This is a genomic window from Arthrobacter humicola (genome assembly GCF_039531445.1).
Taxonomy (GTDB): Bacteria; Actinomycetota; Actinomycetes; order Actinomycetales; family Micrococcaceae; genus Arthrobacter; species Arthrobacter humicola.
This window is the reverse complement of the sequence record NZ_BAAAQB010000025.1, coordinates 93,177-208,417: the sequence shown is the minus strand read 5'-3', so window position 1 is coordinate 208,417 and position 115,241 is coordinate 93,177. Positions and strand designations below refer to the sequence as shown.

Sequence of the window (115,241 nt, the reverse complement as noted above, 5' to 3'; positions counted from 1 at the left end):
GGCTGCTGGTGACCAAGAAGCCGGTGGGCCCGTGCCTGCTGATCACGCCGTGGAACTTCCCGCTGGCCATGGCCACCCGCAAGATCGCCCCGGCCGTCGCCGCCGGCTGCACGATGGTGCTCAAGTCCGCGAATCTGACCCCGCTGACTTCCCAGCTGTTCGCTGCCGTGATGCAGGAGGCCGGCCTGCCCGCCGGTGTCCTGAACGTCATCCCGACCTCCACTGCCGGCGCCACCACGGGTCCGCTGATCAAGGATTCCCGGCTCCGGAAGCTGTCCTTCACCGGCTCCACGGAGGTCGGCCGCCGGCTGCTCGCGGACGCCTCCGAGACGGTCCTGCGGACCTCGATGGAGCTGGGCGGGAACGCCCCGTTCGTTGTGTTCGAGGACGCCGACATCGATGCCGCCGTCGCCGGTGCCATGCTGGCGAAGCTGCGGAACATGGGCGAGGCCTGCACCGCGGCCAACCGGTTCATCGTGCATGAGTCCGTCGCGGACGAGTTCGCGGAGAAGTTCGCCGCGAAGATGGCGGACATGACCACGGCCCGCGGCACCGAGGCCGAGTCCAAGGTCGGCCCGCTCATCGATGCCAAGAGCCGGGACAAGGTCCACGAACTCGTGACCGACGCCGTGAACTCCGGTGCGGTCGCGGTGACCGGCGGCTCCGCCGTCGAGGGCCCGGGCTACTTCTACCAGCCAACCATCCTCAAGGGCGTCACCGAGGGCACCCGGATCCTGTCCGAGGAAATCTTCGGCCCCGTCGCCCCGATCATCACCTTCGACACCGAGGACGAGGCCGTCCGGCTCGCGAACAACACCGAATACGGCCTCGTGGCCTACGTTTTCACCCGGGACCTGAACCGGGGCATTCGGATGGGCGAACGCCTCGAAACCGGCATGCTCGGCCTGAACGCCGGCGTCGTCTCCAACGCCGCAGCCCCGTTCGGCGGCGTCAAGCAGTCCGGCCTGGGCCGCGAAGGCGGCCTCGAGGGCATCGAGGAATACCTCTACACCCAGTACATCGGCATCGCCGACCCCTACGCCGGCTAGGCACAGGGAACAGCCGGGCCGGATCCGCTGACGCGGGACGGCGACGCGGGCCCGATGACGGCGGCAGGCTAGCCGCGACGCACCCGGCGGACGGTATTGCGGATCCTCCCCCAGGATCCCGCGATGCCCCGCCGGGTGCTTTCTGCTGTCCGGGACAGGACCCGGCGGGGCAGCGGGAGGGCCCGCCGCCACCCGGACAGGACTGACGGCGGCAGCCAGTCCGCACGCAGCCGCACCAGGAGCTTCGCGTTGGCCCGCAGCGCGGCCTGCACCAGTGCAATCCTGGCCGCGGCGCCCGCGGGTCCGGCGTTGCCCGCGGATGCGGCGGCGTCCGCAGGTCCGGCGGCTCCGGCCGGGCGGCCGTACCGCTCCCGTTCAAAGTCCTCCGTCAGGGCGGCCGCTGCCCGCTGGCCGGGCGTCTCCGCTCCGCCGGGCTGTCCCAATGCCGCCGAGGCGCGCAGCCGCTCGGAGAAATGCCGCGGCGTCTCGCTGGCTCCCGGCGCCACGCCGTAGTCCGTGGCCAGGTCCCTCAGTTCGGCCCAGGCCGGAACGGCCGTTCCTGCCGGCGCGCCGCCCCTGCCGCGGGCCGCCGTCGTCAGCCTGCGGCGCCGCACCCCGCTGCGCACCAGCCGCGGGGAGGCCGCCAGCAGTGCGAGCAGCAGCAGCGCTCCCAGACCGTAGAGCGCCTGTGCCGGGTGGGCGTCCGCAGGGGTCCGCGCCCCGGCCGCCGGAAGGGGAACAGGGGCCAGGGTGGGGAGCGGCGCCGGCGTGGAACGGTCCCCGGGGGTCAGGGCATCGTTGCGTTCATTGGTGCTGGCGCCGCTGGGCGTGGCGGCCGCCGTGGCGTACGCCGGAACCACGCCGCGGGAGGGCGTCGGCTCAAACGGGACCCAGCCGATGCCCTGGAAGAAGAGCTCCGGCCACGCATGGGCGTCCCGGGAATCGACCTCGTACTCGGGCAGCGGGCCCTGGCCCGCGACGGACACGGAGGCGCCGGTGGAGCGGCCCGGGGCGTAGCCCACGGCGATTCTGCTGGGAATGCCCTCCAGCCTGGCCATCACGGCCATGGCCGAGGCGAAATGAATGCAGTAGCCGCTCTTCTGGGTCAGGAAGTCCGCCAGTACGGACAGGCCGTTGCCGTCGTAGCCGCCCTGCACGGGGGACTGCAGGGAATACGTGAACTGGAGTGAACGCAGGTACGTCTGGATGGCCATGGCGCGCGCATACGGCGTGGCGGCTCCGGCAGTCACGGTATCGGCCGTGGTGCGGACGATTTCCGGAACGTTCGAGGGCTGGCGGAGGAACAGCTCGGGGATCCCGCCGGCCGGCTGTGAGGCCTCTGCCAGTACCCCGGCGGTGAGCTGCGGGCTGACGGAGGTGACCACGTACTGCTGGTCGCGGGAGTTTGTGTCGACCCCCTTGATGCTGAGCGTGGCCGGATCCCAGCTCCAGCGCCCTGTGAGCCCGCTGACCGACTCCGGCGCGTAGGGTGCGGGGAGGTAGGGACTAGTGAACTGGCCGGTGTTGACGGCGGTGACTACGCGAAGCTCCGTTGCGGCGCTCTCAAGCCCGGAGTCAAGCCTGCCGGTACCCAGCTGGCGGGTGGACTCCCGGTCATCCGGTGCCCAGGTGTCGCCGTCGAAGTTATCCACTGTGACCGAGCGCAGGTACGGCGTCGTCGGCGCGTTCGTGGCAAAGGTGATCCGGCCCTCGCCCGAGGGGCTGCGCAGGCTGCTGCCGAGGCTGATCATCGGATTCAGGCCGGTTGCGCTGCCGAACGGGTTCAGCCGCGAGCCCTGCGGAAACGTGCCCTGGTCGAAACCCGGGATGACCGGCTGCAGCAGCAACGTCAGGGTCAGCGCCATGCCGGCCGTGACCGCGCCGCGCCGGATTTGTCCGGGGTCCCGGGCAGTATCGGCGCCGGTGCGGGCATCCGGTGTGAACCAGTGACTGCAACCCAAGATCAGCAGATAGCCGACGGCGGCCCCGAGGAACCCGAGCACGCCCACGCTCTGCGGCTTGACCATGGCCGGCACCACGAGGATGGCCAGGATCCCGAGCCCGCTCGTGGCCGGGAGCGCCAGCGGGAACGCGAGGGCATCCACGAGGATCACCAGCAGCCCGAGCACGGCGCAGATCAGCATGACGATTCCGGCGTTGGGAGCCACCGGCGTGCTCTCGGCGAGCACGGTTTCGCCGGCCCGGCGGAGGAACCTTCCCAGGTAGTCCATGGTCTGGGCGGACGGGATGAACCCGGCAATGCTGTGCTGCCTGAAGAAGGTGAAGGTCAGCACCAGGATGAGCGCCGCCAGGCCGCCGGCAGCCACGAACCACGTCCGCGCGCGCAGTGACCGCAGCGTCGCCATGCTGAAGGCGACGGCAAGGACGGTGGTGAACACCGGGGAGTACCAGGCCCACCCGCGCAGGACGCCGTTGAAGCCGAGGGCGGCACCCGCGACGGCCACCGCGACGGCGGTCCCCATCACCCAGGGTTGGGCGCCGGGTCCGGCCCTGCGGGATGCGCTGCCGGGGGACAGGACCGTCGGTTCTTCTGTGCCGGAGGGGCCGGCGTCGGATCCGCTGCGGCGCTGCGGTGTGAGGGTCATGGCCTGCCCCCCGCGCCGCGGCGGACGTCGGCGGCACCGGCCATGGCCGGGTCCGTCTGGTCGAAGGCCGCCCATGCGTCAGGCAACGATGTCCGGGCCGATACCGCGACGGCCCGCCATCCGCCCAGCCGCAGTGCCTCCAGTGCCCCGGACACTTCGCCGGAGTCGTCTGACTGGTCCGTGACCAGCAGCGCGAAGGCGTTCGCGCCGAACGCTGCCGCCGGGGACAGCGCCCGGGCCTCGGCAGGCGTCAGGCTGCCCAGAACGGCCAGGATCGGACCCCGTAGCCGGTGGGCGGAGAGCTTGTCCAACAGGGCGTCACCGAAGGCCTGTGGCACGGACCCTGAGGGTTCCCCGGTGCGGGCTGCCTCCTGCCCGGGGATGTCGCTGGGCTGCGGGCGGGGGCCGTGGGCGCGGTTGCGGTGCAGGTGGGTGTGGTGCGGGCCGGAGAGTTGGATGGCGGCCAGGCTTTCCGCGATGGACTGCAGTCCGGATGCTCCCGTGTACTCTTCGGCCTCGGGATCGGGAGCGGACGGCGACTGCCGGAAGGCGGGAGCGCCCGCGCTGTCCAGGAACCGCAGGGAGTAGTTGCGGTCGGCGAGGTGCGCGCCGATCGACATTGCCGCTGTGACGGCCCATTCGAAGGCGTCGCAGGTCAGCAGCTCATGGCTGGACCCGTCCCCGCCTCCGGGGTGCCCGGAGTGGGAGCGGCCGGCCGCAGAAAAGCCGCCGTGACCCAATACTCCGTGCGGGTAGGCCGAGAGGCGCTGGTCCAGGATGATGGTCGCCTCGGGGGTCGTGACGGATTCCTCCTGCCGCACCATGAGGGCCCCGTGGCGGGCGGTCGCGGCCCAGTGCACCCGGCGCATCGGATCCCCGTGACGGTATTCGCGGGTCATGACGTCGTCATCGCTCGGATTGGCCCGGACCCGGGTGGCCGTAACGCCGTCGTGTCCGCGGGCACCGGCGAGCCCCGTCGCGGGAAGCTCGACCGCGGCGGGCGTCACGGTGAGGAGGTCGCCGTCGTCGATTGCGTGGCGGTGGACGGACAGGCCGAAGGGGTCGCTGAACTCTGCCGTGACGGGCCCGATCCGGAACTGGCCCCGCTTGGTCGAGCGAAGGTGGTATTCATAGCGGCTGGTGCCCCCGGCCGCCGTGCGGGCGGGGAAGTGGAAGACGGGGGACTCGCCGAACCGGGCCGGCAGGTGTTCCTCCATGATCGCGTGGCCCGCTCCCGGCCCGCTCCGTGCCACGGCCAGACGCACCGTGGCGCGCGCGGACGTCTCGACCGGCGACGGACTGAACTCGCGGTAGACGCGAAACCTCGGCTTCAACACTCGGGTTCCGGCCAGCGACAGGAGCGGCAGGATCAGCAGCAGCACGGCCAGGGCCAGCAAATCCCGGCGCCCCATGATCTGCGCGGCCAGCAGGAAGATCGCACCCGCGCCGAGCAGGCCCCAGCCGCGGGTGCTGAAGATATGTCCCGGGAACCGATCCCTCCACGCCACGGCGGAACCGTTGCCTAGCGCGGATTCGGCTGTTGGGGCGGCGGCGCGGCTGCCATGGCCGAGGCCGTGTTCCGGCCGGGGCGTCCGGTGCCGGTGGCTGCGGCCGTCACCTCCGGGGTGACGGGGATTTTGCCGATGATGGCACGGATGACGCTTTGCGGCGTCTCGCCCGTGCTGGCGGCCTTGCGGTCGAGGATGATCCGGTGGGCGAGCACGGCCTCGGCGACGCTGATGATGTCGTCCGGCAGGACGAAGTCCCGGCCATCGAGTGCGGCCGTGGCCTTTGCCGCGCGCAGGAGCTGCAGCATGGAGCGGGGGCTGGCGCCGAGCCGGAGCAGACCGCTTTCACGCGTGGCCCGTCCCAGGGCCACCGTGTACTCCTTGATGGGCCGGGACACGTAGACCTGCTGCACGGTGGCAATCATGGCGGCCACTTCCGCGGCGGTGACCACCGCCGTCACGCGGGCCAGCGGGGAGGACGCCTGGTGGGTTTCCAGCATCTCCATCTCGGACTCCCGGTCCGGGTAGCCCATCGAGATCCGGGCCATGAATCGATCCCGCTGCGCTTCGGGAAGCGGGTAGGTGCCCTCCATCTCGATGGGGTTCTGCGTCGCCACCACCATGAATGGCTCATCCAGCCGGTAGGACGTGCCGTCCACCGTGACCTGGTGCTCCTCCATGCACTCCAGCAGGGCGGACTGGGTTTTGGCGGAGGCGCGGTTGATTTCGTCCCCGATCACGATGTTCGCGAACACGGCGCCGTGCCGGAATTCGAAGGACCGGGTCGCCTGGTTGTAGATGGATACGCCCGTGACGTCGGACGGAAGCAGGTCCGGAGTGAACTGGATACGGCTGACGGAACAGTCGATGCTGCGGGCCAGGGTCTTGGCCAGCAGGGTCTTGCCGACCCCCGGGACGTCTTCCAGGAGCAGGTGGCCCTGGGCCAGGAGCACCGTGAGCGCCAGCTTTGCCGCTTCGGCCTTGCCGTCGATCACCGTATTGATGGCAGAGAGGATCCGGGTGCTGGCGGAGTGGAAGTCGCCGGCATCCATGGCTGCCTGCACCTGCGGGGAGGAGCGGTGTCCGGCCGGCGCTGCGTCAACGGCGTCGGCATCCACGGCGGGGCGGCCCGGGAAGCTCCGTCCTTCGGGGAGAGCGTCGTCTAGGGAAGTGCGGTGGTAATCCATCGGCAGCCTTTCAGCCCTGGTGGGTCCCGGAACGGACCGGCAACGGCCGCCGGGCCCCGCATTGGGGTTCGCCTGTTTCCTTACGGTGAAATAACAGAGTACTTACAGACTACTAACACAACTGCCGGGCCTGACAGAGAGTTCCGGGTAATTCCGGGCGCCCGTTAGGGTGGAAGAATGCTCAATCCCCTCACCCCCGTCCCGTTCCGGTCGCCCGGAAATGACGGCACCGGACGCAGCGGCTATCCGCCGGCACCGGAACCGCTGCCCGTCCCGGTCATGGACAACCACACCCATCTGGACTTTCCCGACGCGGAGCTGTCCGTGAGCATCACGGACGCCCTCGACGCCGCGGCTGCCGTGGGCGTCCAGGGGGCGGTGCAGGTGGGGTGCGACCTCGAATCGTCACGGTTCACAGTCAAAGCCGTCGAACTCGATGCGCGGCTCCTGGGCGCAGTCGCGCTCCACCCCAACGATGCCCCCGACTACGCCCGCCGCGGCGAACTGGACAGCGCACTGGCCGAAATCGAGGCCCTGGCCGCCCACCCGCGGGTCCGGGCGATTGGTGAGACAGGGCTGGACTTCTTCCGGACCGAGGGGGAGGGCCTGGCCCACCAGCGCTATTCGTTCCGCCGCCACATCGACATCGCCAAACGGCTCGGACTGACGCTGCAGATCCACGACCGCGACGCCCACGACGACGTCGTCCAGGTGCTGCGCGAAGAAGGAGCGCCGGAGCGTGTGGTGTTCCATTGTTTCTCCGGCGACGAGGAGCTCGCCAGGACGTGCAACGCGGAGGGCTGGTACATGTCCTTTGCCGGGACCGTGACCTTCAAAAACGCGTCCAACCTGCGGGCCGCCCTGGCCATCGCGGAGCCGACCCGGATCCTGGTCGAGACGGACGCGCCGTTCCTCACGCCGCACCCGCACCGCGGGCGCCCGAATGCGAGTTACATGGTTCCGTACACGGTTCGGGCGATGGCCGATGTGACTGGATCGGAGCTTTCCGGACTGTGCGCGCAGATCGCCGAAAATTCCCTGCGGGCATACGGATCCTGGGCCTAAAACGGTCACTTTCGGCCTCCGCCGAAGCATACCCGGTATGCACAAATTCTTGGCTGCTTTATAACGCTACGGTTACAGTGGTCAACTATTAGCCGGGGTCGGGGAAGGCCTACGGATAATTTCACTGAAGCAGGGCGTGCATCGTGGCAAACAAACCACATGTGCGCTCTCGTTTTGGGTGAGGCAGTGCACGCATCTTCCGTGACGCTCCGGACCCTGTCCGGAGCCGCCCCTGGCGCGCTCACGGCGGGTGGTCGCGTGCATTTATCCCCGTGCCCGGAAGGTCCAAGAGATTCGGGCAATCGTGGTCAAGTTCTTCACATCGGACGGCAAGATCAGCTTCGTCAAAGTTGGCTCACAGCTCGTAGTGCTGGTGGCACTGGTGCTGGGCCTCGTGGCCTTCGTCGGCAACAACAAGACGATCACACTCAACGTGGACGGCAAGGTTAGCTCCGTCCAGACCTTCGGCGGAACCGTCGCAGAGGTCGTCAAGGGTGCCAAGGTTGAACTGCAGCCAGCCGACCGGGTGTCGCCTTCGGCGGACTCCCACGTGCAGGACGGATCAGTCATCAACGTCAACCTCGCCAAGGCCGTTAAGGTCAGCCTCGACGGCGCCGAACGGACCATCAACACCACATCGCCCACCGTCGAGGGGCTCGTGACCGAACTCGGCGTGGCCAGCGCCTCTCAGGTGTCTGTGCCCAAGGACGCCCAGCTGGCCGTCTCCGGTTCCTTCGTTTCCATCTCGACGCCGAAGACCGTGAGCATCGTCGCGGACGGCAAGGCGGCCAAGACCACCACGACGGAGGCCACCGTGGCCAAGGTGCTCGAGGACGCCGGGCTGTCGCTCGGAGCCAGCGACCGCGTCTCCCAGCCCGGGAACGCGCCGGTGGTCAACGACATGGTCATCAAGGTCTCCCGCGTCGATGTCAGCAAGACGGCCAACACCACCGAGCCTGTCGCATTCGAAACGCTCACCACCGAAAGCGCCGACATGTTCAAGGGTGAGAAGACCGTCACCCAGGCCGGCGTCGCCGGTACCACCACCAAGAGCTTCAAGCTGGTCCTCGTAGACGGCCGCGAAGCCGCCCGGACCCTGGTCTCCGAGACCGTGAGTGCTCAGCCGGTCACCGAGAAGGTCACTGTGGGCACCAAGGAAAAGCCCCAGCCCGCAGCCAACACCGGTGCCGGCGCGCCCGCGATGATGAACCAGGGCATGTGGGACAAGATCGCGCAGTGCGAGTCCGGCGGCAACTGGTCCATCAACACCGGCAACGGCTACTACGGCGGCCTGCAGTTCGACGTCCGGACCTGGCTCGGCGCCGGCGGCGGCGCCTACGCCCCCAACGCCGCTGCGGCCACCAAGGCCCAGCAGATCGACATTGCCAACCGCGTCTACGCGCAGCGCGGCCTTGGCCCCTGGGGCTGCGGCTGGGCCGCCTCCAGCTAAGACGCCAAGCTGGCCGTCCCTGCCAGCACGCCCAGCTGGCTCGTGACTGCCGGCTGATGACCGCCCGCTCCCGCGGCGGCTGACCACGGCCGCGGTGAGACGCACAGGCCGGGTCCGGATCCCTCCGGGCCCGGCCTGTGGCGTGCCGGCGCCGGGATAGGATACCTAGGTGACTGAACCGAGCCCCTCCGCCCCCGAAAGCCTGCCGTCAGCGGCGCCCGCACCGCTGATGGGCGCCTCCGATATCCGCCGGCTGGCTGAGGAAATCGGCGTGCGGCCCACGAAGACCCTGGGCCAGAACTTCGTCATCGACGGCAACACCATCCGGCGCATCGTGGCCGCCGCGGACATCCGGGCCGATGAGACGGTCCTCGAAGTGGGGCCCGGTCTCGGGTCGCTGACCCTGGGCCTGCTGGACGCCGCCCGGACCGTGGTCGCCGTCGAAATCGATCCGGTCCTGGCCGGGCGGCTGCCGGCCACGGTGAACGAGTGGCGGCCGAACGCCGTCGGAAATTTCCACCTGGTCCTGGCTGATGCCATGAGGGTCACGGAACTGCCCGCGGAGCCGACCGCGCTCGTGGCGAATCTTCCCTACAACGTCGCCGTTCCCGTGGTCCTGCACCTCCTGCAGCACTTCCCGAGCCTGCAGCACGGCCTCGTCATGGTCCAGGACGAGGTCGCCGACCGCCTTGCGGCGGGGCCCGGTTCCAAGACTTACGGCGTACCCTCGGTCAAGGCCGCCTGGTACAGCAGCATGCGCAAGGCCGGCGTGATCGGCATGAACGTCTTCTGGCCCGCCCCCAAGATCCATTCCGGGCTGGTTGCTTTCACGCGCCGCGAACCCCCTGTCACGACTGCCACGAGGGAACAGGTCTTCGCCGTGATCGACGCCGCCTTCGCGCAGCGGCGCAAGACGCTGCGGGCGGCACTGGCCGGCTGGGCCGGCAGCGCCGCCGAGGCCGAACGCTGCCTGCGGGCCGCCGGCGTCGACCCCTCCGCCCGCGGTGAAGTGATCGATATTGCGGCGTTCGCGAGGATCGCCGAAGCCCACGCGCAGCCGGAGTCCTGAGTTCCCGCTGAGTTCCTTTGGAGTCCTTTGTGAATCCTTTGTGAGTCGTTTGTGAGTCTCAGGGGAGCCGTCCCGTGCTTGGAGCCGGGGCCGGGATGCCATAGCGTGGAGCCATGAACGCAGTGAGAGGGCGCTTTGCCGCGAGGACTGTCCGGGTCAAGGCTCCAGGCAAGGTCAATGTCTCACTGGACGTCGGACCCCTGCGGCCGGACGGCTACCACTCGGTGGCCAGCGTCTACCTGGCCGTTTCGCTCTACGAGGAAGTGGCCGCCACCAGCACCGATACCGGCGGGATCACCGTCAGCATAAGCGACGCCAGCACCCTGGACCTGGATGGCGTGGACATCCCGCTGGATCACCGCAACCTGGCTTACAAGGCGGCAGCGATCATGGCCGATGTCTCCGAGCACGCCACCGGGGTCCACCTGGAGATCACCAAACGCGTGCCCGTGGCCGGCGGCATGGGCGGCGGGTCCGCCGACGCCGCGGCCACGCTGCTGGCCTGCGACGCGTTGTGGAACAGCGGGCTGTCCCGCGATGAGCTGGCCCACCTGGCCGCCGAACTCGGCGCCGACGTCCCGTTCTCGCTCCTGGGCGGCACCGCCGTCGGGTTGGGACTGGGCGACGACCTCTCACCGGCCCTCGTCAAGGCCCAGACCGACTGGGTCCTGGTCGCGGCCGACTTCGGCCTGTCCACCCCGGAGGTCTACCGGACCCTGGACCGGCTGCGCTCGGCGGAGGGCGTCACGGTGGAGGAGCCGGTCGCCGTCGACCCCGGCGTCCTCACAGCCCTGCGCAGCGGCGACGCCGACGCCCTGAGCCGCGTCCTGGTCAACGATCTCCAGCGCGCCTCGATCGAACTGGCTCCGGGCCTGCGCGACACATTGGGGCGGGGCGAGGCATGCGGCGCGATCGCGGGAATCGTCTCGGGCTCCGGACCCACCGTCGCCTTTCTCGCGCACAGCCCCGCCGCCGCGGCCGGGCTCGCCGAGGACCTGCGCCACCATGGCCTGGATGCGATGGCGGTCCACGGCCCGGTGCACGGCGCCCGCATCATCTCCGATACGCTCCTTTAGGAGCTTTTGACGCACGGCATCTCTTGACTTCACCGCAACACTTCACCGATTCACCTAAGAAAGCAGTTCCCAGTGGCACACCTGCTCGGCGGCGAGAACCTCACGGTCTCGTATGCAACCCGCACCGTCCTCGACGGCGTAACCCTAGGCCTGGAAGAGGGCGACCGGATCGGCATGGTGGGCCGCAACGGCGACGGCAAGTCGACGCTCATGCGCCTGCTGGCCATGCGCGCCACCCCGGATTCGGGCCGGGTGACCAAGCGCAGTGAAGTCAATATCGGCTACCTGGACCAGAGTGACGTCCTCGACGGCGACCTCACCGTCGGTGCGGCAATTGTCGGCGACAAGGCCGACTACGAATGGGCCCGCAATCCGCAGATCCGCGAGGTGATGGGCGGACTCGTGTCCGACGTCGACTGGCACGCCAACGTGCATGCTCTCTCCGGCGGGCAGAAGCGGCGGGTGGCCCTGGCCAAGCTGCTGATCGAGGACCACGACGTCATCATGCTCGACGAGCCCACCAACCATCTCGACGTCGAAGGGGTCGCCTGGTTGTCCCGGCACCTGAAGACCCGCTGGCGGCCCAACCAGGGCGCCTTCCTCGTGGTCACCCACGACCGCTGGTTCCTCGACGAAGTGTGCAACAAGACCTGGGAAATCCACGACGGCATCATGGATCCGTTCGAGGGCGGCTACGCCGCGTACGTCCTGGCCCGGGCCGAACGCGACCGCTCCGCCTCCGTGATGGAAGGCAAACGCCAGCAGCTGGTCAAGAAGGAACTCGCCTGGCTGCGCCGCGGCGCCCCGGCCCGCACCGCCAAGCCCAAGTTCCGGATCGAGGCCGCCAACGCCCTGATCGCCGACGTCCCCGAACCGCGCGACTCGATGGCGCTGAGCAAGATGGCCACCGCCCGGCTCGGCAAGGACGTCCTGGACCTGGAAAACGTGTCTCTCGACTTCCTCGGCGGCGAACCCGGGCAGAAGCTCTTCGACAACATCACCCTGCGCCTCGCTCCCGGCGAGCGGCTGGGCCTGGTGGGCGTCAACGGCGCCGGCAAAACCACACTGCTTAAACTGCTCAATGGCGAAATTCAGCCCACCTCGGGCAAGGTCAAGCGCGGCAAGACCGTGGTCACCGCCGTCCTGACCCAGGAGGTCAAGGAGCTCGACGACGTCGCCGACCTGCGCGTCATCGAAGTGATCGAGCGGGAGAAGCGCTCCTTCAACGTCGGCGGCAAGGAGTTCACCGCCGGCCAGCTCGTCGAGCAGCTCGGTTTCACGAACCAGAAGCAGTGGACCCCGGTCAAGGACCTCTCCGGTGGCGAACGCCGGCGTCTGCAGCTCCTCCGGCTCCTCGTGGGCGAACCCAATGTGCTCATGCTTGACGAACCCACCAACGACCTCGACACCGACACCCTGGCCGCCGTCGAAGACGTCCTGGACGGCTGGCCCGGCACCCTTGTGGTGGTCAGCCACGACCGCTACCTGCTCGAACGCGTCACGGACCACCAGATGGCGCTCCTGGGCGACGGCAAGATCCGCGCCCTGCCGCGCGGCGTGGACCAGTACCTCGAGCTGCGCGAGTCGGCGCTGGCCGGCTCCACCATCACCGGCGGCGGGAACCCCGTCACGGCCGCCGGCGGGGGCTCCGGTGCGGGCTCCGCGCCGGCTGCCGGTGGCGCCTCCGAAGCGGAGAAGCGCGATGCCCGCAAGGCCAAGAACCGGATCGACCGGCAGCTGGGCAAGCTCAAGCAGCAGGAAGACAAGATCCACGCCCAGATGACGGCCGGGGCCGGGGACGCCAGCAAGTTCGATGAGCTTGCCGAGCTCAACAAGAAACTCCAGGAGCTGGCCGGCGAACGCGAAGCCCTCGAACACGAATGGCTCGAAGCCCTCGAGGTGCTGGGGGAGTAGTCTCGGACGGCCCGGGGGGACATGCCCAGTGTGTTGGTGCTCAGCGGGTTCCGGCACGGCTGGACATGTCCCTCGGGTCACGACAAACCCTGAGGACATGCCCCGTGGCGCAGGCCAGGGATGAACATGCTCTCCGGTGCGCTCAGAGCCCTCGGGACATGCCCCGTGGTCCAGGCCAAGGCTGGGCATGTTCTCTCGTGTGCTCGGAACCCTCGGGACATGCCCCGTGGTCCAGGCCAAGGCTGGGCATGTTCTCTCGTGTGCTCGGAACCCTCAGGACATGCCCGTTGCTGTCGGCCAGGACTGGACATGTTCCCCGGTGTGCTCGGAACCCTCAGGACATGCCCCTTGGTGTCAGTCAGGGATGGACATGTTCCCCGGTGTGCTCCGAACTCTCAGGAGATGCCCCTTGGGGTAAGCAAGGAATGGACATATTGGCCTCATGTCCACTCCTCGGGGCCGGCGGAGGGCATGTCCCAAGGAGCATTCGAGGGCATCGGCGCATTTCCCGTGAAATGCTCAGTTGTTTCGCAGCCAGCTTGAATTGGCCATATCGCTACATCCTGGGCACGCGGCTGGATAGGTCCCTTGTGACGGCCCGGTGTGAAGGCCACGGCCGGATGTGTTCCCCGGTGCGCTCATGACAGTCACGACATGTCCCGCGGTGCAGGCCAAGGCTGGACATGTTCCCCGGTGCGCGTTCAACCGTCAGGACATGCCCCTTGCTGCAGGCCAGAAATGGATATATTGACCTCATGTCCACTCCTCGGGGCCGAGGGAGGGCATGTCCAGTGGAGTGGTCGATGGCCTGCTGCCAGCCGGGTGGGCAAGACCTTGGGTCCTGCCCGGACTGAACATGTCCCGCGGAGCGCTGAGAACCCGCAGGGAAATGCTCCGTGGTGTAGGCCAAGGATGGACATGCTGGTGTTATGTCCATCTCTCCGGGCCGGGACTGGACATGTCCCGTGGGGCGCTGAGAACCCGCAGGACATGCTCCGTGGTGTAGGCCAAGGATGGACATGCTGGTGTTATGTCCATTTCTCCGGGCCGGGACTGGACATGTCCCGTGGGGCGCTGAGAATCCGCAGGATATGCTCCGTGGTGTAGGCCAAGGATGGGCATGCTGGTGTTATGTCCATTTCTCCGGGCCGGGACTGGACATGTCCCGTGGGGCGCTGAGAACCCGCAGGACATGCTCCTTGGTGCGGGCCAAGGATGGACATGCTGGTGTTATGTCCATTTCTCGGGGCCAGGGCTGGGCATGTCCCGTGGCGGCCAGCGAGCAGGGGGCGATCCCGGACCTCAATCCAGCGCCGGACCTCACTCCACCCCGAGCCCTCACTCCTGGCTTCGGAGCTCAGGGTCCTTCTGCAGCCCGGTGAGCCCGTTCCAGGCCAGGTTTACCAGGTGCGCGGCGACTTCGCGTTTGTCCGGCGTGCGGCTGTCCTGCCACCACTGTCCGGTCATCGCGACCATTCCCACGAGCATCTGCGCATACATGGCCCCGTCCGCCGGGCTGAAACCGCGGCGGGCGAGTTCGTCCTCGAGGATGTGCTCCACGCGGGCCGTCACATGCGATAGCAGCGTGAAGAAGGCACCCTCCGGCTGGGACGGCGGGGCGTCGCGCATGAGGATCCGGAAGCCGTCCGTCCGGTCCTCGATGTAGGTCAGCAGGGCCAGGGCCGCCCGCTCCACGAGGACGCGCGGCTTGGCGTCCTCGGACAGGGCATCGTTGACCGAGGTCAGCAGGATGTGGAACTCGCAGTCCACCACCTGTGTGTAGAGGCCTTCCTTGGAGCCGAAGTGCTCGTAGATCACCGGCTTGGAGACGCCCGCGGTGGCTGCGATTTCCTCGATGGTGGTGCCGTCCAGGCCGCGGAGTGCGAAAAGGCCCCGGCCGATGCCGATCAGCTGCGTGCGGCGCTGCGGGCCCGTCATACGGGGGCGGGGAACGTAGCCGGGGGCGCGGACAGGCCTGCCGCTGCCGCCGTCCGCCCCGCCGGCTGGGCCTGCACTCTTGCTCACAGCACCATCATGCCCTACCGCGAGCCCGTACCAGCCCGCAGGACCGCCCGTGCTTCGGACCCTGAGTCGCACGAGCATCAACCTTCGTGGCAGAATTGGTTCTCGTGCCACAGGTCAAGCCCGGGCACGGTCCGCTCTGGTGTAATGGCAGCACCCCGGCCTTTGGAGCCGTGGAGTATAGGTTCGAGTCCTATGGGCGGAACTGGCGAGACACACTGCGCAACCAAGCAAGGAGAGCCAACACGTGAGCCCCGAGAACACTGGCCCAGCCGCCGTGATCGTCCTAGCTGCAGGGGCCGGTACCCGGATGAAGTCCCGTACGCCGAAGATTCTCCATGAGATCGGCGGCCGCTCGCTGGTGGGCCACGCCCTCAACGCCGCCCGCAGTGTCCACCCGCGCGACTTGGCCCTCGTGGTCCGTCATGAACGCGACCTCGTGGCCGCCCACGTCGCAGCCCTCGACCCGGACGCCCTGATCGTGGACCAGGACGACGTCCCCGGCACAGGCCGTGCGGTCGAAGCCGCGCTGGAAGCCCTCGATGCCCTTCACCCCCAGGGACCGCTCAGCGGAACCGTGGTTGTGACCTACGGCGATGTCCCGTTGCTCACCGGCGGCTTGCTCGCCGAACTCGTCGCCACCCACGAATCCGAGGGCAATGCCGTCACGGTCCTCACGGCCGTCCTCGATGACGCCACCGGCTACGGACGGATCCTCCGGGCAGCGGACGGAACCGTCACTGGCATCCGCGAGCACAAGGACGCCACCGAGGCCGAACGCGGAATCCGCGAAATCAACTCCGGCATCTACGCCTTTGACGCCGCCGTGCTGCGCGACGCGCTGGTCCACGTCACCACCGACAACGCCCAGGGCGAGAAGTACCTCACCGACGTCCTGGCCCTGGCCCGCGCCGCAGGCGGCCGCGTCGCCGCCGTCGTCACCGAAGACCGCTGGCAGGTCGAAGGCGCCAACGACCGCGTCCAGCTCTCCGCCCTCGGCGCCGAACACAACCGCCGCACCGTCGAGGCCTGGATGCGAGCCGGCGTGACGGTCGTCGATCCCGCCACCACCTGGATCGACTCCACCGTGACGCTCGACGAGGACGTCCGCCTCCTGCCCAACACCCAGCTGCACGGTGCCACCACGGTGGCGCGCGACGCCGTCGTCGGCCCCGACACGACCCTCACCGATGTCTTGGTGGGGGAGGGCGCCACGGTGATCCGCACCCACGGCTCCGGCTCCACGATCGGTGCACGCGCCAGCGTCGGCCCCTTCACCTACCTGCGCCCCGGCACCGTCCTGGGCGAAACCGGCAAGATCGGCGCGTTCTATGAGACCAAGAACGTCACGATCGGCCGCGGCTCGAAGCTGTCGCACCTCGGCTACGCCGGAGACGCGGAAATCGGCGAGGACACCAACATCGGCTGCGGCAACATCACCGCCAACTACGACGGCGAGAAGAAGCACCGTACGGTGATCGGCTCCGGCGTCCGGACCGGCTCCAACACGGTCTTCGTCGCTCCGGTCCGGGTGGGCGACGGCGCCTACAGCGGCGCTGGCGCGATCATCCGCCAGGACGTCCCGGCCGGGGCCCTTGCCCTCTCCATCGCCAGGCAGCGGAATTCGGAAGGCTGGGTTGCGGCCAACCGCCCCGGGTCCGTTTCCGCCGCCCTGGCCAAGTCCGCCGCCGCGGTCGAAACAGCCGCCGCGGGCGCCGCCCCAACTTCCTCCACTACTCCGGCACCGACAGAAGAGGGCTAGCAATCATGAGCGAAATTACGGCACACGGCGAAAAGAAGCTGGTGCTGGCCGCGGGGCGCGCGCACCCTGAGCTGGCGAAAGAGATCGCCAAGGAGCTGGGCACCGAGCTGCTGCCGCTGGACGCCTACGACTTCGCCAACGGCGAGATCTATGTGCGCGCCGGCGAAAGTGTCCGCGGCACCGACGCCTTCGTGATCCAGGCCCACCCCGCCCCGCTGAACAACTGGCTCATGGAACAGCTGATCATGATCGATTCGCTCAAGCGGGCCTCCGCCAAGCGCATCACGGTCGTGTCCCCGTTCTACCCCTACGCCCGGCAGGACAAGAAGGGCCGCGGCCGCGAGCCCATCTCGGCACGCCTCGTTGCCGATCTGTACAAGACCGCCGGCGCCGACCGCATCATGAGCGTGGACCTGCACACCTCGCAGATCCAGGGCTTCTTCGACGGCCCCGTGGACCACCTCATGGCCATTCCTCTCCTGGCCGACTACATCCGCACCCGCGTCGGCTCGGACAAGGTTACGGTCGTCTCCCCGGACACCGGCCGCGTCCGCGTTGCCGAGCAGTGGGCCGAGCGCCTCGGCGGCGCGCCGCTGGCCTTCGTGCACAAGAGCCGTGACCTCACCGTGCCCAACCAGGCAGTCTCCAAGACTGTCGTGGGCCAGATCGAAGGCCGCACCTGCGTCCTGATCGATGACATGATCGATACCGGCGGAACCATCTCCGGCGCCGTCCAGGTGCTCAAGAACGCCGGCGCCAAGGATGTCATCATCGCCGCGACCCACGCCGTGTTCTCCGACCCGGCAGCCCGCCGGCTGTCCGAGTCCGGCGCCCGCGAGGTGGTGGTCACCAACACGCTGCCGATCACCGCGGACAAGCGCTTCCCGCAGTTGACAGTGCTGTCGATCGCGCCGCTGATCGCGCGCGCCATCCGCGAAGTGTTCGACGACGGCTCCGTCACCAGCCTGTTCGACGGACAGGCCTAAGCCGGCCGGCGGCGGGCCCGGTTTCTGAAACCGGGCCAGCCGCTGGTAGCCTTGTACCGAAACCTTGGCGAGGGAGAGCGCCGGTCAACCGTATACACGGAGAGCCGGAGTGCTGGTCTCCGTTATCGACTGGGTCTGAATCTCCTTCTGAAGGTCAGCTGCACGGCAGCCCGGCGTTGAAGGTCGCAAACAGACCTCCGCCCTTGCTGAACACCGTTTAGTCCCACAGCTTGAAATCCCACGAGGAGATATCCATGTCTGAGCAGAAGCTCGCAGCAGAAGTACGCACCGAATTCGGCAAGGGCTTCGCCCGCCGCGCCCGCATGGCCAACCTGATCCCGGCCGTCATCTACGGCCACGGCGCCGAGCCGATCCACATCACCCTGCCGGCGAAGGCCACCACCCTGGCCGTCCGCAAGGCTAACGCCCTGCTGACCCTGGACATCGACGGCGAGCAGCACCTGGCCCTGGTCAAGGACATCCAGCGCAACCCGATCAAGCAGATCATCGAGCACCTCGACCTGCTGACCGTCCGCACCGGCGAGAAGGTCACCGTCGACGTCCCCGTCCACCTGACCGGCGAACTGGCTCCGGGCAACGTGTACAACCAGGAAATGACCACCGTCTCCCTCGAGGCCGAGGCAACCCACCTGCCGACCGCCATCGAGGTCAGCATTGAGGGCCGCAGCGCCGGCGAGCACATCCACGCTTCCGACCTCGTTCTGCCGAAGGGCTCCGTCCTGCTGGCCGACGTCGAGGCTCTCGTCGTTCACATCTCCGAGGCCACCGAGGTCTCCGAGGAAGAGGCTTCGGCCGACACCACCGAAGGATCCTCGGTCGCCGCCGAGTAATTCCGGCGATTTCACCGGCGGCCGGGTCCCTCAGGGGCCCGGCCGCCGTCGTCTCTGAACCCGTCGTATTCCGCGCCGGAGCCGGCACTCCCGCCTGACCTGGCCCACCGAAGGACTGATCCATGACCGACACCTGGCTGATTGTAGGCCTTGGCAACCCCGGACCCGAGTACAGCCACAACCGCCACAACGTCGGCCAGATGGTCCTGGACGAACTCGCCTCGCGCGCCGGCGGCGGCTTCAAGTCCCACAAGGCCCGTGCCCAGGTCCTCGAAGGGCGCCTTGGCATTGGCGGCCCCCGGATCGTGCTGGCCAAGCCGCTGTCATATATGAACGTCTCCGGCGGGCCGGTCTCGGCCTTGGCACAGTTCTACGGGATCGACCCCGCCCACGTCATTGCCGTCCACGACGAGATCGATATTCCCTTCGATACCGTGAAGCTGAAGCTCGGCGGCGGCGAAGGCGGCCACAACGGACTGCGGGACATCTCGAAGGCCCTGGCCACCAAGGACTACCTGCGCGTGCGGGTGGGCGTCGGGCGTCCGCCGGGCCGGATGGACACCGCGGACTTCGTTCTGCGTGACTTTTCCGCCCCGGAGAAGAAGGACCTGCCCTTCCTCATCGATACCGCGGCCGACGCCGTCGAAGTCCTGGTCAAGGACGGCCTGGCCGCCGCCCAGCAAAAATTCCACCCGGCCAAGGCCCCATAAATCAGGCTTAAACACGCACCAGCCCGGCCCCGTATCAGGGGCAGGCGGGACGCGAGTATCCGAATAGTGGGTTTTCTTCCCAAGCTTTCGGCATTCCAGCTATGATCTGTCTACTCTCATGTCGGGGGATAGGGATACGCTACTTCTAAGTGGGCAGTCTGGGGTTGCTGTCTACAAAGCGGTACGAAGGAAACTACATGTCGAGGGATTCGCTGGGCTGGGGGAATGTTTCCACTACATTGGCACCCGCCGAAGAAGAACATGCCGCCGGTCCGTTCGCGAGGCACGGATGGTCCGGTTTGGCGCGGAACGCCGATGCCGAGCGCGTCCGGACGGAACTGCTTGCGCAGGACCGGATGGGCGTTGTTATCACCGGCGACCGCGGCGTAGGCAAGACCCTCGTCGGCAGGACTGCCCTCGCGGGGTTCGGCCCCGAGGTGTACACCATCCAGCTCCGCAGCTCAGGACCGGGGTCGGCAACGCCGTACGGCTGCCTCGCCTTCACCCTGGCTCGGCTCCCGCAGAGCTCCCTTGGCTCGCCGACCGCCATTCTGCACGGAATTACGTCCCTGATCCGCGACGACGCCGCCGGCCGCCAGTGCGTGATCCTGCTGGACAACGCCGGCGCCCTCGATGAACTCAGTACCGGGGTCCTGCTGAACCTGCTGCAGACCCGCACCGCCCGGCTGATCGCCACGGCCCAGCGCACCACGGACCTTCCGCCTGACTTCTACTGGCTCATCACCTCGGGCCAGCTTGCCGAGGTCCGGCTCGCCAACCTGACCGAGCTCGAAACGCTGGAGGTCCTGCAGTCAGCCCTGGGCCACCGGGTCTCGACGGCCCTGGCAAGCCAGCTGCACCAACTGGTCGGCGGCAGCCCCACGCTCCTGCAGGCCGTCGTATCAGAACAGATCGAACGCGGAAACCTTGTCCTGTCCGGATCCGTCTGGACCCTGGTCGATGAGGTCGTGCTCGACGGCCGGACGGCGCTGGAGGACATTGTCCGGGCCAGATACGCCAGGGAAACACCCGAAGCGCGGGAGGTCATCGACGTCCTCTCCTGCGCCCGGACGCTGCCCCTGTCACGGCTCGCCCGGATGTACAGCCCCGGTATCATCGCCGACATGGAAGAGGCCGGCCAGATCGTCGTGGACCGCACGGACCGGCACCTCGTCACCCTGGGCGACCGCTACCTCGGCGACATCGTCCGGAACTGGCTCAGTGTGGAGCGCCGGCTGGAGCTGCGGGACAAGGTCCCCGGACACCAGGAACAGGAACTCGACGAACTCACCGTCGAGGACCTGCTCGCCTATGCGGCCTGGACCCACGACTGCCACGCCCAGCTGGCACCCGCGCACGCGCTGGCGGCCGCCAGCGCAGCCGTCAAGCTCTTTGACCCGAAGTTTGCCCTCAAATGCGCCGGGAGCCTCTCTCCCTCGGACCCTGAATGGGCCGAGGGACAGCTCCAGAAATCGGCGGCCTACCTCCAGCTCGGCCTGCCCCTTCAGGCCATGTCGGCGCTGGACGATGTCTCGGAGCGGCAGGTCAACGACCTCGAGGCCGAGACCTTCGCCGAATTCATTGCGGCGAAAGCCGACTGCATGGCCTGGCTGGAAGACCGCTCCGGCAAGGTCCCCGAACTCCTCCGGCAGGCCCGGGTCCGGCTACAGGACTTGAGCCTGGACGAGTCAGCCGCCAGCCCCGCCGCACTCTCGCGGGCCGCGCTGCGCCTGGATCTGTGCGAGTTCAACTACTTCTCTTTCATCGGGGATTTCGAGCCCATGATGGCCCGCCTCACCGCCGCGGCCACCACCGACGTCCCGGGCGCGGACCCCGTGCACCGGCTCCGCTCGGCCATCATCCTGATGGAAGCCTTGTCCATGACGGGCCGGGAACTCGACGCCAAAAAACTCATGCGGGAACTCGGCGGGCAGCTGGGCGAGTGGTCCAACGTGCCGCGCATCCGCGAAAACTTCGCCTGGCGCTCCTACAACGTCCTGCTCCTGTCCGGCCTGTGGCGCCAGGCCATCGACATGCTCAAGGACGCGAGCGGCCGGGCCGGGCACGGACTCCATTCCGGCAGCGCCGCCACCGACCTCGCCGTCGGTCTCGCGTACGTCTATGCCGGCCGCGGCTACATGGCGCTGGACCCGCTGCTGGCCGCAATCGCCCAGCTTGAGGTCCGGGCGAGCCTGCAGTCCCTGCGCCAGGCCTACGCCGCAACCGCCTTTGCCTACGCCCAGACCGGCAACTCGGTCCAGGCAACCATCTACCTGGACCGCGCCCGCTCGGCTGACGGGCCGGCCCGCTTCGCCGTCAGCAGCTCCACGGAGTTTTGCATGGACATGGCCTCACGGTGGCTCGGCGACCCGGAGGCCAAGGACCGGCTGGTCCGGTCCGCAGAGGCACATTTCCGGAAAGGCCGCTACACCCTCGCCGGCATCTGCATGCTCGGGGCCACCGTCAACGGAACCGTTAAGGATTATCTCTACATGGAGGAAATCGCCGGGCTGAGGCAGGGGCCGCTGGCCGAACTGTCCCGCACGGTCGCCGTCGGCAGCCGGAAGAAGGATGCCGCGATCATGCTCCAAGCCGCCGAGCAGGCCGCGGCCCTGGAGCTGGACGCCGTCCAGGCCAGGTGCGCGGCGCTCGCGTTCGATTTCGCCAAGGGCGCCGGACTGACCGCCAGCGCCAACACCGCCTACAGCATGCTCGAGAGCCTCTCGGAGTCGGTACCGGCGCTGCCGATCATGCCCCGCAACAAAGGCCCTCTGCTCACGGAACGGGAGCGGCAGATCGCCACCCTTGCCGGGAACGGGGTTTCGAACAAGGACATCGCCCTTGAAGTGGGCATTTCCGTCAGAACAGTGGAGGGCCACCTGTATCAGGTGTTCACGAAGCTCGGCGTTTCTTCGCGAAGTGATCTGCTTGGACTCATCTAGGGGGACGGCGGGAGCCCCCGGCACCGAGGCGTCCCGCGCCTTGACCGGGAGGTCGGAAGATTTGATGTCGGCCGTGGAGTCCCTTCAGGGCGGCAGCCATGTGGCGGTATTCGTCCTCGGCGAAAGCGGGATGGGCAAGTCCAGGCTCATCGAAGCCGTGGTCGCGGAGCTGGGCGCGGACGTGACGCCGGTGCGGATTCACGGCAGTGCGTCGCTGACGAAGGTTCCCTACGGTGTCCTTGGCCCCTTCATCGTCGAACTCCCGGTCCAGGAGGCGACATCGCAGCTGGCCGTGCTGAGGACGCTGTGGTCGCACCTGGAAGAAGAGAAGCGCGCCACCCAGAAGCCCCTGCTGCTCATCGTCGACGACGCCCACGACCTCGATGAGGCGACGGCGGGAATCCTGGCCGAGCTGGCCGCGGCAGGCTGGGCGAAACTGCTGGTGGGCGCCGCCGCCCGGCCCGGACTGCCGGAGCCGCTCCTGCAGCTGTGGTTTGAAGGCATCGCCGAGCGGCATGACCTGCGGCCCCTCACCCTGGCTCAGACCACAGAAATGCTGGAGGGCGAGCTCGGCTCGCAGGTGCTGCCCAACGTCGCGGAGATCCTCTGGGAGGCCTCCGGCGGCAACCCGATGCTCCTCAACGGGCTCCTCGACGACGCCAAAAAGGACGGGACGCTGCTGCGCCGCAACGGTGTCTGGTTGTTCACCCGGCATCTGAACAGCCACGGGGACCGGCTGACCGACGTCGTGCGCCGCCAGCTGCTGCTGCGCTCGCCGGAAGAGCGGCAGGCACTGAACCTGGTGGCCCTGGCCGAACCCGTGTCCCGTGAACTGATCGAGTCCGTGGCCGGGGAAGAGGCCGTGGGGTCGCTGATCGACAGCGAACTGATTCGTGTCACGGGCTCCGCCGGCGGTGAGCTGCGGCTGTGGCACACCGTGTACGGGGACACCCTGCGAAACCTGATCTCGCCGGCCAGGAGCCTCCAGCTGCGCCAGAGCCTGCTGCGCCGCATGGACAGCGAGCCGACGTCGGCCGAAGGACTGTTGCGCCACGTGAGCTGGTCGATCGAATGCGGCGCGGAGGTCGAGGACCGCCAGCTCCTGAGGGCCGCCGTCCTGGCCAGCCGGCTCTACGAGGACGATCTCGCCCGCAAGGCGGCCGCTCTCGTCAAGGACCCGGACCTGCAGATGGCGGCCCGCGCCGTGATAGCTCGGACCCGCTACAACGCCTCCGACTACGTTGCTGCCTGGGAAATCCTCGACGCCGATTTCGGCCAGGGCGGCAACCTCACCAGCCTGCTGACCGGATCCCTCCTGTGGGCCGCGGTGATGTGCGCACTGGGGTACACGCCTGCCGAGATCATGCAACGGGCACAGGCGCTGCAGCCTGCCGGTGAACACCTGGCCGAGGCCCAGCCGGAGAACGCCGAAGCCATTCGCGCCGCCATAACGGAGCGCCTGAACACCATGGAAGCCATGGTCCTGGCACTGGCAGGCGAGTACCCGCAGACCTCTGCCACGGCGGACGCGGCCGCTACCCGGCCGGCGGCCAACAACCTCGAGGCGGCGTTCCGGTTCTCCCTCGACGCGGAGCGGCTCCTGGCCACCGGCAAAGGACTGAGCGCCTTTGCCGTGATGTCGCAGGCAGTCGAGGCCGCCGGAGCCGACCACGATGAGCTGTACTTCCTCACGGATTTCCTCGTGGTCCGGTCGGCCGCCGCCGCGATCCAGGCCGGTGACTGGCAGGGCGCGGAAAACCTCCTGGCCGCCTTTGTCGCCGGGTCCGGGCCAAGCTTGATTTCCTTCGGCGGGGGAGTCCACGCGGCCCACGGCATCATCCTCCTGTACCAGGGCAAGGCCGCGCAGGCGCTGAACACCCTCAGCGCCGCGCTCGAAGCGCTGCGGCTCACCGATCCCCAGCAGCTGTTCGCCCTCACGGCGGCCATGGCTTTCGCGGCGGCCGCCGAAGTCGGTGCCCAGACGAAAGCGGAGCTCTTCCTCGCCGACTTCGAGGCCGCCCCGGCGGCTTTGCCGCGGTACATGCACTCCCTGGCCATGATGGCCGTGGTCTACGGAAAAGCCCGGCTCGGGAACTACCCCGGCGCCATCGCCGAACTGAAGCGCCTCGGACGCCCGCACCCGGAGATGAACACAGCCGGCCTCGAACTCGAGGCTCTGGCCCTTTGTCTGGCCTTAGGGGACACCGACTCGGCGCCCCGGCTGCTGGAACTGCAGGCCGGGCTCGAGGGCCCCCGGCCGGCCGCGATCTGCGCCTATGCCGCAGCCATCAGCACGGACAACGCCGCGGACCACCTGGAGGCCGCGAAAACCTGTGAGGCTGCGGAACTGTGGACCTTCGCCGCCCTTGCCTACGACGCGGCGGCGCACGCCTACCGGGCCGCGGGCGATACCCTCAGGGAGCGCATGGCGAACTCGCAGCGGAAGCGGTGCCTGGACCGGGCCGATGACCTTCCCGGTGAGGAAACGGCCAAGAACGACGACTCGCTGGGCATCCTGACCCGCCGGGAACGCGACATTGTGGCGCTCGCAGTGCGCGGCCTGACCGACCGCCAGATCGCCGCCGAACTCCAGGTTTCCGTCCGGACGGTTGAGGGCCACCTCTACCGCAGCTACGCCAAGCTCAACGTCAAGGGCCGTGAACAGCTCCCCGGAATTGGCGGTCGCTAAGCCCGGAGGCACCCACTGGTCCGGGGCTCCGGGAGACTACGCTCAGGGACACGTGAGGCGGGGTTCCGACTACTTGGTTTGGACCCGGCAGCCGTGCGGCCGCAACTGAGTACAGCTACGTAGAGCCGGCCGAATACTCGCTGCGTAATCGAGTACTACTTACGCATACCGAAAATACGCGTAGTCAATACGGTGGAGGTATCACCGCTCAAAACTTTGATTGCGAAGGTCTCTCATATGTTCCAGCAAGACGCCGGCTTGCCAGCGGGCAGCGGCCAGACAGAAGCAATGTTTCCGGCGCAACGAAACGGCCACGGCCGGAACAAAGACAGACCCTTCACCCGCCAACAGCTCGTTGCCGACGTCGTGCAAACCCTGACGTCGGGTTCCGGGTGCGGCATAGTCCTCGTGGGCGACCACGGGGCCGGCAAATCCTTTATCGCCCAGCGCGCCATTGAGCAGCTCGGCGACGAGTACCTGGTGGTTCAGGTCAGGGGCAGCTCGATCTCCTCCAAACTTCCCTACGGTGCCCTGAGCGTCCTCCTGAACGACCTCGACGCCTCCCACCTCGAGCACCCCCTGATGGTGCTGCGCGGGCTGACCCAGCTGCTGCACAAAAAGTCCGAGGGGCGGCAGATCGTCCTTTTCGTGGACAACGCCCATGACCTCGACGAGCTCTCGAGCATGATGGTGGCCCAGCTGAGCGCAGGTGCCCATGTCACGCTGCTGGCGGCGTGCGTGGACATGCCTCACGTCGGCGGCGACATCATGGGCCTGTGGAAGGATGACCTGCTCCGGCGGGTGGACCTTGGCCCGTTTGACTTCGCCGAGACGGCCGCAACACTGCACCACGAATACGGCGGCAGGTTCTCCTTGACGGCCGCCCGGGCGCTCTGGAGCGCGAGCGGGGGCAACGCCCTGTTCCTCCACTCCCTGGCCCGCGAACAGATCAAGCTGGGCACAGTGGTCCGCCAGGACGGCGTATGGTTCCTGGGCAACGGCCCGATCGCCTTGACGGGCGAGATCCGGGACGTCGTGAAGGCCCGCCTGAACCGGCTCGGCACCGGCCAGCGCGACGTCTTTGAACTGCTGGCCCTTGCCGGGGCGGTCCCGCTGCAGACCCTCATGCTCATCGCCAACCCCCAGGATATGGACGCGCTCCAGGAGCGGACCCTGATCAGGGTGACGCATGACCATCCGCCGATGGTCAGCGTCGCCAACCCGGTGACGGCCGGAATCGTCGCGAGCGTTGTCCCGCCCGGACGCAGCGCCGAACTCCGCCGCCGGCTCACCGCCGTGCTCCAGGAGTCCGACGCCCTGGACGCCGGTGGCTCCACCGGCGTCGCCTGGGCGCTGGACTGCGGGGAGCAGGTGAGCCCGGAGGTCGCCCTGGCGGCGGCCCGCGCAGCCAACAGCGCGTCCGACCCCGCAGCCGCCCTGCGGTTCGTCCAGGAGATCGACGGCGGCGAGCCCGCCGTCCCCCTGGCCATCGAATCGGTGACCGCCCACATCTCCGTAAACAACGATGAGTCCGCACACCGGGTCCTGGAGTCGCTGGACAAAGAAGCCCGCGGGGCGCTTCCGCTGGCCGAATGGACGGCCCTGCAGCTGCTGCGCGCAGAGCTGGAAAAGCGCAGCACTGCCCCGGGAACCGATCCCCGGGCACGGCTGCGGGAACTCGCGGAGCGGCTCGCTGCCGAGCCTGCGGAGCGCGGCTCCGCCGTCAGCGCGGCGCGGGAGCAGCTGCGCCTGGCCGAGGCCGAGCTCGCCGCGTTCCAGGGACGCTACGCCGATGTCCTTGCCGCGACCGACAGCATGGACACGGCGGACCTGGGCAGCGAACCGCGGCTTGTGACCGCCAGCGTGCGCTGCGAGGCCCTGGCTGTCAGCGGCAACGTCGTGCAGGCGATGGTCCTGGGCAAGCAGATCCTGGCGGCCACCGCGAACGTGCGGCTCACGGACCGCGCGGTCCGCGAGATCCGCGGCAGGTTCCTGTTGCTGCTGCTGCTCTCGGCCAAGTTCAGGGAGGCATCGGTCTACCTCGAAGAGACGTATGGCGGCGGAGAGCCCCAGACCCGGCTCGGGGGGATGTTCGAGATCGGGCAGGGCGTCATTGACCTGCACTCCGGACATCTCGACGATGCCCTGTCCAGGCTTCAGGCGGGCAGGTGGCAGCTCCTGGCCCAGGACCCCGAGGCTTTGGCGGGCCTGGCTACCGCGGTCTGTGCCTATGCCGCCGCCCTGCAGGGCGAGGAGGAAACGGCTGCCGTCCTGCTGGGCGACCTTGCCCAGCCCGGGACACCGGCGGCGTGGCTGGTTGGACGGCTCACCCGTTACTTCGAACTCTCGGCCCAAGCCGAGCTCGGGCAGAGGGCCATTTCCATCCGCGCCCTCACGGCCGAGGCAGACAGCGACACGGAATCCTCGGCCCTGGCCCCGGCGCTCCTGTTCCTGTCCGCGGCCGCCCGGCTGGGAGACCGCCAGATGGGCCAGAAGCTGGACAGCCTGAGCAGCCGGGTGACCGGACAATTCGCGGCCCTGTGCTCGCGGCTCGCCGAGGGCATGAGGGAGGCCGACAGCGAACAGTTGCTAGGGGCGTCCAAGGACGCTGACGCATCCGGCAACGCGGTCTTCGCCAGGGATGCGGCCCGGAAAGCCGTCAGCTGCGCCAACGATGCCGGCAACCGGATCGCGCTGCGGATCGCCCAGCGGGCGCAGCAGTCACTCGATGACAAGTTCGGCAGTCCCAAAAACGGTCTGCATTCGCTCACCACCTCGACCCTGACGGCGAGGGAATGCGAAGTCGCGGTCCGCGCCGCTGCCGGCACGTCCAACCGCAAGATCGCGGAACAGATGCACGTATCGGTCCGCACGGTCGAGGGACACCTTTACCAGGTGTATTCGAAGCTGCATGTCGCCAGCCGATCGGAACTCAAAGATGTCATCTCAACTCCGGCAGACAGCTCCCGGCTCGGCTGACGCCAGCACGGTCCGGGCAACTGCCCGGACGGCTGACGCCGGCACGCTCCGGGCAGCTGTCCCGGGCAAGCAGAGGACGGCAGGAAGAACCGGCAATGGAAAGCCTGACTGAGACCGCCCCGCTGATCGAGCGATCGGCGCTGGTCAAGGACCTGGTGCGTTGCCTGCGCGACGACACCAGGTCAGGTGCACTCGTGGTCGGCGGGGCCGGGACGGGCAAGACCGCCATCGTAAAGGCCGTCATCCGCGAACTCGGTCCCCGCAGTCACATCATCCGGCTAACGGCCACCCCGGCTCTGGCCGCCGTTCCCTTTGGCGCCCTGGCGCCGTACCTGTCCCGGCTTCCCGACCGTGAACTCGACTCCTATGCCGCCGTCGTGGAGGCGATGGCGGGCAGCCTGAAGTCGGAAGCGGAACGCCCTCTGTTCGTCGTCGACGACGCGCATTGCCTCGACCACGGGACTGTCCGGCAGCTGGCGCAGGCCGCTGCCACCTGCGCCGCAGGTATCCTGGTGGCATGCCGGCCCGGGCCGATGATCCCGGAAGAATTCCTGTCCTTGTGGGACGACGGAATCATTGCCAAATTCGATCTTTCCCCGCTCAGCCGGACCGGAACACACCAGCTGTGCGAACAGGTCCTGCGGGCCGACGTCTCCCCGTGGGTCAGCGCGCTGTTTCATGATGCGGCAGGCGGGAACCCCCTCATGCTGATGTCCCTGATTCAGCATGCCCGTAGCAGCGGCGCACTGGGTTTCCGCCACGGCGTATGGTTCCTCCTGGCCAACCCGGACATGGCCCAGGTGCCCGCCGCCGATGTCGTTGACCGGCAGCTGCGCTCCATGACGCCGGAGGAGAAGACCGCAGCCACGATCGTTGCCCTGGCCGGACCGCTCTCCCTGGCCCAGATCCTGCGGATCAGCGGTCCGAAAGCCGTCGATGCGCTGGACACGGCAGGAATCATCGCTGTCTCCGCCGGGCACGACCGGCTGGTACGGCCCGCGAGTCCGATTGTCGGCGAGATCATCCGGCACCGGGTCCCGGCCGGCCGCAGTTCGGCCCTGCGCTCAAGCGTGCTGTCGTTTCCCTCGGCGCGGGCCGCCGTGCCGGGAGCGGCCCTGAACCGGTTGCGGTGGTCCCTGGACTGCGGCGTGGAGATCCCTCCGGTCCAGCTGCTGCACGCCGCTGTCGCCGCGAACACGGCCCTGGATCCTGTGACTGCCGCCCGGGCGGCCGGGGCCATCCGGGACGTCCGGTTCCTCTCCGAAGCACGCATCCAGCTGGCGTATTCGAACTACATCCTCGGGCACCCGGAGGCCGCCGTTGCATCCCTGGAGTCCGCGCAGCCGCTACGCGCCGGACGGTCGTCCTATCTGGCCGCCCTGCTCGCGGCCCGGATCGGGTCCGCGACGCCGGCCCGGAGGCTGCCCGCCGACGCGGGGAACCCGCCCCCGGGCTCTGTTCTGGCCCTTGAACCGCTGTCCGCTGGGGAACCGCCGTCCGCTGTGGATTCGTCGGCCGTGGATTCGCTGGCGCTGCCAGCCGTGCCGTCGACGCAGCCTTCGACACTCGATCCGGAGGAACAGCTCCGGGACGGGGCCGCCGCCGCCGGACTGGCCGCAGAACTGATGAGCCGCACGTGGGACAGCCGCTTCCTGGGAGCCGGAACCGGGTTGCGCGAACTCATTGAATCGGCCGGCACCAACCCCGAAATCCGTGTCCCGGCAGTTTCCCGCCTCGCCGAACTCCTAACGGCTCAGGGCCGCCTGCGGACAGGGCTTCGGCTGGACGGCGAGGCATGGAACGGCGCCCGCAGCGCGAGCGTGGCGCTGCCCCTGGTGTATGAGGACCTTGTAGTACGCCACTGCCTCAACCTGATCCGGGCAGGGGACTGGGACGGACTGGGACAGGTCCTGGACGATTACGCGGCCCGCGAGCCCGGACGGCTGCTCTACAGCGGCGGCATGCTCCACCTCATGCGGGGGTATTCGAGGCTTCGCCAGGGCAGGATGCGCGAAAGCCTCGCCGAGGTGCGGCTCGGCGTGGAAGAACTCACCATAGCCGACCCCCTCAACCTCCTGCCCTTTGCCCATGCCGTCGCAGCCTACGCGGCTGCAGCCGTCGGACGCCACCGTGAGGCCGGCCAGCATTCGCTGGCCTACCGGCTTTCGGATTACCGGGAACCGACAACCCTTCGCCTAACGGCGGAAGCGTACTGCCTGGCGGCGGACCCCGGAGACGGGCCGGACGGGAACAGTGCCCGGGCCCTGGCCCGGCTGGCGGATGAGGCGCTGCGCGAGGGTCTGCGGGGCGTTGAAACCGATATCAGGCGGCTCGCGTTCCGCAGCGGCGACACCTCGGGAGCCGAAGCCCTCGCGCTCAGCAGCAGCGCAGTCGAAGGCCCGGAGGCGCGCCTGCTGGAGTCCTATGCGCGAGCAGTTTCGGCCTGCGACGCTGCCGACCTCATTGGCATCAGCGACGACGCGCTCAACGGCGGCCACGGGCTCCTGGCCCTTGAAGCCGCCCAGCAGGCGGAGCGGATCCTGGCCGACGATCCGGACCGGTGGAGGCTTACCGCAGTCCAGCGCAGGGTCCATCACCGCCTCGTCGAGGCCGGGATGTCGGCGCAGCTGGAGCTTGTCCATAACGATCATGGCGCCGCGCTGACCCCCCGGGAGGCCGAAGTCCTGGAACTGGTGTCCGGCGGTGCCACGAACGGCGAGATCGCCACCGCCCTGTGTGTGTCGCAGCGGACCGTGGAGGGTCACCTGTCCCGGATCTTCGCCAAGCTCGGCGTCGGCCGGCGCGCGGACCTCCTGGACCTCGGCACGCCTCACCCCTGACACTGCACTCCCTGGCTCCCGTCACCTGTGACCGGTCCGCTGATGCCTCTGACCGGCCCTCGTGAGGCCATGACGGTCTGCCGCGCCCTCGGGCACACCCCTCCGGCACTTGCGCCCACACCTGGGCCCCCGGCTGCGCGGGCGGCCGCGTACAGCACGGGTGGCCCGGAGTGCCGGCGGGAGTATCCCCAAGTAGTGCGGCCGCAAACTGGCCGACAGAAGTCGGGTAAACGCTACTCGTGTGTAGATCCGGTCCTGGCGATTGACTTAAGTCAGTCCCACGAACAACTCACAAAGGTCTCAAAATGAGGAACTTCAGGGCGGTAATCGACCGCGGGTATGACCTGCAGGAAAGTGTGGCCTCAAAATCCATCTTGCTTGCTGGAGCAGCCACTGCCACCATTAGAGGTGGTCGTGCCATTACCTCCCTACACCGAACTCCTTCATTGGAATCGTACGGTGCCTTCACCGGCAGCCGTGCGCCAAGGTCGGAGCCGGCGGCGTCAGAGCCTTCTGAGACCGAGGCTCTCCCCCCAGCCGCCGCCGGCTCCCTTAACCGGTCTGCACCCGGGTCCCCACCGCTGAGAAACGCGGACCCGGCATGAGCGCCGTCGATGAGCGCCGCCGGGGATACCGGTCACGGGGGAGCCGCCTGACGCGCCGGACCCAGCCGGTCCTGGCCTCGAGCGCCGGACCGCTCGGCCAGCCCTGGGCCGCCGCCGACGCAGGCCGCAGCCAGAACGCTCCGGCCGCGCTGGCGGACGCGGAGCTGGTGGACTCGGGCAAGTCCTGGGCCAAATGCTACCGCCGCTGGCTCCGCATCACGGACGCCGCCATCGTCGCGATCGCCGTCGCCGCCGCCTACGCCTTCCACTTCGAGGAAGGCGGACCTGTTTTGTCACGCGGCGGAGCGGGAGGGTCGTACCTCGCCGTCAGCATTGCCTTCGTCGTGGCCTGGGTCCTGGCGCTCGAAGTGCACCGCACCCGTGAGGAGACCGTCCTCGGCATCGGCTCCGAGGAATACAAGCGGGTCCTCGACGCCACCCTGGGCGTCTTCGGCGGGATCGCCATCATCGTGATCGTCGCGGGCATCGATGTGGTCCGCAGCCACTTTGCCCTCGCGCTTCCGGCCGGTGCCCTGCTGCTGCTGATCAACCGGTGGCAGTGGCGCGGCTGGCTGAACCGCCAGAGACTCTTCGGCCACTACCTGTCGAAGGTGATCGTCGTCGGGGAACCGTCGGACGTCGAGTACGTGATCCGGCAGTTCGGCAAGGTCTCCGGTGCCGCCTACGAGGTCGTGGGGGCAGCCCTGCCCGCCGGCTACACCGAAAGCCACGTGCAAATTTCCGCCCAGAGGGTTCCTGTCCTGTGCGACGTCGACTCGGTCGCGGAGAAGGTCGCCGAAACAGGCGCGAACGCCGTGGTGGTGGCGGGACGGCTCCAGGGCGGTACCCGGTCCATCCGGCAGCTGGGGTGGGCCCTGGAAGGCACCCGCGCCGGCCTCGTGCTGGCCTCGAGCCTGACCGACGTCGCCGGTCCCCGGATTCATTGGCGTCCCGTTGAGGGACTGCCCCTCATGCACGTGGAACTGCCCCGGTTCACCGGCGGCAAGCACACGCTCAAACGGCTCGTGGACATCGTGGCATCCGCCGCGGCCCTCCTGATCCTCTCACCCCTGCTCGGCGCCCTGGCCTGGATCATCGTCCGCGACAGCCAAGGACCGGTGTTCTTCCGCCAGGAGCGGGTCGGCCGCAACGGCAAGCGGTTCAAGATGGTCAAGTTCCGTTCCATGGTCACTACCGCCGAACAGGACCTGGCGGCACTGCGGGACCTCAACGAGGGAGCGGGGCTGCTGTTCAAGCTCAAGAACGATCCCCGGATCACCACCTGCGGCCGCTGGCTCCGGAAGTACTCGCTGGACGAGCTGCCGCAGTTCTGGAACGTCCTGAGGGGGGACATGAGCCTGGTCGGGCCGCGGCCTCAGCTTCCGTGTGAAGTCGAGGGGTATGAGGGGGACGTGAGCCGGCGGCTGCTGATCAAACCGGGCATCACGGGTCTGTGGCAAATCAACGGCCGGTCCAATCTGGGCTGGGACGAGAGCGTCCGATGGGACCTCTACTACGTGGAGAACTGGTCTTTGACCGGCGACATCATGATCCTGTGGCGAACGTTCAGGGTCATTCTTCATCCGGTGGGGGCCTATTAGACGAACTAAACGCCGGTACTGGGCCGTGAACCGGCGCCGACAACATACTGATCGAACGGCCGGGCTCCGTAGGTCCGGGATCATGCGCTGTGAAATCATTCTTCAGATTCGAGCGAGCATGATCTCGCCGCAGCCATGTCGTACACCAGCTTTGGCTGCCAGACATCGTACACCCGTGCGCATCTCTGTGCTGAAGAATTACGACGCCGGACCTCCCGTTGAGTTCCGCGGCGTGCGGCTCCGCGCGGTGACCGCGCAGGAGGGCTGCGGGAACGTGGGATAATTAGGTTTAATCTGTGTGACGTATTTCCTGCGGCCGGCTGCCCGGCCGGCCGGGGTGCGCCGCAGCGAACGCCGATTCAGGAGTCCCCGCCATGGTTGCCACCCCAGCCCACCTCCGCCGCTCTGCCGCCGCGCTCGGAAACGACGAGGTCCTGAGGATCCGCAACGACTTCCCGATCCTGCAGCAGCACGTCAACGGCAAACCGCTCGTCTACCTGGACTCCGGGGCCACCTCGCAGAACCCGCTCAGCGTGCTCGAGGCCGAGCAGGAGTTCTATGAGCAGCGGAACTCTGCGGTGCACCGCGGGGCACACCATCTTGCCGTCGAGGCCACCGAGGTGTTCGAAAACGCCCGGGAGACCGTGGCCGACTTCATCGGAGCGGAGTGGGACGAACTCATCTGGACCTCCAACGCCACGGAGGGCCTGAATCTGCTCACCTACTCGTTCCTGAACGCCTCCCTGCCCGGCGCGACTCCCGACGCCGCCCGGTTCGCGCTGGCCCCGGGCGACGAACTCGTCGTCACGGAGATGGAACACCACGCCAACCTGATTCCGTGGCAGGAGCTGGCGGCCCGGACCGGCGCCATCCTGAAGTTCATTCCCATCGACGACGCCGGAGCCCTGGACCTGGAGGCCGCCGCCGGCATCATCGGCCCCCGCACCCGGATTCTGGCGTTCACCCACGCCTCCAACGTCCTGGGCACCATCAACCCGGTGGCCGCACTGGTCGGCCTGGCCCGGTCCGCGGGGGCGCTCGTGGTGCTCGACGCCTGCCAGTCCGTGCCGCACCTGCCCCTGGATGTCAAGGCGCTCGACGTCGACTTCGCGGTGTTCTCCGGCCACAAGATGCTCGCCCCCACCGGAATCGGTGCCCTCTACGGCCGTTCGGAGCTGCTCAACGCGATGCCGCCGTTCCTGACCGGCGGCTCCATGATCACCACCGTTACGATGGAACGTGCCGGGTTCCTGCCGAGCCCGCAGCGCTTCGAGGCCGGCACCCAGCGCATCTCGCAGGCCGTGGCGCTCGCCGCGGCGGTGAACTATCTCACTGAAACCGGGATCGACCGCATCCATGCCTGGGAGGTAGAACTCGGGCAGCGGCTGGTGCAAGGCCTGGGCTCCATCCCCGGAATCCGGGTCCTGGGCCCCGCGGCGGGGGAGGAACGGATTGGCCTTGCCGCGTTCGACGTCGCGGGCGTCCACGCGCACGACGTCGGCCAGTTCCTGGACAGCCGGGGCATTGCCGTGCGAGTGGGACACCACTGCGCCCAGCCGCTGCACCGCCGGCTCGGACTGACGGCCACGACCCGGGCCAGCACCTACCTGTACAACACCACGGACGATGTGGACGCGTTCCTTAACGCGGTCTCCGATGTCCGTGCCTACTTCCAAGCCTAGGACGGACATCCATGAGTCTTGACCAGCTCTACCAGCAGATCATCCTGGAACACTCCAAGGCCCGTCACGGCAGCGGCCTGGCCGCGGCGGAGGCACCTGCGGGGGCCAGCAGCGGGCAGTCCCACCAGCTGAATCCGACCTGCGGCGACGAGATCACGGTCCGGGTGTCCGTGGCCGGCGGGAAAGTCAGTGAGCTGCGCTGGGACGGCGATGGCTGCTCGATCTCGATGGCCTCGGCCTCCGTGCTGACGGACCTTGCCGAGGGCATGACCGTCGAGGAGCTGCGCGCCGTGATTGACAGCTTCCGCGAAGTGCTGCGCTCGCGCGGCAAGGTGGCGGCCGACCCGGAGCTGCTGGGCGACGCCGCCGCATTCGAGGGCGTATCCCGCTACGCCGCCCGGGTCAAGTGCGCCATGCTCTCGTGGGTGGCCGCGGAAGACGCCCTCGGCCAGGCGCTGGCGGCCTGAGCTCAGGGCGATCGGACAACGCGTCCGGCTAGGGTCGGCCAAGCCCCTTGTAGACCCACCCGGCGGCGCGCCACTTGGCCGGGTCCAGGACGTTACGCCCGTCCAGGATGCGTGGCGATGTCACCAGCGCCTTGGTCAGGTGGGGATCCAGCTCCCGATACTCCTGCCACTCGGTCAGCAGCAACACCGCGTCGGCCCGCTGCAGTGTCGTCTCAAGGTCCTGCTCCATCGGGAGTTCGGGGAAGCGCCGGGCCGCATTGGCCAGTGCCTGAGGGTCCGTGACAGTCACCACGGCGCCCTGCAGCTGTAGTTGCGCGGCTGCGCTCAAGGCCGGTGAGTCGCGGACGTCGTCGCTTTCGGGTTTGAAGGCCGCCCCCAGCACGGCGATCCGCTGTCCCAGCAAAGTGCCGCCGCAGAGCTCCCGGGTGAGTTCCACGACGCGGGTCCGGCGCCGCATATTGATGGCGTCCACTTCCCTCAGGAACGTCAGCGCCTGGTCGGCGCCCAACTCGCCGGCCCGGGCCATGAACGCCCGGATGTCCTTGGGCAGGCAGCCGCCGCCGAATCCGATGCCCGCGTTCAGGAACTTCCTGCCGATCCGGTCATCAAGTCCGATCGCATCGGCCAGCCGGGTGACGTCGGCCCCCGTGGCTTCACAGACCTCGGCCATGGCATTGATGAAGGAGATCTTGGTGGCGAGGAACGAGTTGGCGGCCGTCTTCACGAGCTCTGCGGTGGCGTAGTCCGTCACCAGCCGGGGCGTCCCGCCCGCGAGGGGAGCCTCGTAGACCCGGTCCAGGACGGCCACGGCGGGATGGTCCTCGCTGCCGTCCGGTATCCCGTAAACGAACCGGTCCGGGTTCAGGGTGTCCGTCACGGCGTGACCTTCGCGCAGGAACTCCGGATTCCAGACCAGGGTGGCACCCGGCTCGGTATCGGCCAGGACCTCGGCCAGCCGTGCGGCGGTTCCCACCGGGACCGTGGACTTCCCGGCGACGACGTCGCCCGCTGAGAGATGGGCGGCAAGGGCCGCGACGGCGGCATCCACGTAGCGCAGGTCGGCGCCGTTCTCGCCGCGCTTCTGCGGCGTTCCGACGCAGATGAAGTGGACCTCCGCGCCCCGGGCGGCCGACATGTCGGTGGTGAACCGCAACAGCCCCGACTCTTCAAGCTCGGAGAGGAGATCATCCAGCACAGGTTCGTAAAACGGGGCGTGCCCCGCTGACAGCTGCGCCACCTTGTGTTCGTCGACATCGATGCCGACAACCTCATGCCCCAACTTTGCCATGCACGCGGCATGGACCGCGCCCAGATAGCCGCAACCGATAACCGAGATCCGCATACGCTCGCTGTCCTCCCGTCGTGGCCTGTTCACAGAGTACGCGGTGGCGCGGGGATCATACAGTCTCGTGGAGTGCTACTGCCGGCATCCCAACGGGGCATGAATTCCGGCTAAATTCCGGCACGCCGGCGGAGGCAACCGCCGGCGTGCCGAATGCTAGCTGACCAGCCCGGCGATGCCGATTGCCGCCGTCGCGGCCCCCAGCACCATGGAGATGCTGACGAGGACCACATGGACGGTCAGGAAGCGCGTGGCCTTGCCGTTGGCGTCGCGGGCCCGCGGGTCCTTCATGACGCGCCGCAGGAACTGCGGCCAGACGACCAGGGACCAGATGCCGGAGACAATCAGGACGAAGGCGAGGAACGCGGGCAGCTGCATGGTGCTAGTGGCTCTCGAGCCAGGCCTGGGCCTGCTGGGACTGAAGGTTCAGGGCCTTGCCGACCATCGGTTCTGCGGCATCGGCGATCTTGCCGCCAAGGAACGGCACCGAGGAGGTCACGTTGCCCTCGAGCTCGATCCGGGTGCTGCCGCCGTCGGACACGAGACGCTGGACAGCGTTCACATCCAGCGGTGCGCCGGCGACCTTCAGCGAGATCTTGCTCTGCCGGGAACCGTCGGCGGCGGGCGCCTCCCAGGCTTCCAGCTGCGTCACCTTCAGGCTCTCGCCGACAAATTTCCGGGCGATGTCCGGCATCCGGGTGGTGGGGATGGTCCGTACGGTGGTCGTGCTGAACGCGCCGGCGGGATCTCCGTCGAGGGCGAAGGATTCCAGCGTGCCGCCAACGAGCTCGCTCGTGTGGCGCAGGAAGTCTTCATCGACGAAAACCGCGGTAACGCGGTCGACGCTGTGCGGAACGGTAGTGGATGCACTCAGGGCCATTGGGGGGTCCTCCGTGGTGTGGAAGTGGACGTTTCGGGCTCCAACATCCTACGTGGTGTGGCTGGCAGGCTCCGATTCGAGGTTTTCCAGATCACGGGCAGCGGCGGTGATGTTCCGCGACATCGCGGGAAAAATGACGCTGTGGAACGGCAGCACGGCGAGCCAGTAGAGGCGGCCGCTCAGGCCCTTGGGGAAGAAGATGGCGCGCTGGCGGTAACGGCTGCCGGTGCCCTCCGGCTCCACGGAGAGCTCAAGCCACGCCCGGCCCGGGGCCCGCATTTCGGCCCGGAGCCGCAGGAGCCGGCCGCGGTCGATCCGCTCGACCCGCCACCAGTCCACCACTTCGCCCTCCGCCAGCAGGTGCGGGTGCCGGCGGCCGCGCAGCAGCCCCGCCCCGCCGGTGAGCTTGTCCAGCCAGCCGCGCACCTGCCAGGCCAGCGGCAGCGAATACCAGCCGTTCCGGCCGCCGATGCCCTCAATGACAGTCCACACGTGCCTGGGGTCGACCTCGCTGTGGAAGCTGCGCTCGTCCAGGTACACCGTGTGGCCGGACCATTCCGGGTCGCTCGGCAGGGGATCGGCGTCGACGCCGGCGCTGGCCCACGTGGTTTCCACCTGGCCGTCGCGTTCCTTGCCCAGGGCGAGGGCGACGGCCTTGCGGTAGGGCGTCAGGCCGCCCTCCGGCACCGGGATGTAGCCATCGATGTCGTGCTCCCGGGCGACGGCGTCGTGCTGGAGCGATTCGACGAGCGGCAGGGACATGGCGAGCGGGATCGGGGTGGTCAGGGCCACCCACATGCCGGCCAGCTTGGGCGCGGGCACCGGCAGCGCCAGGACCACCCGGTGCGGCAGGCCGGCCTCGGCGGCGTACTCCTTCATCATGCCCGCGTAGCTGAGCACCTGGCGGCAGCCGATATCGAACGTCCGGTTGATGGGTCCTTCCAGCGACGCCGCGGCCACGAGGTAGTACAGCACGTCCCGGACGGCGATCGCCTCGATCTTGTTGCGCACCCAGCTCGGGGCGGGCATCAGCGGGAGCGTCTCGGACAGGTGCCGGATCATTTCGAACGACGCCGATCCGGACCCGATGACGACGCCGGCCTGGAAGACCACCGCGTCCACCGGGCTGTCCAGGAAGACTTTCCCCACCGCCTCACGGGAACGCATGTGGGTGGACAGCTCGGCGCCGGCCGGATGCAGCCCGCCAAGGTACACAATCCGGTCCACCCCGGCCGTGGCCGCCGCCCGGGCCGCCGTCGCGGCCATCGACTGTTCCTTGGCCTCAAAGCCGGCGCCGGCCGCCATGGAATGGACCAGATAGTACAAGACGTCGACGCCGTCGAGCGCCGCCCGCAGTGCCTTGCCGTCGTCGAGGCTGCTTTGGACCACTTCGACGTCGTCCAGCCACGGCACGCCGGCGATTTTGGCCGGTGTCCGGACCAGGACTTTGACCCGGTGTCCCGCTTCGAGCAGCCGGGGGACCAGGCGCCCGCCGATGTAGCCGGTGGCCCCGGTGACGAGCACGGACTTGTTCATGGTGACTCCTTCTCATCCGGCAGGTTGGCGGGTGGCCTACCAAGCCATTCGGAGCGGGGGCCGCGGCGGATGGCCGCCGCCCGTCCCTTTCGCCAGCCTAGCCCCATGTGACCTTCCGATGGGGCCTTCCGGGGACCGGGGAGCGTCCGGGGACGGGCACAGCCCGCGGAGCCCGGGTGCGGCCGCCCCCGGGCTCCGCGGTAGGCTTGGAAGACCCGGGATTCTTGCGAATTTCGGCTATTCGTGTTGCCTGCATTTCCGTGATCACCTCAGGAGCAACAGCTATGAGCCTCAACGGCCCGTCTCTCACCGGCCTGCGCCGCGTCCTCGCCGAGGACCGCACCTACGCCCGCGTCCGGGCCGAGGCCTCCCGCGGATTCGCCGGCCGCAGCGAGGACTACCAGATCAGCGCCCCGGCCGGCCTCCGGGCGACGCTGCTCGCGGAAGTGGCCGACGGCATCTCGGCGGGTCCTGACGCAGGTGCCGGCCCGGCCCCGGTCGTCCTGGCCGTCACGGCCACCGGCCGGGAGGCCGAGGACCTGACGGAGGCACTGCGTGCCTACCTGCCGGCCGACGCCGTCGCCGAGTTCCCCAGCTGGGAAACCCTCCCGCACGAACGGCTCTCGCCGCGCTCGGACACAGTAGGCCGCCGGCTGTCCGTGCTCCGCCGCCTGGCCCACCCCGAAGCGGCCGGCGCCGGCGCGCTGCGCGTCGTCGTCGCCCCGGTCCGGGCCGTGGTCCAGCCGATCGTGGCAGGCCTGGGCGAACTGGTCCCCGTCACCTTGACCACCGGCCAGGAGGCCCCGTTCGGCGACGTCGTGAAGAGCCTTGCGGCGGCCGCCTACGCCCGGGTGGACATGGTCACGCGCCGCGGCGAATTCGCGGTGCGCGGCGGCATGCTGGACGTCTTCCCGCCCACCGAAGACCACCCGATCCGGGTCGAGTTCTTCGGCGACGAAGTCGAACAGATGCGGTGGTTCGCCGTCGCCGACCAGCGCTCCCTCTCCGCGCCGGGCGTCCACCATCCCACCGAGCTCCACGCCCCGCCCTGCCGCGAAATCCTCATCACGCCCTCGGTCATGTCCCGCGCGGCGACGCTGAAGTCCCAGCTGCCGGCCGCGGCGGACATGCTGGAAAAGATCGCCGGCGGCATCGCGATCGAGGGCATGGAGTCCCTGGCGCCGGTGCTGGTGGACGCCATGGTCCCGTTCCTGGACCAGCTCCCGTCCGGCTCCGTTGCCGTCGTGATCGAACCGGAAAAGGTCCGCACCCGGGCCCACGACCTCGCCGCCACGAACGAGGAATTCCTCGAGGCGGCCTGGTCCACGGCCTCCGACGGCGGGACCGCACCCCTGGACCTGAGCTCCGCGGCGTCCGAGGCCCTGCATTCGGCCAGCTTCCGGTCGCTGACAGACACCCGCACCACGGCCCTGGCCCACGGTGTCTCGTGGTGGTCCATCACTTCCCTGGCCACGGACGAGGACCTGCTGCCCGACGTCGATGTCCTGAACCTGCATGCCCGCGAACCCCGCGGCTACCAGGGTGACGTGGCCGAAATGATGGACTTCATCGGCTCCCGAGTGCGGGACCAGTGGCGGATCGTGGTGGTCACCGAGGGCCCGGGCCCGGCCCAGCGGCTCGCCGAACTCTTCCATGACAACAACATCCCGTGTGCCCGGGTGGACAGGCTCGACGACGAGCCGCAGGCCGGCCTGATCGAGGTGACCACCGCCGCCGTCGGACGCGGCTTTGTCCTGGACCCGCTGAAGGTGGCGCTGCTGACGGAGGCGGACCTGCTGGGCCGGACGTCCGCCGGGTCCACGAAGGACATGCGGCGGATGCCCTCCAAGCGGCGGAACGCCGTGGACCCGCTGCAGCTCGTGGCCGGCGACTCGGTGGTGCACGAACAGCACGGCATCGGCCGGTTCGTGGAACTGATCCAGCGCAAGGTGGCCGGGGGAGGGGACGGGGTGCGCGAATACCTCGTGCTGGAATACGCCCCGTCCAAGCGCGGCGCCCCCGGCGACCGGCTCTTCGTGCCCACCGACCAGCTGGACCAGGTCACCCGCTACGTCGGCGGGGACACCCCCGCGCTGAGCAAGATGGGCGGGGCGGACTGGGCGAGCACCAAGTCCAAGGCCCGCAAGGCCGTCAAGGAAATCGCCGGCGAGCTCATCCGGCTGTACTCGGCCCGGATGGCCTCGCGCGGACACGCGTTCGCCCCGGACACCCCGTGGCAGCGCGAACTGGAGGAAGCCTTCCCGTACGTGGAAACCCCGGACCAGCTGACCACCATCAACGAGGTCAAGGCCGACATGGAACGCGAGATCCCCATGGACCGGCTGATCTCCGGCGACGTCGGCTACGGCAAGACCGAAATCGCCGTGCGGGCCGCGTTCAAGGCGGTCCAGGACGGCAAGCAGGTGGCGGTGCTGGTGCCCACCACGCTGCTGGCCCAGCAGCACTACGAGACCTTCACCGAGCGGTTCTCCGGGTTCCCGCTTCGGGTCAAGCCGCTCTCCCGCTTCCAGGGCTCGAAAGAAGCCAAGGAGACCGCCGAAGGGGTCAAATCCGGCGCGGTGGATGTCGTCATCGGCACGCACCGGCTGCTGTCCAAGGACTTCGCGTTCAAGGACCTGGGCCTCGTGATCGTGGACGAGGAGCAGCGCTTCGGCGTCGAACACAAAGAGGCGCTGAAGAAGATGCGCACCAACGTGGACGTCCTGGCCATGAGTGCCACCCCGATTCCGCGGACCCTGGAGATGTCCCTGACCGGCATCCGCGAAACGTCCACCCTCGCCACGCCGCCGGAAGAACGCCACCCCGTGCTGACCTACGTGGGGCCCTACACGGACAAGCAGACCTCCGCTGCTATCCGCCGGGAACTCATGCGCGAAGGGCAGGTGTTCTTCGTCCACAACCGGGTCTCAACGATCGACAGCACCGCAGCCAAGATCCGCGAGCTGGTCCCGGAAGCCCGGGTGGAGGTCGCACACGGCAAGATGTCCGAGAGCAGGCTTGAGCAGATCATCGTGGACTTCTGGGAGAAGCGCTTCGATGTCCTGGTCTGCACCACCATCATCGAAACCGGACTGGACATCTCCAACGCGAACACGCTGATTGTCGACGGCGCGGACAAGTACGGGCTCTCGCAACTGCACCAGCTGCGCGGGCGCGTGGGCCGCGGCCGCGAACGGGCGTACGCCTACTTCCTGTACCCCTCGGAGAAACCCCTGGGCGAGGTGGCGCTGGAGCGGCTCAAGGCCGTCGCAACCCACAACGAGCTCGGCGCCGGCATGCAGCTGGCCATGAAGGACCTCGAAATCCGCGGCGCCGGCAACCTGCTGGGCGGAGAACAGTCCGGCCACATCCAGGGCGTCGGATTCGATTTGTACATCCGGCTCGTGGGCGAGGCCGTGGCAGAATACCGCGGCGAGGCCGAAGAGAAGGCCGCCGAGATGAAGATCGAACTGCCCGTCAACGCGCACCTGCCGCACGATTACGTGCCCGGCGAACGGCTGCGCCTGGAGGCGTACCGCAAACTCGCCGGCGCCATCACGTACGAGGCGATCGACGAGGTCCTCGCCGAGCTCGTGGACCGCTACGGCGAACTGCCGCTGCCGGCGAAGAACCTGATCGACGTCGCCCGCTTCCGGGTGGGCGCCCGCGAGGCCGGACTGTCCGACGTCGCGCTGCAGGGCAACTTCATCAAGTTCTCCCCGGCCCAGCTCCCGGAGTCCAAGCTCATGCGGCTCACCCGGATGTACCCGGGCGCGCAGGCGAAGCCTGCCCTGGACGCCGTGCTCATCCCCAAGCCCAAGACCGCGAGGATCGGCGGCCGGGACCTGCAGGACGCCGAAATCCTCGAATGGGCCAACGGTGTCATCCGCAACATCTTCACCGACGTCCCGCTGGCGGTGAAGTAAAGAGTGATGGGAGGACACCATGCCGCGTCGGGAGCCGCGGCGTGGGTAGCTATTGCCTCGACCGGCCCCTACGCCCTGGGCTGGTACCCGCTGGACCCCACGGGGATCGTGATCGGCGCCATGGCGACGGCGGGGACCGCGCTGGTCTGCGACTGGGACCACCGTGCCAGCACCGTGGCGCACGCCCTGCCGCCGCTGTCCAACATGGTGGCGCGCGGCATCGAGAACGTCAGCGGCGGCCACCGGCAGGGCACGCATTCGGTGCTGGGCGCGGCGTTCTTCGTGCTGCTGGCCACGATCGCCGGGCAGTTGCAGGTGCAGACCCGGTGGGGGCTGCTGTCCGTCGGGGCGGGCCTGCTGTGCATGTTCATGATCAACATCGCCGCGAAGGCACTGAAGCTCTTTCCCAAGTACGGCTGGATCAGCAACTGGGTCTTCGCGCTGGTCATGGCGGGCCTGGTGACGTGGTTCGCGCCGCACCAGTGGACCTGGCTGCCGATCTCGATGCTCACCGGCGTGCTGGTGCACATTGTGGGTGACATGATCACCACCGGGGGAGTGCCGTTGCTCTGGCCGCTGGTGATCAAGCCGCCGAAGGTGCTGCGGAAACTGCCGCTGCTCAAGAACGTCTGGAAGGCCAACGGGGCGTTCTCCATCCCGCTGCTGGGCCGGGCGGGCTCGCGAAGGGAATGGCTGGTCCTGATCCCGGTGAGCGGCTACGCGATGGTGGGCATGTTCGGTGCGGGACTGGCCGTGGCGAAGGCGCACTTCCCCGCGGCCCTGGCGCTGGGCACCGGACTGGTCAAAGGCCTGTTCACGCTAGTGCAGGCAGCTTAAATGACTGAAGCTCCGGACATCCGGAGCTTCAGTCATTTAAGGATCGGGAAAGCCTAGTTTTCGCCGGCCGAATCCGAGCGGCCCAGCAGCGTCTGCGGGATCCAGAAGGCGAGGGCGAAGAGGACCAGGCAGACGGCCATTGGCCAGGGGTTGTCCAGAGTGAGGAAGGTCAGCGAGTAAATCGCTCCCAAGAACAGGACCATCATCGGCACGAACAAGGCGATGCTGGATCCGAGGCTGTTCTCGACCCGCCGGGACTCGGTGTTGTTGCTGGACATTCGTTCCTCCTCGGCCCCTGGGGGCTCAAAACTGTGGGCACTGCCGGCGCGGATCAGTACGCGGACGAACCCTGTTCACCCGTGACGATCGCGATGCCGGAGCTGGCGCCAATACGTGTTGCACCTGCAGCAATCATAGCCTGTGCATCAGCCAGGGATCGCACGCCGCCGGAGGCCTTGACGCCAAGGTCCGGGCCGACGGTGCGGCGCATCAGGGCGACGTCCGCGGCCGTGGCACCGCCGCCGTTGAAACCGGTGGAGGTCTTCACGAAGTCCGCCCCGGCCGCAACCGCAGCCTCGCAGGCGAGCACCTTCTGCTCATCGCTCAGCATCGCCGTTTCGATGATGACCTTCAGGATGGCGCCGCCCTCGTGGACGGCCTCCGCGACGGCGGCGATGTCATCCACCAGCGAGCCCTTGTCATTGGCGCGGGCCGCGGCGATGTTGATGACCATGTCCACTTCTTCGGCACCGTCCAGGACGGCGCCGCGGGCCTCGAACGCCTTGACGTCGCTCGGGGTGGCGCCCAGCGGGAAACCGACCACGGAGCAGGTCAGCACGCCGGAACCCTTGAGCGCGGTCTTGACTGTCTTGACCCACACCGGGTTCACGCAGACCGACTTGAAATGGTACTCGGCCGCCTCGGCGCAGACCTTGAGGATCTCGGCCTCGCTGGCCTCCGGCTTGAGCAGGGTGTGGTCGATGTAGGAGGCAATGCCGGGCGTGCCCTCGGCGGCGGCTTCGTGGCTCATGGTGGTCCCTTTCCTGGCGGGCCTGGGACGCTGCGGTCCTTTACCCGGGCCTTGTGGGCCTGCGGGCCCTGTCGGCGCCGCATGGTTCGCGGCTTATCAGGTGACCATCTTGCCATAGGACCGGCCCGGCGGATGTGCCCGCCGGGCCGGCCCCTTACGATCAGGCAGCCTCCGCGAGCGGGCTTCCCATGGTGGCCTGCAGCAGCTGGGAGGCGCACACCGACGCGGCGGAGCCGGACGCCACGAGCAGTCCCAGCCGGACGCCGTCGTAAGCCGCGGCGTCCCCGATTGCCCAGATACCGGGCACGGAGGTGCGGAAGTCCTGGCCGATGACAATTCCGCCGCCGGGTGCGGTGGTGAGTCCTGCCGTGGCGGCCAGTTCGTCCCGGGCGATGCGCTCCTCGGCGAGGATCACGAGGTCGCCGTTCATGCTGGAGCCGTCCTCGAACACGATGCCGGATGCCGGCAGGACCGACCCGGCGAGGGTGGGAACGACGGCGGCGGGCCGGACAGTGGTGCGGACGGGACGGACGCCGCGGGACCGGAGCACGGCCTCGGCCTGGCCGGCGGCGGAGCCGGTGCCGACCAGGATGCCCAGGGGGCGCCGGCCCAGGACCCGGGTGACGTCCTTGACGGCGTCGCCCAGCCGGGCGGCGTCGTCGATCGTGGAGTAGCTCAGGCACCGGGCGGCGCCCTCCACCGGGGCCTCGGCGGGGGCGGACCCGGTGGCGATGACGAGTTCGTCGTAGCTGAATTCCATGCCGTCGGCGGTGGTCACGAGGCGGTTCCCGGCATCGATGTAGCTGGCCGGCTGGCCGAAGCGGACGGACACCTGCGGCAGGACGGCGAGCTCCAGCAGTTCCTCGGGCGCGTCATCGCGGTTGCTGAGCACCGTGATGGCACCGGCAAACGGGGTCCGGGTGAGCTGGCGGACCAGGGCCAGGGCGGCCGGGCCGGCGCCGGCGATGACGATCCTGGGCCGGGCGGCCGTGGTGGCTGTCGTCGGAGAATCGGCGGTGGATGCAGCGGCTGCCTTCGAGGAAGACGTGCCGGAGGTGGGAGACAATGCCGGAGCGGACATGTGCTGGCCCTTTCGCTGGGGTGGCCATCGTGTGGCCGGTGTGCTTGATGAACCCCAGCCTAGGCGCCCGATTTTTCCGGGGTGTTTCCCGGGTGTTGCCTCTTCGGCCCTGTCCGTTCGCCAGTATTTACCGGCCGGTAATGCCGTGCGTCACATCCCGGCGGCGAGCCCTCCGCAGAGACCCCTCCGCCGCCGGCATTAGACCCGGATCCGGTAGCCGCGCTTCACCACGGTTTCGACCAGACGGGTGTCCGGCAGCGCCGACCGCAGCCTGCTGACGGTCATGTCCAGGGCGTGCACGGAGCCGCGCAGTTCCAACAGGTCCGAGAGCGCTTCGCGGGACAGCACGGCCCCGCCGGCGCCGATCAGCGCGCGCAGCAGCAGCAGGGGCGCGGGCGCCATGTCGACGGGTTCGCCGTTGATCCGCAGCGAGCGGCCGCGCAGCTCCACGCTGCCGGAGACGGTGTCCAGCCGGCGGACGTGGTTGAGGGCGAGGTGCTCGCACACCAGCCGGATCAGGGCGCCCATCCGGAACCGTTCCGGGATCAGCGGTTGCAGGCCGGCGTCGATCAGCGGCTGCGCGGTGATGGGACCGACGACGGCGGTTGCCACAGTGGTCTTCAGGCTCTCCACGAGCTGCTTGTAGACCCCCATCTCGTGCGCCGTGCTCCACATCGCATCCACGGCGGGGGCGCTCGTGAAGGTCAGGACATCCAGGTTGCCGCTGCACGCGGCCTCGATGAGCTTGGGCAGCCGGTCGGCGCCGTCGGGTTTGACCCAGCGGTACGGGGTGACCGTCAGGACGGTAGCGCCGGACATGCGCAGGCGCTCGAGCTGGCGGACGTCGGTGTAGCCGTGCAGCTGTACCGCGACAGTCTTGCCCCGCACGCCCTCGGCAAGGAGCATGTCCACCAGTGTGGAGGTGGTTTCGTCGCTGCTGATCCCGACGTCGGCGAGCCCGGCCGCACGGACGGCGCCGCGCGCCTTGGGCCCGCGGACGAACATGCGGGTGGAGGACAGGGTCTCGAGCAGCTGTTCGCCAATGCCGAAGGTGTCCGCCGCCTCGCACCAGCGGCGCATGCCGTAGGCGGTGGTGGCGATGCAGAGGTCGGGCCGGGCGGCGATGATCGCCCGGGTGTCCTCGACCAGGCTCTGGTCCTCCCGGACCGGGGCGATCTTCAGCGCCGGGGCGTGGAGCACCTCGGCACCGCGGCGCTCCAGGGCCTCGATGAGGTCCTGGGAGCGGCGGTGCGAGGTGACGCCAATCCGGAAGCCGTCCAGCGGAAGGTCCTTCTCGGACCCGTCCTCGGCGATGGCGTTCAGTGCGGTCATGAAAATCCCTACGCTTCCATCAGTGATGCGGCCAGGCGGTCGAGCTCTGCCGCGGCCTCGGCGCAGCCCCGGTTGGCCTCGGCCACCCGGACGACCTCACCGATCACCAGGACGGCCGGGTTGCTGCAGCCGGCGGCCGCGGAGGTGATGGTGCCCAGCTCGGCGATCGTCGTGCGCTGGCCGGGGCGGTAGCCGCGCTCGACGACGGCCATCGGCATGTCGGACCGCATTCCGGCCCGGCGGAGCCCGGCGGCGAGGTGGTGCAGGGTGCCGATGCCCATCAGGACCACAATGGTGCCGCCGAGCCCGGCGAGGTGCTTGAGCTCGTTCTCGGTCAGCGGGGCGTGGCCCGACACCACGGTGAACATGTGGCTGACTTCGCGGTGGGTGACGGGGATGCCGGCGGCGGCCGGCACCGAGATGGCGCTCGTGACCCCGGAGACCACGCGGACCGGAACACCGGCAGCGACGCAGGACGCGACTTCCTCGCCGCCGCGGCCGAAGACATAGGGATCCCCGCCCTTGAGGCGGACCACATTGTTGCCGGCCAGCGCGCTTTCCACCATGAGCTTTTCGATGTCGGCCTGGCTGACCTTGTGGTGGCCGGGTTTCTTGCCCACGTCCACGAGGTCTGCGGACGTCAGGGACGGCAGTTCCTGGTAGGGGGCGAGCCGGTCGTAGAACACGACGTCGGCATCGCGCAGCGCCGCCACGGCGGCGACGGTCAGCAGTTCGGGGGTCCCGGGGCCGCCGCCCACCAGCGTGACGTGTCCCGCCGGGCCGGCAGCCGGCTCGGCCGCGACCGGAATGCCCGCGGCACGGCAGCGGTTCAGGAGCGTCTCCCAGCCGGGCTGGCCGTCGTCGACCGCTGCCACCAGGAACGGGCGCTCGGGCAGCGGACCGTCGTTGCCGGCACCCTGCGGGGTGCTGAGGCGGTACACGACGGCGCCGGCGGCTTCATAGCGCCGCACGGCCTGGCGCGCGGCGTGCTCGGAGCCGGTGACGAGGACTTCGCGTCCGGTGAGATCAATGCTGAGCTGCATGGCTATACCTCGTTCTCATCAAGCTGTCCCGGGGTGGTGGCACGGACCGGAATGGACGCGCCGATCAGCACTTTCCCCTTTTCCTCTGCCGTGGCGGGGCGCATCTGGCCGCGCTCGTCGGGGACGAAGGTGATGGAATCGTCCTTCTGGTCGGGGGCATTGACGAAGGAGCGGAAGCGGCGCAGGCGCTCGGGGTCCTTCAGGGTGTCGGCCCATTCGTCGACGTAGGTGTCAACGTGCTTGGCCATGGCGGCCTCGAGGTCTTCAGCGATGCCCAGGGTGTCGTGCACCACCACGTCCTCCACGTGCTTGATGCCGCCGTCGAGCTCTTCCTGCCAGCGCGCGGTGCGCTGCAGGCGGTCGGCGGTGCGGATGTAGTACATGAAGTAGCGGTCGATGTACTTGATCAGGGTTTCGTCGTCGAGGTCCTTGGCGAGCAGCTGGGCGTGCGCCGGGGTGGCGCCGCCGTTGCCGCCGACATACAGGTTCCAGCCGTCCGCGGTGGCGATGACGCCCACATCCTTGCCCCGGGCCTCGGCACATTCGCGGGCGCAGCCGGAGACACCCATCTTCAGCTTGTGCGGGCTGCGGAGGCCCCGGTAGCGCAGTTCAAGCTGGATGGCCATAGCCACCGAGTCCTGGACCCCGAAGCGGCACCAGGTGGAGCCGACGCAGGACTTCACGGTGCGCAGGCTCTTGCCGTAGGCCTGGCCGGATTCGAAGCCGGCATCCACGAGTTCCTTCCAGATTTCCGGGAGCTGCTCCAGCCGGGCGCCGAACATGTCGATCCGCTGGCCGCCGGTGATCTTGGTGTAAAGGCCGTATTTGGCGGCGACGGCGGCGATCACGCCGAGCTTCTTCGGGGTGATCTCGCCGCCGGCGATGCGGGGGACCACCGAGTAGGTGCCATCCTTCTGCATGTTGGCCAGGGCGCGGTCGTTGGTGTCCTGCAGGGTTCCGCGGCCCGCGTCCAGGACGTAGGCGCTGTTCTGGCTGGCCAGGATGTTGGCGATGGTCGGCTTGCAGATGTCGCAGCCCGCGCCGGTGCCGTACTTGGCCATGATCTCCTCGAAAGAGGTCAGCTCCAGGACGCGGATGGCATCGAACAGTTCCTGGCGGGACAGCTCGATGTGCTCGCACAGTGCCTTCGAGACTTCGACGCCGGACTTCGTGAGTTCGCTTTCCAGCAGCTTCTTGAGCATCGGCACGCAGGAACCGCAGCTGGTGCCGGCGCGGGTGCAGCCCTTCAGCTCGCCCAGTTCCTGGACGGGCGCGTTGCCGTCGCAGGCACCGCAGCCGTTGACGGTGTCACGGATGGTTCCGGCCGTCACGTTGTTGCAGGAACAGAGAATGGCATCGTCCGGCAGCTCGGTCTCCGGGGCCTCGCCTCCGCCGGCCGCGGTGAGGTAGGCGCCGGGCTCGGCGGACAGCTCGCGTCCCAGCATGGGGCGCAGGGACGTATAAGGGGCGGCGTCGCCGACGAAGATGCCGCCGAGGAGGGTCTTGGCGTCGTCCGTCGTGACGATCTTCTGGTAGACGCCGCGGGCGGGGTCGGCATAGACGATTTCGAGGGAGTGTTCCGTGCGGGCGAAGGCGTCGCCGAAGCTCGCCACGTCGACGCCGGAGAGCTTGAGTTTGGTGGCCGTGTCGAAGCCGGGGAAGGTTGCGTCGCCGCCGTGCAGCCGGTCCGCGACGATTTCGGCCATCGTGTTGGCCGGGGCCACGAGGCCCAGGCACATGCCGCCGAAGTTGGCGACCTCGCCGATCGCCCAGATGCCGGGAACTTCCGTGGAGCAGTCGTCGGAGATGACGACGCCGCCGCGCTGGCCGAGCTGGAACTGCTGCGCTTCGCCCTCAGCGGCGCGGAACAGCTCGTCGCGGGGCCGCACGCCGATCGCGACGATCACGATGTCGGCGTCGATGATCCGGCCGTCGGCCATGAGGACCCCGGTGACCTGGCCGTCGTCGTCGGAGAGGACCTCGGAGGGGAACACGCCGCCGTGGACGGTGAAGCCCTTGGCCTCGATGAGCCGGCCGAGCGCTTGTCCGGCGCCCTCGTCCAGCTGGGTGTTCATGAGCCATGGGGAGCCGTTGATGACGATCGGGGTGGCGCCGAGCTGTTCGGTGCCGGCCGCTGATTCGAGGCCCAGAAGACCGCCGCCGATGGTGACCGCGTTGACCTTGCGGCCGAGCTTCTCGGTGAGGTCCGCGATCGCCGTGTTGATGGACCAGACGTCCTCGAGGGTGCGGTAGACGTGGGTGAGTTCGGCGCCCGGGATGGGAAGACGGGCCGCGTCCGAGCCCGTCGCGACGACGAGCTCGTCATAGGGGTAGACCGTTCCGGCCGCGGTCCTGACCGTCTTGCCGGCGGCGTCGATGCTGGTGACGCGCTCGCCGGTCTTGAGGTTGAGGGCCGCGTGGTCCCACATGGAGGCGCTGCCCAGGGTGAGGTCGACGTCGCTGTCCGTGAGTGCCTTGCTCAGTGCGACGCGGTCGTAGGGGAGGTGCGCTTCCTCGGTGAGGACTGTTACGTGCCAGCCATCGAGTCCGCGGGCGTGCATGGCGTCGGCGAAACGGTGCGCCGCGGGGCCGCCGCCGGCCACCACAATACGGCGCGGGGCGGCGCTGGCAGCGCCCTGGTTCGGGTGGCTTGAGGGGTGTCCGGTCACGGTGGGCCTTTCGCATGGGCCGCAGACGGTGCTCTGCAGCTTGTCGTTCCAGACTAGGCAACGGGAATTTCGCTTCAGTTTCCCTTATGTTTCGTGGTCTTAACTTCTGCATCACGAATGGATTTCCGGCCGGGTGAGCTCTCTTTTACGCGTTGGACACATCGGGCGCGCCCGGATGAAACACCGCGGGCCTAGCTTGAATATGTGGCCGCAGCAGCGGTTGAGCCCGTAAGGGATGTATCAGAGAGGGGCCGGGATGACCGCCGTACTTGAAACCGCAGTACACGACCTTGAGGGTCAGACCGCAGAGCAGGATGTTGTGTCCGTAGCCGGCTGGCACCGGGTATGCGCCGTGGCGGACCTGGAACCCGCGTGGGGCGAGGCCGCATTGATTTCCGGGCGCCAGGTCGCAATGTTCCGGACCGTGTCCGGTGAGGTTTTTGCCGTCGCCAACGAGGATCCGGCCACCGGGGCGAATGTCATGGCCCGCGGCATCACGGGCTCACGCGGGGACCGCCCGACGGTGGCTTCGCCGTTGCACAAAGAGGTCTACGACCTCGTTACGGGCGAGTGCCTCGGCAGCCCGGAACTGCGCATCGCAACCTTCGGTACCCGGATTGTGGGCGGGTACATTGAGGTTGAGCTCTAGACGCCCAGAGCTCTAGAGGCCCAGGGCCTCGCGGACGTCCGCGAGGACGCTGTCCAGCGCGGCGCGGGCCTCGTTCCGTGCCGCCGGCAGTTCGGCGGCCGAGCCGACGCTGCGGATGACTTCGAGGTAGCACTTGAGCTTCGGTTCGGTGCCGCTGGGCCGGATGATGACGCGGCTGAGGTCCTTTGTCAGGTACAGCAGGCCCTCGGTTGGCGGCAGTTGCTCGCTGCCCGCGGCCAGGTCCGTGACGGACTCGACGCCTGAGCCGCCGAACGATTCCGGCGGGCTGACGCGCAGCCGGTTCATCATGGCGTCCAGCAGGCCAAGGTCCGCCACCCTGATGCTCAGCTGGTCGCTCGCGTGGAGCCCGTGCACCAGATAGAGCTCGTCCAGGGTGTCGAAGATGGTCTTGCCCCCGGCCTTTGCCGCCGCCGCGAGTTCGGCGATCAGCACCGCGGCCGAAATTCCGTCCTTGTCGCGCACCAGCGACGGGGCAACGCAATAGCCCAGGGCTTCCTCGTAGCCGTAGACCAGGCCGGGGACGCGCGCAATCCACTTGAAGCCGGTCAGGGTTTCCTCATGGGCGTAGCCTGCCGCGGCCGCGATCCGCGCCAGCAGCCGGGAGGACACGATCGAGTTGGCGAATACGCCGGCCGGTGCCTTGCCGGCGGCGGCCTGCCGCGCCACGATGTGGGCCCCCAGCAGGGCGCCGACCTCATCGCCGCGCAGCATGCGCCACGCGCCGGTGGCCGGGTCCTTCGCCGCCACAGCCGCCCGGTCGGCGTCGGGGTCGTTGGCGATCACGATATCCGCGTCCACGCGCGCCGCCGTCTCCAGGGCCAGGTCAAGGGCTCCGGGCTCTTCCGGGTTGGGGAAGTTCACCGTGGGGAAGTCCGGGTCCGGCTGCGCCTGTTCCGTGACGAGCGTGACGTCGGTGAAGCCGGCGGTGTTCAGCACGGCCACCGCCGTTTCCCCGCCCACGCCATGCATGGGGGTCAGGACGATCTTCAGCCCGCGGGCCGGGAAATGCTCCGGGGCCGCAAGGGCCGCGACGGCGGCCTCGTAGTCGGCGGCTATGGAGGACTCCAGCACGGTCCAGCCGTCCGCGGCCAGGGCGATGGTATCCAGGGCGCCCACGGCGTCGATCTTCGCCGCAATCAGGGCATCGTAGGGCGCCACAATCTGAGCGCCGCGGCCGCTGTCCTCGACCGCGTGACGGCCCAGATACACCTTGTACCCGTTGTCTTGCGGCGGGTTGTGGCTGGCGGTGACCATGACGCCGCCGTCGCAGTCCAGCGCCCGCACCGCGTAGGCGAGCAGCGGGGTGGGCAGGGCGGCCGGCATGAGGAAGGTTTCGACTCCGGCAGCGGTGAGGATCGCGGCGGTTTCTTCGGCGAAAACATCGGAGTTGTAGCGGGCGTCGAAGCCGACGACGGCGCGCGGCCGGGTGCCGGGGGAGGCCTGCCCGACGGCGCTGGTGAGGAAAGCGGTGAAGCCCGCCGCGGCGCGGCGCACCACCACCCGGTTCATCCGGTTCGGGCCGGGGCCGAGGGCCGCCCGGAGTCCGGCGGTGCCAAACTGCAGAGTGCCGCTGAAGCTGTCGGCCAGTTCCTGGCCGGCCACCGCGACGCCCTCGTCGGCGAGGCGGACCAGCTCGGTCAGGGCTGCGGCAGTGGCGGGGTCCGGGTCCTGGTCGGCCCAGTCGCGGGCGTCGCTCAGGAGTCGGGCGAGTTCGGCATCAGAAGACGTCATAGGAACCAAACTATCGCCAATCGTGTGCGTTTCCTCCCCTGACAATCGGGAGTTGGGGTTTCAGTTGCATCACGCCCGGCGCGGAGAGCAGGCAGGACGGCCGGGTCCGGCCAGCCCGGGCGCGCTGGCAACGGCCCTTGACACCCAAATTTCCGGACACGTAGCGTCTGGAATATGAAGATGGGCCGTGGAGTGGAGTGGGCGGTGCACAGTTGCGTCAACATGGCATGGACACCGCCGGGCGAGCCCGTGAACAGTGCACGCCTCGCCGAGTTCTATAAGCTCCCCGCCGCCTACCTGAACAAACAGTTCCAGTCGCTGGTCCGGGCCGGGGTGCTGGACTCGGTCTCGGGACCCCGCGGCGGATTCCTTTTGGCGCGCCGGCCGGAAAACATCACTGTGCTGGACATCGTCCTGGCCCTGGAAGGCGCGGATCCAGCCTTCCGGTGTGAAGCGATCCTGGGGAACGTCCCGGAGCCGGCCCTGCAGGAGAACTTCGCGCGGACGTGCCTCATTTCCCAGACCATGCGCCAGGCCGAGCTCGCCTGGCGGCAGGCGCTGGCGCGCCAGAGTATCGCCGGGATAGCGGACTCGATGGAGCGCCGGTTCCCGGCGGACAAGGTGAAGGTCCTGGACTACCTGGCGGCGGAGTAGCCTCGGCTGACAGTCCAGGACAGTGGAGAGGCACGGTCCGTGACCGGAACCGTGCCGCGAACACACTGATCAGAGTTTGGCGATGATCTCCGCGAGGAGCTTGGAAATGCGCGGTCCGGCGGCCTGGCCGGCCTCGAGGACTTCCTCGTGGCTCAGGGGCACGGGGCTGATCCCGGCGGCGAGGTTGGTCACGAGCGAGATCCCGAAGACCTCCATGCCCGCGTGACGGCCGGCAATGGCCTCGAGCGCGGTGGACATGCCGACCAGGGACGCGCCGATCCGCTTGGCGTACTGCACCTCGGCAGGGGTTTCGTAGTGCGGTCCCGTGAACTGCGCGTACACGCCCTCGTCCAGCGAGGGGTCAACCTCGCGTGCCAGGCCGCGGATCCGGGACGAGTACAGGTCCGTCAGGTCCACGAACGTGGCGCCTTCCAGCGGTGAGGTGGCCGTGAGGTTGATGTGGTCGCTGATCAGCACGGGCGTGCCGGGAGCCCAGCCCTCGTTCAGGCCGCCGCAGCCGTTGGTGAGCACCAGGGTCTTGCAGCCGGTGGCCGCGGCGGTGCGCACGCCGTGAACCACGGAGCGGACGCCCTTGCCCTCGTAGTAGTGTGTGCGCGCGCCCAGGACGAGGGCCCGCTTGCCCTCCTTGGTCAGCACCGAGCGGATGGTGCCCACGTGCCCCTCCACCGACGGTGCGGTGAAACCGGGGATTTCGCTGGCGGACAGGGTGGCGGTGGTCTCGCCGATCAGTTCGGCGGCGTCGGCCCAGCCCGATCCGAGGACCAGCGCGACGTCGTGGGAATCGACACCCGTCTCTTCGGCGATGTAGGCGGCGGCGTCTCGCGCGGCGTCGAAGGGGTCCGCGTTCAGGAATTCTGTATAGCTCACTGGTACAAGCTATCGCGTGCCGGGCCCGCTGCCCAGCACCCGCGCCGCCCGGGCGCCATAGCGGGCGGCCGCACCCGCGGCGCCCCGGATTCTTGGTGGCTCCGGTTCGGATGGTGGACAATGGTTGATTGTGACTACGCATCCTGACTTCAGCTCACCCCGTATTGCAATTCTCGGCGGAGGGCCTGGCGGCTACGAAGCCGCCATGGTCGCCGCCTCGCTGGGGGCGCAGGTCACCATCATCGAGCGTGCGGGACTCGGCGGATCCGCGGTGCTGACCGACGTCGTTCCTTCCAAGACCCTCATTGCGACGGCGGACCTGATGACCCGCGTCGGCGAGGCCGGCGAGCTCGGCGTTAAATTCGACCTCGACGGCGGCGACTGCAGCCCGACGATGCGCGCTGACCTCAAGCACATCAACGACCGGCTGCTGCGGCTGGCCCGGAAGCAGTCGGAGGACATCCAGTCCGGGCTGGAACACCAGAACGTCCGCATCCTGATCGGTTCCGGCCGCCTGCTGGACAACCACACCATCGAGGTCCTGACCGCCGACGGCACCGAAACGGTGGAAGCCGACACCATCCTGCTCGCTGTCGGAGCCCACCCCCGCGAGCTGCCCACCGCCCGTCCGGACGGTGAGCGCATCCTGAACTGGGCCCAGATCTACAACATGGACGAACTCCCCGAAGAACTCATCGTGGTCGGTTCAGGCGTGACGGGGGCGGAGTTTGCCTCGGCCTACAACGGGCTGGGCTCCAAGGTCACCCTGATTTCCAGCCGCGACCGGGTGCTGCCGGGCTCGGACACCGACGCCGCCGAGGTGCTTGAGGGCGTCTTCGAACGCCGCGGCCTCAAGGTGCTCTCCCGCGCCCGCGCCGAGACCGTCGAACGCACGGACGACGGCGTCGTGGTCACCCTCGGCGACGGTTCGAAGGTGACCGGCAGCCATTGCCTCGTCTGCGTCGGCTCCATCCCGAACACGGCCGGCATCGGCCTGGAGGAAGCCGGCGTCGCGCTCACCGAGAGCGGCCACATCAAGGTCGACGGCGTCTCGCGCACCACGGCGCCGAACATCTACGCCGCCGGTGACTGCACCGGCGTCCTCGCACTGGCGTCCGTGGCCGCCATGCAGGGACGCATCGCGATCGCGCACTTCCTGGGCGACAGCGTCATGCCGCTCAAGCTGCACCAGGTGGCGTCCAACATTTTCACCTCGCCCGAGATCGCGAACGTGGGCGTCTCCGAGGCTGAGATCGACTCCGGCAAGTACCAGGCCGACGTCATCAAGCTGTCCCTGCGCAGCAACGCCCGCGCCAAGATGCGCAACCACCGCGACGGCTTCGTCAAGATCTTCGCCCGCAAGGGCTCCGGCACAGTGATCGGTGGGGTCGTCGTAGGCCCGAACGCCTCGGAGCTCATCTTCGCGATCTCCCTTGCGGTCACCCAAAAACTGCACGTCGACGACGTCGCCAGCACCTTCACCGTGTACCCGTCGCTGAGCGGCTCCATCTCCGAAGCGGCGCGCCGGCTCCACGTTCACATGTAGCAAAACGGAGGCCGTAGCCATGCAAAGTCCTCGCACCGCTGTTGAGTCCGCGGAACAGAACCCCGGGCTGCCGTCCGGCCCTCAAGAACGGTTTGCCGGCTACGGCGTGATGGGCGTTCCTTTCAGCTCCGGCTACATCCTGGCCCTGCGGCATTTTCCTGCCTCCTCCGTCGGCCCGGGCTACAACTCGGTCTGGATCCGCGATCCTGTCGGCGTCTGGACGATGCACAGCACCACCAATCCCGGGTCCTCATGCCCCCGCTACTTCGGCAGCGCCCTCGGATCGGCGTCGACGGGCGGGATCTCCATCCAGTGGCGTGACGACTACTCTTTCCGCGTGGAAGTCGGAGACGAGGTGGACCTGGGCTGGGACGTGACGCTGGCTGCAACGCCCATCACCCGGCTCATGTCAGCGGTGGCCGGGTCGGTCCCGGAGCAACTGTGGCGCAACCGGACGTTCCTGCGCGCCATGGGGGCTGTCGCCGGCCCGGTGCTCGGGGCCGGGCACATCGGGCTGACCGGCAAGGTGCCCAACGGCCAGACCTATGGGGCGCGCCCGCGGCAGATGTGGTTTGTCCGCGAGAACGAAGCGCACCTGCAGGGGCATAATCTGGGGCAGGCTTCAGCACTGCCCGTCCAGGACAGGCTCGGGGACTTCTGGATCCCGCAGCGAGGCATCTTCATGATCGGCTCGTCAGTGTTCGAGCCCTTCGACCCCGCCACGCACCTCGCCGCGGGGCACTGAACCTTTCTCCTCTAGAACGGGTACGGTGCGATATCCGGCCGAACGGTCAGCCACTGGATTTCCGTGAAGGATTCCATGTTGGCGTGATGCCCGCCGATCCGCGAGCCGTTGCCCGAGTTCTTGACCCCGCCGAAGGGCGAGTTCGCCTCGTCCGAGACCGTCTGTTCGTTGATGTGGACCTTGCCGGAGTCCAGCCGGTCCGCGATCGTCATGGCCATGCCGACGTCGCCGAGAATCCCGATGGAGAGCCCGTACTCGTTGTCGTTGGCCAGGGCGACGGCCTCGTCCACGGTGGAGAACTTCATCACCGGCGCCACGGGGCCGAAGATTTCGTCCTTCCACGCCGGACTGGCGAGATCGAGGTCCGCGAGCACAGTGGGCCGGTAGAAGCGGCCGTCGTGGCTGCCGCCGGCGGCCAGCCGCGCGCCGCCCTGCACCGCATCCTGGACGATCGTGTCCACGCGGTGCAGCTGCTTCTCATCGATCACCGGGCCCAGCGCCACCGTTCCGCTCTTGGGATCGCCCACCGGCAAATGACTGGCCTTCTCGGCAAGGGCGCTGACGTAGTCCTCGTAGATGTCCTCGTGCACAATGTGCCGGCCGGACGCCATGCAGATCTGTCCTTGGTGCATGAAGGAGCCAAACGCGGCGGCCGAGACCGCCTTGGGAAGGTCGACGCCGGGCAGCACGATCATCGCGTTGTTCCCGCCGAGTTCCAGATGGGCGCGCTTGAGCAGCCGGCCGGCGGCTTCGCCCACCTTGCGGCCTGCCGCCGTCGACCCCGTGAAGGCGATGACGCGGACCTCGGGCGCCTCGACGACGGCCGCGCCGATCTCGGCACCGCCCGGCAGCAGCGACAGCAGGCCCGGCGGAAGGCCGGCTTCCTCGAACACCCGGACCAGGGTGACGCCGCCGCAGACCGCCGTGCGCGGGTCAGGCTTGAGCAGCACGGCGTTGCCGAGGGCCAGGGCCGGGGCGACGGCGCGGATCGAGAGGATGAGCGGGAAGTTGAACGGCGCGATCACCGAGACGACACCGACGGGGCGTCGTCGGGCGAAGGACCAGCGGTTCTCGTTCGAGGTCAGCACGTCGCCGGCCGGGAGCGAGGGCAGCGCCGAGGCGTCGTAGCATTCGTTGGCCGCGATGTGGGTTTCCAGCCCGGCCTTGGGCGGGATGCCGCCCGATTCGCGGACGATCCAGTCCCCGATTTCCGCGGCGTGTTCCTCCCAGAGCTGTCCCGCGCGGCGCAGCACCGCGGCGCGGTCCTCCGGGTTGCGGGCGGCCCAGTCCTTCTGCGCTGTCGCGGCGACGGCAGCGGCTTCGCGGACATCCTCCACTGAGGCCACGCCATAGTGGCCCAGCGTCTCGCCGGTTGCGGGTTCGACGGCGTCGCCGATCCCGCCCCGTCCGGGCCGCCAGCCGTTGAGGTGGATCTTGCCCTCCCAGAGGGCGGAGTCGAGCAGGGACATGTCCTGTCCTTTCGTCGTGAGGTCATGCTTCTGGACCGGCCGGTCGAATCCGAACCGGACCGTGCCTTCGTCCATCTCATGTCGGCGGACCGCTGCCGTCAAGGGTTCGGGCGTCAAGAGTGCTGGAGTTGGGAGTCCCGTCGCCAAGAGTGCGTGTGCGCCCGGCCCCGGGGGGACCTTCGGCCGTATCGCGACGCGGCCCGGCGCGGACACCATGGAACATGGCCAAGATCTATATCCCGTACGGGACCGTTGAAGGACAGACAGCACAGATCGCCGACTACATGGCCGAACTGATCCGGGCGCACGGGCACCAGGCAGAGACGGCGGACCTCAAACATTCCGGCGACACCCTTCCGGGCGGCTACGACGGCGTGATCGTGGCGGCCTCGGTTCACATGGGCAAGCACGAGGGGCACGTCAAGGACTTCGTCAAGAAGAACCGCGCCGAGCTCGAACGGTTGCCCTCCGCCCTGGTTTCGGTGAGCCTGGCCGCCCACGGGGACGAGGAGAACGCGGAGAGCTACGTGGCGAAGTTCGAGGAAGACACGGGCTGGCGGCCCTCGCACGTCGGATTGTTCGCCGGCGCGCTGCTCTACAGCCACTACGGGTTCATCAAGAAGCACATGATGAAGAAGATCGCCAGCGACAAAGGGTCCCCGGACACGGACACCACCCGTGACTACGTCTACACGGAATGGGACGGCGTCCAGCGCTTCACCGAGGACTACCTGGCATGGCTGGCCAAGCTGGGCAGTCAGAAGTAGGACCTTGTTAAGGCGTAGGGCTCAGGAGCGGGCGTAGGGCGGAACAGCGTCGCCGGGCGCGAAGGGCCTGAACCACCGATCGAACGCCAGACTACCGGAGTCGGCGTCGGCACGGTCCTGGCTGTCGGCGTCGTCGTCGGGGTAGAGCGCGTCGCTGTCCGCGTCCTCCAGGAGGACTTCCTCGACGTCGGCCCGCCAGCCCTCCGGAAGGTCCAGTTCGTAGATGTCCTCGGTGATTTCGGCCTGATCGAGGAGGCAGCGGACGGCGAGCTCCGCGGCGAGGCAGCCCGGCGCGGTCCAGCCCCGGACCAGGGATGCGGTGACATCCGCGGCGACGACGATGAATTTCTGGGTGAACTTCGCGTCGTAGCTGTCCGCGAACTGCGGCGGCAGCGAGGACAGGACCGAGGTCCCGGCGATATCGGCCGGCGTGACAACGTCCAGGGTGCCGAGCGTTCCGAGATCGCGGAACAGCTGGTCAATCAGGATGCTCGACGAATTCCACAGGAGTCCGGCCAGCAGGCGGGTCTGGCGCACGGATTTCTGACGGTCCTCCGGCGGGACGGCGGCCATTTCCTCCAGGTCTTCGGGATCGAACTGGAGCCGCTGTTCGGCCGTCATGTCGTCCGGGTGCGGATCGAGTCCGAGCAGTTCCAGGCTCAGCCCGGTGAGTTTTTCGGCGTCGGCCAGTAGTTCTTCGGTGATGTCGTCGTCGTCGGCGCTCATGCCCCCGATGCTACCTGCCGTTTGTTCCTGGCCCGATTCGCGTTACGCGGCAGGGGCTTGCCGGGTTCTAGGCGGCGGCTGCCCGGGGATGCTCTGACGTCGAGCTTCCGTGCGCCATCCGGACCGCGGCAAGGTAGCTGATTCCCGCGATCAGGGGGACCACGCTGGCCGCGGTGAGCGATGCCAGCGGCCCGGACCGCGCGATGAGCGTGATCAGGAGCGGCAGCACGCCCAGGGCCACGAGCAGCCAGCCGGCCAGCGCGGTGCGTTTCAGGCCGAGCACGGCGGCCGGGAATGCCAGCGCGACGACGCTGACGGCTATGACGGGTCCGTTGTCACTGAGGAAGCTGCGCAGGGCCGCCGGGTCGAAGGCGAGCCAGATGCAGGCCGCGATGAAGGCGGAGGACAGGGCGAGCAGCAGGGGAGAGGTCACCGCCGGCCAGAACCACGCCGCGACCGCGAGGAGGAGCATCGGCGCCACCCAGGCGAGCGTTATCAGCGTTCCCGCCGTTCCGCCAGGATCCTGCATGGCGTCGCCACCGATAAAGATTCCCGCGAGGACCGTGAACAGGGCCATGACGGCCGCCCCGGTCCGTGTCAGCGCCGTGGCGCGCCGCTGTGGATCCTTTTCACGTGCAAACACAACACCCATCACGACGGCGACCACAACAATCGCGCCGAGCGCCAAAATGACCGGAACGTTCATGGGATGCCTCCTGCAGACGAACGGGGCTTACGTCCATTGGATTCCTGCCCCAGCGGCTGTGCCAAGGGGAGAAAGGCCCGTTTCACGCTTCACAGCACCCGGCGGCATCGATGTTCCTCTTCGGGGGATTGGTGACCGCCAGCCCCAAGTAGGCCGGCCGGCTCTAGAGACGGTTAAACTCCTGCTGCCACAGTGCCTTATCCCATCTCTCCTGCAGCTTTCGGTCCATGGTCCATTTACTCTCCCATGTGTCGAAGTTGGCTTTGAAGGTGGGCACGTAGTAGTTGGAGCCCTTGCGGCGGGTTCTCTTCTTGAGTCTCAGCAAGAGGCCGAGCAGGATCCACACTGCGGTGAGAATTACGACCAGGAAGAATATCGTCTCCACGGGCAACCAGTCCTCGAAGGGGTTTAGTGCCTCCAGTTTAATCCAACTGGCGCCGGATAACGAAGCGTGCCCCTTCCCGCCGGCAGTGCCACTGCCCGTACCGCTGTCGCACGGACAAGAGTTCTGTTTGCCGGTAGGGAATGATTGCCGGAAATGGCTCCTGAGGCGGAGAGTCGTCTCTTGGCCGGATGCTTAGCGCGTCCACCTTGTAGAGCGAGCGCATCGTTGCGCCGGTACTGCAGTGTGTCTGAACAATGCCGCAGCTTCCGTGCCGTGGCCGACAACTCCCATGCGGGTGATCAGGGAGTAAAACCCCTTTCTCCGGGCGTGTCGCCCGTGTAATAGTGTCGTTATGTTCATTTTCGTGCTAGTGGCGATCGTGCTACTGGTCTTGTTTTGGCAATACATCGTGGCGGGGCTCGGTCTTTGGGTGCTCGTGCTGCTTTTGCGCGCCGTGATCAACTGGACGGTGGCCGACCCGACGCCGGGTTACCGCCGGAAGGCCGTTCAGACCCGGCCCGTGGTCAAGCCTGTTCAGACCCGGCCTGTGCCCGCGCTGAAGCCTGCCCGCGAGCTGCCCGAGCCGGACTATCTGCCCAGGTGGACTGTCAGCCGCCGGCTGGACGCCGGCCGCGAGCATGCCCAGTGGCAGAAGATGTTCGACAACACGGCGCAGTAGAACGCTGCCGAGCCGGCCTCCGGGGCTTCAGAACCTCGGTCCCGTCCAGCGATGCCTCGCGGGCACCGGTGGTGGAAATCGCGCGGCTAAAGTTCGCCGCCATGCTAGCCTTTTGCGCGTTCAAAGCGTGACGTCGTCCCCGCGGTCAGGCAACCGCCCCCTGAAAGTGGGCCTCGATGATTCCTTTGATGTCGTCGTGGCAGCCGCCGCAGCCCGTGCCGGCACGGGTCGCCGCGGAAACCTCGGGCACCGTGGAGCAGCCGTCGGAGGCCGCGGCGGCAATGGCCGTTCCGCTGACGCCGGCGCACCGGCAGACCGTCCGGGCAGGGTCGGCGGCTCCGGGCGATGCGAGCTGGTCCGGCCCGTCCAAGCGCAGCAGCAGCGAGCGGTCAGCGGGGAGTTCGGCGCCGCGCTCGAACAGCTGCACGAGCTCGGCCGAAGTGCGGGGCATACCCACGGCCACGAGACCCTCAAGCACGCCGGCGCGGGTGATCATCTTCACGTGGCGGCCGTGCTCGGGATCGGCCCACTGGGCAATCTGCAGCCGGGCGCGGCCGTTCACTGCTCCCGCGGTGAGGGCTTCCTCGTCCCACGGTTCGGCGGACACATCCCCGGCCACGGCCATGTTCATGCCGCGGGCCTTGAGCACGATCACGCCCGGCAACTCCGCGGCAAGCGCCGGCAATGCTTCCGCCTCGGCAGGAGCGCCGGACGCCAGCAGGGTCAGATACTCGGCGAGCCATTCGGCCTGCCGCCAGCCCGGGCCCACCAGCCCGGACGGGCCGCGCGCGGTCCGGCACTCCACGCATTCGGGGTCCGGGCAACGGACCTCCGCGCAGTCGCCGATCGCAAAGATGTGGGGCTCGTGGTGGGCGCGGAGCTTGTGGTCCACCAGGATTCCGGCGGCCGTGGAGAGGCCGCAGCCTTGGGCCAGTTCGGTCCGCGGCCGGACGCCGCAGGAGAGGACCAGGAGGTCGCCGTCGATCGCGGAACCGTCATCCAAAAGCAGCGCGGAGAAACCGCCGTCGGGGGCGTTGTGCTCGACGCCGGTGGAGCGGGCGTTGCCGGCCACCCGCACGCCGCAGTTCCGCAGCGAAGCCGCGAGCACGGCGCCACCGCCGCGGTCGATGTTCCGGCCCAGGGGATGCGGGCCGTTGTGCACTACGGTGACCGTGGCGCCTTCCTCGGCCGCAGCCAGTGCGGTCTCCAGGCCCAGGACGCCGCCGCCCAGGACCACCACGCGCTTGCCGCCGGCCACCGCCGAGTGGAGCACGGACGCGTCGCGGAGATCGCGCAGGGCTGTCACGCCCGGCGGCAGCACCGGGGCGGCCGGGTCCGGGTTGAGCCCGGTGAGGTTCGGGATGACCGGCCGGGAACCGGTGGCGAAGACCAGCCGGTCGTAGCCCGGGGTGGATCCGTCGGTGAGGACAACCTGCTGGCGGGCGCGGTCCACGCGCCGGACGCGGACGCCCAGCCGGACGTCGACGCCGTCGGCCACCAGCGCGGCCGGGTCCGCGAGGGCCAGGGCGGCCTGCGTGGTCCGTCCGACGCCGAGATCCGCCACGAGGACCCGGTTGTACGCGGCCTCGGACTCTTCGCCGATTACCGTCAGGTGCGCGATGCCGCTGCGCACGGCAGGCAGCAGCTCGTCGATCAGCCGGGCGGCGACAGGCCCGAAGCCCACCACCACAATCCGCTCAGTCATGAGGTCTCCTCTGCTTGAAGAACGCGGGCTTGAACACCGCTGTGATCACCGGCCGGGACGTCCCCGGACACTGCCGGGCGAATCCACACGTTGCTGGTCTTGAACTCAGGCATCCCGGAAATGGGGTCCGTGGCCGCCTCGGTGAGCCGGTTGGCGCTCTCGAGTTCCGGGAAGTGGAACGGCAGGAACACCGTCTCCGGGCGGATGTCCGTGCTGAGCTCGGCACGGCAGCTGACCTCGCCGCGCTCATTGGAAATCGAGACGTAGTCGCCGTCTGCGATGCCCTGGGCGGCGGCCGCGGCGGGGTGCAGCTGCAGCCGCGCCTCCGGCCGGGCCTCGACCAGCGCGGCCACCCGGCGGGTCTGCGCCCCTGACTGGTAGTGCTCCATGAGACGGCCGGTGATCAGCGTCATCGGCTTGCCCAAATGATCAGCGCTGCCGCGCTCCGCCGCGGACGCGGAGCCCCGAGAAACAGAACGACGCCGGGGCGTCACCGCCGTAAAGACGGCCCGCCCGTCCGCATGGGCAAAAGCGTCCAGAAAGAGTCGCGGCGTGCCGGTGCCACCCGACGGGTACGGCCAGTAGGCGGCCTCGCCGCGGTCCAGCATGGCGTAGTCGATTCCGGAGTAGTCGGCCAGGCCGCCGGAGGACGCGAGCCGGAGTTCCTCGAACACCGTCTCCGGGTCCTCGCTGAAGGTGGAGGGTGCGTGCAGGAGCTCGGCCAGGCGGGTCATGATCCACAGCTCGCTGCGGACACCGGGCGGGGGAGTGAGGGCCCGGCGGCGGCGGAGCACGCGGCCTTCGAGGTTGGTGAGGGTTCCCTCTTCCTCGGCCCACTGGGTCACGGGCAGGATCAGATCCGCCTCGGCGGCGGTTTCGGAGAGGAAGAAGTCGCACACCACGAGGAAGTCCAGGCTGCGCAGGCCCTCGATCACGGCGTTGGCGTCCGGGGCGGACACCGCCACGTTGGCGCCGTGCACGAAGAGGCACCGGACGCCGTCGGGCTGTCCCAGGGACTTCAGGAGCTGGACGGCGGGGAGGCCGGGACCGGGGATCAGGGTTTCGGGCACACCCCAGACCTTTGCCATGTAGGCGCGGGCGGCGGGGTCGGTGATTTTCCGGTAGCCGGGGAGCTGGTCGGCCTTCTGGCCGTGTTCCCGGCCGCCCTGGCCGTTGCCCTGGCCGGTGAGCGTGCCGTAGCCGCTGCGCGCGGAGCCCGGCAGGCCCAGCAGTAGCGAGAGGTTGATGGCGGCCGTGGCGGTGTCAGTGCCGTCGACGTGCTGTTCGACGCCGCGGCCGGTGAGGATGTAGCTGCCGCCCTTGCGGGCGCCGTCGGCCAGCCGGCGGGCGGTGTCGCGGATCAGTCCGGCCGGGACGCCGGTGATCGACTGGACCCGTTCCGGCCAGAAGCTTCCGACGCTGCGGACCACGGCGTCGTAGCCGGCGGTCCGTTCCGCGATGAACGCGGCGTCGGCCAGGCCCTCGTGGATCACCACGTGGGAGATGCCCAGGAGGAGGGCGAGGTCGGTGCCCGGCAGGGGCTGCAGGTGCAGGCCGCCGCCGTCGGAGGTAAACGCGGCGGTGGCGGAGCGCCGGGGGTCGACGACGATCAGCCCGCCGGCGTCGCGTGCGCCTTGCAGGTGCTGGACGAAGGGCGGCATGGTCTCGGCGACGTTGGAGCCGAGCATCAGGATAGTGCTGGCGGCGTCGAGGTCCGCGAGCGGGAACGGCAGCCCGCGGTCCAGGCCGAAGGCGCGCATGCCGGCCGCAGCCGCGGAGGACATGCAGAACCGTCCGTTGTAGTCGATCCGCGAGGTGCCCAAGGCCAGCCGGGCGAATTTGCCGAGCTGGTAGGCCTTCTCATTGGTGAGACCGCCGCCGCCGAAGACTCCGACGGCGTCCGCTCCGTGTTCGGCGCGGGCCTTCTTCACGGCGGAGACGATCCGCATGAGCGCCTCGTCCCAGCTGACCGGGCGGTGGACGCCGTCGTCGTCCTTCAGCAACGGTTCCGTGACGCGGCCCGGGTGGTCCAGCAGTGACGCGGAGGTCCAGCCCTTGCGGCACAGGCCGCCGCGGTTGGTGGGGAAGTCCCGGCCGTTCACAGTGAGGAGAGGCCCGTTTGCGGGTGACACAGCGGCGGCGGGTGCCGGCGCCGGTGCGGCGTCAACGGGGTCTGACCCCGGCTGGGGAGCCGGGGTCAGAGCCGCTGGAGAGGTGAGCGTCATGGCGCACTGCAGGGCGCAGTAGGGGCAGTGCGTGTCGGCGCCGGCGGTCATGTTAGACGTGTCCCATCGCGTTTCGGTTGGCGTTGCGGATGTAGCAGAACCAGCAGACGGCCAGCATCAGGACGTATGCCCCGACGAATCCGTAGAAGGCCGAGGTGTAGGAGCCGCTGGCGGTGTTGGAGGCGTTGAGCACCTGCGGGATGATGAATCCGCCGTAGGCACCGATGGCCGAGATCAGGCCGAGCGCCGAGGACGCGAGCCGCTGGGTGGTGTGCGTGCTCGCCCCGGAGCGGGCGGCCCGGCTGGAGGTGGCGAAGATGATCGGGATCATGCGGTAGGTGGCGCCGTTCCCGAAACCGCTCGCGGTGAACAGGAGCAGGAACAGGAACAGGAAGAGCCAGAAGTTCTTCATGGGCAGCGTCCAGAGCATGGTCAGGGTGATGACGGCCATGGCGGCGAAGGCTGCGACGGTCATGCGGGCCCCGCCCATCCGGTCCGCCATGCGTCCGCCGTAGGGGCGGGCCAGGGAACCGACCAGCGGGCCGAGGAAGGCCAGGGACAGGGCCACGGTGCCGACGGAGATCGAGGAGAATGCCGGGAAGTAGTCCTTGATGAGCTTGGGGAAGACGCCGGCGAAGCCGATGAACGAGCCGAAGGTGCCGATGTACAGCAGCGCCATGATCCACAGGTGCGGTTCCTTGAGCGCCGCCAGCGAACCCGCGACGTCGCCCTTGGCGCTGGTGAGGTTGTTCATGTACTTCCAGGCGCCGAAGGCGGCCAGCAGGATCAGAGGAACCCACATGAACCCGGCGACGGGCAGGTTCACGGTGCCGGCTGCCAGCAGGGTGATGGCGATCGGCACGGCCAGTTGTGCGACGGCGGCGCCGAGGTTTCCTCCGGCGGCGTTCAGGCCCAGGGCCCACCCCTTTTCCCGGGCCGGGTAGAAGAAGGTGATGTTCGCCATCGAGCTGGCGAAGTTGCCGCCGCCGAATCCGGCCAGGGCCGCCACGAAGAGCATGACGCCGAACGGGGTGGCCGGGTTGGCGACGCACAGGCCCAGTCCGATCGTCGGGATCAGCAACAACAGTGCGGAGACGATGGTCCAGTTGCGGCCGCCGAAGCGCGGCACCATGAAGGTGTAGGGGATCCGCAGCGTGGCGCCCACGAGGCTTGGCATGGAGATCAGCCAGAAGATCTCGTTGGTGGAGAACTTGAAGCCTGCGGCGGGAAGCTGGACCACCACGATCGACCACAGCTGCCAGACCACGAATCCCAGGAACTCGGCGAAGATGGACCAGTTCAGGTTGCGACGGGCGATCGAGCGGCCGGCCGATTCCCACTGTTCCTTGTTTTCCGCATCCCAGTTGGCGATCCAGCGGCCGGGCCGGTGCTCGAGGGTAAGGGTGTCGGCAGTGCGGGCGGCGCCGGCATCTGCGGTGCCGATTTCGGCGGTGCGTTCAGCAGTCACTTAGGAGACCTCCTTGGGGGGTGTTGTCCTTCAACGGTAGGTACGCCGCGTTTCAGGGACGGTCGCGGTTTATTAACGTGCTGTGACGTTTGCCTATCGGGGCTTATGTGACGGTGTGAGAATCGCTGTGACGACCACCACGTGAGACGAACCAAAATGTCCAAATAGTGGAACGTTTGTCCATTGGGTGGACGATGGGAACTATTATCAGACATATACGAATCCCTAGCCGGCGGCCCGGGGCATCGGGCCCTGGGGAACATCCGTCCGGTCATCATGAAAGCGTTACTACATGTCCTCCACTGCAACCTCCGCGGAGCATGGGTCTGCCAAGCAGGTGAACTCGCGCGGCCGCGTGATCGTCGCCAGCCTGATCGGCACCACCGTCGAGTTCTACGACTTCTACGTGTACGCCACCGCCGCCGTGCTGGTCTTCCCGAAGCTCTTCTTCCCGGGGCAGAACGAGACCACGCAGCTCCTGGCATCCTTCGCCGTGTTCGGCGTCGCGTTCATCGCCCGGCCGCTCGGCTCGATCGTCTTCGGCCACTTCGGTGACAAGTTCGGCCGCAAGGGCACGCTCGTGGCCTCGCTGCTGACGATGGGCATTGCCACCTTCCTGATCGGCTGCCTCCCGACGGCGACCGTTCCCGGCTGGACCTTCTGGGCCCCGGCCCTGCTCGTCGTGTTGCGCTTCGCCCAGGGCCTTGCCCTTGGCGGGGAGTGGAGCGGCGCGGCGCTGCTCGCCACCGAGAACGCCCCGGCAAACAAGCGTGCCATCTACGGCACGTTCCCGCAGTTGGGTGCGCCCATCGGCTTCATCATCGCCAATGTGCTCTTCCTGATCTTCAGCTACACCCTGACCCCGGCGGCATTCGAGGCGTGGGGCTGGCGCGTGCCGTTCCTGGCCAGCGCCGTGATGGTGATCATCGGCCTCTACGTCCGGCTCAAGCTGATCGAAACCCCCGCCTTCACCAAGGTCCTCGAATCCAAAGAGGTCGCCAAGCTGCCGCTGGCACGGGTCTTCAAGACCAGCTGGCGCCCGCTGATCCTCGGCACGTTCATCATGCTCGCAACCTATGTGCTCTTCTACCTGATGACCACATTCACGCTGACCTACGGGACCCGGGCGGCCAGCCTGGACGCGGCGAAGGCCGCCGCCGTAAAGGCCGGCAAGCCGATGACCGATGCCGCCGCCGCGGCATTCGTGCCGGGTCTGGGCTACACCCGGAACGACTTCCTCTGGATGCTGATCGCCGGCGTCGTCTTCTTCGGCATCTTCACGCTGGTCTCCGGCCCGCTGGCCGAGAAATTCGGCCGCCGCAAGATGCTGATCGCCGTGACCTTCGGCATCCTCGCCTTCGGCCTGCTGTTCGTTCCGCTGTTCAGCGCCGGCTTCGTGGGCGCCATGGCACTGCTGGTCATCGGCTTCTCGCTTATGGGCCTGACGTTCGGCCCCATGGGCGCGCTCCTGCCGGAGTTGTTCCCGACCAACGTCCGCTACACCGGCTCCGCGATCAGCTACAACGTCTCCAGCATCCTTGGCGCGGCCGTGGCTCCGTTCATCGCCGTCTGGCTCTGGGAACTGGCGGGCGGCAGCACCGTGCTGGTGGGCGTCTACCTCGCCTCCATGGCCGTGCTGACACTGATCGCCCTGTTCGTGAGCAAGGAAACCCGGGACCTCGACTACGAGAACAATGTAGCCTGACGTTCCAGGCCTGCCGCTGACGGAAATGCCCGGCGTGTTCGCTGAACACGCCGGGCATTTCCGCGTCCGGCACTTCCTTATCTCATCGGTCCGTCCCTGGTGACTGCCGGCGGGACTAGCTCGCGTAGCGCTCGACGAAGTTCCGGAGGATTTTCATCGGTTCGGTGGCCGCGAACTGCCGGGCGTCCTCCATCAGCATCTCGGCCGATTCCGGCGGGAAATATCCGGCATGGCGGTAGATGTCGATCCTGGTGATCAGCCCCTCGGCGTCGAGTTCAGGATGGAACTGGGTGGCGTAGAGGTTGGTCTTGATCCGGAACATGTGCACCGGGCAGGCGGCCGAACTGGCCAGGAGCACCGCGTGGGCAGGCAGGACGGTGCAGGCTTCCTTGTGGCCGGTGAAGGCCGTGAAGCTCTCCGGCAGCCCGCGGAGGAGGGGATCCACGAGCCCCTCCTCCGTCAGCTTGATGGTGACGCCGCCCAGGCCTTCACCGTACGTCCGGTCGATCACGGCGCCCTGGTGCCGGCCCAGCGTGCCCACCCCGTAGCAGGCGCCCAGGAACGGGAAATCCTCAGCGACGACCCTGTCCAACAGCGCGGCGAGCTCACGCTCCACCCGGTGCTGGGTGTCGGTCTTGTGCTCGGAAGGGTCGCTGGAGGTGAACGGGCTTCCGCCCACAATCACTCCGGAGTAGCGCGACAGCTCCAGCTCAAGCAGCGGTCCGGCTTCCATCCGGACGCGGTGCAGCTGCCCGGGTTCCAGTCCGCCGTAGCGCAGGTAGGCCCGGTATTCGTCCTCGGCGGCCTCGTCCTCGGCGCGGGAGGCGAGGAGCAGAAATGGCTTCACAGACCAAGTTTGCACGGGCGGGACGCGGGGGCGCCAGAGGCGCGCCTGCGTCCCGCCCGGGGGATGCTGAGGGCCGAAGCTACTCGGCCGCGCCGTCCTCGATCAGGGCGATGATGGCGCCGGCGGAGACCGTCTCGCCGGCAGCGGCGGAGAGGCCGATGACGATGCCGGCGCGGTGCGCGGTGAGCGGCTGCTCCATCTTCATCGCTTCGAGCACGACGACGAGATCGCCTTCAGCGACGGCGTCGCCCTCGGCGACGGCCACCTTCACGATGGTGCCCTGCATGGGCGAGGTCAGCGCGTTGCCGCTCGCGGCCACGGCTGCGCCGCCGCTGCGGAGGCGCTTTTTGGCCTTGGCCGGCTTGGCGCCGGCCGTGGTGCTGACCGAGCCGAGTGATGCGGGCAGGACGACTTCCAGGCGCTTGCCGCCGACCTCGACGACGACGCGCTGGCGGTCTCCGGCGTCGGCCGCTTCAGCCTCGGTGCCGGTGGGGGCCCAGGCGGGAATGTCGTTGACGAAGGCGGTCTCGATCCAGCGGGTGTGGACCTTGAAGGGGCCCTCGGCCGGTGCGAAGTCCGGGTTGGAAACCACCGCGAGGTCGAACGGGATGACGGTGGGGATGCCTTCCACCACCATCTCCTCGAGCGCGCGCCGGGACCGCTGCAGGGCCTGGGTGCGGGTGGCGCCGGTGACGATCAGCTTGGAGAGCATGGAGTCGAAGTTGCCGCTGATGACATCGCCCTGCTCCACGCCGGAATCGATGCGGACGCCGGGGCCGGTCGGGTTCTTGAGCGTCGTGATGGTGCCGGGGGCGGGCATGAAGTTCCGGCCCGGGTCCTCGCCGGTGATGCGGAATTCAATCGAGTGGCCGCGGACTTCCGGGTCCCCGTAGCCGAGCTCCTCGCCGCGGGCCAGCCGGAACTGTTCGCGCACGAGGTCGATCCCGGTGACCTCCTCGGAGACACAGTGCTCTACCTGCAGGCGGGTGTTGACCTCAAGGAAGGAGATGGTGCCGTCCTGGCCGACGAGGAACTCGCAGGTGCCCGCGCCGAGGTAGCCGGCCTCTTTCAGGATGGCCTTGGACGATTCGTAGAGGCGCCGGTTCTGCTCCTCCGTCAGGAAGGGGGCGGGGGCCTCCTCGACGAGCTTCTGGTTGCGGCGCTGGAGCGAGCAGTCGCGGGTGGAGACGACCACAACGTTGCCGTAGGCGTCGGCGAGGCACTGGGTTTCGACGTGCCTCGGGGCGTCCAGGAAGCGCTCAATGAAGCACTCGCCGCGGCCGAAGGCGGCGGTGGCCTCGCGCACGGCGGATTCGAAGAGTTCGGGGATTTCCTCGCGGGTGCGGGCTACCTTGATGCCGCGTCCGCCGCCGCCGAAGGCCGCCTTGATGGCGACGGGCAGGCCGAACTTGTCCACGAAGTCGAGGATTTCCTCGGCGGAATTGACCGGATCGGCGGTGCCGGGGACCTGCGGGGCGCCGACCTTCTCGGCGATGTGGCGGGCCTGGACCTTGTCGCCCAGGGCGGAGATCGCCTCGGGGGAGGGCCCGATCCACGTGATGCCGGCGTCGATGACCTTGGCGGCGAAGTCGGCGTTTTCGGCCAGGAAGCCGTACCCCGGGTGGATGGCGTCCGCGCCGGACTGGCGGGCGACGTCGATGATCTTGTCCATTACGAGGTAGGACTCAGCGGCGGTGTTGCCACCCAGCGCGTAAGCCTCGTCGGCGAGCCGGGCGTGCAGCGCGTCGCGGTCAGGATCCGCGTACACGGCCACCGAGGCGATGCCCTCATCGCGCGCGGCGCGGATGATGCGCACCGCAATTTCTCCGCGGTTGGCGATCAGCACTTTGCTGAGCGGGCGGCTGCCCTCTGCTGCAAGTGACTGCGTTGATCCCGGCACGGTGGTTGCGGACTGCTCCGAATTTGCTGACAAGGCGTCTCCTTCTTTCCTTCAGGGAGCCTAGCGCGGTTTTGAGGGTTCCGCCGATATTACTTGCGGATTCCGCGCGTAAACGGCCCTTCCTTTGTAGGGTTGCCACAAAGGGCGGCGAATTGGCTCATTCCGCCGTCGCTGGCCGTCCCTCTGCTCTCACTCGGCACGGACGTCCGCCGGGTCAATGGCCCCGCCCGTCCAGAGCTCGGTGATTCCCACATTTGCCTGGCTGAGCAGCGCCCGGAGCGTGGAAATGGAAAGCCCGACGACGGTGTGGGGGTCGCCGTCGACCTTCCGGATGAACGCCCCGCCGTAGCCGTCGATCGTGAAGGAGCCGGCACACTGGAGCGGCTCGCCGGTGGCGATATAAGTCTCGATCTCCTCGGCGCTCATGTCCATGAAGTGCACCTCGGCCGAGGACACCGAGCCCAGCGTGGCGCCGGAGCCCCGGGCGGTGATGTCCCCGCCGCCGTCGTCTGTGTTTCCGCCGTCGGTGTCGCGGCAGTCCACGAGCCAGTGCCCCGTGTGCAGGACGCCCATACTGCCGCTCATGCGGAGCATGCGCTCACGGGCGACGTCGGCCGTGTAGGGCTTGCCGTGGGCCTCGCCGTCGAACTCGAAGACTGAATCGCAGCCGATGACGAGGGCGCCGTCGGCCTCAGGCAGCGAGGCGACGGCCTCGGCCTTGGCCCGGGCGAGCAGGAGGGCGGTGTCATGCGGGTCCGTCACGCCGTAGTGGGCCTGGACGGCGTCCTCGTCCACGTCGGAGACAAGGACCTCGTGCCGGATCCCGGCGTGGCTGAGCAGCTTGGTGCGGGCGGGGGACTGGGAGGCAAGAATGAGGCGGGTCACTGATCCAGCCTAATCCACAGCAGCTCAGCAACGCGGAGTCACTTACGGCCCATCCGGAGGCCTCCAGGGGCGCCAGGTAGCGCCGTCTGTTAGCCCTCGGCCGGGGCGAAAGACTCTGGCTGCGGATACTTGCTCATGGTGTGGTTGCCTCGGGACACTACAGAGAATCGAGCAGCCCATGACCGGATGGCTAGTGGCAAGCGTTGGCACCGTTGGGGACGGAACATATTTTGGCTGGGACGGCTTCACCATCCAGTCGGGAAACCTGGTAGTGATCGTCGTGATGATCATCCTGTTTGTCCTGGCTCTGGTCCTGCCTTTTCCCGGCGGGAAGCGGCGGAAATGACCGCCCAGGCGACACCGGGGCCTGGCACTCCGGTCGAGGAACCTGACGCCCACACCTGGACGGGCAGAGCCCGCCGGTGGCTCCTTAAGAAGCTTCCTCCGGACAAGCTCTTGCCCGAGGACCAGCCGAGCTATGTGGCATCCTGGGCGTACGTCTTCGGCATGGGGGCGATCGCTTCACTGCTGTGGATCGTCATTTCGGGGATCGTGCTGGGACTGAACGGACCCCAGTGGTACCACGTTTCATCGCTGGGGCACTTCGTCAACAGCACCCATCTGTGGAGCGTGGAGCTCTTCTTCATCTTCATGGTGGTGCACCTGTGGCTGAAATTCTGGATGGCGGCCTGGCGCGGGGGCCGGGTCCTGACCTGGATCACCGGCGTGATCTCCTTTGTCGTTTCCATCGTGGCGGCCTTCACCGGATATCTGCTCCAGACGAACTTCGATTCCCAGTGGATTGCCTTCGAAGCCAAGGACGCGCTGAACGCGGTCGGAGTAGGCGCCTGGTTCAACGTCGCCAACGTCGGGCAGCTCTTCACCTGGCACATCACACTGCTGCCCCTGGCCGTGGGCGCCGTGGTGATCCTGCATGTCCTGCTGGTACGGGTCCACGGCGTTGTCCCTCCGCTTGAGGCCGCGGAGTCCGACGCCCAGCTGCTTCACAACCGCCCCGAGCCCGCGGAACTTCCGGAGCCCACCGCACCACCGGAGACCGCGGAATCCGGGGGCGCAGTGCGATGACCAGGAAAACCAACAGCATGTCTTGGCGGAAGACGGACGACGTTGCCAGCCGGCCCTGGACGGGCAGCGTCCGCGAATATGACCTCATCAAGGAACTGATCATCGGTGTTGTGGTGGTCGGGCTGCTCGTGCTCGGCGTATCCGCCCTCTTCGGGTCCCCTGATGAGCCCAGCGTCAGCTTGAAAGCGTGGGCCACGGCCGCCCCGGCGGATTTCGTTGGCACCGCGGCAAAAGAACTGGCCGGTACCAGCGACTCTGCGGGGTACGGCCCGCCCTACAACTCGACTCCAGGTGCGTCGCAGACGATCGGCCCCGTGGACCTGCAAAGTCTCTCCGGCGTCCGCCTTCCCGTAGACACCGCCAATGACTTCGTGATCGTCCCGCTGGCGACGCTGCCGTCTCCGCCGGCAGACCTGGCACGTTGGATGGCGGCCACGGATCAGCAGCGCTCAGGCTGGGCAGCCGCCTATTCCGACGCCCTCGCCGCCGCGCCCGATAACGACCCCGCCAAGGTAGCCGACGGCGATTACGGCCCGGTCCCCGCGCTGACCGGCGCGTTGCTCGACATGGCGCGCCAAGGCAATTTGGACGGCGTGCTGCAGAACGGCGGAAACTTCTACAACACGGACTACACGCGCAGCCTCCTGTTCCTGGGGGACGGCAGCTACTTCCCGGGTCTCGCAGCAAGCCAACACCTCTCCGGGGATCAGTGGGGCGTCATGAACGAAACCGGCGATACGCCGGGGCAGTCCTGGTTGTGGCTCTTCTCGCTCCTTTACCAGGTGGAACCGTTCAAGTCCGCCCCGAATGCCGATGCGCTGGTTGTCGTCACAATGTTCGTGCTCACGGCATTGCTGACCCTGCTGCCGTTCATCCCCGGTCTGAGGTCGCTGCCGCGTTGGATCCCCCTTCACCGCTTGGTCTGGAAGGACTACTACCGCAATCGCTGAGTGACCCCGCGTTGCTCTAGCGGGCGGCGCATTACCGTCGTACCGCGCTGGCGAACGTCAGCGTGCTGCGACCTCTTCAGACTCGGCTTCGGGCTCGGCCTCAGTGGAGGCCGACGCGGCGTGTGCCGGCTGGTGGAGCTTGGCGCCCTCGACATCGACGTCCGGCAGGATCCGGTCCAGCCAGCGGGGAAGCCACCAGGCCTTCTCGCCGAGCAGGTACATCACGGCGGGGACGATCGTCATGCGGACCACGAACGCGTCCACCAGCACGCCGAAAGCCATGGCGAAGCCCAACGGCCGGACCATGTTCAGGTGCGAGAAGATGAAGCCGGAGAACACGCTGACCATGATGATGGCGGCGGCGGTGACCACGGACGCGGCATGGCTAAAGCCGGTGCGGACCGCGTGCTTGGCCGATTCACCATGCATGAACGACTCGCGCATGCCCGAGGTAATGAAAACCTGATAGTCCATGGCCAGGCCGAACAGCACGCCGATCAGGATGATCGGCAGGAAGCTCAGCACGGCACCCGGATTCTCGACGCCGAACACGCCCCCCAGCCAGCCCCACTGGTAGACGGCGACGACGGCACCGAACGCGGCGGCGAGCGAGAGCAGGAAACCGCCGGTGGCCAGCAGCGGCACCCAGATAGAGCGGAACACGAGCAGCAGGAGGATCAGCGAGAGGCCCACCACGATTGCCAGGTACGGCGGCAGCGCGTCACCGAGCTTGGTGGACACGTCGACGTTGCCGGCGGTCTGCCCGGTGAGCCCGATGCTGACCCCGGTGGAGTCCTTGATCTGGGCCTTTTCGGCCCGGAGTTCGGAGACGACCTGGACCGTGCTCGCGCTGGCCGGACCCTCGTTCGGGATGACCTGGAATACGGCGGTGCGGCGGTCCTCGCTCAGGGCCAGGGGCACGGCGGCGGTGACGTTCTCGGTCTTGCGCAGGATGTCCGCGACGTCGAACTGCTTGGCCGTGGCGTCGGTTTCGCTGAGTCCTTCGGGGAGGTCGCCCACCACGATGATCGGGCCCGTCATGCCCTCGCCAAAGCTTCGCTTGGTCACGTCATAGGCCCTGAAGGCTGGCGAGGCGACCGGCTCGGAGCTGGCATCGGGCAGGGCAAGCCGCAGTTGGCTCGCCGGCAGCGCCACGATGCCCAACAGCAGGACGCCGGCCAGCAGGGTCAGGACCGGGTGCCGGGTGACGAGGCCACCCCAGCCGTGGGTGCTGCGGCGTTCGTCGCGGGCCCGGTCCTCGGTCTCGTGGCCCGGGGCGGCGTTGTGCTTCTCTGCCTTGGCCCAGGCTCGCTTGGAGATCAGTTTCCGGCCCACAAGGGAGAGGACGGCGGGCGTCAGGGTCAGGGCAACGACGACGGCGACGGCTACCGTCGCGGCGGCCGAGAGACCCATGACGGCCAGGAACGGAAGGCCGGGGACCACGAGGGCTGCGAGGGCGATGATGACAGTAAGGCCAGCGAAGAGCACAGCGTTGCCGGACGTGCCGGTGGCCAGCGCCACGGATTCCTCGGGGTCCATACCGCCGAGCAGCTGGCCGCGGTGGCGGTTGACGATGAACAGGGAGTAGTCGATCCCGACGGCAAGGCCGAGCATCAGCGCCAGCATCGGGGAGATGGAGCTCATATCCATGGCGCCGCTGAGGGCGAAGGTGCCGCCCACACCGACGGCGACGCCGACGATGGCCATCAGCAGCGGAAGCCCGGCAGCGATCAGGGTTCCGAGCATGATGATCAGGACCAGGGCTGCCACCGCGATGCCGAGAATTTCGGCGGTGCCGAAGATCTCGGAAATGTCCTCGCTGATCTCCTTGCTGGGCAGGGCGGTCACATTGGCGGCGGAAACCTCCTTGACGATGTTCTGGACTTCCTGCCGGACCTCAGGCTTGAGGCCGTTGATGGAGGTCTTGAACTGGATCTGCGCGATCGCGGCCTTGCCGTCCTCGGAGACGAAGCGCAGGCCCTTCGATGCCTCCAGCTGACGTGTGCCCAGGGCCAGCTTTGCCTGGCCGGCTTCCAGTTCCTTGGTGCCGGCGTCGAGCTTTGCCTGACCTTCGGCGAGGGCCGCCTTCTGCTGGCCGAGCTGCGCCTCGATGACGGCGGCCGGCATGCCGGCCGCCGTCATCTGCTGCTCGGCAGCGTCAAGCTTGGCCTTTCCTGCGGCCAACTCGGCCGCGGCCTGGTCCAGCCGGGCTTTGCCGGCAGCGGACTGCTCCTTGCCCGCGGCGAGGTCGGCGGCGGCCTTGTCCAATTGCGCCTGGGTGGCAAACGGGTCAACTGTGCCCTGGACATCGGGTAGCGTCTTCAGCTTTGCCAGCGCAGCCGTGACCGCATCCTTTCCGGCCTGGCTGAACTGGGCATCGTTGGCTTCGAACACGACGCTCGCGGAGCCGCCGGAGGACGAGGGAAGCTCGCTCTTGAGCTTGTCCGCCATCTGCTGGGTTTCGGTGCCGGGAATCTGGAAGTTATTGGACAGGGTGCCGTGGAAGGCGGCTGCCGCACCACCGACGGCCACCATGATGGTGAGCCAGAGGGAGATGACGAGCCAGCGGTGACGGTAGGAGAACTTGCCGAGACGGTAAAGCAATAGGGCCATGTCAGTGCCGATCTGGGGAAGGGGTGGCGGGGGAGTGGGAAGCGAAACCGGAGCCCAGCAGGCCCATGGATTCGATCAGGAGCTGGCGCAGGACGGACAGGGAATCCGGGCTGAGGTCGCCGCCGCAACGGGCGAACCACACGTCCAGGGCTGCTTTGCCGCAGGAGATGACCGAACCGGCGAGGGCACGCAGATAGAGTTCGTCGATGTCGTGGCCGGCCGTCCGGGCAAAGCGTTCGCGGGCGGCCTCGATGATTTGTTCGGTGCAGTGGTCCCAGGCTTCCAGTTCGGAGCGGCTGAGCTGGGGATTGGTCTGGCCCAGGCTGTAGATCTCGGCTACCGGTGCAACCGTCATGGGATCGGCCAGTTCAACGAGGGCTGCCCGCGCCGAGTCCAGGATAGGTTCGTCGGCCGGACGCAGCCGGAACTGCTGGAGCGCCGTGTCCAGAAATCCGAATGTCACCGAGGCCAGCGCCGCCTCGGTGCTGCCGAAGTAGTTGAAGAAGGTGCGGCGGGATATCCCGGCGGCGTCGGCAATGTCCTCCACCGTGAAGTTTCCGGGGCCCCGCGACCGGAGCAGGTTTAGTGCGGCATCAGTGATGGCCTGCCGGGTGGCCGCCTTATTTAGTTCGCGGCGTGACGGGACGCCGGGTTCACCGGATGCGGCAGCCTGGCCGCCGGCAGAGGATGGTAGTGAAGACACGCCCTTACACTACGTGCATGTTTGCACTCTGGGCAAGTATTTTCAGGGCTTGAGGCTCAGGGTTTGAGTTCGCCGGCCGCGTCGCCGGAGCCGGTCAGGTAGATCGACTGGCCCGTCGCTCCGGGCTCGTTGTGTGAGAGTGGAATGGCAAAGACGGCCGTGCCGTACGCGCAGATCTCCGTCCAGTTGGGCCCGATCGCTGACGTGTCGAAGCGCATGGCGACGATGGCGTTGGCGCCGCGCTGCTCGGCTTCGGAGACCATCCGGGCCATGACCTGCTGCCGGCTGTCGTAGAGCGCCCGGGTCATTTCCCGGACCTCGCCGCCGCCCAAGGAACGGAAGCCCGCCATGACCTGGGCGGTGACGTCCCGGGAGCGGACGGTCAGGCCCATGACTTCGCCGAAGACGGCGTCGATCCGGTGGCCCGGGATGTCATTCGATGTGACGATCAGCATGCCCAGAGCCTATCCATTTTGGGGCCTGGGCGAGGGCAGCCATGCAGCGGGATTCACGTCTGCGCCAGGGCCGGGATCCGTTGCCGGATTCACAGCAGGATTCACAGGAACCTGAAAGCTGGGAGACAGCTATCTCTGCTCAGGCGGGTGCAGACTGGAAACGCTGGTGGTACCGACTTCCCAAGGAGAGCCGTCAGCAACAAAAAGCCGTCACCGCGCGGCAGATCCAGGAGACACACATGTCACGCACAACCAAAATCGCGCTCGGCCTTGGGGCCGCGGCGGTGGCACTCGGCGCCGGGCTCGGAGTCGCCGGGATGGCCTCTGCCACGACGACGCCGAGCCCCACCCCGTCCCCCAGCTCCAGCGCCCCGGGTGGCACCTTTTCCGACGGGCACGGCATGCACGGTGGGCGCCACGGCCATGGACCTGCGGGCGCCGAGCTCGGCACCCGTGTCAAGGACCTCGCCGCCAAACTCGGCGTTGACGAGGCCAAGGTCACCGACGCCCTGAAGGCCTTCCGCGACGCGAACAAGCCGACCACCCCGCCGGCCGAAGGGCAGAAGCCGGACCGCGCCGCGATGGAGAAGGCATTGGCCGCATCCCTGGCGAAGTCCCTTGGCATCGATGAAGCCAAGGTCACGGCCGCCCTGGAGGAAATCCGGACCGCGGAGCAGGCCCAGCACGCGGCCGCGCTGAAGCCCCGGCTGGACCAAGCCGTCAAGGACGGCACCCTGACCCAGGCTGAAGCGGATGCCGTCACCAAGGCGGCGGAAAAGGGCGTGATCGGCGGGCGCTAAGGGCCAGCCCCCTCTAGCCCGGTCAACGGCAGAAACGGCGAAGTCTCCGGGAAATTCCGGGGACTTCGCCGTCGCACTTTGCCTGTCCGACCGGACCGGCTAGGCCGTGGCGTTCGCCAGTTCGCGCTCCGCCGTCGGCCGCGCTGAGGCCGGATCAGCATCCGGCGCGGCCACAGCGTCGGCGGAAGCGTCGGTGAGGTCGTCGCTGAACGGATCGCCGTTCCGCGGCGCGTTGTAGAGGGTCTCGTTCAGGATGCCCTGGCGCTTGGCCACGATTGCAGGAATCAGGGCCTGACCGGCCACGTTGACGGCGGTGCGGCCCATGTCCAGGATCGGGTCGATCGCCAGCAGGAGCCCGACGCCGGCCAGCGGCAGTCCCAGCGTGGAAAGCGTCAGCGTCAGCATCACGACGGCGCCAGTGGTGCCGGCGGTCGCGGCCGAGCCGAGCACGGACACCAGCGCGATCAGCAGGTACTGGGTGAAATCAAGCTGGATGCCGAAGAACTGGGCCACGAAGATCGCAGCGACGGCGGGGTAGATCGCGGCGCAGCCGTCCATCTTGGTGGTCGCGCCCAGCGGCACCGCGAAGGAGGCATAGGCGCGCGGGACACCCAGGCTCCGTTCGGCCACCCGCTGGGTCAGCGGCAGCGTGCCGATCGAGGAGCGGGAGACGAAGGCCAGCTGCACGGCGGGCCACACGCCGGAGAAGTACTGCTTGACGGACAGGCCGTGGCTGCGGATCAGGACGGGGTAGACCACGAACAGCACCAGCGCCAGGCCGATGTAGATGGCCACCGTGAACTTGCCGAGTGAGCCGATGGTGTCCCAGCCGTAGACGGCCACGGCGTTGCCGATCAGGCCGACGGTGCCGATCGGCGCGATCCGGATGATCCACCAGAGGACCTTCTGGATGACGGCGAGGGCGGAGGCATTGAGGTTTAGGAACGGCTCGGCGGCCTTCCCCACCTTGAGTGCGGCGATTCCGACGGCGATCGCGATCACCAGGATCTGGAGCACGTTGAAACTGACCGCGGTGGTGGCCACGCCGTCGGTGACGGTGGTGGTCGCGCCCAGGCCCAGGAAGTTCTTGGGGAAGAGCCCGGTGAGGAAGGCCCACCAGTCGCCGGACTTGCCGGCGTACTTGGCTTCCTGGTTGATGCCGGTGCCGGCCCCGGGCTGCAGCAGCACGCCGAGTCCGATCCCGATCAGCACGGCGATCAGCGAGGTGATGGCGAACCAGAGCAGCGTGTTCCAGGCGAGCCGGGCCGCGTTGGAGACCGCGCGCAGGTTGGAAATGGAGCTGACGACGGCGGTGAAGATGAGGGGAACGACGGCGGTCTGCAGCAGCGATACGTAGCTCGAACCAATGGTCTGCAGGGTGGTGCCGAGGGCATTGGGGTTCGCCTTGGTGCTGCCCGTGTACTTGGCGAGAAGGCCAAGGCCGAGGCCCACGATCAGCGCGGCGATGATCTGGAAACCGAACGAACCGGCCCATTTGGGTAGCTGGAACCCGGTCTTTCCAGCGGATGCGGGGGTGCTTGTCTGAATGCTCACCGGAACACGCTAGGACCAGCGCCGATAGCACGGCGAAAGGATGTTGAGAAATATTACGCGGCAAGTTGTTAGGTCCGGTCGCGCAATCCCAGGAAATACGCCGGAAGACTACCCGATTGTGAAGTTATTCCAACCTCCGGTGTGGCCTTTATCTCCCCTGGGGGACGGTGGGGTGTTCGAGCGAGCACGCCTGGGCCCACGCCATCTCCCTGGCCGGGCTTGCGAGGCTAGGGAGATGGCGGGAGGATGGCTGCTCCCGGGAACCGCCCTACCCCAGCAGCGCGCGCTTGAGGGTGTCGAGGCCCACCGAGCCGATGTTCAGGGCCTTGGTGTGGAACGCCTTGAGGTCGAAGCCGGGGCGGGATTCAAGCTCGGCCCGGATCTGCTCCCACAGCCGCTGGCCCACCTTGTAGGAGGGTGCCTGTCCCGGCCAGCCGAGGTAGCGGGTGAACTCGAACTTCAGCTGCCCCTCGCTGATCGGCAGGTTGGCGCGGAGGAAGTCAAAGCCGTTCTCCGGGGTCCAGGTGCCCGACCCCCAACGCTCGGGCACCTCCAACTCCAGGTGCACTCCGATGTCGAACACCACGCGGGCGGCCCGCATGCGCTGCATGTCGAGCATGCCCATGTGGTCGCCCGGATCCTTCAGGTAGCCCAGTTCCTGCATGAGCTTCTCGGCATAGAGGGCCCAGCCTTCGCCGTGGCCCGAGGTCCAGCACACGCTCCGGCGCCACTTGTTCAGCAGCTCGCGGCGGTAGGTGGCGGTGGCGACCTGCAGATGGTGGCCGGGCACTCCCTCGTGGTAGACGGTGGTGGTTTCGGCCCAGGTAGTGAAGGTGTCCTCACCGGCAGGCACGGACCACCACATCCGGCCCGGACGGCTGAAGTCCTCCGAGGGGCCGGTGTAGTAGATGCCGCCTTCATCGGTGGGGGCGATCTTGCACTCCAGCGTCTTCATGACGTCCGGGATCTCGAAGTGGACGCCGGCGAGCTCCGCCACGGCCTTGTCGGAGAGTTCCTGCATCCAGGCCTGGAGGGCGTCGGTGCCCTTGAGCTGGCGGGCGGGATCGTTGTTCAGGATCTCCTTGGCTTCCTCGATCGTGGCGCCGGGCCGGATTTCCCCGGCCACCCGTTCCTGTTCGGCGATCAGGCGGTCCAGTTCCTGCACGCCCCACGCGTAGGTTTCCTCCAGATCCACGGTCGCGCCGAGGAAGGACCGTGAGGCCAGCGCATAGCGGCTGCGCCCGACGGCGTCCTTGGCCGGGGCGACGGGCAGGAGTTCGGACTCGAGGAATCCCGCAAGCCGGGCGTAGGCCACCCGGGCGGCCGCCGTGCCGGCGTCGAGCTTGGACTGCAGTTCCGGCGGGAGCGGGCCGTCCGCAGTCGTGGCGCCGGCCGTGAGGTTCGCGAAGAAACCGTCGTCGGCTGCGTGTTTGGTGGCCTGCTCGATCACGATCGATACCTGGCGGGCTGCGGCCACCTTGCCGTCCTGCATCGCCGAGCGCAACGATTCGATGTAGCCGTCGATCGCGGCGGGGACGTTGTGGGCCCGGCCGGCGATGTGGTCCCACTGATCGGCCGTATCCGTCGGCATGAGGTCGAAGATCGCGCGGATGTCCTGCGACGGCGAGGCGATGTTGTTCAGGTCGGCCGCGTCCCAGCCCGATTCGTGGATTTCCAGCTGCAGGCCCAGCCGCTCCCGCATGGCGTCGAGGGTGACGGCGTCGACGTCGTCCACCGGCTCCAGACCGTCCAGCGCCGCGAGTGCCTCGCGCGCCGCGGCCGCGAATTCCTCGTGTCCGGCGGGGGAGAAGTCCGGGTATTCGGTCTCGTGCCCGGGCAGGCCGAGCTCGGTGGCGAAGCTCGGGTTAAGCCGGATGAGGGTGTCCGTGTAGGCGTCGGCGACGGCGTCAATAGCTGTCTGCTGGCGCGCGGGGGCCGAGTTGTCTGAGGCTATGGTTTCGGTAGTCACCCGACGAGACTAGCCCGGCCGTCGCGGTTATGAAAGACTCGCTGAACTTTTTTCGGTGGCGGCCCAGCCGGGCCGCTTGGCCGAACGGCTAGCCGAGGCTGCGGCGCCAGGCGTCCGGACCCGGCTTGGGCGCGAGCCGCAGCTGCTGCCGGCGGACCCAGTGCCGGACGCCGGGAGCTTCCGGTGCCGCCTGCGGGGCCTGCCCCATGGACAGCACGACGGCGGTCAGCGCCGCCAGCTCCTCCGGCGTCGGCTCGCCCTTGACGACGGAAAGCAGTGCCGGCGACGCATCGCTGCCCGGCTGCTCAGCCGGTTCCAGCGGTTCAGCGGGTTCGTGCACGGGGGTCACAGCGGGATGTTCCCGTGCTTCTTGGCGGGCAGGGCGGCCCGTTTGTCCCGGAGGGCGCGCAGCCCCTTGATGATCTGCACCCGGGTCTCGGACGGGGCAATAACCGAGTCCACGTAGCCCAACTGGGCCGCCTGGTAGGGGTTGAGCAGCTCTTCCTCGTACTGGCGGATCACCTCGGCACGTTTGGCCTCGACGTCGCCGCCGGCCTCGGCCACCGCGGCGAGTTCACGGCGGTACAGGATGTTGACCGCGCCCTGGGCGCCCATGACGCCGATCTGGGCGGTGGGCCAGGCGAGGTTGAGGTCCGCGCCGAGCTTCTTGGAGCCCATCACGATGTAGGCCCCGCCGTATGCCTTGCGGGTGATGACGGTCAGCTTGGGCACGGTGGCTTCGGCGTAGGCGTAGAGCAGCTTGGCGCCGCGACGGATGATGCCCTGGAACTCCTGGTCCTTGCCCGGCAGGAAGCCCGGGACGTCCACCAGGGTGATGATGGGGATGTTGAAGGCGTCGCAGTGCCGGACAAAGCGGGCGGCCTTTTCCGACGCGGCGATATCCAGAGTGCCGGCGAACTGCATGGGCTGGTTGGCAACGATGCCGACCGTGTGGCCCTCCACACGGCCGTAGCCGATGATCACGTTCGGGGCGTAGAGGGACTGCATCTCCAGGAAGTGGGCGTCGTCCACGATCTGCTCGATGACCTTGCGCATGTCGTAGGGCTGGTTGGCCGAGTCCGGGATCAGGGTATCGAGGGCGAGGTCGTCGTCGTCGATCTCCAGCTCCTGCTGGTGGTCGAGCACCGGGGCCTCGGCGAGGTTGTTGGAGGGCAGGAAGTCCAGCAGTTCGCGGACGAACTCCACAGCGTCGGCCTCGTCGGAGGCCAGGTAGGTCGAGGTGCCGGTGTTGGCGTTGTGCTGGCGCGCGCCGCCCAGGGTCTCCATGTCCACGTCTTCACCCGTGACCGTCTTGATGACGTCCGGGCCGGTGATGAACATGTGCGAGGTCTTGTCCACCATGACCACGTAGTCGGTCAGAGCGGGGGAGTAGGCCGCACCGCCGGCCGAGGGGCCCATGATGAGGGAGATCTGCGGGACCACTCCGGAGGCGTGGACGTTGTTGCGGAAGATGTCCGCGAACATCGCCAGGGAGGCGACGCCCTCCTGGATGCGGGCACCGCCGCCGTCGAGGATGCCGACCACCGGGCAGCCGTTGCGCAGTGCAAATTCCTGGACCTTGACGATCTTCTCGCCGTTGACCTGGCTCAGCGAGCCGCCGTAGACGGAGAAGTCCTGGCTGTAGACGGCCACCGGGCGGCCGTCCACGGTGCCGTAGCCGGAGACGAGGCCGTCACCCAGCGGCTTCTTCTTCTCCATGCCGAACGCGGTGGAGCGGTGCACGGCCAACGCGTCGAACTCGACGAACGAGCCGGCATCCAGCAGGAGGTCGATGCGCTCGCGGGCGGTTTTCTTGCCGCGTGCGTGCTGCTTGACTACTGCCTCCGGGCCGGAGGGCTGCTCGGCACGGGCCTGGCGGTCGCGGAAATCTGCAAGCTTTCCCGCAGTCGTGGTCAGATCGTGGCTCATCAAGTGTCTCCGGCTCTGTTGCTAGGTTGTTCGGTGCCCGGCCCGCTGGCTCCTTTGGCTGGAATCCACAAAAGCAGGGCTCTGCTGGCAAGTCTAGTGACGGTATTGGCCGGTGCCGCTGTAGGGAACCTACAATTTTCGCGCCGCAACGCTCCCGCGCCTCCTTGTTACCGGCCAGTAACATTGGTCGGCTAGAGTGGGCTCATGACTTCAAGCAATGATGCTTCGGGCGCCGCTGCAGGGCCGTACCAGGCCGCCGGTTCCCTTCAGGACCGCACCATCCTCATCTCCGGGGGCAGCCGCGGCATCGGGCTGGCCATCGCGCTCCGCGCGGCCCGGGACGGCGCCAACATCGTCCTGATGGCCAAGACCGGACAGCCCCACGCCAAGCTGGAGGGCACCGTCTACACCGCCGCCGAACAGATCGAGGCCGCCGGCGGTCGGGCGTTGCCGCTGGTGGGCGATGTCCGCAACGACGCCGACGTCGCCGGCGCGGTTGCCGCCGCCGTCGAACGCTTCGGCGGGATCGACATCGTGATCAACAACGCCTCGGCGATCGACCTGTCCAAGACCGACGCCCTGGACATGAAGCGCTACGACCTCATGCAGGACATCAACGTCCGCGGCACCTTCCTGATGAGCAAGCTGGCTCTGCCCGCGCTGCGCGAGTCAGAGGCCGGGCAGATCCTGACGCTCTCGCCGCCGCTGAACCTGGACCCCAAATGGGCCGGGATGCATTTGGCCTACACCATGGCCAAATACGGCATGAGCCTAACCACTCTGGGCCTGGCCGAGGAGCTCAAGGTGGACGGCATCAGCGTCAACTCGCTCTGGCCCTGCACCTTGATCGACACCGCCGCGATCCGCAACATGCCCGGCGGCGACATGATCGTCAAAGGCGCCCGCGGCCCGGAGATCATGGCCGACGCGGCCCACGCCGTGCTGACTGCCAGCAACGCGATACCGGAATCCGGCAGCTGGAGCGGCAACTTCTACACCGACGAGCAGGTTCTCGCGGCGGCCGGCGTGACCGACTTCAGCCCGTATAGCCTCGGCGCGCCAGAGGGCAGGCTGGTCCCGGACATCTTCCTCTGAGCTTGCTGAGTGTTTTCGGCGGCATCCCCCGCGGAAATTCCCCTCGTTTGCGGACCCGACGCCGGGAATCTCCGGTGTGTCGGGCCGACACGCCGCGCGCGCCGGCCAAAGGTGGGGAGTACCAGCGGAGGTGCGTGAGTGAACGTGGCCGGAGCCGGGGCGCGCTTTCCTCGGTAGGATTCAAGGATGGAAGCCGTGCAGGAAACCCCGGACCGTCCGCCGCTGGACCTCAACGCCCTCAGCGATGAGGCTTTCCTGTCCGCCAACGGGATTCCGCGCCTGACCGTGGTGGAGACCACCGGCTCCACCAACGCCGATCTCCTCCGCGGCGTGACCGAGGATCCCGGCGCCTGGCCGGACCTGTCGGTGCTCACCGCCGAATACCAGACCGCTGCGCGCGGCCGGCTCGACCGGCACTGGGAGGCCCCGGCCCGTAGCTCCGTCTCCGTCTCGCTCGTGCTGCGTCCGGTCAACGCGACCGGCCGGCCGCTGCCGACCCACAGCTACTCGTGGCTCTCCCTGCTCGCCGCCCTTGCCCTGCGGGAAGCCCTGACGGAAACCGCCGGCATTCCGGCGGAACTCAAGTGGCCCAACGACGTCCTGGTGCGCGGCAAGAAGATCGCCGGAATCCTGGCCCAGCTTGGCCCGCTCGGCGGCGTCGGCACGCCGCCGGTCATACTCGGCACCGGTCTGAATGTCACCCTCACGGAGCCGGAACTCCCGGTGCCCACCGCCACGTCCGTGCTGCTGGAGAACCCGGACACGGTGGACCGGACAGAACTCCTGAAGAGCTATCTGTCCCGCTTCGCCACCTTGTACCGCAGCTTCTGCAACGCCGACGGCGACCCCGCCGCCGGGATGGCCGGCGGCCCTTCGCTGCACAAGAGGGTGGAACACCTGCTGACGACTCTCGGCAAGCAGGTCCGCGCCCAGCTGCCCGGCGACCACGAGATCATCGGCCACGCCACGCGCCTGGACGAATACGGTTCGCTCCTGGTGGTTGACGCGACGGGCCATGAACATGTGGTGACCGCCGGGGACGTGGTGCACTTGAGGCCGTGGAACCCGGCGGCAGCAGACGGACAGGGTGGAGGCGGCCGCGGCGGAGCAGAAAGCGGTTATGCGTAAAGTGCTCCTGCCGGGTGAGCAAGTGATTGTTGTAACCCGGCCCCAGCCCAGGATGCTGATTGTCCCGGCGCTGTTGTTCGTTGTGGTGCCGGCACTGGCCGCGTACGCCTGCGCCTGGGTCGTCAAGGGCGGCCCGGCGAAGCTTGTGCCCCTCATCCCCCAGGAATGGACGCCCTGGCTGATCGCCGTGTGCCTGGGGCTGGCGGCGTGGGTCCTGCTCGGTTATTGCCTCCCGCGGGTCATCACATGGCAGGCCACGCGCTACATCCTGACCAGCCAGCGCTTAGTTACCCGCTACGGCATGTTACGGCGGCGCGATCAGCAGATCCCGCTCGCCGCAGTCCGCCATGTGGCCATTGAGCAATCGTTGTTGCAGCGCCTATTGCGCTCCGGGAATATATCCTTGGAGACCGGGTACCCCTTGGGAACCAAGGTTCCCGACGTTCCAGAGGTCGCGACATTCCGAAACTTCATTCTTGACGCCATCGGCGATCTCCCCAGGGGCGACGCCTTCGGGGCCGAGGGCACGACGAACAACCCGGGCGAGGACTTGCCGTGGGAGATGAGAGAAGGTGGAAGAGATGAACGCTGAGAACGTCCACCAGGACACCGACCTCGCCGCCCCGGATTTGCCCCGGGAACCCGAAGACGCCATCTCGGAGCCGGCAGCCGTCACCCCGGCGTCAACGCCTGAGGCCACCCACGACGGCGGCTCCGGACCCGGTGCCGCCGGCATCGACGACGCTCCCGCCGTCGTAGAGCCCGCCGACGCCAGCGCGCACGTTGACCCGGCCGCCGAACCGGCCGCGGCCGATGCCGCTGAACCCGTCGCTCCGCCCACCGGAACCATGTCCGCCGAACGGCTCGCCGCCAAGGCCCTCGAAGCCCGTCTGCTGGGCGGCGAACGCAAGCTCAAACGCCGTGAAGTCGCCGCCGGTGCCGGGCTTTCGCTGCTGTCCGCCCGGAAACTCTGGCGCGCCCTCGGCTTTCCCAACCTCGGTGATGAAGACGTCGCGTTCACCGAACGCGACCAGTCCGCCCTGTCCACGATCGTGGACCTGGTGCGTGCCGGCAAGCTCACGGAGGAAGCCGCCATTTCCATCACGCGGGCCATCGGCCAGATGACGGACCGGATGGTGGTGTGGCAGATCGAGGCCCTCGTCGAGGACATGGTCCAGAAGCAGGGAGTGCCGGATGCCGTGGCCCGCAAGCGCCTTGTCAGCGAGCTGCCGAACCTCATTGACGCCCTTGAGGAGATGCTCGTTTACTCCTGGCGCCGCCAGCTCAACGCCGGCGTCCAGCGCCTGGCCGTCCGGGCCGAAGCCGGGCTGCAGTCCAGCGAAGAGGGCCGCGAAGGCGACGAGGACGACGCGCCGCTGCCCCTGGCGCGGGCCGTAGGCTTCGCGGACCTGGTGTCCTACACCAGCCTGTCCCGGCGGATGAATGAGAAGACGCTCGCCCAGCTGGTGCAGCGCTTCGAGAACAAATGCGCCGAGATCATCTCCGTCGGCGGCGGCCGGCTGGTCAAGACGGTGGGCGACGAAGTCCTCTACATCGCCGAAACACCAGCGGCCGGCGCCGAGATTTCGCTGGCCCTGTCCCGGGCCTTCACGGAGGACGAGATCCTGCCGCAGGCCCGCGTGGCGATGGTCTGGGGCCGAATCCTGTCCCGCCTGGGGGACATCTACGGACCCACCGTCAACCTCGCCGCCCGCCTGACCGCCCTCGCAGATCCCGGCACCGTGCTGGTGGATTCCATGACCGCGGCCGCCCTGGAGGACGACGAACGCTTCGTCCTGGTGCCCCGCGCGGCCGAGGACGTCCGCGGCTTCGGCGAAATCCACCCGGTACAGCTGCAGCCCGGCAGCGGCCGCGGCCTCGTCCTGGACTGAACGCAGGACTAAGCGCAGCGCTAATCACCCGCCACGCGCAGGACTAAGGGCACGGGCTTCTCAGTTGTGCGGCGCATATGCAATAGTCGGACCGGCAGCTGCCACCCGGCCGGGTGTGTGACCGCCGCCAACTTTCGCGAGCACCACTTCAGCTAGGACGGCCATGAACCCTACCTCAGACGCCCCGCTTCCCGCTTCGGACGGGGCGCGGGGACCGCGCCTGCGCTGGGGCTGCGGCACGGACCGGGGCCTGCGCCGTGAGATGAACGAGGACTCCTTCATTGCCGCCGAGCCCGTCTTCGCGGTGGCCGACGGCATGGGCGGCCACGAGGCAGGCGAAGTCGCCAGCAGCATTTGCGTGCGCACCCTGGCGGAGCTTCCGCAGGTGAAGACCGGCAGCCGGGACGCAACGGCAGGCCTCGTCCAGGACTATCTGCTCATAGCTGACGAGGGCATCCGCCAGGCCACGGACTCCCGCGCCGGAACCACGCTCTCCGGCGTCATAGTGGTGGAGCAGCCGGACGGCCCGTACTGGCTGGTCCTGAACATCGGCGATTCCCGCACCTACCGGTTCAGCCACGGTGGCCTCACCCAAGTCAGTGTGGACCACTCTGAAGTGCAGGAACTGGTGGCCGCCGGCCAGATCACCGAAGCCGAGGCCGCCGTCCATCCGCGCCGGCATGTGGTGACGCGCGCGCTGGGCACGGGAGACGAATCCGAGGCCGACTACTGGCTGATACCGCTCGAGGACGGTGACCGGATGCTGGTGTGCTCGGACGGGCTCAACGGGGAACTGAGCGACGAGCGGATTGCCGGCATCCTTGGATCCGAGCCGGACCCCCAGGCGGCGGTCGACGAACTGATCCAGGCCGCCCTGCGGAGCGGCGGACGGGACAACGTCACCGCGATTGTGGTCGATGCCCGGACCGCCGTCGGGGATACGCCCGTCTGACCGGCGGGCTGCCGGCCGGACAGCCTGCTGATCGGACAATGGCAATGATCTAGGGCAGGATAGGTCTGTGAGCACAGGAAAGACCGCAGCAGAGACTGAAAAAGCAGCCGACGAAGCCCAGGGGCACGTCACGGATCCTGAACGCCCCGCGGGGGAGCAGGTCCCGTCCGGGGATGTCCGCGCGGAGTACGAAGACCTCGTGGAGGAGGTCCGCAAACATCGTTTTGCGTACTACCAGGAGGACGCGCCGATCATCTCCGACGCCGAGTTTGACGAGCTCTACCGGCGGCTGGAAACCCTCGAGGCCATGCATCCGGAGCTTGTGGCCAACGATTCGCCCACGCAGGAAGTGGGCGGCGAGGTGTCCGCCGCGTTTGCCGCCGTCGAACACCTGCAGCGCATGTACAGCCTGGAAGACGTCTTTTCCCTCGAGGAGCTTGAGGCCTGGATTGCCAAGGCCGAGGCGTCCGTCGCCAAGATCGGCAACGGCGGCAACCCGCCGGCGTGGCTCACCGAACTGAAGATCGACGGCCTGGCCGTCAACCTGCTTTACCGCGACGGCGTGCTGGTCCGGGCCGCCACCCGCGGCGACGGCACCACCGGCGAGGACATCACGCACAACGTCCTGACCATCAAGGAAATCCCGCAGCAGCTCAGCGGCACGGGCTTCCCGGCGGAAATGGAAGTCCGCGGCGAGGTCTTTATCCCGTCCAAGGCGTTCGCGGAGTTCAACGAGGCCCTGATCGAGGCCGGCAAGGCGCCGCTGGCCAACCCGCGCAACGCCGCCGCCGGTTCGCTGCGGCAGAAGGACCCGGCGGAAACCGCCAAACGGCCGCTGCGGATGTACGTCCACGGCATCGGCGCCCGAGAGGGACTCCAGACGGTCAGCCAGTCAGACTCCTACCGCCAGTTGGCCGAATGGGGCCTGCCCACCAGCCCGTACTTCGAGGTCCTCGCCGGGCTGCAGGACGTGCTGGACTTCATCAAGCGCTACGGGGACAAACGGCATAGCCTGACGCACGAGATCGACGGCATTGTGGTCAAGGTGGACGACTTCGCCACGCAGCGCGCCCTGGGCTACACCTCCCGCGTGCCGCGCTGGGCCGTGGCATACAAATACCCGCCGGAGGAAGTGCACACCAAGCTGCTGGACATCGCCGTCAACGTCGGCCGCACCGGCCGGGTCACCCCCTACGGGATCATGGAACCGGTCAAGGTCGCCGGCTCTACCGTGGAAATGGCCACCCTGCACAACCAGGAAGTGGTCAAGACCAAAGGCGTTAAGATCGGCGACATCGTGGTGCTGCGCAAGGCCGGAGACGTCATCCCGGAAATTGTGGGCCCGGTCTTGGCGCTCCGCGACCAGCAGGACCCGCCCGTCCGCGACTTCATAATGCCCACCGAATGCCCGGCCTGCGGCACGCCGCTGGCCCCCGGGAAGGAAGGGGACGTGGACATCCGCTGCCCCAACTCCCGATCCTGCCCGGCGCAGCTGCGTGAACGCGTCTTCCACCTCGCCGGCCGCGGCGCCTTCGACATCGAGGCCCTCGGCTGGGAAGCCGCGATCGCCCTGACCCAGCCCGCCGAGCCCGAAACGCCGCCGCTGACCACCGAGGCGACACTGTTCGAGCTCACCCCGGAGCAGCTCGCGGACGTCCGCGTCCGCCGGGAGAAGCGCTCCAAAGGCGTGGCCACCGGCGAATTCGAACTCGTGCCCTACTTCTATACCAAGGCCACCACCAAGACCCCGTCCAAGCCCACGGCCACCACGGACAAGCTCTTCCGCGAACTTGAGAAGGCCAAGTCCCAGCCGCTGTGGCGTGTCCTGGTGGCGCTGTCCATAAGGCACGTCGGCCCGCGCGCCTCCCGCGCCCTCGCCACCGCGTTCGGCAGCATGGACGCCATCCGGCAGGCCTCCGAGGAAGAGCTCGCCAGCGTGGACGGCGTGGGCCCGGTGATTGCCCAGGCGTTGACGGAATGGTTCGCCGAGGACTGGCACCGCGACATCGTGGACCGCTGGGCCGCCGCCGGTGTCCGGATGGCCGACGAGCGCGACGAGTCCACACCCCGGACCCTGGAGGGGCTGACCGTCGTGGTCACCGGAAGCCTCGAGGGTTTCAGCCGTGACGAGGCCAAGGAGGCCATCCTGATCCGTGGCGGCAAGGCGGCCGGCTCGGTCTCCAAGAACACCAGCTACGTGGTGGCTGGCGATAACGCAGGCACCAAACTGGACAAGGCAGAACAGCTCGGTGTCCCGGTCCTGGACGAGGACGGCTTCCGGGCACTGCTGGCCAACGGCCCGGCCGGTGCGGCCGACAGCGACACGGATCCGGAGCTTGACCCGGACCTTGACTCGGAAGACGACGACGGCGACACCCCCGGCTTCGACTCGGCGGCGGCTCAATGAGCTCCCACCCCTCCGTCCCGCCCGATGCCGAGCCCGGCACGGCGGCGCTGCTGGAACTGGCCAAATCGGCCGCAGCCGCGGGTGCCGCGGTCCTGGCCACCCGGAAGGCCGCCGCCCTCGACGTCAGCAACAAGGGCGACTCGGGAGACTGGGTGACGGCCTTCGATCTCGCCGCCGAAGCCGCCGTCCGGGACGTCATCACCGCCGCCCGGCCGCACGACATCATCACGGGGGAGGAGGGCGGGACGGTCCTGCCGACGGAGCCCAGCGGCTACCGCTGGTCCATCGATCCCCTCGACGGCACCACTAATTTCATCCGCAACATCGTCTACTACGCCACCTCCGTGGCGGTGGCCGACCCCGACGGCGTCTGGCTGGCCGGCGTCGTCAGCGCCCCGGCGCTGGGCCGCACCTACTTCGCCTCCCGGGGCGAGGGGGCCTGGCTCGAGGAGCAGGGCCGGCTGACGGCTCTGCTCGGTCCCGTCCCCGGGCGCACCGGACAGATCCTGGCGACGGGCTTCAGCTACGATGCCGGGGTCCGGGCCGAACAGGCCGGCGGCCTGGGCGGCCTGATGGACGGCTTCGCGGACATGCGCCGCCTGGGCTCGGCGGCGCTGGACCTGTGCCTCGTGGCGGACGGCACCCACGACGCCTACGGCGAACGCGGGCTCAACGAGCACGACTTCGCCGCCGGTGCGCTGATCGCGGAGGAGGCCGGCTGCTGGGTGCGGCGGCCTCGGCTCACCAGCCCGCTGGCCGGCGGGCCGTCCGACGACGAGCGTCTGGCAGCCTGGACGTGCGCCGGTTCGCTGGAACTCTCCGGTAAGTTTCCGCTCTGACGGGTGCTCCTCACGCCGGGTCCCGGCAATAGTGATAGTTCAGTCACGGAAACAGCCCTTGCGCACGTAGCCGGTGTCGGCCACCCGTACCATTGACAGGTGCCTTCGCAGATCCTCATTCGCCCCGCCGTTCCGGCCGACTTCGACGCCATAGCGCGCATCACCCGGGACGCCTACTTGGCGGCGGGCTACTTTGAGAGCGCCGACCACCCCTACATGCGGCAGATCCAGGACGTCACCACGCGGGCGGCGGACGCGACGATCTGGGTGGCCGAGCGCGACGGCCGCATCCTCGGATCCGTGACACTGGCGGTCGCGGGGGAACCCTATGCGGACATCGCCCGGAGCGACGAGCTTGAGTTCCGCATGCTCGTGGTGGACCCGGCTGTCCAGCGCAGCGGCGCCGGCAAGGCCATGGTCCAGGCCATCATCGAACACGCCAGGTCCCTGCCGGGAATCCACGCAGTGGCCCTCACTACGGGCATCAGCTGGGAAAGCGCCCACGGCCTCTACCGCAAGACCGGCTTCGTCCGGGCACCGGACCGTGACTGGCTGGTGCCGGGCACGGACATCAAACTGCTCGTCTACCGCCAGGCCCTCTGACACAAAAGCGCGCGTTTTATCGGCCTGCCGGCCATCCGCCCTAGAGTTGTGCCGATCCCTGCGGCAACTGCGAAAGGCACCCCATGCGCAAAACCTTCGGCACCGGCTCCACCTGGGAACAGACGCTCGGCTATTCCCGGGCCGTCCAGGTGGACAACACCCTCTACATCTCCGCCACCGCCGCGAGCGGCGAGGACGGCATAGTGGGCGAGGACTTCTACACCCAGACCAGCTACATCCTGCAGAAGCTCGGGGCAGTGCTGGCCGAGGCCGGCTTCGCCTTCGAAGACGTGGTGCAGTCCAAGCTGTACCTGACGGACATCAGCAAGTGGGAAGAGGCCGGCCGCGCCCACGGCGAGGTCTTCGGCGACATCCGCCCGACGCTCTCCCTGGTCCATGTGCTGCCGTTCCTGGACCCGAAGATGCTCGTCGAGATCGAACTCGTCGCCCAGAAGAGCGCCAGCTAGAAGCGCTCGAGCCCGGGCCGGGCGGGACTCTGGCGGAACGGCCGGACTTGGGGTAAGACTGGCGCATGACCAGGGCGCACGGACAGGGCCCCAGCCGGGTCCCCATTTTAGGCCAGCTCCGTTCCTATGACCGGGCATGGCTGCGTGGCGATCTGATCGCCGGCGTCACCGTCGCCGCCCTGATTGTCCCGAAGAACCTGGGGTACGCCGGCATCGCGGGGATTCCGCTGCAGAACGGCCTGTATGCGGCTGCCGCGGGCGCGCTCATGTACGGGATCTTCGGCAGCTGCCGGCAAATTTCGATGGGTCCCAGCTCGGGTCTGGCGGCGGTGGCCGCGAGCGCCGTGCTCGCGGCAGGCATTACCAACGACGTCGATATCGCCTCGTTCGTCGCCGGTATCACCCTTGCCTCAGGGGTCCTGTTCCTGCTCCTTGCCGTCCTCAAGATGGGCTGGATCGCGCAGTTCCTCTCCCGTGCCGTGGTCACAGGCTTCCTCTTCGGTGCGGCGATCGACGTCGTGATCGGGGAGCTCCCCAAGCTCACCGGGACCGAGGTCACCGGCTCCAATCCGATCCAGGAACTGTGGTCCTGGCTGGGGACGCTCGGCGAGGCGCACCGGGCGACGGTGATCGTCGGCGTGATCGCGCTGGCCGTCGTCTTTGGGCTCAAGGCAATCGCTCCCAAGGTCCCCGGCGCCCTCGTGCTCGTGGTGGGCGGACTGCTCGCGGCGGCATTGTTTGATCTCGGCGCCAAGGGCGTGGCGCTGGTGGGTGACGTCCCCCGGGGGCTGCCGGCGCTGAAGATCCCGGACGGCCAGCTCATGTGGGACCACGCGGGCACGGTCGCGGTCGCCGCCGTGGCGTTGGTCCTGATCGGCTTCTCCCAGACCGCGGGCGATGCGCGCGCGTTCGCCGCCAAACACCGCTACCAGATCGACATCAACCAGGAATCGACGGCGCAGTCCCTCTCCAACCTGGCCGCGGGCGTGTTCCAGGGGATGCCGGTCTCGACAAGCCTCTCAGCGAGCTCGCTGAACGACCACTCCGGGGCGAAGACCGGGCTCGCCTCCCTCACCTCGGGTGTCACGGTCCTGCTTACACTGCTGTTCCTGGCGCCGCTCTTTTCCAACCTGCCCAAGCCCGTGCTGGCGGCTCTGATCATCGAGGCCGTCGTCATGGGCATGATGAACGTGCCGGAGATGCGGCGGCTGGCCCGGGTACAAAAGGTGGACTTCTGGATCGCGGTCGCTGCGATCCTCGGAACCCTGGTGTTCGGCGTACTCGCGGGAGTCATCATCGGCATCGGACTCTCGCTGATCTGGCTGGTCGCGGTGGCCACCCACCCGGCGATGCCGTCTCTTGGCCGCGAACCGGGCACGCAGGTCTTCCGCGAAGCCGACGGGCACCCCGGCGACGAGATCCTCCCCGGCGTGGCCGTGATCCGGTTCGACGGCGGCCTGTTCTTCGCCACCGCCGACGCCCTGGAGGATCGCCTGCGCGACGTCATCCATGCAAAACCGGAACTGACCGGGATCGTGATCGACTGCGGGGGGATCAACTTCGTAGATTCCCAAGGCGCGGCAAAGATGGCGGACGTCGTGACCCTGGCCCGGGACGCCGGCGTCAACCTGCGCCTCACCCGCCTGAAGCCGGCGGTACGGGCCATCCTCGAACGCGACGGCGTGATCGAACTCATCGGGGCGGACAAGATCCACGGCAACATCCACAGGGCAGTCGAGGCGGAACAAGCGGCCGCAGAACGGGGCCGGGCGGACACCGGCTAGAACCGACGCGGGCACTTACGGTCCATCGCGGCAGTCCTGATGGGCCGTAGATAACCCCGCGTTGCTTTGCGGAGGCCTAGAGGCCGGTTCCGGCGGGGAGTCCGTAGCGGTGCTCGGGCCGCCCGGTGGTGCCGTAGCGCAGCTGGATGTCGACGGCGCCGTCGTCCGCGAGCGAGGACAGGTACCGCTGGGCGGTCGCCCGTGACACCCCCACCCGGGCAGCGACGTCGGCGGCCGAATACTGCTCTCCGGGAACCAGGGATTCGAGCACCGCGGCCTCGGTGGCGGACCGGGGCCGCGCGGAGGGGGCGACGTCGCCCGCGATCAAGGCCCGCTTGGCGCGGTCCACCGTCTCCTGGTTGACGGATCCCGGCTGGGCCAGGATACGGCGGTAACGGGCATAGGAGCGCAGCTGCTGGGACAGGGCTTCGGCCGTGAAGGGCTTGAGCAGGTAGCCTAGGGCGCCGCGGCGGAATGCGAGCCGGAGCGAAGCCGTGTCCGAGGCCGCGCTGAGGATCACGGTGTCCACGTCCAGCTGGTGCAACAGGTCCAGCCCGGAAGCATCCGGCAGGTAGACATCCAGCAGCACAAGGTCCGGGCGCAGGCTGTGGATGGCCTGCAGCGCCTGCGACGCCGAACCGGCCGGGGGCAGCGCGAGGAAACCGGCCACGGAATCCACATAGGCGGCGTGCAGCTTGGCGACGTGGAAATCATCGTCGACTATCAGCACCCTGAAATCCTCAGACATCGGTGTCCTTTCCGGTTGGTTCTGTTGTCCCGGGCAGGGTGGCGACGAACACGGCGCCCGGGCCGCCGGGGGAGCCGGGGTCCAGCACCCGGACGTCGCCGCCGCGCCGGCGCGCGAACTGCCGGGACAACGCCAGCCCCAGCCCCTGCCCTGCGCCCGCCCGCGCCGGCCGTTCCGACGTCGTATAGCCTTCCGTGAACACGGCCTCGGACCCTGCGGCTGCAACCCCGGGTCCCAGGCCGTCGCCGGAATCCGCGACGACAATGTGCAGGGTGCCGGCGCCGCCGTTGACCCCCGGTTCGTCCAGCACTTCCACTTCCACCCAGCGCTCGGACGCGGAACCGGCGACGGCGGCATTCATGGCGTTGTCGATCAGGTTCCCCAGGACGGTGGTGACATCCTGCGGCTCAGTGACGCGGCCGCGGACCACGGATTCCGGGCCGAGGCGAAGGCTCACGCCGCGCTCGTCCGCCTCAACGCCCTTGGCGCCGAGGAAGGCCTGCAGATACGGGTCCTGGAGCAGCTCGGCCTGGTCCACCGGGAATGTCAGCGGCCCGGTGGCTGCCAGCCTGGCCAGATAATCCTGGGCCTGCTGGGGCTTGCCGATGCTCATGAAGCCGGCGATAGTGTGCAGCTGGTTGGCGAACTCGTGGCGCTGCGCCCGCAGGGCCGCGGACATCGTGCCGACTGCGTCGAGCTGCCGGGTCAGCTGCTGCAGTTCGGTCCGGTCCCGCAGCATCACCACCCAGCCCAGGTCCTCACGACCATGCAGGGCCTTGCGCGCGCTGGCCACCAGTACCCGGTCGCCGGCCACGAGTTCCACGGCGTCGCCCTCGGCCGCGTCGGCCCGGGTCAGGGCCTTCAGCTGGGCCGGCACCGGCGCGGTGCCCCAGGCGGTGCCGGCGAGGTCGGGAACACCGAGCAGCCGCTGGGCGGCGGCGTTGAAAACACTGACCCGGCCGTCGGCCGCAATGCCGATCACGCCGTCGTCGACCCCCTGCAGTACCGCCACCTGGTCGTGTACGAGGGTGCTGATTTCCTCAGGCTCCAGCCCGAGCGTGAGCCGCTGAAGCCGGCGCCGGAGCAGGAAGGACGCCAGTACCCCGGCGAGCAGTGCCCCGGCGGCCGTGGCGGCGATGGGAGCGATGTCCCTGGCCAGGCTCTGGCTGATCGTTTCCGTCGAGTAGCCCACGCTCACCTCACCCACCACTGCCGTGGACTCCGGGGCGAACACCGGGACTTTGGCGCCGGCGGAGGGCCCCAGCGTGCCCGTGTTCCGGGTGGTGACCTCCTTGCCGGCCAGGGCTTCGGAGGGGTCGGTGCTCACTTTCTCGCCCAGCCGCTCCGCATCCGGGTGCGCCAGGCGTATGCCGGTCTCGTCCGTAATGACCACGAACAGCGCCCCGGTGCGGGTGCGGGCACCCTCCGCGGCAGCCATGAGCGGCCCGGCCAGCAGCTCGGCCGCCGGGGGAGCAGCGGGAAGGGCGCTGATGGACTGGACCTCTGCCCGCACGGTCGGGTCCGAAGCGACGGTCCGGGCCAGGGTCAGCGCCTGGTTCTCGGCCTCGCGCCCCAGCCGGTCGTAGGTGAGCCAGGCATGGACGGCGCTGCTCAGGAGCACCACCAGCGCCACGACGCCGAGCTGCAGGAGCAGCGTCTGGGTGGAAAAGCGCAGGGCGGGCAGGGCTGTGCGGCGCTTCATCGGGCTCCTGCCTGGGGTTCGTACGGACTGGTTGAGATCGTGAGCAAAATGCGCAAAATGCGCAAAATGCATCCAACAAGCAGTATGCCAATCAATTGAGCCAAAGACCCAGCCGTGACGGACGCCACTCTAACGTCTGTAGTGCGCATCACACCGGAGTGGTGTCATTCAATGAAGAAGGAGCCGGCCGTGCTGGTATTACTAGGATTCGCCATGATCGCGGTATTCATGGTGCTGATCATGACGAAGAAGTTGACGCCTGTTTTGGCGCTCATCATTGTTCCCACGATTTTCGGACTTTTCGCCGGGGCGGGCCTCGGTATCGGCCCCATGGTGCTGGACTCCATGAAGTCCATGACGTCCACGGCCGCGCTGCTGATGTTCGCCATCATCTACTTCGGGCTGATGATCGATGTCGGCCTCTTTGACCCGCTGGTCCGGTTCATCCTGCGCAAGCTGGGCAACGACCCCGCCAAGGTGGTCCTCGGCACGGCTATCCTGGCCGCCGCGGTGTCCCTCGACGGAGACGGCTCCACCACCTTCATCCTCACCACCGCGGCGATGCTTCCGGTCTACCTGCGGCTCAAGATGAGCCCCGTGGTCCTGACCTGCGTGGCCGGCCTGGCCAACGGGACCATGAACATCCTGCCCTGGGGCGGTCCCACGGCCCGCGCCGCCTCCGCCCTGAAGATCAGCGTGTCCGAGGTCTTCGTCCCGATGATCCCCTCCCTCATCGCCGGCCTGGTGGTCGTTTTCGCCTTCGCCTGGCTGCTGGGCCTGCAGGAGCGCAACCGCCTCCGCGCCGTTGCCCCGGAAATCTGGGGTACCGGGGACGCCCGGATGCCCGACGCCGGTCCCTCGCGCGGCGGCACCGGCACCGGCCGCTTCGGCTTCGGCCGCAAGGTGACCGGCCCCGCCGGCGGAACTACCGCCGTCGGAAGCCCTGCAACCGGAGGTTCCTCCGTCGCCGTCCTGGAACGCGCCGAGGACCTCGTGGACGAGCGCGACTCGGCCATGGCGGACACCGCACTCGACCCCAACCGTCCCACCCTGCGCCCCAAGCTCCAGTGGTTCAACCTGGGCCTGACGGTCGCCATCATGGTCCTGCTGGTCGCGGACCTCGTGCCGCTGCCGTTCGTGTTCATGGTCGGCTCGGCCATCGCCCTGCTGGTCAATTTCCCCAAGGTCAAGGACCAAAGCGCCCAGCTGATCGCCCACGCACCGTCGATCGTCGCCGTCGTCAGCATGGTCATGGCCGCCGCGGTCCTGACCGGCGTCCTCAACGGCACCGGCATGGTCAAGGCCATGTCCACCTGGCTGGTGCAGATCATTCCCGCGGACATGGGACCGCTCATGGCCGTCATCACCGGCGTCCTGAGCATCCCGATGACGTTCTTCATGAGCAATGACGCCTTCTACTTCGGCGTCTTGCCGGTCCTCAGCGAAACGGCAGCACACTACGGCATCGGCGCCGCCGAAATGGCCCGTGCTTCCATCACCGGCCAGCCCTTCCACCTGCAGAGCCCCCTGGTCCCGGCCATCCTGCTCCTGGTCTCCCTGGCCAAGGTGGACCTCGGCGACCACCACAAGAAAGTACTCTGGCGCACGGCAGTCATCTCCCTGGTAATGCTCGGCGTAGGAGTAGCCACCGGAGCCATCGGCATCGGCTGACACTCTCCGCGGCATAACGCGGACATTCTCCGCGTGCTCGCTCGTTCCTCGCTTAGACGCACGCTTCCGAATGCCCGCGCGCTGCCGCTGGCAGCGGACCACGGCAGGCGGGGAACCCAACGACGATATCGAGGCTGCCTGGTTCGGAGATTCTCCGGACCAGGCAGCCGTCGTTGGTGAGTGGCGCACTCCGGTGGTGGGACGGACATCCTGCCGGCTGCGTCTAAGCGAGGACGAGCGAGCAGCCAAAGGATCGTCCGGCCCGGCGCCGGGAAGGTGAGGCGGTTAAGGAGACCGCGGCGGGCGGTAAGCGGAGTTCAACCCACGTAGACTGGGACGGAAAATAATCCTTTACTTGCAGGGGAGATCCATGGCTGCGATCAACCGCGACGACGTCGCGCATCTCGCGCAACTCGCGCACATCGAGATGAGTGCCGAAGAGCTCGACAGGATGGCCGGCGAACTCGCCGTCATCGTCGAATCAGTGAAGTCCGTCAGTGAAGCTGCCGGTGATGACGTCCCGGCCACGTCGCACCCGATTCCGCTGACCAACGTGTTCCGCGAGGACGTCGTGGGGCACACGTTCACCGCCGAGCAATCCCTCTCCGGTGCCCCCGACGCGTACGAAGGCCGCTTCAAGGTCCCGGCAATCCTGGATGAGGACTAAGACCATGACTGAGAACAACGAACTGATCCGCCTCTCCGCCGCCGCGCTCGCCGACAAGCTGGCCGCCCGCGAAGTCACCTCCGTCGAGGTCACCCAGGCCTACCTGGACCGGATCGCCGCCGTCGACCGCAAGGTCCACGCCTTCCTGCACGTCAACACGGAGGAAGCCCTTGCCGTGGCAGCCGAAGTGGACGCGATCCGCGCCGCGGGAGGCGCCGCAGCCGAGGAACTGCACGCCCTCGCCGGCGTGCCGATCGCCGTCAAGGACCTCATCGTCACCATTGGCCAGCCCACCACGGCCGGCTCGAAGATCCTCGAAGGCTGGTACAGCCCCTACGACGCCACCGTCGTGGAGCGCCTGCGCGCCGCCAAGATGCCGATCCTGGGCAAGACCAACCTGGACGAATTCGCCATGGGCTCCTCCACCGAGCACTCCGCGTACGGACCCACCCACAACCCGTGGGACCTGGACCGCATCCCCGGCGGTTCCGGCGGCGGTTCGGCTGCCGCCGTCGCGGCCTTCGAAGCCCCGCTGGCCCTCGGCACGGACACCGGCGGATCCATCCGCCAGCCCGGCGCCGTCACCGGCACCGTCGGCGTCAAGCCCACCTACGGCGGCGTCTCCCGCTACGGCGCCATCGCCATGGCCTCCTCGCTGGACCAGATCGGCCCGGTCTCCCGCACCGTGCTGGACTCGGCCCTGCTGCACCAGGTGATCGGCGGCCACGATCCCCGCGACTCCACCTCCCTGCCGGACCCGCTCGAGGACCTCGTGGCCGCGGCCCGGACCGGCAACGTCCAGGGCATGAAGATCGGCATCATCAAGGAACTCCACGGCGAGGGCTACCAGGCCGGCGTCGAGAACCGCTTCAACGAGTCCCTGGAGCTGCTCAGGGGAGCCGGTGCCGAGATCGTCGAGGTCTCCTGCCCCAACTTCAAGTACGCCCTGGGCGCCTACTACCTGATCATGCCCTCCGAGGCCTCCTCCAACCTGGCCAAGTTCGACGGCGTCCGGTACGGCCTGCGCGTCCTTCCCGAAGAGGGACCGCTAACCATCGAACGCGTCATGGGCGCCACCCGCGCCGCCGGCTTCGGCGACGAGGTCAAGCGCCGCATCATCCTGGGCACCTACGCGCTGAGCGCCGGATACTACGACGCCTACTACGGCTCGGCCCAGAAGGTTCGCACCCTGATCCAGCGCGACTTCGAGGCCGCGTTCGCCAAGGTGGACGTGCTGATTTCCCCGACGGCCCCCACCACGGCCTTCAAACTGGGCGAGAAGCTCAACGACCCGCTCGCGATGTACCTCAACGACGTCGCCACCATCCCCGCCAACATGGCCGGCGTCCCCGGGCTCTCCCTGCCCGGCGGTCTGGCCGACGAGGACGGACTGCCGGTCGGCATCCAGCTGCTGGCCCCGGCCCGCCAGGACGCCCGGCTGTACCGTGTCGGCGCCGTGTTGGAGTCCCTGCTCGAGGCGCAGTGGGGCGGCCCGCTCCTGGACCGCGCCCCCTCACTGACGGCCCCTTCACCGACTGATTCAGCACCGGCGGTTGCTGCTGGCGCCCCCGCGAGCCACGGAGGTTCACACTAATGACTGACGCAACCCTGAGCTTCGAAGAGGCCATGGAGAAGTACGATCCCGTCCTGGGGTTCGAAGTCCACGTCGAACTCAACACCAAGACCAAGATGTTCTCCTCCGCGCCCAACGTTTTCGGCGACGAGCCCAACACCAACGTCAACGAAGTGGACCTCGGCATGCCCGGCGTCCTGCCCGTGGTCAACAAGACCGCGATCGAATCCTCGATCAAGATCGGCCTCGCGCTGAACTGCAAGATCGCCGAGACCTGCCGCTTCGCCCGGAAGAACTACTTCTACCCGGACACTCCGAAGAACTTCCAGACCTCCCAGTACGACGAGCCCATCGCGTACGACGGCTACCTGGACATCGAGCTCGCCGACGGCACCGTGTTCCGCGTCGAAATCGAGCGTGCCCACATGGAAGAGGACGCCGGCAAGCTGACCCACATGGGCGGCGCCACCGGCCGCATCCAGGGCGCGGACTACTCCCTGGTGGACTACAACCGCTCCGGTGTGCCCCTCGTGGAGATCGTCACCAAGCCGATCGAGGGCGCGGGCAGCCGCGCGCCCGAACTCGCCAAGGCATACGTTGCCGCCGTCCGCGAGATCGTCAAGAACCTGGGTGTCTCGGACGCCAAGATGGAACGCGGCAACGTCCGCTGCGACGCCAACGTTTCGCTGCGCCCGCACGGCCGCGAACGATTCGGCATCCGCTCCGAGACCAAGAACGTCAACTCCCTGCGCGCCGTCGAACACGCCGTCCGCTACGAGATCCAGCGCCACGCCGCCGTCTTGGATTCCGGCGAGCCGGTCATCCAGGAAACCCGGCACTGGCACGAGGACACCCGGACCACGACCTCGGGCCGGGCCAAGTCCGACGCCGACGACTACCGCTACTTCCCGGAACCGGACCTCGTCCCGATCACCGCGTCCCGCGAGTGGGTCGAGGAGTTGCGCGCCACCCTGCCCGAGCCGCCGGCCGCCCGCCGCAAGCGCCTGCAGGCCGACTGGGGCTACTCCGACCTGGAGTTCCGCGACGTCGTCAACGCCGGCGTCATGGACGAGATCGAGGAAACCATCGCCGCCGGCGCCACCCCCACGGTGGCCCGCAAGTGGTGGATGGGCGAGATCGTGGGGCGCGCCAAGAACGCCGACGTCGATCCCGGCCAGCTCGGCGTCAACCCGGCCACCATCGTGGAACTGAACAAGATGGTGGAAGAGGGCAAGATCAACAACAAGATGGCCTCCGAGGTCCTGGACGGCGTGCTTGCCGGCGAAGGCACCCCGGCGGAGATCGTTGAAAAGCGCGGCCTCGCCGTGGTCTCCGACGACGGCCCCCTGCTCGAAGCCATAGACGCGGCCCTCGCCGCGCAGCCCGACGTCGCGGACAAGATCCGCGGCGGTAAGGTCCAGGCGATCGGTGCGATCGTCGGCGGCGTCATGAAGGCCACCCGCGGGCAGGCCGACGCCGGCCGCGTCCGCGCACTGATCCTTCAGCGCCTCGGCGTCGAAGGCTAAGGGGCCAAAACCCTAACGCTCCACCAATTCGGTCATGATGGTCTGCAGTGCTTCGCAGACCATCATGACCGAAGTGCGTTTAAGGTTCTCCGGCCTGGCCAGGACATCGATCCTGCGCCGGGTGCTGATGCCTTCCAGCGGCCGCAGCACGATGCCCGGATTCAGCACGGGCCGCGCCGTATACCGGGGCAAGAGGCCGATCACCCCGCCGGCCGCGACGAGAGCCGCCACGGTCGAATAGTCGTTGATCCGGTGCACAATGTTCAGCTCCCGGCTGGAGACGGCCGCGACGGCGGACAGCACGTCGGCGGGGGAGTAGCCGGCGCGGCTGGTCACCCACGGTTCGCCCACGACGTCGTCCGCCGTCACCGCGCGCTGGCCGGCCAGCCGGTGCCCGGCCGGCAGCGCGACGTCCAGCGGCTCATGCGCGAGCGGGATCACCGCGACGCGCTCCTCGGGCCACCGCGGGCTGTGATCCATCCGGTGCGCCAGCACAAGGTCATAGCGGGCCGTCAGGGCCGGGAAATCCTGCTGGGCCACGTCCTCGTCCGAGAGCAGGATCCGCGGCTGTCCAGGTGTGTCCAGGAGCCGGGCCAGCGGCGCGAAGAGCGCCTGACCGGCGCTGTGGAAACCGCTAAGCGTCACCGGCGCGACGGGCGAGCCGTGATAGGCGCCGATCGCCATCTTCGCATCCGCCATCGCGCTCACGACGGCGGCCCCGGCGTCCGCGAGCACCTGTCCGGCCTCCGTCAGCACCAGGTTCCGGCCTTCCTTGCGGGTCAGCGGAACCTCCACGGTCTTCTGCAGCGCGGCCAGCTGCTGGGACACGGCCGAGGGCGTCACGAGGAGGGTTTCGGCGACGGCCTTGACGCTGCCCAGGGCGCCGAGCTCACGCAACATCTCCAGCTGGTGGATTTCCATGCCAGCCATTCTATGCAACAGCTATTTCTAAATCGTCGATTGAGAAGAATTCGGTTGTGCTAATGCTTTTTCGGTGGGTCTAATGGGGTGAGTTGTCCCACATGCCCGCGCCGCACGGCGGAATAGACCGCGCGGGGCAATACACGCGGAGCAAAACACAGTTAGGAAAGTCCATGAAGGCTCTCTACAAGGCCGGTGCCCACGCAGGATTCGAACTCGTCGACCGCCCGGAGCCCGAGGCAGGCCCGGGTGACGTCAAGATCCGGGTCATGACCACCGGCATCTGCGGCACGGACCTGCACATCCAGTCGTGGGACGCCTGGGCGCAGGGCATCATCAACGCCCCGTTGATCGCCGGCCACGAGTTCTACGGCGAAGTCGTGGAGATCGGCGAGGACGTCCTGGACGTCAAAGTGGGGGACCGGGTCTCCGGCGAGGGCCACATCGTGTGCGGCATCTGCCGCAACTGCCGCGCCGGCCGCAAGCAGATGTGCATCAACACCGTCAGCGTCGGCGTCCAGCGCGACGGCGCCTTCGCCGAGTACGTGGTGATCCCCGAGACCAACGTCTGGGTCCACCAGGATCCCTCCGTCACCCCGGAACTGGGCGCCATCTTCGACCCCTTCGGCAACGCCGTCCACACCGCCCTGAGCTTCCCGCTGGTCGGCGAGGACGTCCTGATCACCGGCGCCGGGCCCATCGGGCTCATGGCCATCGCCGTCGCCCGGCACGCCGGCGCCCGCAAGATCGCCATCACCGACATTTCCGCTCCCCGGCTGGAACTGGCCCGGAAGCTCGGCGTCGACCTCGCGATCGACGTCTCGAAAATGCGGGTCAAGGACGCCCAGCGCGAACTTGGGATGCGCGAAGGCTTTGACATCGGCATGGAAATGTCGGGACACCCCACCGCGCTGCCTGAGATGATCGACAACATGAACCACGGCGGCCGGATCGCAATGCTGGGACTGCCCAGCCAGTCCATCGACATCGACTGGGGCAAGGTGGTCACGCACATGCTGACCATGAAGGGCATCTACGGCCGCGAAATGTTCGAGACCTGGTACGCGATGAGCGCCATGCTCTCCTCCAACCCGGTCCTGCACGCCAACATTTCGGCCGTCGTCACCGACTCTCTGCCCGCCACCGACTGGGAAAAAGGCTTCGAGGTTGCCCGCGCCGGCGTCGGGGGCAAAGTGGTCCTCGACTGGACCGTCTTCTAGGCCGCCTTCTCCAGGCCGCCTCTTTCCAGGCCCCCTTTCCGAACCAGCATTTCGCCCCCGCATCCAACCAGCTGAGGAGCCAACCTATGTATTCGACCATCAAGGACCAGCTGCAGCACGAACTCGACGAGATCCGCAGCGCCGGACTGTTCAAGACCGAGCGTCACATCGACTCGCCGCAGGCCAACCACATCAAGGCCGGGCAGATCGGGGAGTCCAGCGCGGACGTCCTGAACTTCTGCGCCAACAACTATCTCGGCCTCGCGGACCACCCGGAGATCATCGCCGCCGCCAAGGCCGCGATGGACGAGCGCGGCTTCGGCATGGCCAGCGTCCGCTTCATCTGCGGCACCCAGGACCTGCACCTGGCCCTGGAAAAGCGCGTCTCGACGTTCCTCGGAACCGAGGACACCATCCTGTTCTCCAGCTGCTTCGACGCCAACGGCGGCGTCTTCGAATCCCTCTTCGGCCCGGAGGACGCCGTCATCTCCGACGCCCTGAACCACGCGTCCATCATCGATGGCATCCGGCTCTGCAAGGCCCAGCGCTTCCGCTACGCCAACCAGGACATGGCGGACCTCGAATCGAAGCTGATCGAGGCCACCACGCAGGAGAACCCGGCCCGCCGCAAGATCATCGTCACGGACGGCGTCTTCTCGATGGACGGCTTCCTGGCCCCGCTCGAAGCGATCTGCGACCTCGCCGAAAAGTACGACGCCATGGTCATGGTGGACGACTCCCACGCGGTGGGCTTCATGGGCGCCTCCGGCGCGGGCACCCCCGAACACGCCGGCGTCTCGGACCGCGTGGACATCTACACGGGAACCTTCGGCAAAGCCCTCGGCGGCGCCTCCGGCGGCTACGTCTCCGGGCGCCGCGAGGTCATCGCCATGCTCCGCCAGAAGGCCCGCCCTTACCTGTTCTCCAACTCGCTGGCCCCGGCCATCGTCGCGGCCACGCTCAAGGCCCTGGACCTCGTGGAGAACTCCGGCGAACTGCGCACCAAGCTCTTCGCCAACGCGGAACTGTTCCGCAACCGCATGAGCGAGGAAGGCTTCGAACTTCTCCCCGGTGAACACGCGATTGTTCCGGTCATGTTCGGCCACGCCGTCATGGCGGCCAAGGTGGCCGACGCTATGCTCCACAACGGCGTCTTTGTCACGGCATTCAGCTACCCGGTGGTGCCCAAGGGCGCGGCCCGCATCCGCGTCCAGCTCTCCGCCGCGCACAGCGCCGAAGACGTGGAGGCCTGCGTTCAGGCGTTCGTCCGGAGCCGGGCCGCCGTCGCGGCCTAGGCGGATCCCTGAGGCCGGGCCCCTTCAGTTCATCTAGGGGCCCGGCCCTGCTCCAGGGGTCCGGCCCTGCTCGTTCATCCCGGCTTCTTCCACTGGCTTTTTCCGCGGGACATGCCCAGCTCCGGCCGCGAGGACTGGACATGATGCCACTATGTCCAACGGCCGCGACCAAGGAAGGGCATGTCCCGGGCCTGGCCGCCGCAACGAGGGACATGTTCAGTCGCGTGGATCAGGGAAGGGCATGTCCCGGGCCTGGCCGCCGCAAAGGGCATCTCCCGGGTCTGCCCGCCGCAACGAGGGACATGTCCACCGGTGCGGACTAGGAAGGGACATGTCCAGAGGCCAGAACCGACATGACCGGCTCACGCCTCCCCGAATGCTGTTCCGCGGGGCGCGGCGCCCCTGACCGCGCCGCACCCCCTGCCGCAACCCGAGTCTCTCCCCGTGCCGCGGCTCCGTCTGCAAGGATGGGACCATGTCAGCAACTTACGATGTCGTGATTGTCGGCGGAGGCATCGCCGGCCTGTCCCTTGCCTCCGCCTTGGCCGGGCGCTGCAGCGTGGCCCTGGTCGAGGCCGAGCAGACCTTGGCGTACCACACCTCGGCCCGTTCGGCCCGGCAGCTGATCCCCAGCTACGGCCCGCCCGTCGTCCAGGAACTCACAGTCCGGACGCTGGAGCTCATCGCCGCCGGCGACACCGAACGCCCGGCACCGGTGCTCACGCCGCGCGGCTTCATGCTGATCGGCGACGACGCCACCGTCCGGGCCAAAGCCAGCGGCCACATGCACCGGATCACCCACGCCGAGGCGCTGGAACTGTGCCCTGTCCTGGTCCCGGAATCCTTCAGCGCCGCCGGCCTGGACACCGGATCCTTCGCCTGCAACGCCCCGATACTGCTCGAGGACCACCGGCAGCGGGCCGAAGCCGGCGGCGTGGACATCATCACCGGGGCCAGGGTCCATTCGGCGCAGCGCCTGGGCACCGGCTGGGAACTCGGCGCCGGACAGGAAGGCTTCGAGGCCGCCGTCGTGGTCAATGCGGCCGGCGCCTGGGCGGACGAGCTCGCGGTCCTCAGCGGCGTCGAGAAGCTCGGCCTCCAGCCGTACCGCCGCACCGCCGCGATCGTCGACGTCGGACATCCCCTCCCGGCAACCTGCCCCATGGTGGCGGCGGCCGATGACAGCTTCTATTTCCGGCCCGACGACGGCCAGGTCCTGATCTCGCCCGCGGAGCACGTCCCGAGCGGAGCGGAAGACGCCCGGCCCTACCCCGGCGACATCGAAGGTCTCGTCGCCCGGCTCAACACGATCACGACCCTCGGGATCCGCGGCGTCAGCAAAGCCTGGACAGGTCTGCGGACCGAAGCCGCGGACGGTGTCCCGGTGGTGGGATTCGACGCCGAGGCCACCGGATTCTTCTGGCTCGCCGGCCAGGGCGGCTACGGCTTCCAGACGTCTTCGGCCATCGCCGAACTCGCCGCCGGGCTGATCCTGGCCGGGCAGGGTGCCCCCGCTTCCGGCACGGCCGCAGGCACGGCAGCAGGCACGGCCGCGGAGGCCAGTCCGGCATCCCGGACAGCGGAGGCGCTGGCCGCGACCCGCTGGTCCATCCGGCGCTGAAGAATGGATCCATGAGCACCCTGATCACCAACATCGCCGAACTCATGACCCAGGACGCGGAACACCGCGTCCTCCGCGATGCGGCGGTGGTGATCGAGGGGGAGCGGATATCCTGGCTGGGTCCCGCGGCCGGCGCGCCGGCGGCGGATGAAGCCGTGGACGCCGGCGGCCGGGCGCTCCTGCCGGGCTGGGTCGATTCCCACACCCACCTGATTTTCGCGGGGGACCGCACGGCCGAGTTCGAGGCCCGGATGGCCGGGGAGAGCTACAGTGCCGGCGGGATCGCCGTGACCACCGGCGCCACCCGGAGCACGAGCGACTTCGAGCTCACCCGGCTGGCGATGGGCCGCATCGCGGAAGCCGTCTCGCAGGGCACCACCTACCTCGAGACCAAAACGGGCTACGGCCTGGACGTCGAGAACGAAGCCCGCAGCGCCCGGATCGCCTCCACGGTCGCGGACGAGGTCACCTACCTCGGAGCGCACCTCGTGCCCGCCGGCATGGACGCCGAGGACTACACGGAGCTGGTCTGCGGGCCGATGCTCGCCGCGGTTCGGCCCTACGTGCGCTGGGCCGATGTGTTTTGCGAGCAGGGCGCCTTCAACGAGGACCAGTCCCGCCGGGTGCTGCAGGCCTGCAAGGACGCCGGGCTGGGACTGCGGGTCCACGGCAACCAGCTCGGCGAGGGCCCGGGTGTCCGGCTGGCCGTGGAATTCGGCGCCGCGAGCGTGGACCACGTGAACTACCTTTCGGCCGCGGACATTGACGCCCTCGCCGGCAGCTGGTCCGGCTGGGAGGACGCTGGCGGCACCGGTTCCCAGGTCGCCGGCGCTCGGTGGACGGGACAGCGCGGCACCGTCGCGACGTGCCTGCCGGCCTGCGATCTTTCCACCCGGCAGCCGCTGGCCCCCGGAAGGGAACTGCTCGACGCCGGCGTGCAGCTCGCGTTGGCCTCCAACTGCAACCCGGGCACGTCCTACACAAGCTCGATGGCGTTCTGTGTCACCACTGCCGTGCTGCAGATGCGGCTCAGCGTCCACGAGGCGGTGCGCGCGGCAACCTACGGCGGCGCGCTGGCCCTGGGGCGGGAGTCCGGGAAAGACGTCGACGGCGAACGGGCCGTGGGTTCGATCGCCGTCGGGCACCGGGCGGACCTGCACCTGCTCAACGCGCCCTCGGCCACGCACCTGGCCTACCGGCCCGGCATTCCGCTCACCCGCGCCGTGTGGCGGGCGGGCGTACGCGCCCGGTGACTCTGGTTTCGACCTAATGCTTTCGACCCTGTCGGCTTACCCCAGGAGGTAACTGTGGCAAGGCTGTTGGAGGAACTGGGCTTCGCTCTCGATCAGCTGTGGGCCCAGGGCCAGGGGCCGGCTGGCCTGGCCCGGCGCCGGGACGCCCGGCTGGCGGCGCTCGTCGCTCACGCCCGGATCAGTTCGCCTTTCTACCGGCGCCTCTACCGGGACGTGAAGGGCGCCCTGGCCGCCGACGCCGTCGCCCTGAAGGAGCTGCCACCGGTCACCAAACAGGAGCTCATGGCCAACTTCGATGACTGGGTCACCGATCCCGCCGTCACCCGGGCCGGAGTCGAGGCCTTCATCGCCGACCCGTCCTTGGTCGGAACGCCATACCTGGAACGGTATTTCGTCTGCACAACGTCGGGCACCACCGGGCACCCCGGTATCTTCGTGCACGATCCCCGTTCCCTCGCGGTCTCCCAGGCCTTCACTCTGCGCATCGACCTGGCCTGGCTGTCGCCCGCGGAGTTGCTGGCTATGGGCCGCCGCGGGTTGCGCTGGGCGGCAGTTGTGGGCACTGGCGGACACTACGCGGGGGCAGGCTGGGTGCAATGGCAGGGCCGGCGCAGTTGGTGGCGCCGGCGCGCGTTCCGGGCTTTTCCGGTGCAACAGCCGCTGGCGCGGCTCGTGGCAGCCCTCAATGACTTCGACCCCTCAGCTATCACCGGCTATCCGAGTGCCCTCGCGCTGCTCGCCGAGGAGCAGGCAGCCGGCCGGCTCCACCTGAAACCCGTGGTGGTGGAGTTGGCAGGCGAGTCCAGCGGGCCGGACGTGCGGGCCCGCATCGTGGAGGCGTTCGGGGGCGCCCTCCACGATGCCTACGCGGCCTCCGAGTTCACACCGCTGGCGTTTGACTGCGCCCGCGGCTGGCTGCACGTCAACAGCGACTGGGCCATCCTGGAGCCGGTCGACGCGGACTACCGGCCTACTCCGCCGGGGGAGCCGTCCCACACCGTGCTGCTGACCAACCTCGCAAACCGGGTCCAGCCGCTGATCCGCTACGACCTCGGCGACTCAGTGCTGGCAAAGACCGGTCCGTGTGAATGCGCCAACCCGCTGCCCGCCATCCGGGTCGCCGGCCGCCGCGACGACGTCCTGCGGCTCGTTGCCGCCGACGGGACCGCGCTCCTTGTTCTTCCGCTCGCCATCGGATCCGTCGTCGACGAAACGCCCGGATTGCACCGCAGCCAGCTGGTTCAGACAGGACCGGCAACCATCCGCCTCCGGCTGGAACCCGAACCCGGCGCCGATGCCGGAGTGGTGTGGCGCGCGGCCTCCGCGAGGCTGTCGGAGTACCTCGCCGGGCTGGAACTGGGGAACGTCGACGTCGTCCGCGCGGCCGAGCCGCTAGAGCAGAGCGGCACGAGCGGGAAGTTCCGGCAGGTGATCGCCCGGGTTCCTGACTGAATGGCGGCAGCTAGAAGAACATCGGCGGGGCGTCCAGGACGGTCTCGTCCACGCGCCGCTTTTCCCACTGCGTGAACGGCTTGTCGAGCTCGTACTTGCCCCGCGCGGTGCGCAGCAGGGTGCGGACCTCGGCGTTCTCCGGGTTGTTCAGGGATTCGAAGTACTCCACCGACCAGTGGAACCAGCGCATGCAGAAGAGGCGCATGGTCAGCCCGTGCGTCACGAACAGCGCGTTCGGGGCATAGCTGGGCTTTGACCAGTGCCGGTAGAGGGTCTCCATGAAGGAGGAAATCCGGTCATACACATCGGAGCCGGACTCGCCCTCGCGGAAGCGGTAGAAGAAGTGGCCGTAGGCGTTGCGGAGCTCCTTTTGGTCCTCGATATCGCCGGCGATCTGAAAGTTCGCCCAGTCCTGCTCCCGCAGCCGCGGTTCCTCGATCACCCGTTCCACGAGCGGGCCGAGGTTGAGCGCCTCGAGGGTCTGGTAGGCACGCAGGTACGGGGAAACGTAGACGCACACCGGGCGGCCGTCCAGTTGGCGCCGGACCTCCTCACCGGCCGCCGTCGCCTGCTCCAGTCCCAGGGGCGTCAGCGGAATCCGGTAGTCCGGGACACGGTTGTAGATCGAGGTGTCGGCATTGGCGGCGGACTGGCCGTGCCGGATCATGATGATTTTCCGGGGCGCACTCATAAACCCCAAGCATAGGGCTCCCGGAAGCAGGTGCCGCAGGCAAAACCCCGCACGGCCGCACCGCCTGGGCAACAGGTGGGGCACCAGCAAACTATCGGCAACGGCAGGCAAGATAGGAACATGTTGGTTCCCTCCCGCCGTCGGCTGCGGTTCGAAGTGTTGATTGTCCTGGGACTGTCGCTGGGGCAGTCCGCGGTGTACTCCGTGGTGCAGCTGCTGGACAAAATGACCACGGCGCCGCTGGCCCAGGGCACGTCAACGCTGAACCGTTCGCAGAGCGCGCGCGAATACTTCGACCTCACCTACCAGCTGCTGGACATCCTCTTTGCCCTGGTCCCGGTGGCCCTGGTGATCTACTTCCTCACCGAGCGCTGGCCGGCCGGAGAACACGGCACCTCGGCGTTCCGGAGGATCGGCTTCAACTTCGCCCGTCCCGGCAAGGATCTCCTGCAGGGACTGGGGCTCGCCGCCGCCATCGGCATCCCGTCCCTGGCGCTCTACGCCGCCGGCCGGGCGCTGGGGATCACGACGGCGATCATCCCCAGCGCCCTCGACGCCTACTGGTGGACGGTGCCGGTGCTGGTCCTGTCCGCGATCCGGCACGGGATCGTGGAGGAAGTGATTGTGGTGGGCTATCTTCTGGACCGGCTCGGGAAGCTGGGCTGGAGCACGCCGGCGGCCATCGCGGCCAGCGCCCTGCTTCGCGGCAGCTACCACCTCTACCAGGGGTTCGGGCCGTTTATCGGCAACGCGGTGATGGGTGTGGTCTTCGCCGTGGTTTACACCCGCACCAAGCGGGTGATGCCCCTCGTGATCGCCCACGCCATCCTGGATACCGTGGCGTTCGTGGGATTCAGCCTGTTCGGCAAGGCCGTGGGCCTGGGCTGAGGCGCCCACAACGCAACGCGGGAGAGCCGGCACTTAAAATATATCGGCCGCCATCTCGCGGGTGACAACGTTGGCACCCGCGGGATGGCGGCCGAAGTGTGGGGCAGGTGGAGCGTTAGATCGTGACGGCCCCGGAGGCGGTCTCGAAGGTGACGGAGAGGATTCCGGGCGTGCCGTGCGGCGCGAGCCAGTTCACGGCCACGTCTTCCAGCGGCTTTTCCACGGGCTCGCCAAGCCATTCCGTGACGCGCTCTGCCGAACCGGCAATGGTCAGCGCGGACATCTTGACGTCGCTTGCGTAGGCATTGGAGGGGTGAAGCTCCGGGTCACCCTCCCACTTGAGCATGTAGGGCACCTGCGGGTCGGCGATGAGGCCCAGGATGCCGATCTGCTTCCAGACCAGTTCGCGGCCGTCGGGGAACTTCCGGTTGCCGTTCACGGCGGCGCGGCCCAGCCGCTCCTCGAACGGGCCGAGGTCGTCAACTTCGACGCACCAGCCCATCCAGCCGCCGCCGGCCTCGGAGCGTGCCCGGACTGCCTGGCCGAAGGGGGCCTTGTCCGATGCCGGGTGGTTCAGGACCTCCACGACCTCGACATACTTGTGTCCCGCGAGCGGGATAATCATGTTGCGTGTCCCGAAACGGGGGTGCACTCCACCCTTCACGGCTTCGACGCCGAGGGCAGACGCAATACGTTCAGTGGTGGCTGCCAAACCATCGTGTTCACAGGCGTAAGAAACGTGATCCATGCGCATGCCCTCATCTTGGCACTTTGTGATGGACCTCTCAGCTTAGGCTTGCCTTACCGTGATGGGATGTCTCGGGGTGTCTGGAGGCCGGCGTGCCGGTCGTCTTCATGTTCGTCATAAAGCTATCCAGCGGCCTGCCGCCATTCCTACACTGAACCAAGGTCATGAGTGCCAGCGCACAGCCCCGGCTTGCTGGCCGGCAACCCTCGTATCGCGGTGGGGTGCCCCGGGTGAAGACCTGGCCGTCCGGCGCCCGCCGGAGGGCAAGCGCGGCGCCTGTGCCGGCCTGGGCCGATGGCCCCGGGCGGTGCTGTGCCCAGTCCCGACAGGAGCAATAATGTCCACTGCATGGTCCTTCGAAACCCGCCAGATCCACGCCGGCCAGGAGCCGGACTCCGCCACCGGCGCCCGGTCCCTCCCGATCTACCAGACGACGTCGTTCGTGTTCCCGAGCGCCGAAAGCGCCGCGAACCGCTTCGCCCTCGCCGAACTTGCCCCCATTTACACCCGGATCGGCAATCCCACGCAGGACGCGGTGGAACAGCGCGTGGCCAGCCTGGAAGGCGGCCTCGCCGCTCTGCTGCTCAGTTCCGGCCAGGCCGCCGAGACGTTCGCGATCCTCAACATCGCCGAGGCCGGGGACCACGTGGTCGCCAGCCCCAGTCTCTACGGCGGCACCTACAACCTGCTCGCGCACACGCTGAAGAAGTTCGGTATCTCCGTGACCTTCGTTGCGGACCCGGACAACCTGGACCAGTGGCGCGACGCCGTCCGGCCCAACACGAAGCTGTTCTTCGGCGAAGTGGTCTCCAACCCCCGCCAGGACGTTCTGGACATCGAGGGCGTTTCCAAGGTGGCCCACGAGGCCGGCGTGCCCCTGATTGTCGACAACACCCTGTCCACCCCCTACCTCATCCGGCCGATCGAGTGGGGAGCGGACATCGTGGTCCATTCCGCCACCAAGTACCTCGGCGGCCACGGTGCCGCGATCGCCGGCGTGATCGTGGATTCGGGCAAGTTCGACTTCGGCAAGGACCCCGAGCGGTTCCCCGGCTTCAACACCCCGGACCCCACCTACAACGGACTGGTCTACGCCCGCGACCTCGGCGCCGGCGGCGCGCTCGGGGCCAACCTCTCCTACATCCTCAAGGCCCGGGTCCAGCTCCTGCGCGACCTCGGCTCCGCCGTGTCCCCGTTCAACGCATTCCTCATTGCCCAGGGCATCGAGACCCTTAGCCTGCGCGTTGAACGCCACGTGGCCAACGCCACCAAGGTGGCCGAATGGTTGGAGGCGCGGGACGACGTCGAATCCGTCGCCTACGCCGGGCTGCCATCCAGCCCCTGGTACGAGCGCGGGCGCAAGTACGGGCCCAAGGGGACCGGCGCCGTCGTCGCGTTCAACATCGCCGGGGGAGCGGAGGCCGGCAAACGCTTCGTTGATGCCCTCGAGCTGCACTCGCACGTCGCGAACATCGGCGACGTCCGCTCCCTCGTGATCCACCCGGCGTCGACCACCCACAGTCAGCTCTCGCCCGAGCAGCAGGCCGTGGCCGGCGTGAACCCCGGCCTGGTGCGGCTCTCGGTCGGACTGGAACACATTGA

Annotated in this window: 89 protein-coding genes, 1 tRNA gene and 1 riboswitch; of the genes, 52 read left to right on the top strand and 38 right to left on the bottom strand. The window is 68.2% G+C overall.

Translation table 11 applies throughout. The features are described from left to right. On the top strand, positions 1-1,049 hold a 1,049-nt coding region (locus ABD243_RS08155), incomplete at its 5' end, for an aldehyde dehydrogenase family protein (RefSeq protein WP_344364116.1). A 68-nt stretch (positions 1,050-1,117) separates the two neighbouring features. Here ABD243_RS08155 and ABD243_RS08150 read toward each other — a convergent pair. From ABD243_RS08150 to ABD243_RS08140, 3 genes are read right to left on the bottom strand one after another with little or no spacing between them, the layout of a single operon-like run. Beyond that, complete coding sequence (locus tag ABD243_RS08150; protein WP_344364114.1) at positions 1,118-3,655, bottom strand: transglutaminase TgpA family protein; 2,538 nt, start codon at positions 3,653-3,655, stop codon at positions 1,118-1,120. Further along, complete coding sequence (locus ABD243_RS08145; RefSeq protein WP_344364111.1) at positions 3,652-5,163, bottom strand: DUF58 domain-containing protein; 1,512 nt, start codon at positions 5,161-5,163, stop codon at positions 3,652-3,654. The genes ABD243_RS08150 and ABD243_RS08145 overlap by 4 nt, the downstream gene beginning before the upstream one ends. Before the next feature lie 14 nt (positions 5,164-5,177). Further along, positions 5,178-6,350, bottom strand: a complete 1,173-nt coding sequence (locus tag ABD243_RS08140; RefSeq protein WP_344364109.1) for an AAA family ATPase — start codon at positions 6,348-6,350, stop codon at positions 5,178-5,180. A gap of 177 nt (positions 6,351-6,527) precedes the next feature. On the opposite strand from ABD243_RS08140, the gene ABD243_RS08135 reads away from it, so the two are divergent. The 5 genes from ABD243_RS08135 to ABD243_RS08115 all read left to right on the top strand — a co-directional run bounded on the left by ABD243_RS08135 (position 6,528) and on the right by ABD243_RS08115 (position 12,924). Further along, positions 6,528-7,415: a TatD family hydrolase gene (locus ABD243_RS08135; RefSeq protein WP_116766035.1), complete on the top strand. Its 888-nt coding sequence runs from the start codon at positions 6,528-6,530 to the stop codon at positions 7,413-7,415. A gap of 304 nt (positions 7,416-7,719) precedes the next feature. Further along, positions 7,720-8,865, top strand: a complete 1,146-nt coding sequence (locus ABD243_RS08130) for a resuscitation-promoting factor (RefSeq protein ID WP_116766036.1) — start codon at positions 7,720-7,722, stop codon at positions 8,863-8,865. A 229-nt stretch (positions 8,866-9,094) separates the two neighbouring features. Further along, positions 9,095-9,934 (top strand): 16S rRNA (adenine(1518)-N(6)/adenine(1519)-N(6))-dimethyltransferase RsmA, encoded by an 840-nt coding sequence (rsmA, locus tag ABD243_RS08125; RefSeq protein ID WP_344364398.1) that lies wholly within the window; start codon positions 9,095-9,097, stop codon positions 9,932-9,934. Positions 9,935-10,047: 113 nt separating this feature from the next. Continuing rightward, the gene (locus ABD243_RS08120) at positions 10,048-11,010 is read left to right on the top strand and encodes a 4-(cytidine 5'-diphospho)-2-C-methyl-D-erythritol kinase (protein ID WP_116766038.1); all 963 of its coding nucleotides are present in this window, start codon (positions 10,048-10,050) and stop codon (positions 11,008-11,010) included. Between the two features lie 72 nt (positions 11,011-11,082). Next, on the top strand, positions 11,083-12,924 hold the full coding sequence (locus ABD243_RS08115) for an ABC-F family ATP-binding cassette domain-containing protein (protein WP_344364105.1): 1,842 nt from the start codon (positions 11,083-11,085) through the stop codon (positions 12,922-12,924). A 1,338-nt stretch (positions 12,925-14,262) separates the two neighbouring features. Here the strand turns inward: ABD243_RS08115 and ABD243_RS08110 are convergent. Further along, on the bottom strand, positions 14,263-14,862 hold the full coding sequence (locus tag ABD243_RS08110; RefSeq protein WP_344364396.1) for a TetR/AcrR family transcriptional regulator: 600 nt from the start codon (positions 14,860-14,862) through the stop codon (positions 14,263-14,265). Between the two features lie 217 nt (positions 14,863-15,079). Here ABD243_RS08110 and ABD243_RS08105 point away from each other — a divergent pair. From ABD243_RS08105 to sufU, 12 genes are all read left to right on the top strand, one after another. After that, a tRNA-Gln gene (locus tag ABD243_RS08105) sits at positions 15,080-15,151 on the top strand. A 42-nt stretch (positions 15,152-15,193) separates the two neighbouring features. After that, a complete protein-coding gene (gene glmU / locus ABD243_RS08100) occupies positions 15,194-16,708 on the top strand; it encodes a bifunctional UDP-N-acetylglucosamine diphosphorylase/glucosamine-1-phosphate N-acetyltransferase GlmU (protein WP_344364104.1) in 1,515 nt (504 codons plus the stop codon). 5 nt (positions 16,709-16,713) lie between these two features. Continuing rightward, the gene (locus ABD243_RS08095) at positions 16,714-17,694 is read left to right on the top strand and encodes a ribose-phosphate diphosphokinase (protein WP_018774662.1); all 981 of its coding nucleotides are present in this window, start codon (positions 16,714-16,716) and stop codon (positions 17,692-17,694) included. 254 nt (positions 17,695-17,948) lie between these two features. Beyond that, the gene (locus tag ABD243_RS08090; protein ID WP_091250696.1) at positions 17,949-18,545 is read left to right on the top strand and encodes a 50S ribosomal protein L25/general stress protein Ctc; all 597 of its coding nucleotides are present in this window, start codon (positions 17,949-17,951) and stop codon (positions 18,543-18,545) included. 122 nt (positions 18,546-18,667) lie between these two features. Continuing rightward, positions 18,668-19,255 (top strand): aminoacyl-tRNA hydrolase, encoded by a 588-nt coding sequence (gene pth, locus ABD243_RS08085; protein ID WP_344364101.1) that lies wholly within the window; start codon positions 18,668-18,670, stop codon positions 19,253-19,255. Between the two features lie 197 nt (positions 19,256-19,452). After that, positions 19,453-22,197, top strand: coding sequence for a LuxR C-terminal-related transcriptional regulator (locus tag ABD243_RS08080; RefSeq protein WP_344364098.1), 2,745 nt, complete (start codon positions 19,453-19,455; stop codon positions 22,195-22,197). Then, positions 22,175-24,886 carry a LuxR C-terminal-related transcriptional regulator gene (locus ABD243_RS08075; RefSeq protein ID WP_344364096.1) on the top strand — a complete coding sequence of 904 codons (2,712 nt, stop codon included), beginning with the start codon at positions 22,175-22,177 and terminating at the stop codon, positions 24,884-24,886. The genes ABD243_RS08080 and ABD243_RS08075 overlap by 23 nt, the downstream gene beginning before the upstream one ends. A gap of 288 nt (positions 24,887-25,174) precedes the next feature. Beyond that, positions 25,175-27,865, top strand: coding sequence for a helix-turn-helix transcriptional regulator (locus ABD243_RS08070; RefSeq protein ID WP_344364094.1), 2,691 nt, complete (start codon positions 25,175-25,177; stop codon positions 27,863-27,865). Positions 27,866-27,960: 95 nt separating this feature from the next. After that, the gene (locus ABD243_RS08065; protein ID WP_344364090.1) at positions 27,961-30,705 is read left to right on the top strand and encodes a LuxR C-terminal-related transcriptional regulator; all 2,745 of its coding nucleotides are present in this window, start codon (positions 27,961-27,963) and stop codon (positions 30,703-30,705) included. Positions 30,706-31,306: 601 nt separating this feature from the next. Further along, a complete protein-coding gene (locus ABD243_RS08060; protein WP_344364088.1) occupies positions 31,307-32,911 on the top strand; it encodes a sugar transferase in 1,605 nt (534 codons plus the stop codon). 374 nt (positions 32,912-33,285) lie between these two features. After that, positions 33,286-34,593, top strand: a complete 1,308-nt coding sequence (locus tag ABD243_RS08055) for a SufS family cysteine desulfurase (RefSeq protein WP_344364085.1) — start codon at positions 33,286-33,288, stop codon at positions 34,591-34,593. 11 nt (positions 34,594-34,604) lie between these two features. Then, positions 34,605-35,060: a Fe-S cluster assembly sulfur transfer protein SufU gene (sufU, locus tag ABD243_RS08050; protein ID WP_344364083.1), complete on the top strand. Its 456-nt coding sequence runs from the start codon at positions 34,605-34,607 to the stop codon at positions 35,058-35,060. A 28-nt stretch (positions 35,061-35,088) separates the two neighbouring features. Here sufU and ABD243_RS08045 read toward each other — a convergent pair whose 3' ends face one another. The 4 genes from ABD243_RS08045 to ABD243_RS08030 all read right to left on the bottom strand — a co-directional run bounded on the left by ABD243_RS08045 (position 35,089) and on the right by ABD243_RS08030 (position 38,818). Beyond that, on the bottom strand, positions 35,089-36,402 hold the full coding sequence (locus tag ABD243_RS08045; protein WP_344364081.1) for a UDP-glucose dehydrogenase family protein: 1,314 nt from the start codon (positions 36,400-36,402) through the stop codon (positions 35,089-35,091). 156 nt (positions 36,403-36,558) lie between these two features. Beyond that, positions 36,559-36,780 (bottom strand): SCO4848 family membrane protein, encoded by a 222-nt coding sequence (locus ABD243_RS08040; RefSeq protein ID WP_344364080.1) that lies wholly within the window; start codon positions 36,778-36,780, stop codon positions 36,559-36,561. A gap of 4 nt (positions 36,781-36,784) precedes the next feature. Further along, complete coding sequence (locus ABD243_RS08035; RefSeq protein ID WP_116766067.1) at positions 36,785-37,282, bottom strand: DUF2505 domain-containing protein; 498 nt, start codon at positions 37,280-37,282, stop codon at positions 36,785-36,787. A 48-nt stretch (positions 37,283-37,330) separates the two neighbouring features. Next, positions 37,331-38,818: an SDR family oxidoreductase gene (locus ABD243_RS08030; RefSeq protein WP_344364077.1), complete on the bottom strand. Its 1,488-nt coding sequence runs from the start codon at positions 38,816-38,818 to the stop codon at positions 37,331-37,333. Positions 38,819-39,102: 284 nt separating this feature from the next. Here ABD243_RS08030 and mfd point away from each other — a divergent pair, with 284 nt between their 5' ends. Together mfd and ABD243_RS08020 are read left to right on the top strand one after the other, a co-directional pair. After that, entirely contained in the window at positions 39,103-42,744 is a 3,642-nt protein-coding gene (mfd, locus tag ABD243_RS08025) for a transcription-repair coupling factor (protein ID WP_344364075.1), read from the top strand. Positions 42,745-42,750: 6 nt separating this feature from the next. Beyond that, positions 42,751-43,581 (top strand): metal-dependent hydrolase, encoded by an 831-nt coding sequence (locus ABD243_RS08020; RefSeq protein ID WP_344364073.1) that lies wholly within the window; start codon positions 42,751-42,753, stop codon positions 43,579-43,581. Positions 43,582-43,634: 53 nt separating this feature from the next. Here the strand turns inward: ABD243_RS08020 and ABD243_RS08015 are convergent, their stop codons facing one another. The 6 genes from ABD243_RS08015 to nirB all read right to left on the bottom strand — a co-directional run bounded on the left by ABD243_RS08015 (position 43,635) and on the right by nirB (position 50,736). Next, on the bottom strand, positions 43,635-43,859 hold the full coding sequence (locus ABD243_RS08015) for a hypothetical protein (RefSeq protein WP_091250653.1): 225 nt from the start codon (positions 43,857-43,859) through the stop codon (positions 43,635-43,637). A 53-nt stretch (positions 43,860-43,912) separates the two neighbouring features. After that, positions 43,913-44,611, bottom strand: a complete 699-nt coding sequence (gene deoC / locus ABD243_RS08010) for a deoxyribose-phosphate aldolase (protein WP_344364070.1) — start codon at positions 44,609-44,611, stop codon at positions 43,913-43,915. A 160-nt stretch (positions 44,612-44,771) separates the two neighbouring features. Next, entirely contained in the window at positions 44,772-45,692 is a 921-nt protein-coding gene (locus ABD243_RS08005) for an FAD-dependent oxidoreductase (protein ID WP_344364067.1), read from the bottom strand. A 198-nt stretch (positions 45,693-45,890) separates the two neighbouring features. After that, entirely contained in the window at positions 45,891-47,024 is a 1,134-nt protein-coding gene (locus tag ABD243_RS08000; RefSeq protein ID WP_116766073.1) for a uroporphyrinogen-III synthase, read from the bottom strand. 8 nt (positions 47,025-47,032) lie between these two features. Next, entirely contained in the window at positions 47,033-48,067 is a 1,035-nt protein-coding gene (gene cobA / locus ABD243_RS07995) for a uroporphyrinogen-III C-methyltransferase (protein ID WP_344364063.1), read from the bottom strand. Between the two features lie 2 nt (positions 48,068-48,069). Beyond that, positions 48,070-50,736, bottom strand: a complete 2,667-nt coding sequence (nirB, locus tag ABD243_RS07990; RefSeq protein ID WP_344364060.1) for a nitrite reductase large subunit NirB — start codon at positions 50,734-50,736, stop codon at positions 48,070-48,072. A gap of 256 nt (positions 50,737-50,992) precedes the next feature. On the opposite strand from nirB, the gene nirD reads away from it, so the two are divergent. Then, complete coding sequence (gene nirD / locus ABD243_RS07985; protein ID WP_116766076.1) at positions 50,993-51,385, top strand: nitrite reductase small subunit NirD; 393 nt, start codon at positions 50,993-50,995, stop codon at positions 51,383-51,385. Between the two features lie 12 nt (positions 51,386-51,397). Here the strand turns inward: nirD and ABD243_RS07980 are convergent, their stop codons facing one another. Then, a complete protein-coding gene (locus ABD243_RS07980; protein ID WP_344364057.1) occupies positions 51,398-53,137 on the bottom strand; it encodes a phospho-sugar mutase in 1,740 nt (579 codons plus the stop codon). A gap of 174 nt (positions 53,138-53,311) precedes the next feature. Between ABD243_RS07980 and ABD243_RS07975 the strand changes: the two genes are divergently transcribed. Continuing rightward, entirely contained in the window at positions 53,312-53,791 is a 480-nt protein-coding gene (locus ABD243_RS07975; protein WP_116766078.1) for an RrF2 family transcriptional regulator, read from the top strand. A gap of 69 nt (positions 53,792-53,860) precedes the next feature. Here the strand turns inward: ABD243_RS07975 and ABD243_RS07970 are convergent, their stop codons facing one another. After that, positions 53,861-54,679, bottom strand: a complete 819-nt coding sequence (locus ABD243_RS07970) for a purine-nucleoside phosphorylase (RefSeq protein ID WP_344364053.1) — start codon at positions 54,677-54,679, stop codon at positions 53,861-53,863. Positions 54,680-54,809: 130 nt separating this feature from the next. On the opposite strand from ABD243_RS07970, the gene ABD243_RS07965 reads away from it, so the two are divergent. Next, on the top strand, positions 54,810-56,225 hold the full coding sequence (locus ABD243_RS07965; RefSeq protein WP_344364051.1) for an NAD(P)H-quinone dehydrogenase: 1,416 nt from the start codon (positions 54,810-54,812) through the stop codon (positions 56,223-56,225). 19 nt (positions 56,226-56,244) lie between these two features. Then, positions 56,245-56,970 carry a hypothetical protein gene (locus tag ABD243_RS07960; RefSeq protein WP_344364048.1) on the top strand — a complete coding sequence of 242 codons (726 nt, stop codon included), beginning with the start codon at positions 56,245-56,247 and terminating at the stop codon, positions 56,968-56,970. A gap of 11 nt (positions 56,971-56,981) precedes the next feature. Here ABD243_RS07960 and ABD243_RS07955 read toward each other — a convergent pair whose 3' ends face one another. Continuing rightward, positions 56,982-58,439: a benzaldehyde dehydrogenase gene (locus ABD243_RS07955; RefSeq protein ID WP_116766127.1), complete on the bottom strand. Its 1,458-nt coding sequence runs from the start codon at positions 58,437-58,439 to the stop codon at positions 56,982-56,984. A gap of 221 nt (positions 58,440-58,660) precedes the next feature. Between ABD243_RS07955 and ABD243_RS07950 the strand changes: the two genes are divergently transcribed. Continuing rightward, positions 58,661-59,206: a flavodoxin domain-containing protein gene (locus ABD243_RS07950; protein ID WP_116766081.1), complete on the top strand. Its 546-nt coding sequence runs from the start codon at positions 58,661-58,663 to the stop codon at positions 59,204-59,206. A 21-nt stretch (positions 59,207-59,227) separates the two neighbouring features. On the opposite strand, the gene ABD243_RS07945 is transcribed toward ABD243_RS07950, so the two are convergent. From ABD243_RS07945 to ABD243_RS07935, 3 genes are all read right to left on the bottom strand, one after another. Continuing rightward, positions 59,228-59,932, bottom strand: a complete 705-nt coding sequence (locus tag ABD243_RS07945; protein ID WP_344364045.1) for a hypothetical protein — start codon at positions 59,930-59,932, stop codon at positions 59,228-59,230. A gap of 67 nt (positions 59,933-59,999) precedes the next feature. Beyond that, a complete protein-coding gene (locus ABD243_RS07940; RefSeq protein WP_344364042.1) occupies positions 60,000-60,638 on the bottom strand; it encodes a hypothetical protein in 639 nt (212 codons plus the stop codon). A gap of 163 nt (positions 60,639-60,801) precedes the next feature. Then, a complete protein-coding gene (locus tag ABD243_RS07935) occupies positions 60,802-61,023 on the bottom strand; it encodes a hypothetical protein (protein ID WP_116766085.1) in 222 nt (73 codons plus the stop codon). Positions 61,024-61,375: 352 nt separating this feature from the next. On the opposite strand from ABD243_RS07935, the gene ABD243_RS07930 reads away from it, so the two are divergent. Beyond that, positions 61,376-61,702, top strand: a complete 327-nt coding sequence (locus tag ABD243_RS07930) for a hypothetical protein (RefSeq protein ID WP_344364040.1) — start codon at positions 61,376-61,378, stop codon at positions 61,700-61,702. Positions 61,703-61,847: 145 nt separating this feature from the next. Here the strand turns inward: ABD243_RS07930 and ABD243_RS07925 are convergent, their stop codons facing one another. Genes ABD243_RS07925 through ABD243_RS07915 form a run of 3 tightly spaced genes read right to left on the bottom strand, consistent with a single transcriptional unit; the run spans position 61,848 to position 67,076 of the window. Next, a complete protein-coding gene (locus ABD243_RS07925; protein WP_344364037.1) occupies positions 61,848-63,407 on the bottom strand; it encodes an FAD-dependent oxidoreductase in 1,560 nt (519 codons plus the stop codon). Next, positions 63,404-65,683: a molybdopterin oxidoreductase family protein gene (locus ABD243_RS07920; RefSeq protein WP_344364035.1), complete on the bottom strand. Its 2,280-nt coding sequence runs from the start codon at positions 65,681-65,683 to the stop codon at positions 63,404-63,406. Before ABD243_RS07920 ends, ABD243_RS07925 begins: the two co-directional genes overlap by 4 nt. Position 65,684: 1 nt before the next feature. Further along, positions 65,685-67,076 (bottom strand): MFS transporter, encoded by a 1,392-nt coding sequence (locus ABD243_RS07915; protein ID WP_116766128.1) that lies wholly within the window; start codon positions 67,074-67,076, stop codon positions 65,685-65,687. A gap of 316 nt (positions 67,077-67,392) precedes the next feature. Here ABD243_RS07915 and ABD243_RS07910 point away from each other — a divergent pair, with 316 nt between their 5' ends. Further along, positions 67,393-68,805, top strand: coding sequence for an MFS transporter (locus ABD243_RS07910; RefSeq protein ID WP_116766089.1), 1,413 nt, complete (start codon positions 67,393-67,395; stop codon positions 68,803-68,805). Positions 68,806-68,920: 115 nt separating this feature from the next. On the opposite strand, the gene ABD243_RS07905 is transcribed toward ABD243_RS07910, so the two are convergent. From ABD243_RS07905 to ABD243_RS07895, 3 genes are all read right to left on the bottom strand, one after another. Further along, the gene (locus ABD243_RS07905; protein WP_344364031.1) at positions 68,921-69,652 is read right to left on the bottom strand and encodes a glutamine amidotransferase; all 732 of its coding nucleotides are present in this window, start codon (positions 69,650-69,652) and stop codon (positions 68,921-68,923) included. 79 nt (positions 69,653-69,731) lie between these two features. Next, on the bottom strand, positions 69,732-71,585 hold the full coding sequence (locus tag ABD243_RS07900) for an acetyl/propionyl/methylcrotonyl-CoA carboxylase subunit alpha (RefSeq protein ID WP_425547156.1): 1,854 nt from the start codon (positions 71,583-71,585) through the stop codon (positions 69,732-69,734). A 156-nt stretch (positions 71,586-71,741) separates the two neighbouring features. Then, positions 71,742-72,437, bottom strand: a complete 696-nt coding sequence (locus tag ABD243_RS07895) for a Maf family protein (RefSeq protein ID WP_344364028.1) — start codon at positions 72,435-72,437, stop codon at positions 71,742-71,744. Positions 72,438-72,615: 178 nt separating this feature from the next. Between ABD243_RS07895 and ABD243_RS07890 the strand changes: the two genes are divergently transcribed. Genes ABD243_RS07890 through ABD243_RS07880 form a run of 3 tightly spaced genes read left to right on the top strand, consistent with a single transcriptional unit; the run spans position 72,616 to position 74,473 of the window. Continuing rightward, entirely contained in the window at positions 72,616-72,783 is a 168-nt protein-coding gene (locus tag ABD243_RS07890) for a hypothetical protein (protein WP_344364026.1), read from the top strand. Further along, a complete protein-coding gene (locus ABD243_RS07885) occupies positions 72,780-73,523 on the top strand; it encodes a cytochrome b N-terminal domain-containing protein (protein WP_344364023.1) in 744 nt (247 codons plus the stop codon). The genes ABD243_RS07890 and ABD243_RS07885 overlap by 4 nt, the downstream gene beginning before the upstream one ends. A 17-nt stretch (positions 73,524-73,540) precedes the next feature. Beyond that, entirely contained in the window at positions 73,541-74,473 is a 933-nt protein-coding gene (locus ABD243_RS07880) for a hypothetical protein (protein WP_344364020.1), read from the top strand. A 57-nt stretch (positions 74,474-74,530) separates the two neighbouring features. Here ABD243_RS07880 and ABD243_RS07875 read toward each other — a convergent pair whose 3' ends face one another. The 3 genes from ABD243_RS07875 to ABD243_RS07865 are packed head-to-tail and all read right to left on the bottom strand — an operon-like array spanning position 74,531 to position 78,244. Beyond that, positions 74,531-77,086 carry an MMPL family transporter gene (locus ABD243_RS07875; RefSeq protein WP_344364018.1) on the bottom strand — a complete coding sequence of 852 codons (2,556 nt, stop codon included), beginning with the start codon at positions 77,084-77,086 and terminating at the stop codon, positions 74,531-74,533. A 1-nt stretch (position 77,087) separates the two neighbouring features. Beyond that, entirely contained in the window at positions 77,088-77,789 is a 702-nt protein-coding gene (locus ABD243_RS07870; protein WP_344364014.1) for a TetR/AcrR family transcriptional regulator, read from the bottom strand. 56 nt (positions 77,790-77,845) lie between these two features. Further along, positions 77,846-78,244 carry a YbjQ family protein gene (locus ABD243_RS07865; protein WP_116766095.1) on the bottom strand — a complete coding sequence of 133 codons (399 nt, stop codon included), beginning with the start codon at positions 78,242-78,244 and terminating at the stop codon, positions 77,846-77,848. Between the two features lie 239 nt (positions 78,245-78,483). Here ABD243_RS07865 and ABD243_RS07860 point away from each other — a divergent pair, with 239 nt between their 5' ends. Next, positions 78,484-79,044 (top strand): Clp protease N-terminal domain-containing protein, encoded by a 561-nt coding sequence (locus ABD243_RS07860; protein WP_344364010.1) that lies wholly within the window; start codon positions 78,484-78,486, stop codon positions 79,042-79,044. A 99-nt stretch (positions 79,045-79,143) separates the two neighbouring features. On the opposite strand, the gene ABD243_RS07855 is transcribed toward ABD243_RS07860, so the two are convergent. The 4 genes from ABD243_RS07855 to ABD243_RS07840 all read right to left on the bottom strand — a co-directional run bounded on the left by ABD243_RS07855 (position 79,144) and on the right by ABD243_RS07840 (position 84,496). Further along, entirely contained in the window at positions 79,144-80,598 is a 1,455-nt protein-coding gene (locus tag ABD243_RS07855; protein ID WP_344364007.1) for a dicarboxylate/amino acid:cation symporter, read from the bottom strand. 268 nt (positions 80,599-80,866) lie between these two features. Next, positions 80,867-82,567 (bottom strand): DUF885 domain-containing protein, encoded by a 1,701-nt coding sequence (locus ABD243_RS07850; RefSeq protein ID WP_425547155.1) that lies wholly within the window; start codon positions 82,565-82,567, stop codon positions 80,867-80,869. A gap of 88 nt (positions 82,568-82,655) precedes the next feature. Then, entirely contained in the window at positions 82,656-82,907 is a 252-nt protein-coding gene (locus ABD243_RS07845; RefSeq protein ID WP_175460409.1) for an acyl-CoA carboxylase subunit epsilon, read from the bottom strand. Positions 82,908-82,912: 5 nt separating this feature from the next. Continuing rightward, positions 82,913-84,496 carry an acyl-CoA carboxylase subunit beta gene (locus tag ABD243_RS07840; protein WP_344364005.1) on the bottom strand — a complete coding sequence of 528 codons (1,584 nt, stop codon included), beginning with the start codon at positions 84,494-84,496 and terminating at the stop codon, positions 82,913-82,915. A 204-nt stretch (positions 84,497-84,700) separates the two neighbouring features. Here ABD243_RS07840 and ABD243_RS07835 point away from each other — a divergent pair, with 204 nt between their 5' ends. From ABD243_RS07835 to ABD243_RS07790, 10 genes are all read left to right on the top strand, one after another. Then, the gene (locus ABD243_RS07835) at positions 84,701-85,591 is read left to right on the top strand and encodes an SDR family oxidoreductase (protein ID WP_344364002.1); all 891 of its coding nucleotides are present in this window, start codon (positions 84,701-84,703) and stop codon (positions 85,589-85,591) included. Positions 85,592-85,777: 186 nt separating this feature from the next. Then, the gene (locus ABD243_RS07830; protein WP_344364001.1) at positions 85,778-86,719 is read left to right on the top strand and encodes a biotin--[acetyl-CoA-carboxylase] ligase; all 942 of its coding nucleotides are present in this window, start codon (positions 85,778-85,780) and stop codon (positions 86,717-86,719) included. Further along, positions 86,712-87,311 carry a PH domain-containing protein gene (locus tag ABD243_RS07825; protein ID WP_344363999.1) on the top strand — a complete coding sequence of 200 codons (600 nt, stop codon included), beginning with the start codon at positions 86,712-86,714 and terminating at the stop codon, positions 87,309-87,311. Before ABD243_RS07830 ends, ABD243_RS07825 begins: the two co-directional genes overlap by 8 nt. Beyond that, on the top strand, positions 87,301-88,611 hold the full coding sequence (locus tag ABD243_RS07820; RefSeq protein WP_344363997.1) for an adenylate/guanylate cyclase domain-containing protein: 1,311 nt from the start codon (positions 87,301-87,303) through the stop codon (positions 88,609-88,611). The genes ABD243_RS07825 and ABD243_RS07820 overlap by 11 nt, the downstream gene beginning before the upstream one ends. 163 nt (positions 88,612-88,774) lie before the next feature. After that, positions 88,775-89,563, top strand: coding sequence for a PP2C family protein-serine/threonine phosphatase (locus ABD243_RS07815; protein WP_344363994.1), 789 nt, complete (start codon positions 88,775-88,777; stop codon positions 89,561-89,563). Positions 89,564-89,630: 67 nt separating this feature from the next. Beyond that, positions 89,631-91,970 carry an NAD-dependent DNA ligase LigA gene (gene ligA, locus ABD243_RS07810; protein ID WP_344363992.1) on the top strand — a complete coding sequence of 780 codons (2,340 nt, stop codon included), beginning with the start codon at positions 89,631-89,633 and terminating at the stop codon, positions 91,968-91,970. Then, complete coding sequence (locus ABD243_RS07805) at positions 91,967-92,809, top strand: inositol monophosphatase family protein (RefSeq protein WP_116766104.1); 843 nt, start codon at positions 91,967-91,969, stop codon at positions 92,807-92,809. The genes ligA and ABD243_RS07805 overlap by 4 nt, the downstream gene beginning before the upstream one ends. Before the next feature lie 99 nt (positions 92,810-92,908). Continuing rightward, on the top strand, positions 92,909-93,412 hold the full coding sequence (locus ABD243_RS07800; protein ID WP_344363988.1) for a GNAT family N-acetyltransferase: 504 nt from the start codon (positions 92,909-92,911) through the stop codon (positions 93,410-93,412). 83 nt (positions 93,413-93,495) lie between these two features. Further along, positions 93,496-93,879 carry a RidA family protein gene (locus tag ABD243_RS07795; RefSeq protein ID WP_091249516.1) on the top strand — a complete coding sequence of 128 codons (384 nt, stop codon included), beginning with the start codon at positions 93,496-93,498 and terminating at the stop codon, positions 93,877-93,879. A 65-nt stretch (positions 93,880-93,944) separates the two neighbouring features. Continuing rightward, positions 93,945-95,663, top strand: coding sequence for a SulP family inorganic anion transporter (locus tag ABD243_RS07790; RefSeq protein WP_344363985.1), 1,719 nt, complete (start codon positions 93,945-93,947; stop codon positions 95,661-95,663). 76 nt (positions 95,664-95,739) lie between these two features. Here the strand turns inward: ABD243_RS07790 and ABD243_RS07785 are convergent, their stop codons facing one another. Both ABD243_RS07785 and ABD243_RS07780 read right to left on the bottom strand, forming a co-directional pair. After that, positions 95,740-96,411 carry a response regulator gene (locus tag ABD243_RS07785; RefSeq protein WP_344363983.1) on the bottom strand — a complete coding sequence of 224 codons (672 nt, stop codon included), beginning with the start codon at positions 96,409-96,411 and terminating at the stop codon, positions 95,740-95,742. Continuing rightward, the gene (locus ABD243_RS07780) at positions 96,404-98,113 is read right to left on the bottom strand and encodes a sensor histidine kinase (protein WP_344363981.1); all 1,710 of its coding nucleotides are present in this window, start codon (positions 98,111-98,113) and stop codon (positions 96,404-96,406) included. The genes ABD243_RS07785 and ABD243_RS07780 overlap by 8 nt, the downstream gene beginning before the upstream one ends. A 189-nt stretch (positions 98,114-98,302) precedes the next feature. Here ABD243_RS07780 and ABD243_RS07775 point away from each other — a divergent pair, with 189 nt between their 5' ends. The 4 genes from ABD243_RS07775 (at position 98,303) to gatB (ending at position 103,550) form a co-directional block, all read left to right on the top strand. After that, positions 98,303-99,784 carry a CitMHS family transporter gene (locus tag ABD243_RS07775; RefSeq protein WP_344364386.1) on the top strand — a complete coding sequence of 494 codons (1,482 nt, stop codon included), beginning with the start codon at positions 98,303-98,305 and terminating at the stop codon, positions 99,782-99,784. A 370-nt stretch (positions 99,785-100,154) separates the two neighbouring features. Then, positions 100,155-100,451 carry an Asp-tRNA(Asn)/Glu-tRNA(Gln) amidotransferase subunit GatC gene (gene gatC / locus ABD243_RS07770; protein WP_091249523.1) on the top strand — a complete coding sequence of 99 codons (297 nt, stop codon included), beginning with the start codon at positions 100,155-100,157 and terminating at the stop codon, positions 100,449-100,451. A 4-nt stretch (positions 100,452-100,455) separates the two neighbouring features. Continuing rightward, positions 100,456-102,045 (top strand): Asp-tRNA(Asn)/Glu-tRNA(Gln) amidotransferase subunit GatA, encoded by a 1,590-nt coding sequence (gene gatA, locus ABD243_RS07765; protein ID WP_344363977.1) that lies wholly within the window; start codon positions 100,456-100,458, stop codon positions 102,043-102,045. Next, a complete protein-coding gene (gene gatB / locus ABD243_RS07760; RefSeq protein ID WP_344363975.1) occupies positions 102,045-103,550 on the top strand; it encodes an Asp-tRNA(Asn)/Glu-tRNA(Gln) amidotransferase subunit GatB in 1,506 nt (501 codons plus the stop codon). Before gatA ends, gatB begins: the two co-directional genes overlap by 1 nt. 12 nt (positions 103,551-103,562) lie before the next feature. Here the strand turns inward: gatB and ABD243_RS07755 are convergent, their stop codons facing one another. After that, positions 103,563-104,471 (bottom strand): LysR family transcriptional regulator, encoded by a 909-nt coding sequence (locus ABD243_RS07755; RefSeq protein WP_344363972.1) that lies wholly within the window; start codon positions 104,469-104,471, stop codon positions 103,563-103,565. A gap of 173 nt (positions 104,472-104,644) precedes the next feature. On the opposite strand from ABD243_RS07755, the gene tdh reads away from it, so the two are divergent. The 5 genes from tdh (at position 104,645) to ABD243_RS07730 (ending at position 111,312) form a co-directional block, all read left to right on the top strand. Beyond that, positions 104,645-105,691 carry an L-threonine 3-dehydrogenase gene (gene tdh, locus ABD243_RS07750; protein ID WP_116768272.1) on the top strand — a complete coding sequence of 349 codons (1,047 nt, stop codon included), beginning with the start codon at positions 104,645-104,647 and terminating at the stop codon, positions 105,689-105,691. An 86-nt stretch (positions 105,692-105,777) separates the two neighbouring features. Continuing rightward, positions 105,778-106,986: a glycine C-acetyltransferase gene (locus tag ABD243_RS07745; RefSeq protein WP_344363968.1), complete on the top strand. Its 1,209-nt coding sequence runs from the start codon at positions 105,778-105,780 to the stop codon at positions 106,984-106,986. Positions 106,987-107,461: 475 nt separating this feature from the next. After that, positions 107,462-108,607: an NAD(P)/FAD-dependent oxidoreductase gene (locus ABD243_RS07740; protein ID WP_344363965.1), complete on the top strand. Its 1,146-nt coding sequence runs from the start codon at positions 107,462-107,464 to the stop codon at positions 108,605-108,607. 11 nt (positions 108,608-108,618) lie between these two features. Next, complete coding sequence (locus tag ABD243_RS07735; protein ID WP_344363963.1) at positions 108,619-109,860, top strand: amidohydrolase family protein; 1,242 nt, start codon at positions 108,619-108,621, stop codon at positions 109,858-109,860. A gap of 54 nt (positions 109,861-109,914) precedes the next feature. Further along, positions 109,915-111,312 carry a phenylacetate--CoA ligase family protein gene (locus ABD243_RS07730; protein ID WP_344363960.1) on the top strand — a complete coding sequence of 466 codons (1,398 nt, stop codon included), beginning with the start codon at positions 109,915-109,917 and terminating at the stop codon, positions 111,310-111,312. Positions 111,313-111,322: 10 nt separating this feature from the next. Here the strand turns inward: ABD243_RS07730 and ABD243_RS07725 are convergent, their stop codons facing one another. Further along, positions 111,323-112,003 (bottom strand): histidine phosphatase family protein, encoded by a 681-nt coding sequence (locus ABD243_RS07725; RefSeq protein ID WP_116768268.1) that lies wholly within the window; start codon positions 112,001-112,003, stop codon positions 111,323-111,325. 120 nt (positions 112,004-112,123) lie between these two features. Here ABD243_RS07725 and ABD243_RS07720 point away from each other — a divergent pair, with 120 nt between their 5' ends. Beyond that, positions 112,124-112,891 (top strand): CPBP family intramembrane glutamic endopeptidase, encoded by a 768-nt coding sequence (locus ABD243_RS07720; RefSeq protein ID WP_344363956.1) that lies wholly within the window; start codon positions 112,124-112,126, stop codon positions 112,889-112,891. A 115-nt stretch (positions 112,892-113,006) separates the two neighbouring features. Here the strand turns inward: ABD243_RS07720 and ABD243_RS07715 are convergent, their stop codons facing one another. Further along, positions 113,007-113,645 (bottom strand): VOC family protein, encoded by a 639-nt coding sequence (locus ABD243_RS07715; protein ID WP_091249549.1) that lies wholly within the window; start codon positions 113,643-113,645, stop codon positions 113,007-113,009. A 154-nt stretch (positions 113,646-113,799) separates the two neighbouring features. Then, a riboswitch (SAM riboswitch) is annotated at positions 113,800-113,915 on the top strand. A 61-nt stretch (positions 113,916-113,976) separates the two neighbouring features. Between ABD243_RS07715 and ABD243_RS07710 the strand changes: the two genes are divergently transcribed. Beyond that, positions 113,977-115,241: bifunctional o-acetylhomoserine/o-acetylserine sulfhydrylase (locus ABD243_RS07710; protein ID WP_344363953.1), on the top strand; the 1,265-nt coding region annotated here is incomplete at its 3' end.

Excerpts from the sequence above, each read along its gene's own strand:
- ABD243_RS08150 (WP_344364114.1), bottom strand. The coding sequence starts at position 3,655 with ATGACCCTCACACCGCAGCGCCGCAGCGGATCCGACGCCGGCCCCTCC.
- ABD243_RS08140 (WP_344364109.1), bottom strand. The coding sequence starts at position 6,350 with ATGGATTACCACCGCACTTCCCTAGACGACGCTCTCCCCGAAGGACGG.
- ABD243_RS08135 (WP_116766035.1), top strand. The coding sequence starts at position 6,528 with ATGCTCAATCCCCTCACCCCCGTCCCGTTCCGGTCGCCCGGAAATGAC.
- rsmA (WP_344364398.1), top strand. The coding sequence starts at position 9,095 with ATGGGCGCCTCCGATATCCGCCGGCTGGCTGAGGAAATCGGCGTGCGG.
- ABD243_RS08120 (WP_116766038.1), top strand. The coding sequence starts at position 10,048 with ATGAACGCAGTGAGAGGGCGCTTTGCCGCGAGGACTGTCCGGGTCAAG.
- ABD243_RS08110 (WP_344364396.1), bottom strand. The coding sequence starts at position 14,862 with ATGACGGGCCCGCAGCGCCGCACGCAGCTGATCGGCATCGGCCGGGGC.
- ABD243_RS08095 (WP_018774662.1), top strand. The coding sequence starts at position 16,714 with ATGAGCGAAATTACGGCACACGGCGAAAAGAAGCTGGTGCTGGCCGCG.
- ABD243_RS08090 (WP_091250696.1), top strand. The coding sequence starts at position 17,949 with ATGTCTGAGCAGAAGCTCGCAGCAGAAGTACGCACCGAATTCGGCAAG.
- pth (WP_344364101.1), top strand. The coding sequence starts at position 18,668 with ATGACCGACACCTGGCTGATTGTAGGCCTTGGCAACCCCGGACCCGAG.
- ABD243_RS08080 (WP_344364098.1), top strand. The coding sequence starts at position 19,453 with ATGTCGAGGGATTCGCTGGGCTGGGGGAATGTTTCCACTACATTGGCA.
- ABD243_RS08070 (WP_344364094.1), top strand. The coding sequence starts at position 25,175 with ATGTTTCCGGCGCAACGAAACGGCCACGGCCGGAACAAAGACAGACCC.
- ABD243_RS08065 (WP_344364090.1), top strand. The coding sequence starts at position 27,961 with ATGGAAAGCCTGACTGAGACCGCCCCGCTGATCGAGCGATCGGCGCTG.
- ABD243_RS08060 (WP_344364088.1), top strand. The coding sequence starts at position 31,307 with ATGAGCGCCGTCGATGAGCGCCGCCGGGGATACCGGTCACGGGGGAGC.
- ABD243_RS08055 (WP_344364085.1), top strand. The coding sequence starts at position 33,286 with ATGGTTGCCACCCCAGCCCACCTCCGCCGCTCTGCCGCCGCGCTCGGA.
- sufU (WP_344364083.1), top strand. The coding sequence starts at position 34,605 with ATGAGTCTTGACCAGCTCTACCAGCAGATCATCCTGGAACACTCCAAG.
- ABD243_RS08045 (WP_344364081.1), bottom strand. The coding sequence starts at position 36,402 with ATGCGGATCTCGGTTATCGGTTGCGGCTATCTGGGCGCGGTCCATGCC.
- ABD243_RS08040 (WP_344364080.1), bottom strand. The coding sequence starts at position 36,780 with ATGCAGCTGCCCGCGTTCCTCGCCTTCGTCCTGATTGTCTCCGGCATC.
- ABD243_RS08035 (WP_116766067.1), bottom strand. The coding sequence starts at position 37,282 with ATGGCCCTGAGTGCATCCACTACCGTTCCGCACAGCGTCGACCGCGTT.
- ABD243_RS08030 (WP_344364077.1), bottom strand. The coding sequence starts at position 38,818 with ATGAACAAGTCCGTGCTCGTCACCGGGGCCACCGGCTACATCGGCGGG.
- mfd (WP_344364075.1), top strand. The coding sequence starts at position 39,103 with ATGAGCCTCAACGGCCCGTCTCTCACCGGCCTGCGCCGCGTCCTCGCC.
- ABD243_RS08020 (WP_344364073.1), top strand. The coding sequence starts at position 42,751 with ATGGGAGGACACCATGCCGCGTCGGGAGCCGCGGCGTGGGTAGCTATT.
- ABD243_RS08015 (WP_091250653.1), bottom strand. The coding sequence starts at position 43,859 with ATGTCCAGCAACAACACCGAGTCCCGGCGGGTCGAGAACAGCCTCGGA.
- deoC (WP_344364070.1), bottom strand. The coding sequence starts at position 44,611 with ATGAGCCACGAAGCCGCCGCCGAGGGCACGCCCGGCATTGCCTCCTAC.
- ABD243_RS08005 (WP_344364067.1), bottom strand. The coding sequence starts at position 45,692 with ATGTCCGCTCCGGCATTGTCTCCCACCTCCGGCACGTCTTCCTCGAAG.
- ABD243_RS08000 (WP_116766073.1), bottom strand. The coding sequence starts at position 47,024 with ATGACCGCACTGAACGCCATCGCCGAGGACGGGTCCGAGAAGGACCTT.
- cobA (WP_344364063.1), bottom strand. The coding sequence starts at position 48,067 with ATGCAGCTCAGCATTGATCTCACCGGACGCGAAGTCCTCGTCACCGGC.
- nirD (WP_116766076.1), top strand. The coding sequence starts at position 50,993 with ATGACCGCCGTACTTGAAACCGCAGTACACGACCTTGAGGGTCAGACC.
- ABD243_RS07980 (WP_344364057.1), bottom strand. The coding sequence starts at position 53,137 with ATGACGTCTTCTGATGCCGAACTCGCCCGACTCCTGAGCGACGCCCGC.
- ABD243_RS07975 (WP_116766078.1), top strand. The coding sequence starts at position 53,312 with ATGAAGATGGGCCGTGGAGTGGAGTGGGCGGTGCACAGTTGCGTCAAC.
- ABD243_RS07960 (WP_344364048.1), top strand. The coding sequence starts at position 56,245 with ATGCAAAGTCCTCGCACCGCTGTTGAGTCCGCGGAACAGAACCCCGGG.
- ABD243_RS07955 (WP_116766127.1), bottom strand. The coding sequence starts at position 58,439 with ATGTCCCTGCTCGACTCCGCCCTCTGGGAGGGCAAGATCCACCTCAAC.
- ABD243_RS07950 (WP_116766081.1), top strand. The coding sequence starts at position 58,661 with ATGGCCAAGATCTATATCCCGTACGGGACCGTTGAAGGACAGACAGCA.
- ABD243_RS07945 (WP_344364045.1), bottom strand. The coding sequence starts at position 59,932 with ATGAGCGCCGACGACGACGACATCACCGAAGAACTACTGGCCGACGCC.
- ABD243_RS07940 (WP_344364042.1), bottom strand. The coding sequence starts at position 60,638 with ATGAACGTTCCGGTCATTTTGGCGCTCGGCGCGATTGTTGTGGTCGCC.
- ABD243_RS07930 (WP_344364040.1), top strand. The coding sequence starts at position 61,376 with ATGTTCATTTTCGTGCTAGTGGCGATCGTGCTACTGGTCTTGTTTTGG.
- ABD243_RS07925 (WP_344364037.1), bottom strand. The coding sequence starts at position 63,407 with ATGACTGAGCGGATTGTGGTGGTGGGCTTCGGGCCTGTCGCCGCCCGG.
- ABD243_RS07920 (WP_344364035.1), bottom strand. The coding sequence starts at position 65,683 with ATGACCGCCGGCGCCGACACGCACTGCCCCTACTGCGCCCTGCAGTGC.
- ABD243_RS07910 (WP_116766089.1), top strand. The coding sequence starts at position 67,393 with ATGTCCTCCACTGCAACCTCCGCGGAGCATGGGTCTGCCAAGCAGGTG.
- ABD243_RS07890 (WP_344364026.1), top strand. The coding sequence starts at position 72,616 with ATGACCGGATGGCTAGTGGCAAGCGTTGGCACCGTTGGGGACGGAACA.
- ABD243_RS07885 (WP_344364023.1), top strand. The coding sequence starts at position 72,780 with ATGACCGCCCAGGCGACACCGGGGCCTGGCACTCCGGTCGAGGAACCT.
- ABD243_RS07880 (WP_344364020.1), top strand. The coding sequence starts at position 73,541 with ATGTCTTGGCGGAAGACGGACGACGTTGCCAGCCGGCCCTGGACGGGC.
- ABD243_RS07875 (WP_344364018.1), bottom strand. The coding sequence starts at position 77,086 with ATGGCCCTATTGCTTTACCGTCTCGGCAAGTTCTCCTACCGTCACCGC.
- ABD243_RS07865 (WP_116766095.1), bottom strand. The coding sequence starts at position 78,244 with ATGCTGATCGTCACATCGAATGACATCCCGGGCCACCGGATCGACGCC.
- ABD243_RS07860 (WP_344364010.1), top strand. The coding sequence starts at position 78,484 with ATGTCACGCACAACCAAAATCGCGCTCGGCCTTGGGGCCGCGGCGGTG.
- ABD243_RS07840 (WP_344364005.1), bottom strand. The coding sequence starts at position 84,496 with ATGAGCCACGATCTGACCACGACTGCGGGAAAGCTTGCAGATTTCCGC.
- ABD243_RS07835 (WP_344364002.1), top strand. The coding sequence starts at position 84,701 with ATGACTTCAAGCAATGATGCTTCGGGCGCCGCTGCAGGGCCGTACCAG.
- ABD243_RS07830 (WP_344364001.1), top strand. The coding sequence starts at position 85,778 with ATGGAAGCCGTGCAGGAAACCCCGGACCGTCCGCCGCTGGACCTCAAC.
- ABD243_RS07825 (WP_344363999.1), top strand. The coding sequence starts at position 86,712 with ATGCGTAAAGTGCTCCTGCCGGGTGAGCAAGTGATTGTTGTAACCCGG.
- ABD243_RS07820 (WP_344363997.1), top strand. The coding sequence starts at position 87,301 with ATGAACGCTGAGAACGTCCACCAGGACACCGACCTCGCCGCCCCGGAT.
- ABD243_RS07815 (WP_344363994.1), top strand. The coding sequence starts at position 88,775 with ATGAACCCTACCTCAGACGCCCCGCTTCCCGCTTCGGACGGGGCGCGG.
- ABD243_RS07805 (WP_116766104.1), top strand. The coding sequence starts at position 91,967 with ATGAGCTCCCACCCCTCCGTCCCGCCCGATGCCGAGCCCGGCACGGCG.
- ABD243_RS07795 (WP_091249516.1), top strand. The coding sequence starts at position 93,496 with ATGCGCAAAACCTTCGGCACCGGCTCCACCTGGGAACAGACGCTCGGC.
- ABD243_RS07790 (WP_344363985.1), top strand. The coding sequence starts at position 93,945 with ATGACCAGGGCGCACGGACAGGGCCCCAGCCGGGTCCCCATTTTAGGC.
- ABD243_RS07785 (WP_344363983.1), bottom strand. The coding sequence starts at position 96,411 with ATGTCTGAGGATTTCAGGGTGCTGATAGTCGACGATGATTTCCACGTC.
- ABD243_RS07780 (WP_344363981.1), bottom strand. The coding sequence starts at position 98,113 with ATGAAGCGCCGCACAGCCCTGCCCGCCCTGCGCTTTTCCACCCAGACG.
- gatC (WP_091249523.1), top strand. The coding sequence starts at position 100,155 with ATGGCTGCGATCAACCGCGACGACGTCGCGCATCTCGCGCAACTCGCG.
- gatA (WP_344363977.1), top strand. The coding sequence starts at position 100,456 with ATGACTGAGAACAACGAACTGATCCGCCTCTCCGCCGCCGCGCTCGCC.
- gatB (WP_344363975.1), top strand. The coding sequence starts at position 102,045 with ATGACTGACGCAACCCTGAGCTTCGAAGAGGCCATGGAGAAGTACGAT.
- ABD243_RS07755 (WP_344363972.1), bottom strand. The coding sequence starts at position 104,471 with ATGGAAATCCACCAGCTGGAGATGTTGCGTGAGCTCGGCGCCCTGGGC.
- tdh (WP_116768272.1), top strand. The coding sequence starts at position 104,645 with ATGAAGGCTCTCTACAAGGCCGGTGCCCACGCAGGATTCGAACTCGTC.
- ABD243_RS07745 (WP_344363968.1), top strand. The coding sequence starts at position 105,778 with ATGTATTCGACCATCAAGGACCAGCTGCAGCACGAACTCGACGAGATC.
- ABD243_RS07740 (WP_344363965.1), top strand. The coding sequence starts at position 107,462 with ATGTCAGCAACTTACGATGTCGTGATTGTCGGCGGAGGCATCGCCGGC.
- ABD243_RS07735 (WP_344363963.1), top strand. The coding sequence starts at position 108,619 with ATGAGCACCCTGATCACCAACATCGCCGAACTCATGACCCAGGACGCG.
- ABD243_RS07725 (WP_116768268.1), bottom strand. The coding sequence starts at position 112,003 with ATGAGTGCGCCCCGGAAAATCATCATGATCCGGCACGGCCAGTCCGCC.
- ABD243_RS07720 (WP_344363956.1), top strand. The coding sequence starts at position 112,124 with ATGTTGGTTCCCTCCCGCCGTCGGCTGCGGTTCGAAGTGTTGATTGTC.
- ABD243_RS07715 (WP_091249549.1), bottom strand. The coding sequence starts at position 113,645 with ATGCGCATGGATCACGTTTCTTACGCCTGTGAACACGATGGTTTGGCA.